The 115,343-nt window shown below is 57.3% G+C and carries 104 protein-coding genes and 1 tRNA gene (1 of these 105 running past the window's edge); 63 read left to right on the top strand and 42 right to left on the bottom strand.

Annotated features, from left to right (window positions below):
• The 11 genes from H1S06_RS12025 to H1S06_RS11975 all read left to right on the top strand — a co-directional run.
• A protein-coding gene (locus H1S06_RS12025) for a MotA/TolQ/ExbB proton channel family protein (RefSeq protein ID WP_181740516.1) crosses the window boundary here: on the top strand, positions 1-466 show its end. 881 nt of this gene lie to the left of the window's left edge; the window shows 466 of its 1,347 coding nt (coding positions 882-1,347); its start codon lies beyond the left edge, outside the window; it ends in the stop codon at positions 464-466.
• Positions 456-953 carry a MotA/TolQ/ExbB proton channel family protein gene (locus H1S06_RS12020; protein WP_181740514.1) on the top strand — a complete coding sequence of 166 codons (498 nt, stop codon included), beginning with the start codon at positions 456-458 and terminating at the stop codon, positions 951-953. Before H1S06_RS12025 ends, H1S06_RS12020 begins: the two co-directional genes overlap by 11 nt.
• Positions 950-1,363: an ExbD/TolR family protein gene (locus H1S06_RS12015; RefSeq protein ID WP_181740512.1), complete on the top strand. Its 414-nt coding sequence runs from the start codon at positions 950-952 to the stop codon at positions 1,361-1,363. Before H1S06_RS12020 ends, H1S06_RS12015 begins: the two co-directional genes overlap by 4 nt.
• Complete coding sequence (locus tag H1S06_RS12010; protein WP_181740509.1) at positions 1,363-2,025, top strand: energy transducer TonB; 663 nt, start codon at positions 1,363-1,365, stop codon at positions 2,023-2,025. The genes H1S06_RS12015 and H1S06_RS12010 overlap by 1 nt, the downstream gene beginning before the upstream one ends.
• A 5-nt stretch (positions 2,026-2,030) precedes the next feature.
• The gene (locus H1S06_RS12005) at positions 2,031-3,245 is read left to right on the top strand and encodes a tetratricopeptide repeat protein (protein WP_181740507.1); all 1,215 of its coding nucleotides are present in this window, start codon (positions 2,031-2,033) and stop codon (positions 3,243-3,245) included.
• 59 nt (positions 3,246-3,304) lie between these two features.
• Positions 3,305-4,684 carry a sodium-dependent transporter gene (locus H1S06_RS12000; protein WP_181740505.1) on the top strand — a complete coding sequence of 460 codons (1,380 nt, stop codon included), beginning with the start codon at positions 3,305-3,307 and terminating at the stop codon, positions 4,682-4,684.
• A gap of 195 nt (positions 4,685-4,879) precedes the next feature.
• The gene (locus tag H1S06_RS11995; RefSeq protein ID WP_181740503.1) at positions 4,880-5,548 is read left to right on the top strand and encodes a PepSY-associated TM helix domain-containing protein; all 669 of its coding nucleotides are present in this window, start codon (positions 4,880-4,882) and stop codon (positions 5,546-5,548) included.
• Between the two features lie 10 nt (positions 5,549-5,558).
• Positions 5,559-6,077, top strand: coding sequence for a DUF2271 domain-containing protein (locus H1S06_RS11990; protein ID WP_181740501.1), 519 nt, complete (start codon positions 5,559-5,561; stop codon positions 6,075-6,077).
• 29 nt (positions 6,078-6,106) lie between these two features.
• A complete protein-coding gene (locus tag H1S06_RS11985) occupies positions 6,107-6,916 on the top strand; it encodes a DUF4198 domain-containing protein (protein ID WP_181740499.1) in 810 nt (269 codons plus the stop codon).
• A gap of 8 nt (positions 6,917-6,924) precedes the next feature.
• Positions 6,925-7,521 carry a flavodoxin domain-containing protein gene (locus H1S06_RS11980; RefSeq protein ID WP_181740497.1) on the top strand — a complete coding sequence of 199 codons (597 nt, stop codon included), beginning with the start codon at positions 6,925-6,927 and terminating at the stop codon, positions 7,519-7,521.
• Positions 7,522-7,563: 42 nt separating this feature from the next.
• Positions 7,564-8,364, top strand: a complete 801-nt coding sequence (locus H1S06_RS11975; protein ID WP_181740495.1) for an EAL domain-containing protein — start codon at positions 7,564-7,566, stop codon at positions 8,362-8,364.
• A gap of 186 nt (positions 8,365-8,550) precedes the next feature.
• Here H1S06_RS11975 and H1S06_RS11970 read toward each other — a convergent pair whose 3' ends face one another.
• The 3 genes from H1S06_RS11970 to H1S06_RS11960 all read right to left on the bottom strand — a co-directional run bounded on the left by H1S06_RS11970 (position 8,551) and on the right by H1S06_RS11960 (position 11,625).
• The gene (locus H1S06_RS11970) at positions 8,551-9,252 is read right to left on the bottom strand and encodes a copper resistance protein B (protein ID WP_181740493.1); all 702 of its coding nucleotides are present in this window, start codon (positions 9,250-9,252) and stop codon (positions 8,551-8,553) included.
• A gap of 11 nt (positions 9,253-9,263) precedes the next feature.
• Complete coding sequence (locus H1S06_RS11965) at positions 9,264-11,222, bottom strand: copper resistance system multicopper oxidase (protein ID WP_181740491.1); 1,959 nt, start codon at positions 11,220-11,222, stop codon at positions 9,264-9,266.
• A 64-nt stretch (positions 11,223-11,286) separates the two neighbouring features.
• On the bottom strand, positions 11,287-11,625 hold the full coding sequence (locus H1S06_RS11960; protein ID WP_181740489.1) for a hypothetical protein: 339 nt from the start codon (positions 11,623-11,625) through the stop codon (positions 11,287-11,289).
• A 108-nt stretch (positions 11,626-11,733) separates the two neighbouring features.
• Here H1S06_RS11960 and mtgA point away from each other — a divergent pair, with 108 nt between their 5' ends.
• Both mtgA and H1S06_RS11950 read left to right on the top strand, forming a co-directional pair.
• Positions 11,734-12,453: a monofunctional biosynthetic peptidoglycan transglycosylase gene (gene mtgA, locus H1S06_RS11955; RefSeq protein ID WP_328515343.1), complete on the top strand. Its 720-nt coding sequence runs from the start codon at positions 11,734-11,736 to the stop codon at positions 12,451-12,453.
• A 206-nt stretch (positions 12,454-12,659) separates the two neighbouring features.
• Positions 12,660-13,982, top strand: a complete 1,323-nt coding sequence (locus H1S06_RS11950) for a Na+/H+ antiporter NhaC family protein (protein ID WP_181740485.1) — start codon at positions 12,660-12,662, stop codon at positions 13,980-13,982.
• Between the two features lie 88 nt (positions 13,983-14,070).
• Here H1S06_RS11950 and H1S06_RS11945 read toward each other — a convergent pair whose 3' ends face one another.
• Positions 14,071-16,173 (bottom strand): TonB-dependent siderophore receptor, encoded by a 2,103-nt coding sequence (locus tag H1S06_RS11945; RefSeq protein ID WP_181740483.1) that lies wholly within the window; start codon positions 16,171-16,173, stop codon positions 14,071-14,073.
• Between the two features lie 187 nt (positions 16,174-16,360).
• Between H1S06_RS11945 and H1S06_RS11940 the strand changes: the two genes are divergently transcribed.
• The gene (locus H1S06_RS11940; protein WP_181740481.1) at positions 16,361-18,595 is read left to right on the top strand and encodes a YgiQ family radical SAM protein; all 2,235 of its coding nucleotides are present in this window, start codon (positions 16,361-16,363) and stop codon (positions 18,593-18,595) included.
• 694 nt (positions 18,596-19,289) lie between these two features.
• Positions 19,290-19,502: a cold-shock protein gene (locus tag H1S06_RS11935; protein ID WP_181740479.1), complete on the top strand. Its 213-nt coding sequence runs from the start codon at positions 19,290-19,292 to the stop codon at positions 19,500-19,502.
• A 63-nt stretch (positions 19,503-19,565) separates the two neighbouring features.
• Here the strand turns inward: H1S06_RS11935 and H1S06_RS11930 are convergent, their stop codons facing one another.
• Complete coding sequence (locus tag H1S06_RS11930) at positions 19,566-20,507, bottom strand: LysR family transcriptional regulator (protein WP_181740477.1); 942 nt, start codon at positions 20,505-20,507, stop codon at positions 19,566-19,568.
• 142 nt (positions 20,508-20,649) lie between these two features.
• Here H1S06_RS11930 and H1S06_RS11925 point away from each other — a divergent pair, with 142 nt between their 5' ends.
• From H1S06_RS11925 to H1S06_RS11910, 4 genes are all read left to right on the top strand, one after another.
• Entirely contained in the window at positions 20,650-22,149 is a 1,500-nt protein-coding gene (locus H1S06_RS11925; protein WP_181740475.1) for a CoA-acylating methylmalonate-semialdehyde dehydrogenase, read from the top strand.
• A gap of 80 nt (positions 22,150-22,229) precedes the next feature.
• The gene (locus tag H1S06_RS11920) at positions 22,230-23,279 is read left to right on the top strand and encodes a TRAP transporter substrate-binding protein (RefSeq protein ID WP_181740473.1); all 1,050 of its coding nucleotides are present in this window, start codon (positions 22,230-22,232) and stop codon (positions 23,277-23,279) included.
• Positions 23,254-23,895: a TRAP transporter small permease subunit gene (locus H1S06_RS11915; RefSeq protein WP_181740471.1), complete on the top strand. Its 642-nt coding sequence runs from the start codon at positions 23,254-23,256 to the stop codon at positions 23,893-23,895. Before H1S06_RS11920 ends, H1S06_RS11915 begins: the two co-directional genes overlap by 26 nt.
• Positions 23,885-25,243 (top strand): TRAP transporter large permease, encoded by a 1,359-nt coding sequence (locus H1S06_RS11910; protein ID WP_181740469.1) that lies wholly within the window; start codon positions 23,885-23,887, stop codon positions 25,241-25,243. Before H1S06_RS11915 ends, H1S06_RS11910 begins: the two co-directional genes overlap by 11 nt.
• Positions 25,244-25,301: 58 nt before the next feature.
• On the opposite strand, the gene H1S06_RS11905 is transcribed toward H1S06_RS11910, so the two are convergent.
• A complete protein-coding gene (locus H1S06_RS11905; RefSeq protein WP_181740467.1) occupies positions 25,302-26,204 on the bottom strand; it encodes a LysR substrate-binding domain-containing protein in 903 nt (300 codons plus the stop codon).
• A 340-nt stretch (positions 26,205-26,544) separates the two neighbouring features.
• On the opposite strand from H1S06_RS11905, the gene H1S06_RS11900 reads away from it, so the two are divergent.
• Entirely contained in the window at positions 26,545-28,185 is a 1,641-nt protein-coding gene (locus H1S06_RS11900) for a BCCT family transporter (RefSeq protein WP_181740465.1), read from the top strand.
• Between the two features lie 57 nt (positions 28,186-28,242).
• Here H1S06_RS11900 and H1S06_RS11895 read toward each other — a convergent pair whose 3' ends face one another.
• Positions 28,243-28,827, bottom strand: a complete 585-nt coding sequence (locus H1S06_RS11895; RefSeq protein ID WP_181740463.1) for an HAD family hydrolase — start codon at positions 28,825-28,827, stop codon at positions 28,243-28,245.
• Between the two features lie 97 nt (positions 28,828-28,924).
• Positions 28,925-29,731 (bottom strand): AraC family transcriptional regulator, encoded by an 807-nt coding sequence (locus tag H1S06_RS11890; RefSeq protein ID WP_181740461.1) that lies wholly within the window; start codon positions 29,729-29,731, stop codon positions 28,925-28,927.
• A 138-nt stretch (positions 29,732-29,869) separates the two neighbouring features.
• Between H1S06_RS11890 and H1S06_RS11885 the strand changes: the two genes are divergently transcribed.
• Complete coding sequence (locus H1S06_RS11885; protein ID WP_220183865.1) at positions 29,870-30,757, top strand: DMT family transporter; 888 nt, start codon at positions 29,870-29,872, stop codon at positions 30,755-30,757.
• Here H1S06_RS11885 and H1S06_RS11880 read toward each other — a convergent pair.
• The 5 genes from H1S06_RS11880 to H1S06_RS11860 all read right to left on the bottom strand — a co-directional run bounded on the left by H1S06_RS11880 (position 30,738) and on the right by H1S06_RS11860 (position 35,521).
• Positions 30,738-31,760 carry a CobW family GTP-binding protein gene (locus H1S06_RS11880; RefSeq protein ID WP_181740459.1) on the bottom strand — a complete coding sequence of 341 codons (1,023 nt, stop codon included), beginning with the start codon at positions 31,758-31,760 and terminating at the stop codon, positions 30,738-30,740. The genes H1S06_RS11885 and H1S06_RS11880 overlap by 20 nt on opposite strands.
• A gap of 58 nt (positions 31,761-31,818) precedes the next feature.
• Positions 31,819-32,142 (bottom strand): hypothetical protein, encoded by a 324-nt coding sequence (locus H1S06_RS11875; protein ID WP_181740457.1) that lies wholly within the window; start codon positions 32,140-32,142, stop codon positions 31,819-31,821.
• A gap of 95 nt (positions 32,143-32,237) precedes the next feature.
• The gene (gene nfsA / locus H1S06_RS11870; RefSeq protein ID WP_181740455.1) at positions 32,238-32,975 is read right to left on the bottom strand and encodes an oxygen-insensitive NADPH nitroreductase; all 738 of its coding nucleotides are present in this window, start codon (positions 32,973-32,975) and stop codon (positions 32,238-32,240) included.
• A 108-nt stretch (positions 32,976-33,083) separates the two neighbouring features.
• A complete protein-coding gene (locus H1S06_RS11865; protein ID WP_181740453.1) occupies positions 33,084-33,980 on the bottom strand; it encodes a ribose-phosphate pyrophosphokinase in 897 nt (298 codons plus the stop codon).
• Positions 33,974-35,521: a thymidine phosphorylase family protein gene (locus H1S06_RS11860; protein ID WP_181740926.1), complete on the bottom strand. Its 1,548-nt coding sequence runs from the start codon at positions 35,519-35,521 to the stop codon at positions 33,974-33,976. Before H1S06_RS11860 ends, H1S06_RS11865 begins: the two co-directional genes overlap by 7 nt.
• A 160-nt stretch (positions 35,522-35,681) precedes the next feature.
• On the opposite strand from H1S06_RS11860, the gene purU reads away from it, so the two are divergent.
• From purU to H1S06_RS11840, 4 genes are all read left to right on the top strand, one after another.
• Complete coding sequence (purU, locus tag H1S06_RS11855) at positions 35,682-36,536, top strand: formyltetrahydrofolate deformylase (protein WP_181740924.1); 855 nt, start codon at positions 35,682-35,684, stop codon at positions 36,534-36,536.
• 83 nt (positions 36,537-36,619) lie between these two features.
• Complete coding sequence (locus tag H1S06_RS11850) at positions 36,620-37,033, top strand: CBS domain-containing protein (protein ID WP_181740451.1); 414 nt, start codon at positions 36,620-36,622, stop codon at positions 37,031-37,033.
• A 20-nt stretch (positions 37,034-37,053) separates the two neighbouring features.
• Entirely contained in the window at positions 37,054-37,923 is an 870-nt protein-coding gene (locus H1S06_RS11845; RefSeq protein ID WP_181740449.1) for a DnaT-like ssDNA-binding domain-containing protein, read from the top strand.
• Complete coding sequence (locus H1S06_RS11840) at positions 37,841-38,641, top strand: replication protein P (RefSeq protein ID WP_255483055.1); 801 nt, start codon at positions 37,841-37,843, stop codon at positions 38,639-38,641. Before H1S06_RS11845 ends, H1S06_RS11840 begins: the two co-directional genes overlap by 83 nt.
• 4 nt (positions 38,642-38,645) lie before the next feature.
• Here H1S06_RS11840 and H1S06_RS11835 read toward each other — a convergent pair whose 3' ends face one another.
• Positions 38,646-39,710 (bottom strand): DUF3549 family protein, encoded by a 1,065-nt coding sequence (locus H1S06_RS11835; RefSeq protein ID WP_181740447.1) that lies wholly within the window; start codon positions 39,708-39,710, stop codon positions 38,646-38,648.
• A gap of 147 nt (positions 39,711-39,857) precedes the next feature.
• Here H1S06_RS11835 and H1S06_RS11830 point away from each other — a divergent pair, with 147 nt between their 5' ends.
• Positions 39,858-41,561 (top strand): potassium/proton antiporter, encoded by a 1,704-nt coding sequence (locus tag H1S06_RS11830; RefSeq protein ID WP_181740445.1) that lies wholly within the window; start codon positions 39,858-39,860, stop codon positions 41,559-41,561.
• A 71-nt stretch (positions 41,562-41,632) separates the two neighbouring features.
• On the top strand, positions 41,633-43,195 hold the full coding sequence (locus H1S06_RS11825; RefSeq protein ID WP_181740443.1) for a cation:proton antiporter domain-containing protein: 1,563 nt from the start codon (positions 41,633-41,635) through the stop codon (positions 43,193-43,195).
• Between the two features lie 4 nt (positions 43,196-43,199).
• Here H1S06_RS11825 and H1S06_RS11820 read toward each other — a convergent pair whose 3' ends face one another.
• From H1S06_RS11820 to H1S06_RS11795, 6 genes are all read right to left on the bottom strand, one after another.
• Positions 43,200-44,105: a potassium channel family protein gene (locus H1S06_RS11820; RefSeq protein ID WP_181740441.1), complete on the bottom strand. Its 906-nt coding sequence runs from the start codon at positions 44,103-44,105 to the stop codon at positions 43,200-43,202.
• 22 nt (positions 44,106-44,127) lie between these two features.
• Positions 44,128-44,454: a YqcC family protein gene (locus H1S06_RS11815; RefSeq protein ID WP_181740439.1), complete on the bottom strand. Its 327-nt coding sequence runs from the start codon at positions 44,452-44,454 to the stop codon at positions 44,128-44,130.
• 2 nt (positions 44,455-44,456) lie between these two features.
• Complete coding sequence (locus H1S06_RS11810) at positions 44,457-45,809, bottom strand: class II 3-deoxy-7-phosphoheptulonate synthase (RefSeq protein WP_181740437.1); 1,353 nt, start codon at positions 45,807-45,809, stop codon at positions 44,457-44,459.
• A gap of 163 nt (positions 45,810-45,972) precedes the next feature.
• Positions 45,973-46,887, bottom strand: coding sequence for a LysR family transcriptional regulator (locus tag H1S06_RS11805; protein ID WP_181740435.1), 915 nt, complete (start codon positions 46,885-46,887; stop codon positions 45,973-45,975).
• A 107-nt stretch (positions 46,888-46,994) separates the two neighbouring features.
• Positions 46,995-47,903, bottom strand: coding sequence for an ornithine carbamoyltransferase (argF, locus tag H1S06_RS11800; protein WP_181740433.1), 909 nt, complete (start codon positions 47,901-47,903; stop codon positions 46,995-46,997).
• A gap of 61 nt (positions 47,904-47,964) precedes the next feature.
• A complete protein-coding gene (locus tag H1S06_RS11795; RefSeq protein ID WP_181740431.1) occupies positions 47,965-49,164 on the bottom strand; it encodes an aspartate aminotransferase family protein in 1,200 nt (399 codons plus the stop codon).
• Positions 49,165-49,440: 276 nt separating this feature from the next.
• Between H1S06_RS11795 and grxD the strand changes: the two genes are divergently transcribed.
• Both grxD and H1S06_RS11785 read left to right on the top strand, forming a co-directional pair.
• On the top strand, positions 49,441-49,776 hold the full coding sequence (gene grxD, locus H1S06_RS11790) for a Grx4 family monothiol glutaredoxin (protein ID WP_181740429.1): 336 nt from the start codon (positions 49,441-49,443) through the stop codon (positions 49,774-49,776).
• Between the two features lie 78 nt (positions 49,777-49,854).
• Positions 49,855-50,457, top strand: coding sequence for a peroxiredoxin (locus H1S06_RS11785; protein ID WP_181740427.1), 603 nt, complete (start codon positions 49,855-49,857; stop codon positions 50,455-50,457).
• Between the two features lie 87 nt (positions 50,458-50,544).
• Here H1S06_RS11785 and rnt read toward each other — a convergent pair whose 3' ends face one another.
• Positions 50,545-51,165: a ribonuclease T gene (gene rnt, locus H1S06_RS11780; protein ID WP_181740920.1), complete on the bottom strand. Its 621-nt coding sequence runs from the start codon at positions 51,163-51,165 to the stop codon at positions 50,545-50,547.
• A gap of 162 nt (positions 51,166-51,327) precedes the next feature.
• Here rnt and H1S06_RS11775 point away from each other — a divergent pair, with 162 nt between their 5' ends.
• The 10 genes from H1S06_RS11775 to H1S06_RS11730 all read left to right on the top strand — a co-directional run bounded on the left by H1S06_RS11775 (position 51,328) and on the right by H1S06_RS11730 (position 62,820).
• A complete protein-coding gene (locus tag H1S06_RS11775; protein ID WP_328515342.1) occupies positions 51,328-52,182 on the top strand; it encodes a flagellar protein MotY in 855 nt (284 codons plus the stop codon).
• Between the two features lie 119 nt (positions 52,183-52,301).
• On the top strand, positions 52,302-53,528 hold the full coding sequence (locus tag H1S06_RS11770; RefSeq protein ID WP_181740425.1) for an argininosuccinate synthase: 1,227 nt from the start codon (positions 52,302-52,304) through the stop codon (positions 53,526-53,528).
• Positions 53,529-53,741: 213 nt separating this feature from the next.
• Complete coding sequence (locus tag H1S06_RS11765; protein WP_181740423.1) at positions 53,742-54,779, top strand: hydroxymethylglutaryl-CoA reductase; 1,038 nt, start codon at positions 53,742-53,744, stop codon at positions 54,777-54,779.
• Positions 54,779-55,807, top strand: coding sequence for a type 2 isopentenyl-diphosphate Delta-isomerase (gene fni / locus H1S06_RS11760; RefSeq protein ID WP_181740421.1), 1,029 nt, complete (start codon positions 54,779-54,781; stop codon positions 55,805-55,807). The genes H1S06_RS11765 and fni overlap by 1 nt, the downstream gene beginning before the upstream one ends.
• A 15-nt stretch (positions 55,808-55,822) precedes the next feature.
• A complete protein-coding gene (locus H1S06_RS11755) occupies positions 55,823-56,989 on the top strand; it encodes a hydroxymethylglutaryl-CoA synthase (protein WP_181740419.1) in 1,167 nt (388 codons plus the stop codon).
• The gene (locus tag H1S06_RS11750; protein WP_181740417.1) at positions 56,989-57,996 is read left to right on the top strand and encodes a mevalonate kinase family protein; all 1,008 of its coding nucleotides are present in this window, start codon (positions 56,989-56,991) and stop codon (positions 57,994-57,996) included. The genes H1S06_RS11755 and H1S06_RS11750 overlap by 1 nt, the downstream gene beginning before the upstream one ends.
• Positions 57,974-58,915, top strand: coding sequence for a mevalonate kinase (mvk, locus tag H1S06_RS11745; protein ID WP_181740415.1), 942 nt, complete (start codon positions 57,974-57,976; stop codon positions 58,913-58,915). The genes H1S06_RS11750 and mvk overlap by 23 nt, the downstream gene beginning before the upstream one ends.
• Positions 58,902-59,894, top strand: a complete 993-nt coding sequence (gene mvaD, locus H1S06_RS11740; RefSeq protein WP_181740413.1) for a diphosphomevalonate decarboxylase — start codon at positions 58,902-58,904, stop codon at positions 59,892-59,894. The genes mvk and mvaD overlap by 14 nt, the downstream gene beginning before the upstream one ends.
• The gene (locus H1S06_RS11735) at positions 59,894-62,227 is read left to right on the top strand and encodes a DNA polymerase II (RefSeq protein WP_181740411.1); all 2,334 of its coding nucleotides are present in this window, start codon (positions 59,894-59,896) and stop codon (positions 62,225-62,227) included. The genes mvaD and H1S06_RS11735 overlap by 1 nt, the downstream gene beginning before the upstream one ends.
• A 59-nt stretch (positions 62,228-62,286) precedes the next feature.
• Positions 62,287-62,820, top strand: coding sequence for a retropepsin-like aspartic protease family protein (locus tag H1S06_RS11730; protein ID WP_181740409.1), 534 nt, complete (start codon positions 62,287-62,289; stop codon positions 62,818-62,820).
• 43 nt (positions 62,821-62,863) lie between these two features.
• Here H1S06_RS11730 and H1S06_RS11725 read toward each other — a convergent pair whose 3' ends face one another.
• The 10 genes from H1S06_RS11725 to H1S06_RS11680 form a co-directional block, all read right to left on the bottom strand.
• Positions 62,864-63,070 (bottom strand): hypothetical protein, encoded by a 207-nt coding sequence (locus H1S06_RS11725; RefSeq protein ID WP_181740407.1) that lies wholly within the window; start codon positions 63,068-63,070, stop codon positions 62,864-62,866.
• A 322-nt stretch (positions 63,071-63,392) separates the two neighbouring features.
• Entirely contained in the window at positions 63,393-64,313 is a 921-nt protein-coding gene (locus H1S06_RS11720) for a 5-oxoprolinase subunit C family protein (RefSeq protein WP_181740405.1), read from the bottom strand.
• Complete coding sequence (gene pxpB, locus H1S06_RS11715; RefSeq protein WP_181740403.1) at positions 64,303-64,998, bottom strand: 5-oxoprolinase subunit PxpB; 696 nt, start codon at positions 64,996-64,998, stop codon at positions 64,303-64,305. Before pxpB ends, H1S06_RS11720 begins: the two co-directional genes overlap by 11 nt.
• Positions 64,995-65,726 carry a 5-oxoprolinase subunit PxpA gene (locus H1S06_RS11710; RefSeq protein ID WP_181740400.1) on the bottom strand — a complete coding sequence of 244 codons (732 nt, stop codon included), beginning with the start codon at positions 65,724-65,726 and terminating at the stop codon, positions 64,995-64,997. Before H1S06_RS11710 ends, pxpB begins: the two co-directional genes overlap by 4 nt.
• A gap of 99 nt (positions 65,727-65,825) precedes the next feature.
• Entirely contained in the window at positions 65,826-67,133 is a 1,308-nt protein-coding gene (locus H1S06_RS11705; protein ID WP_181740398.1) for a TRAP transporter large permease, read from the bottom strand.
• Positions 67,133-67,651: a TRAP transporter small permease gene (locus H1S06_RS11700; RefSeq protein WP_181740396.1), complete on the bottom strand. Its 519-nt coding sequence runs from the start codon at positions 67,649-67,651 to the stop codon at positions 67,133-67,135. The genes H1S06_RS11705 and H1S06_RS11700 overlap by 1 nt, the downstream gene beginning before the upstream one ends.
• A 51-nt stretch (positions 67,652-67,702) precedes the next feature.
• A complete protein-coding gene (locus H1S06_RS11695; RefSeq protein WP_181740394.1) occupies positions 67,703-68,671 on the bottom strand; it encodes a TRAP transporter substrate-binding protein in 969 nt (322 codons plus the stop codon).
• A 172-nt stretch (positions 68,672-68,843) separates the two neighbouring features.
• Entirely contained in the window at positions 68,844-69,659 is an 816-nt protein-coding gene (locus H1S06_RS11690) for a putative hydro-lyase (RefSeq protein WP_181740392.1), read from the bottom strand.
• Positions 69,660-69,761: 102 nt separating this feature from the next.
• On the bottom strand, positions 69,762-70,664 hold the full coding sequence (locus tag H1S06_RS11685) for a LysR family transcriptional regulator (protein ID WP_181740390.1): 903 nt from the start codon (positions 70,662-70,664) through the stop codon (positions 69,762-69,764).
• A 293-nt stretch (positions 70,665-70,957) separates the two neighbouring features.
• Positions 70,958-75,757, bottom strand: coding sequence for an NAD-glutamate dehydrogenase (locus H1S06_RS11680; RefSeq protein ID WP_181740387.1), 4,800 nt, complete (start codon positions 75,755-75,757; stop codon positions 70,958-70,960).
• Between the two features lie 409 nt (positions 75,758-76,166).
• Between H1S06_RS11680 and nhaC the strand changes: the two genes are divergently transcribed.
• Together nhaC and H1S06_RS11670 are read left to right on the top strand one after the other, a co-directional pair.
• Positions 76,167-77,606 carry a Na+/H+ antiporter NhaC gene (nhaC, locus tag H1S06_RS11675; RefSeq protein ID WP_181740385.1) on the top strand — a complete coding sequence of 480 codons (1,440 nt, stop codon included), beginning with the start codon at positions 76,167-76,169 and terminating at the stop codon, positions 77,604-77,606.
• Between the two features lie 98 nt (positions 77,607-77,704).
• Positions 77,705-78,775 carry an alanine/ornithine racemase family PLP-dependent enzyme gene (locus tag H1S06_RS11670; RefSeq protein WP_328515341.1) on the top strand — a complete coding sequence of 357 codons (1,071 nt, stop codon included), beginning with the start codon at positions 77,705-77,707 and terminating at the stop codon, positions 78,773-78,775.
• A 13-nt stretch (positions 78,776-78,788) separates the two neighbouring features.
• Here the strand turns inward: H1S06_RS11670 and H1S06_RS11665 are convergent, their stop codons facing one another.
• On the bottom strand, positions 78,789-79,823 hold the full coding sequence (locus H1S06_RS11665) for a GlxA family transcriptional regulator (protein WP_328515340.1): 1,035 nt from the start codon (positions 79,821-79,823) through the stop codon (positions 78,789-78,791).
• Between the two features lie 280 nt (positions 79,824-80,103).
• On the opposite strand from H1S06_RS11665, the gene H1S06_RS11660 reads away from it, so the two are divergent.
• From H1S06_RS11660 to H1S06_RS11595, 14 genes are all read left to right on the top strand, one after another.
• Entirely contained in the window at positions 80,104-81,330 is a 1,227-nt protein-coding gene (locus H1S06_RS11660) for an aspartate aminotransferase family protein (protein ID WP_181740379.1), read from the top strand.
• A gap of 127 nt (positions 81,331-81,457) precedes the next feature.
• Positions 81,458-82,687, top strand: a complete 1,230-nt coding sequence (locus H1S06_RS11655; RefSeq protein ID WP_181740377.1) for a hydrolase — start codon at positions 81,458-81,460, stop codon at positions 82,685-82,687.
• The gene (locus tag H1S06_RS11650; RefSeq protein WP_181740375.1) at positions 82,687-83,700 is read left to right on the top strand and encodes an arginine N-succinyltransferase; all 1,014 of its coding nucleotides are present in this window, start codon (positions 82,687-82,689) and stop codon (positions 83,698-83,700) included. Before H1S06_RS11655 ends, H1S06_RS11650 begins: the two co-directional genes overlap by 1 nt.
• A 120-nt stretch (positions 83,701-83,820) precedes the next feature.
• Positions 83,821-84,849, top strand: coding sequence for an arginine N-succinyltransferase (gene astA, locus H1S06_RS11645; protein ID WP_181740373.1), 1,029 nt, complete (start codon positions 83,821-83,823; stop codon positions 84,847-84,849).
• 1 nt (position 84,850) lies between these two features.
• Entirely contained in the window at positions 84,851-86,317 is a 1,467-nt protein-coding gene (astD, locus tag H1S06_RS11640) for a succinylglutamate-semialdehyde dehydrogenase (protein WP_181740371.1), read from the top strand.
• 20 nt (positions 86,318-86,337) lie between these two features.
• Positions 86,338-87,663 carry an N-succinylarginine dihydrolase gene (astB, locus tag H1S06_RS11635; protein ID WP_181740369.1) on the top strand — a complete coding sequence of 442 codons (1,326 nt, stop codon included), beginning with the start codon at positions 86,338-86,340 and terminating at the stop codon, positions 87,661-87,663.
• A 216-nt stretch (positions 87,664-87,879) separates the two neighbouring features.
• Positions 87,880-89,796: a threonine--tRNA ligase gene (gene thrS, locus H1S06_RS11630; protein WP_181740367.1), complete on the top strand. Its 1,917-nt coding sequence runs from the start codon at positions 87,880-87,882 to the stop codon at positions 89,794-89,796.
• Entirely contained in the window at positions 89,793-90,356 is a 564-nt protein-coding gene (infC, locus tag H1S06_RS11625) for a translation initiation factor IF-3 (protein ID WP_456085596.1), read from the top strand. The genes thrS and infC overlap by 4 nt, the downstream gene beginning before the upstream one ends.
• Before the next feature lie 104 nt (positions 90,357-90,460).
• On the top strand, positions 90,461-90,655 hold the full coding sequence (gene rpmI, locus H1S06_RS11620; protein WP_091821403.1) for a 50S ribosomal protein L35: 195 nt from the start codon (positions 90,461-90,463) through the stop codon (positions 90,653-90,655).
• A 45-nt stretch (positions 90,656-90,700) separates the two neighbouring features.
• Positions 90,701-91,057: a 50S ribosomal protein L20 gene (gene rplT / locus H1S06_RS11615; protein ID WP_181740365.1), complete on the top strand. Its 357-nt coding sequence runs from the start codon at positions 90,701-90,703 to the stop codon at positions 91,055-91,057.
• Positions 91,058-91,183: 126 nt separating this feature from the next.
• On the top strand, positions 91,184-92,167 hold the full coding sequence (gene pheS, locus H1S06_RS11610) for a phenylalanine--tRNA ligase subunit alpha (RefSeq protein ID WP_181740363.1): 984 nt from the start codon (positions 91,184-91,186) through the stop codon (positions 92,165-92,167).
• 39 nt (positions 92,168-92,206) lie between these two features.
• Entirely contained in the window at positions 92,207-94,582 is a 2,376-nt protein-coding gene (gene pheT / locus H1S06_RS11605; RefSeq protein ID WP_181740361.1) for a phenylalanine--tRNA ligase subunit beta, read from the top strand.
• A gap of 21 nt (positions 94,583-94,603) precedes the next feature.
• Positions 94,604-94,915 carry an integration host factor subunit alpha gene (gene ihfA / locus H1S06_RS11600; RefSeq protein WP_091821389.1) on the top strand — a complete coding sequence of 104 codons (312 nt, stop codon included), beginning with the start codon at positions 94,604-94,606 and terminating at the stop codon, positions 94,913-94,915.
• Positions 94,887-95,255: a MerR family transcriptional regulator gene (locus tag H1S06_RS11595; protein ID WP_181740359.1), complete on the top strand. Its 369-nt coding sequence runs from the start codon at positions 94,887-94,889 to the stop codon at positions 95,253-95,255. The genes ihfA and H1S06_RS11595 overlap by 29 nt, the downstream gene beginning before the upstream one ends.
• Here the strand turns inward: H1S06_RS11595 and H1S06_RS11590 are convergent.
• Genes H1S06_RS11590 through H1S06_RS11560 form a run of 7 tightly spaced genes read right to left on the bottom strand, consistent with a single transcriptional unit; the run spans position 95,244 to position 101,491 of the window.
• Positions 95,244-96,596 carry an ATP-binding protein gene (locus tag H1S06_RS11590; protein ID WP_181740357.1) on the bottom strand — a complete coding sequence of 451 codons (1,353 nt, stop codon included), beginning with the start codon at positions 96,594-96,596 and terminating at the stop codon, positions 95,244-95,246. The genes H1S06_RS11595 and H1S06_RS11590 overlap by 12 nt on opposite strands.
• Positions 96,593-97,258, bottom strand: a complete 666-nt coding sequence (locus H1S06_RS11585) for a response regulator (protein ID WP_181740355.1) — start codon at positions 97,256-97,258, stop codon at positions 96,593-96,595. Before H1S06_RS11585 ends, H1S06_RS11590 begins: the two co-directional genes overlap by 4 nt.
• 10 nt (positions 97,259-97,268) lie before the next feature.
• Positions 97,269-97,907, bottom strand: coding sequence for a tetratricopeptide repeat protein (locus H1S06_RS11580; protein WP_181740353.1), 639 nt, complete (start codon positions 97,905-97,907; stop codon positions 97,269-97,271).
• Positions 97,908-97,934: 27 nt separating this feature from the next.
• Positions 97,935-98,744 carry an SDR family oxidoreductase gene (locus tag H1S06_RS11575; RefSeq protein WP_181740351.1) on the bottom strand — a complete coding sequence of 270 codons (810 nt, stop codon included), beginning with the start codon at positions 98,742-98,744 and terminating at the stop codon, positions 97,935-97,937.
• 9 nt (positions 98,745-98,753) lie between these two features.
• On the bottom strand, positions 98,754-99,404 hold the full coding sequence (locus tag H1S06_RS11570) for a TenA family transcriptional regulator (RefSeq protein ID WP_181740912.1): 651 nt from the start codon (positions 99,402-99,404) through the stop codon (positions 98,754-98,756).
• 13 nt (positions 99,405-99,417) lie between these two features.
• A complete protein-coding gene (locus H1S06_RS11565; protein ID WP_220183864.1) occupies positions 99,418-100,836 on the bottom strand; it encodes an AMP-binding protein in 1,419 nt (472 codons plus the stop codon).
• Entirely contained in the window at positions 100,829-101,491 is a 663-nt protein-coding gene (locus H1S06_RS11560) for a thermostable hemolysin (RefSeq protein WP_181740349.1), read from the bottom strand. The genes H1S06_RS11565 and H1S06_RS11560 overlap by 8 nt, the downstream gene beginning before the upstream one ends.
• A 160-nt stretch (positions 101,492-101,651) precedes the next feature.
• Here H1S06_RS11560 and H1S06_RS11555 point away from each other — a divergent pair.
• Positions 101,652-101,728, top strand: a tRNA-Pro gene (locus H1S06_RS11555).
• Between the two features lie 282 nt (positions 101,729-102,010).
• Here the strand turns inward: H1S06_RS11555 and H1S06_RS11550 are convergent.
• Both H1S06_RS11550 and H1S06_RS15605 read right to left on the bottom strand, forming a co-directional pair.
• The gene (locus H1S06_RS11550; RefSeq protein WP_255483048.1) at positions 102,011-103,141 is read right to left on the bottom strand and encodes a tyrosine-type recombinase/integrase; all 1,131 of its coding nucleotides are present in this window, start codon (positions 103,139-103,141) and stop codon (positions 102,011-102,013) included.
• A complete protein-coding gene (locus H1S06_RS15605; RefSeq protein WP_255483047.1) occupies positions 103,051-103,701 on the bottom strand; it encodes a hypothetical protein in 651 nt (216 codons plus the stop codon). The genes H1S06_RS11550 and H1S06_RS15605 overlap by 91 nt, the downstream gene beginning before the upstream one ends.
• Before the next feature lie 410 nt (positions 103,702-104,111).
• Between H1S06_RS15605 and H1S06_RS11545 the strand changes: the two genes are divergently transcribed.
• The 7 genes from H1S06_RS11545 to H1S06_RS11515 all read left to right on the top strand — a co-directional run bounded on the left by H1S06_RS11545 (position 104,112) and on the right by H1S06_RS11515 (position 113,797).
• Positions 104,112-105,050, top strand: coding sequence for a WYL domain-containing protein (locus H1S06_RS11545; protein WP_181740345.1), 939 nt, complete (start codon positions 104,112-104,114; stop codon positions 105,048-105,050).
• A complete protein-coding gene (locus tag H1S06_RS11540) occupies positions 105,047-106,753 on the top strand; it encodes a class I SAM-dependent DNA methyltransferase (RefSeq protein ID WP_181740343.1) in 1,707 nt (568 codons plus the stop codon). The genes H1S06_RS11545 and H1S06_RS11540 overlap by 4 nt, the downstream gene beginning before the upstream one ends.
• Positions 106,743-108,176: a restriction endonuclease subunit S gene (locus H1S06_RS11535; RefSeq protein ID WP_181740341.1), complete on the top strand. Its 1,434-nt coding sequence runs from the start codon at positions 106,743-106,745 to the stop codon at positions 108,174-108,176. The genes H1S06_RS11540 and H1S06_RS11535 overlap by 11 nt, the downstream gene beginning before the upstream one ends.
• Positions 108,169-109,011: a DUF2971 domain-containing protein gene (locus H1S06_RS11530; RefSeq protein ID WP_181740339.1), complete on the top strand. Its 843-nt coding sequence runs from the start codon at positions 108,169-108,171 to the stop codon at positions 109,009-109,011. The genes H1S06_RS11535 and H1S06_RS11530 overlap by 8 nt, the downstream gene beginning before the upstream one ends.
• Positions 109,004-109,468: a virulence RhuM family protein gene (locus tag H1S06_RS15740; protein WP_328515339.1), complete on the top strand. Its 465-nt coding sequence runs from the start codon at positions 109,004-109,006 to the stop codon at positions 109,466-109,468. Before H1S06_RS11530 ends, H1S06_RS15740 begins: the two co-directional genes overlap by 8 nt.
• Positions 109,469-109,547: 79 nt before the next feature.
• Positions 109,548-110,516 (top strand): Abi family protein, encoded by a 969-nt coding sequence (locus H1S06_RS11520; protein ID WP_181740335.1) that lies wholly within the window; start codon positions 109,548-109,550, stop codon positions 110,514-110,516.
• Between the two features lie 131 nt (positions 110,517-110,647).
• Positions 110,648-113,797: a type I restriction endonuclease subunit R gene (locus H1S06_RS11515; RefSeq protein WP_181740333.1), complete on the top strand. Its 3,150-nt coding sequence runs from the start codon at positions 110,648-110,650 to the stop codon at positions 113,795-113,797.
• A 73-nt stretch (positions 113,798-113,870) separates the two neighbouring features.
• On the opposite strand, the gene H1S06_RS11510 is transcribed toward H1S06_RS11515, so the two are convergent.
• On the bottom strand, positions 113,871-114,521 hold the full coding sequence (locus tag H1S06_RS11510) for a recombinase family protein (RefSeq protein ID WP_181740315.1): 651 nt from the start codon (positions 114,519-114,521) through the stop codon (positions 113,871-113,873).
• Positions 114,522-115,343 lie beyond the last annotated feature (822 nt).

Raw genomic sequence — 115,343 nt, 5'->3', positions numbered from 1 at the left:
CAACCAGCTGCGTAACCCGGAGCAGGGGCGCAGCGATAACCCGCTGGGTCGTATTATGACGGCTGGGCAAGCCGGTCGTACCACCGACGAAACCGAACTGCGTGTGGATGAGGCGCTGCTCAAGGAAGCGCCGCTGCTGGAGCGTGGTTTGACGCTGCTCAAACTGATTGCGGCTGTGGCGCCTCTGCTCGGGTTGCTGGGTACGGTAACCGGCATGATCGGGACTTTCCAGAGCATCACACTGTTTGGTACCGGTGATCCCAAACTGATGGCGGGGGGGATTTCTCAGGCTCTGATGACAACCGTATTGGGACTGTGTGTCGCCATTCCATTGTTGTTCTGCCATAGCCTGCTGGCGGCTCGCAGTCGCCGTCTGCTGCAGCTGTTGCAGCAAAAGGGGCTGGCGCTGCTGGCCGTTCAGCGTGAACAGCTCAGTGATGCGGAAGAGGCGCGCCATGCTGCCTGATATGGCCCAGTACGAAGCGGCCCTGGCAGGGTTCTTCAACGCAGGTGGTCCCGTGCTCTGGGCGTTGCTGCTGGTGAGTCTGGTGCTGTGGACGCTGTTGCTGGAGCGTCTCTGGTTTCGCTGGGTCGATTTCCCGCGCCGCATACGTCGTTACCGTGGCTTGCCGCCGGGCGGTGGTCGGGGGCTGGATCGTGCGGATCTATTGTTGGATCTGCAGGCGGCGCTGCCGTTGATTCGGACACTGATCGCGCTTTGCCCACTGATTGGCCTGCTGGGTACCGTCACCGGAATGATCCACCTGTTCGACACCCTGGCCCTGAACGGCACCGGCAACCCGCGCCTGATGGCAGCGGGTGTGGCACGCGCTACGCTGCCGACGCTGGCCGGAATGGTGATGGCGGTGAGCGGGCTGTTGATATGGAACCGTCTGGCCCGCTGGAGTCAGTTGCAAAGAACACGCTTGGATATCACAGGAGCCAGAGGATGAGGCAGAGACTCAACCTGGACATGATGGAAAATGATGCCGAGATCGACATGACGCCGATGCTCGATATTGTGTTCATCATGTTGATATTTTTCATTGTATCCACCAGCTTCGTGCGTGAAGCCGGTGTTGAAATAGAGCGCCCGATTTCCTCTACCGCCGAGGTGAAGGAGAGTCAGGGAGTGATGTTGGCGATTACCGCTACCGACGAGGTATGGCTTGATCGACAACCTGTAGACGTGCGCATGATTCGTCCAACGCTGGAGCGACTCAAGGTCGAGCAGCCGGATCTGGGGGTCATGATTCAGGCTGACAAGGATGCCAAGACGGGACTGTTGGTCGAAGTCATGGATCAGGTCAAACTGTCGGGCGTTGAACAGGTGGCCGTGGCAACACGTGAGGGGGCGGGCTGATGCGCGCCATCTTTTTTGTGCCCGGATCGCTGTTGGTGAGTGTGCTGCTGTTTCTGCTGATGGCACACCTGGCGGGCATCGGCCGTGCCGCAGCGCCAGAACCCAGTGAGTACACGGCGATTAACCTGCATCGCCTGAAGCTGGATTCCGAGGTACAGGTGCGTGAACGCGAATCCCTGCCGCCACCGGACATTATGCCGCAGCAGCCGCCCACGCCTACTCCGCCGGATATGTCTCAGCCGGTGGCAGTTAATGTGCCTTCAACCCCGTTGAACATACAGACGCCGCGAGTCGAGGTGGGTATCAAGGTCAATGCGGCGGTGGATCTTTCCGGGGTGTCGGCGGAGGTTGCACCGGCACCGGCTGCGGTAAAAGGGATTGCCGTTAATCTCAATGCCAGCCCTGTATCCAGGATGAACCCTCAGTATCCGCGCCGTGCGCAAATGCGCCGGATTGAGGGGTATGTGGTGGCAGAATTCACGGTTGATGCCAAGGGGCGTGTCGTACCGGACTCGTTCAAAATTGTCGAAGCGTCCCCGCAGGGGGTATTTGAACGTACGGTGGAGCGTGCCTTGACGCGTTGGCGCTTCAATCCGCTGATGGAGAATGGTGTGGCTGTTCCCTTCCGCACTCGTCAGCGCCTGGAGTTCAAGTTGGAGTAGTGCGAATGAAACGGATGATACGATGGCTGCCCTTATGGTTGTTGTTGAGCACCGCTGCCGGGGCTGAAAGTCTGACCCTGCCACCGGGTGTGTTGGTGCAGCTTAATGCGGCGCAAAAAGCGATGGCCGAGGAAAACTATCCACAGGCCGATAAGGTGCTGAAGGCTCTGTCGGGCAAGGAGTTGAGTGCGCCGGCCAAGGCCTATGTACTGCAGTTTCGTGGCAACCTGGCGCTGGTGCGTCAGCAGGAAAAAACGGCATTGAAACATTTCTCCGCAGCGTATGCACTGGATGCGCTGCCGGCGGTGGATCAGCGTCGTGTATTGCACACGGTTGCCCAGTTGCAGCTGTCGCAGGAGCAGTGGCGCGCTGGTGTTAATTCCATGTCGGCCTGGATAGGGCAGGTGAGGGCAAAGGGAACCAAAGCCGAACGCGTGCGTGCCGAAGATTACCTGATGCTGGCCCAGGGGTATTCGCAGCTGGAGCAGTGGGCGCAGGTGATTGCGCCGGTCAAAACAGCCATTCGCATGAAAGGGCGGGCGCCTGAAGACTGGTACAAGTTGCAGCTGGCCGCCCATTTTGAACTCAAACAGTGGAAAGGCGCGACAGCCGTGCTGGAATTGTTGGTGAACCGTTATCCACAACGGGCCAGCTACTGGGAGCAGTTGGCCAGCGTGTATCAGATTCGCGACCGCCATGCGGATGCCCTGTCGACGCTCAGAGCTGCCTGGCTGGCCGGGAAGTTCAAGCAGGAGCGGCAGTATATCTGGTTGTCCCAGCTGTTCCTGCAACAGGGGCTACCGCAGCGTGCGGCCGAACTGCTGCAGGAGTCCATGGCGGCGAAAAAAGTCAGGCGCACACTCAAGCATGAGCGCCTGCTGGCACAAACCCAGCTGCAGGCGAAAATGTATGATGCCGGTCGTGGCACGCTGGAGCGGATAGCGCAGCGCAAGCCGGATTACTCGACCTGGCGCCAGTTGGCGTACCTGGATATGCAGTTGCGGCACTGGGACGCCATGAAACGCAGTATTGATCAGGCTGTGGCGTTTAAGCCGGATGCTGCGGAACTGTACCTGCTGGGGGGAATCGCCGATATCAATCGCTCCCATTATGAACAGGCGCGCTCCAGTTTCGTCAAGGCGAGCCGACATGATGCCACGCGAGCTCAGGCGCAGAACTGGCTGAACTACCTTGATCAGGTACGGGGCAGCAGCAGCTGACAGGGGAAAAGCCGCGCTGAATATGGCAGGATACGCTCGTGTCCAATCAGGTGTAGAACATGAGTAATTCAACCTATGCGCGCTCGGGTCGATTACCACAACAGCAGTGGTCGACCCGATTTTCTTTCATTTTGGCCGCTGCCGGTGCTTCGGTCGGCCTGGGCAATATCTGGAAGTTCCCATACGTTGCCGGTGAAAACGGCGGTGGTGCCTTCATACTGGTCTATCTGGCCTGTATTGCACTGCTGGGGGTACCCATGCTCATGGCCGAGGTGCTGATCGGCCGTCGCGGGCAGCAGAATCCGGTGAATTCCATGGCGACACTGGCACGGGAAGCCGGTGCCAGCCCGGCCTGGAAAAACGTCGGTCGACTGGGGGTCATGACGGGATTCCTGTTGCTGAGTTTCTATGTGGTGGTGGCCGGGTGGGCGTTGGCGTATATGCCCTTGACGGCGACCGGCGCTTTTACCGGAGTAGAACCCCCCCGCATTGGCCAAATGTTTGAACAGCATCTGCAGCAGCCTCTGGCGTTGATTGGCTGGAGTACGCTGGTATTGGTGCTGACATTGGGCATTGTCGGGCGTGGTGTGCGCCAGGGGCTGGAAAAGGCGGCCAACTGGTTGATGCCGTTGCTGTTTCTGTTTTTGCTGATACTGGCCGTGTATGCCGGCAGCATTGGTCATTTCGGAGCGGCGGTTGAATTCATGTTCCGGCCTGACTTTGACAAGCTCAGTGCCTCTGGTGTGCTGATCGCGCTGGGCCATGCATTTTTCACGCTCAGTATTGGTGGTGGCGCGATGATGATTTATGGCTCCTATCTGTCGCCGCAGGTCTCCATTGCCCGCACCTCCATTCTGGTCGCCGTATTGGATACGGCGGCGGCGCTGCTGGCGGGGCTGGCCATTTTTCCCATTGTGTTCGCCTATGGGCTGGAGCCGGGGAATGGCCCCGGGCTGATCTTCGTGACATTGCCGATCGCGTTTGGGCAGATGCCGATGGGTACCGTATTTGGCACCCTGTTCTTCCTGATGCTGTCAGTGGCGGCGCTGACATCGGCCTTCTCGTTGATTGAACCGGCCATTGCCTGGTTGACCGAAAAGCGGGGAATGTCCCGTTTCAAGGCCAGTGTATTGGGCGGTAGCGGTATCTGGGTGTTGAGCCTGGGAACGGTTTTTTCGTTCAATATCGGCGCTGACTGGACGCTGGCCGGCAAAACCTTCTTTGAAGCACTGGACTATCTGATTTCTGGCTGGATGTTGCCGTTGGGTGGCCTGTTGATGGCGCTGTTCACGGCCTGGGTCATGAAGCCTGAGGTTACCGCGCTCGAACTGGGCGGCGACAGTGCAGGGTATCGCCTTTGGCTGGGCTTAATCCGTTTTTTGGTACCGGCCATCATCATGCTTATCTTCCTGCAGGCGATCGGTCTGATCAGCCTGTAATGCATGGGGCCGGGGGTTCCCGGCCTCCTGTTTTCTGCCCGAAGCGGCGGTCTTTCTTCTTTTCCTGATGCTCCCTGATCGAACAAACGGCGTGATTGGCAATCAATCGATACATTATGCGAATCATTATCATTCATTGAATGTTAGTGAGAATTGTTCTATCCTTCGCGCTTTACATGTTCGGGACCGGGATTGATGCGAGATATACCCTCACAAGCGGCTCCTCTGGAGGAGACGACAGAAGTGCCGACGACGTCTGTCCGGCTCAGGGCTGTCTGGATGCGTCGATTGTTGACCTGGCACTGGATCAGCTCGGCGTTTGCCCTGTTTGGCATGCTCCTGTTTGCTGTGACCGGAATCACGTTGAATCATGCGGGACAAATTGCGGCTGAAGCTCGGGTGACAACCGTGCAGGAAACTCTGCCGGAAGCGTTGATGGAGCCCCTGTTACAGGCACAGAGGGACGCCGCCGAATTGCCGTTGTCGGTCGGTGACTGGTTGCTGAATCAGCAGGGTGTGAAATTGCCGGCCGGACAGCCGGAATGGTCCGAATACGAGGTCTATCTTTCCCTGCCTCGCCCCGGTGGTGATGCCTGGCTCAGCATCGATCTTGAAACTGCCGAGTTGCTCTATGAATCCACGGACCGTGGCTGGATTGCGTACTTGAACGATCTGCACAAGGGGCGCAATGCCGGACAGGCCTGGAGTTTGTTTATCGATTTTTTTGCGCTGGTATGCGTGGTGTTCAGCCTGACCGGGCTGGCCGTGCTGTGGCTGCATGCACGTGAGCGTGCAGCGGTCTGGCCGGTTACGGGTCTTGGAGTGCTGGTCCCGGTGCTGCTGGCCGTTTTGCTGGTGCATTAAGGAGTTGTATATGCAATGGAAACCGATAACGGCAGCACTGCTGCTGTCGGCGTCAACGGGCCAGGTGGTCGCTGACGAGTTCAGGGTTCAGGTTGAAATTCCCGCGCTGCAGGTTGCGGAGTACCACCGCCCTTACGTCGCAATCTGGATCGAAACGGACAAGGGACGCCATCAGCAGGACCTGGCACTCTGGTATGACCTGGAGCTGGCTGATAACGAAGGCACCAAATGGCTCAAGGACCTGCGGCAATGGTGGCGTCGCAGTGGCCGTCAGCTTGAATTTCCGGTTGATGGTCTGTCGGGGGCCACACGTCCGGTGGGCACGCACGCAGTGAGTCTGGCGGCAGACGCGCCGCAGCTGGCCCAGCTGCCGGCTGGACAGTATCGACTGGTGGTCGAGGCGGTGCGTGAAGTCGGCGGCCGTGAGCTGATTCGATTGCCGTTCCAATGGCCGATTACTACTGTGCAGCAGCAACAGGCGCAGGGCAAACATGAACTGGGACGTGTCGCACTGGCATTGACGCCCTGAATTTTAATCCTATATTTTAAGGAATTACTATGAATATCAAACGCTTGAGTGCTTGTGCCCTGTTGGCGCTGGGAATGGGAACCGCGATGACGGCGCAGGCTCATCGCGCTTGGATGTTGCCGTCGGCTACGGTCCTGTCAGGCGAGAATACCTGGGTTACTGTTGATGGTGCCGTATCCAACAGCTTGTTCTATTTCGAACATTTTCCGCTGCGCCTGAAACAACTGGAGGTGCTGTCACCGACCGGTGCTGCTGTTGAAACACAAAATATGGCGGAAGGGCGTTATCGTTCCGTGTTTGATGTCGAGTTAAAGGAAGAGGGTACCTATACGCTGCAGATACACCGTCAGGGTGCATTTGCACGCTACACGCTGGAGGGTGAGTCCAAGCGCTGGTCGGGCCCGGTCGACAAGGTCAGCGAAATTCCGTCTCAGGCTTCCGATGTAAAAGTCAGCGAAATCGACAGTCGCATGCAGGTCTTCGTGACGAAAGGAGCACCCACGGATGAAACCTTTAAGCCGAGCGGGCAGGGAATCGAACTGGTACCGGTGACACACCCGAATGACCTGGTGACCGGTGAGCCGGTCCACTTCAAGTTTCTGGTGGATGGCCAGCCGGCGCAAGGCCTGCCACTGGTGCTGATTCGCGATGGCATCCGTTATCGTGACCAGGTTGGTGAGATTGAATTGACGACTGATGCCGAAGGTGCTGTTGAGGTTACCTTTACAGAACCGGGCATGTACTGGGTGGAAGCCGAGCTGGAGCAGCCCAGCCAGAAAATAGAAGGGGCTCCGCGCCGCCTGAGCTACAGTGCGACACTGGAAGTGCTGCCGCTTTGAAGCCGGGGTTGAAAAACCTTGGCCTGCTGACGGCCTTGGCAGTGTTATCGGTCTGGCAGCTGGACAGCCTGACGCTGGAACGGCGTTGGCTGGCCAGCGGTGCACTGGTGGCCTATGCACTGGTATTGATGTCGGCGCTCAGGCGTGTGCAGGCGGGACGGGCTTCGGCTGAGGGCGGTCGGGATTACTGGATTGCCTACGCGACGGAAACCGGTACGGCAAGGCAGCTGGCACAGGAAACGCGAAAACGCCTGCGCAAGGCGGGCTATCGTGCCGATACCCTGGCGCTCAATGCCTTGGCAACAGTGGAGCCGCCGGACAGGGCATTATTGCTGGTGGTCAGCACGACCGGTGATGGCGATGCTCCCAAGACTGGCATCGGCTGGGATGACGAGAGGGTATCGGCGTGTTATGCCGGCCTGGATTTTGCCGTACTGGCGCTGGGTGATCGCGGCTATCCCCGTTTTTGTGCGTTTGGACTGGAGGTGACGCAGCGAATGCAGGCGGCGGGCGCCAGGCCGCTGTTCGCACCGGTGCAGGTCAGCCAGGCCGACCCCAGAATGATTGATGTCTGGTTCAGGCAATTATTGCCGGAACAGGGCTGACAGTGTTGTATCGCCCGGACAGGGGCGAAGCAGGTAAGCCCCATGCGTGAAATATCCCCTGCAGTGCTGCTGGATCTGCTAAGCGGCAAAGGGCTGGGTGTGGAATATCAGCCGATTATTGCAACGATGGACGGTCGCCTGTTGGGCCATGAGGCGTTGGCCAGATTCCGTCTGGCATCCGGGCAGCGCCTGGGGCCCGACCGGGTGTTTCGTGCCCTGCATGCCAGCCCGCTGAGCCTGTTTCAAATGGAATACAGGGTCAAACAGCTGCAGTTGCAGTCGGCTCCCGAAAGTCCGAGGCTGTTTCTTAATATCGATCAAGACGCTTTTGAGGTATTTCTGCACGAGGCGGGGCACCCGATGGTTGATTTGTTGCAGCATCGACCGGGAGCAGTGGTAGAGATCATTGAGAACAGCTCGGTGTCCGATGCTCAGGTCAGCATTGCCATGCTGCGGGCGTTCGGGGCGGCGGGTATCCCGCTGGCACTGGATGATGTAGGCGCGCTGGACAGTCTGGTCTCGTTTGACCTGCTGGCCAGTGTCGACTACGTCAAGTTGGCACGGGACTGGCTGTGCCGCCTGACCGGGCCTGATGCGGAAGCGCTTTTTGCCGCCCTGATCGGTTTTGCCCGAAGCAGCGGAAAACTTGTGATTCTGGAAGGGGTGGAGACCGAGGAACAACTCGAACGTGCCCGTATGCTGGGGGTCGATGCGGTGCAGGGATTTCTGTTCCGTGATCGGTTTGTGGAAATCTGGCAACCGGGTCCGGGGGCGGGAGACCGGTTGGATGCCAGTCCGCTGGCGGTTGCTCAAAAAGGCCCGCCGTTTGGCTTTACGGCCTGATAGCGTGCGATTTTTCAATCGCAACCCTTGCGCAGTGATGTGTGGCTTTGCTTGCTGTGCTGGCCGCCATTGACAGCATCAGCAGGCTGGTTGTGATCAGGGCGGTTTTTATTGTTGTGCGCATGTTATCTCTTTTGATCCCCGGGGCGCTGATTGCCCCGAGGTATGCTTCAGGTGAGTACGGGGTTAAAACCAGAAGCTGACGCCCATACGCCAGTAGGTTCTTTCCACGTCGTGCCCGCTGGCACGAGCCATATCGGCAGAATCCCCCAGTTTGCGCTCCCAGCTCACGCCCACATAGGGAGCAAGGTCGGGGCGCACTTCCCAGGCCAGGCGCAATTCCAGATCCAGATCGGCCAGGCCGCTGCCCTGGTGTTCGTCTTGGTTGGTGAAATTGTGCGCGGTCAAGCCAATCTCGGGACTGAGTACCCACTGTCGAGTCAGGCGTATTTCTCGCTCCAGGCTCAATTCGGCGCTGAGGTCACTGCCGGGGCCTGCAAGCAGGTTCAGGTCGGTTTCGATAAACCAGGGAGCCGTGCCACTGAGGCCCAGCAGAGCACGGTCATCCCGCTTTTCTGCCAGGGGTTCATGATGCCAGCCCAGCTCCAGGTCCCAGTAGGGAGCAATCGCGCGACGATAGAACAGACGCAACTCCTGATCTTCGCTGCGGCCAGCCAGGCGTGAACCCTCACTGGTCAGAACCAGTTTGTGCAGATCGGTACCCAGCCAGCCCTCGGCGTTCCAGACCAGCCGGGCATCGCCGTCGCGGTAGGCGCCCTCCAGCTGCTTGACGTCGAGTTTGGTGAGTATCGGATCGTCATTCATGCCGGCCAGTGCCAGTGCTGGCGTCAACAGGGCCAGCAGTGGTAAATGTTGATGCAGTTTCATCCCTTGTCTCCTCAGCTGACCACGACTTTTCGGAACATGCCCATCATGTGATAGAGCAAATGGCAGTGGAACGCCCACTCGCCCCTTGCATCGGCGGTGACCAGATAGCTCAGCCGAGCGCCGGGCTGGACCACCAGCGTGTGCTTGCGCGGCAGGTGGGTGGCATCGCCGGTTTCCAGATCGCTCCACATGCCGTGCAGATGAACCGGGTGCGGCATCATGGTGTCGTTGACCAGGGTAATGCGGACACGTTCGCCATAGGTGAGATGAATGGGGTCAGCGTCGGCATACCGGATACCGTTGATCGACCACATGTAACGGCTCATGTTGCCGGTCAGGTGAAGTTCGATTTCGCGGCCGGGTTCGCGGGTATCGGGAGTGGGATGCAGGCTGCGCAGGTCGGCGTAGGTCAGGACCTTGCGGCCGTTGTTGCGCAGACCGACACCGGGGTCATCGAGGCGGTACTGAGGCGCTTCGGCACGCATATCCACATGCGGACCGTATTCGCTGTCCGCATGGACGGGCATGCCTGCAGACAGGGGGTGTCCCCGATAGGCTGTTGCAGGCCTCGGGTCAGGTGGCATGTCGTGGCGATGGTGCCGCGTCATGTCATGGCCGGCATGCGGATTAAGAGCGTCGGCAGCTGTTGCATGTCGGTTATGGGACATGGTCATGCTCTGGTGAGCTTCATGTGACACGGATATCTGTTCGTGGTGCATGCCAGGGTGATTACCGTGTTCCCTGTTACTGCCGGCGGCCGGCATTGAGTGTCCGGTGTGCTCGTTATGGGCGGGCATTGCATGGCCGCCATGCGCACTGCCGCTCATTGCCATGCCCATATCCATGTGGGTCAGCTCGGGGGCCGGGTCCATGGCTGGAGGTATGGCCTTCAGGGCCGGGTCCGGGGTCAGGTGGCCGTGGGCGTAACCGGAACGATCAATGGCCTGGGCGAACAGGCTGTAGGCCCTGTGTTCGGTGGGTTCAACAATGATGTCGATGGTCTCGGCCACGCCGATACGAAACTCGTCGACACTGACCGGTTCCACATATTGGCCGTCGCAGGCGACCACGGTCATTTTCAGGCCGGGTATGCGCAGGTCAAAGAAGGTCATGGCGGCCGCGTTTATGACGCGCAGGCGTACCTTTTCACCGGGTGTGAACAGGCCGCTCCAGCCACTGGCCGGGGGCTGGCCATTGATCAGGAAGGTATAGGTATAACCGGTGACATCGGAGATGTCACGATCGCTCATACGCATCTGTTCCCACATCTGCCGTCGCGACACTGCTGCCCCCCAGCCATCCTGTCGGGTTTCCGGAATGAGGTCATCGCTCAGGGTGCGTTCACGGCGGTTGTAATAGTGGCTCATCTTTTTCAGATTGGAGTAGATCCGCTCCGGCGGCGTATCGCTCCAGTCCGACAGCATCAGTACATAGTCACGGTCGTAATTGAAGGGTTCGGGTTCTTTCGGATCGATGATGATGGCGCCATACAGACCTGTCTGTTCCTGGAATCCTGAGTGGCTGTGATACCAGTAGGTGCCGCTCTGCTGCACATCAAATTCGTAGGTGAACCTATCACCCGGTGCAATGCCGTCAAAGCTGAGTCCCGGTACGCCATCCATCTCGGTCGGCAAAATGATGCCGTGCCAATGAATGGATGAGTCGACATCCAGTGTGTTGTGGACCTCAATACGGACGCGTTCACCTTCGCGCCAGCGCAGAATCGGGGCGGGCAAAGTACCGTTGACGGTCGTGGCCAGTTTTTCTCGGCCGGTGAAGTTGACCCGCTGGTGACCGATTTCAAGCTTGAAGTCGGCACCATTCAAAATGCCAGGCGTTCGGGGGGATGTGGTGCTCGCGGCCAATAGCGGGCGTGTTTCCAGGCCCAGCCCTGCAGCCAGCCCGCCCAGAGCGAGGCCCTGGACAAAGCGGCGTCGAGAAGGCATGGGCAGAGTCGAGTGCTTGCTCATCAAAATGCTCCTGAATAGTAGAAATGTCGGTGCCGTCCGTCAGGGAGGACACAGAGAGGGCTATTCAGGTTTTGGGAGGGCGGTGCAGTCCGGAGGGAAAGGGCGGGTGGTACAGGTCCGGAACGGTTGCGGGAGGGAGGTGTTCAGTGGTGGCCAGAGCCGGTACCGCAGCGGGCACGGGGGCGCAATGGCCGGCACAGTTGCTCAGGCATTGCTGCGAACAGAGGTGTTCATCCGCCTGGCTGTTTGCCTGCTCATGTGCGTGCTCCTGTGTCAGCCCCTCGGCCTTGGTAGCGACCATCACGGGAGCAGCCGAGGCCAATATCGGCATCAGCACCAGCACGATCAGTGCGAGTATGTAGATCAGTCCGCCGTAGCGATGGTCGAATAGTGAAGCTGGCACGCTTATCTCATAACGGAGTTGGCATTGTATAAAGTGGTGACCGAACCGGTGACGAAGAGTTCAATTTCAATCATCATGTCGGTTCACTCCAGCTTTTGTTGAGGTCCTGTGAGCCGGTCGACTGTGTTTACACGTTATCTTCTGCGTCCATTGTGGCGGGTATGCTGGCGTTTGTTGTTGGTGCTGTCATTACTGATGGGGCTGCTGGTGCTGGGGCTCAAATATGTTGATCCGCCGGTCTGGTCATGGCTGCTGTGGCGTGAAGTGACTCGGCCTGCCGGCTATCCGGACACCTACCGTCATGCATGGGTCGACCTGGAGCAGATTCCGCTTAGTGTTCGGCTGGCGGTTGTGGCATCTGAAGACCAGCGCTTTCCTCTGCATGGAGGGCTCGACTTTCAGTCCATTCAACATGCCTTGAATGATGCCCTGGAGGGCAAGGGGTTGCGTGGTGCCAGCACTCTGACGCAGCAAACGGCGAAGAATCTGTTTCTGTGGCCGGGGCGAGACTGGGTTCGCAAGGGACTGGAAGTGCCTTTGGCGCTGATGATGGAGGGCGTGCTGGGCAAGCCGCGTATTCTGGAGCTATATCTGAATATCGTGGAGTTCGCTCCCGGTGTATATGGTGTTGGAGCTGCCAGCGAGTATTGGTATCAACAGCCGGTGAATACATTGACAGCGGATCAGGCGGCAAGGCTGGCAGTGGTGTTGCCCAACCCCTGGTTGTATTCGGCTCAGCCGCCCAGTGCCTATGTGCGCCAGCGAGCGGACTGGGTACGCCAGCAGATGCGGCAGCTGGGAGAAGACTGGGTGACGGCGCTGGACTGATCCGGTTATAAACGGTTCAGTTTTTATGGCATTTGCTGTATAAAGAAATGCTTCTTGGCGCATGATGGCGCCTGTCTCCTGCATGGACGCTTGTCGAGTCGTTCGATAAAGCGGTCAATCTCTGGCCCTGCTCGTTGACTCTGCCGATCCGGTGGAGCAGTACTAATGATCTGACCTGGTCGGTCTGACAAGATTCGGATATAGATATGACGAAAAATTCACCGTTGGCCCTGTTGCCGTTAGGGCTCTTTTTGGCACTGTTTATCGGTAGTGGTCTTTACTATCACGCGGCGGGCACTGAGTTCGCGTTTTATCAGATATCGGCACCGGTGGCGATTCTTCCGGCGATTGTGCTGGCTCTGATGCTGCAGTCTGGCCCGCTGAATGAGCGTATTGAAACCTTTATAGCCGGTGTCGGTGACAACACCATTATCACCATGGCCCTGATTTACCTGCTGGCGGGTGCATTTGCCAGTGTGGCCAAAGCCGTAGGGGGCGTGGACGCCACCGTCAATTTCGGTCTGAGTATTATCCCGGCTGAACTGGTGCTGCCGGGGCTCTTTGTGATCAGCGCCTTTATTGCTACGTCGATGGGAACTTCGATGGGCACCATTGCGGCCATAGCCCCTATCGCGGTCGGGGTTACGGAAGTGACGGACATCTCCTTGCCGTTGGCCATCGGTACGGTCGTGGGCGGTGCCATGTTTGGCGATAACCTGTCGATTATTTCCGATACCACCATTGCCGCAACGCGTACTCAGGGTTGTGAGATGCGTGACAAGTTCCGACTCAACTTCAAAATTGCACTGCCGGCGGCTTTGTTGACGCTGGTATGGCTGTTTATCCAGGGCAGCAGCGCCCAGGTTGAGGTGCCGGGTGAATACGAACTGGTACGCGTGTTGCCTTATTTGGCCGTATTGATATTGGCGCTGTCAGGCCTGAACGTGATGTTGGTGCTGCTGGTTGGTATTGTTCTGGCAGGCGGCGTGGGATTGCTGGCAACAGATGGTTATACCGTCGCGCAATGGTCCAAGGACATTTACGCCGGTTATACCGGTATGCAGGAAATTCTGATTCTGTCGCTGCTGATCGGTGGTCTGGGAGCTTTGATGAAGTCTCAGGGCGGTCTGGTCTGGCTTGCGGGCATGATTGATCGGTTGTCCCGGCAGAGTGATGACCCGAAAAAACACCGGCGTTCAGGTGAGTTCAGTATCAGTGCCGCCGTGGCGTTGACCAACGTCTGTACGGCCAACAACACGGTTGCCATTATCATTTCCGGCGGCTTGGCCAAGGATATTGCGGGACGCTATGGCGTCGATCCACGTCGTAGTGCCAGCCTGATGGATATTTTTTCCTGCGTGGTGCAGGGGATGCTGCCTTATGGTGCTCAGGTGCTGCTGGCCGGTTCTATCGCGGCGCTGTCACCGCTGGAAATTATCGGCAATATTCACTACTGCTGGGTACTGGGGCTGGTCGCTCTGGCTTCGATTATGGCGAGTTATCCACAGCCCAAGGGGACGCAGGTCTGATTGCATTCGCAGGGTATCGGCTCTGAACCCAAAAAGGCCCGCTGGTATCCAGCGGGCCTTTTGCATGGTGCTCATGGCGTAAAGTGTCTTAGAAACGCATTTCCATGGAAGCCAGGAAGTTGCGACCTTCACCAATGACGGTATTGTCGTTGTCACCACCGGCCAGATAGTCTTCGTCAAACAGGTTTTCGACTTTCAGGCGCAGGGTCAGGTCGGCTTGCTTGAACTGGCGTATTCTGTGAGAAACGCCTGCATCAAAGCGCGTGTAACCATCCTTTTTGTAGGTGTTGTTGTTATCTCCGTAACGCTGTCCCACGTGGATCGCGCCCAGGTTAAAGGCGGTGTTGCCATCCAGGTCGTAGCGGGTCCAGACGGAGGCGGCAAACTCGGGAACATCGGCCGGACGGTTGCCGTCCAGGCGCGCGTTATACGGGTCCTTGAGCTCGGCATCCAGCCAGGTTGCCGAGCCTTGCAGAGACAGTCTGTCGGTGAGCTGGCCGCTGGCCATGATTTCGGCACCGATATGCTGCTGTTCGCCGACCTGAGTGGTTTCGGTAATGCCCGCGCCCAAGTCGGGGCGATCACGTTTCAGAACCTTGTTGGTCTGGGTCAGGTCGAAAACGGCTGCGCTGAGCTGCAGGCGCTCATCCATCAGATTCCATTTGGTACCCAGTTCGTATATCTCACCGGTCACCGGGTCCAGCTTCATGCCATCATTGATGTCATCCTGGTTTCTGACCGGGCTTTGTGGCTCGAAGCTCTCGGCATAGGTCAGGTAGACCGAGCCTGCGTCGCTGGGGTGGTAAATGACACCGGCCTTGGGAACCACGTTGCTTTGCGTGTCAGAACCATCGTCTTCGCGGTCATAGCGAGCGCCAACCAGCAGCTGCCATTGCGGATTCAGGGTGATCAGGTCCTGTACATAGACACCGTAGGAGTTGCGCTCCGGGTACACATTTGCTGTTGCCGAGCGATAGTCGAGCCCGGCCGGTTTGTCGATTGGCTGTCCAACCACCACGTCGATGGCATTGCTGCCGCGGAAGCTCTGCTGCTGGCGCTTGTAGTAGTAGTTGAGCCAGTTGGCCCCCACCAGTACTTCATGTCTGACCGCTCCCGTATTGAACTGGCCATTCAGGTCGGCATAGGCCGTTTCGAATTTCCAGGTATCGTGACGGTCAAAACCGGTCAGTTTGTAAGTGCCGGCTGCGGGGTCATAGCCACTGAACGAGGACGTTTCCAGATCGTGACGGATGAATTTCTGGCGGTTGTAGCCCGTGTTCAAAGACCAGTTGGGGTTCAGTTGCAAGGCCAGGTCGGCACCGATATTTTCGACATCGTTGTCGATATTGGACCATGGGGCGTTCCAGATATGCTTGTCACCCAATACGGGCTTGCCGTCCTTGATCAGGGCGCCGGAATCAACACTGCCGTCATCGCTGGTCTTGTCATAGTGAAAAGACAGGGTGGCATTGTCAGTGACGTCATAGTCGACAAAAAGTCCGCCGACAAAGCGCTCGGTTTCCGGAGTACTGCCGTCGGTATAACGGCGCCAACTGTCATATTGCTGGTGTGAGAGCACCAGGCGGGCACGCAGGCGTTCGTCTTCAGTCAGGGCGCCACTGGTGTCGATCATGGTGCGGTATTCATGATCGGAGCCGAAATCCTGACGAATGGTTGTCTGGCGTTCATGGGTCGGAGCCTTGGTCACCATGTTGACCAGACCGCCCGGTGCGGACTTGCCATACAGCAGGCCGGACGGACCTTTCAGAACCTCGACCCGATCCAGCAGTTCGATGGGCTGGCGATAATGCGACCAGTGCTGTTGTCCGTTGCGCAGGAAGCCGTTGCCACTGTCCAGATCAAAGCCGCGCAGCGCAAAACGCTCGCGGTTACGGCTGGTGCCGCCTGCCGAGATACTGGAATCGTTGCTCAATACCTGACCCAGCGAAGTTGCGCCCTGCTCGGTGATCAACTGTTCATCAATCACGTTGACCTGTTGCGGCGTTTCAAGCTGATCCATCTCCATACGCATGGCACCGGTACTGGTGCGGTTCTGGTAGCGATCATCCTTGCCGGTAATGACGATTTTCTCGCCAGCCATGCGTGTTGTCGTTGAGGATGGCGCAGCCTGGGCAATCTGTGCGGCAAGCAGTGTTGCTATGGCCAGCGCCAGGGGATGTTGTCTAGGCATAAAAAGTCCTTAATGAGGGGAATGTATTGCCGGGAACGAATAAAGTTCAATTATATTAATGATAACAATTCGCGTTATCAATGTGTTTTTTTGGTTTTGCGCGTGATTCGAGGGTTGCAAGTCGGAACTGGTTAAAAAATACGCTATAATCACGCCCCCATTACGCTCCCAGACATCAGGTTTGTACATGCACGCAGTGATGCCTATTTATGATCATCCCCGGTACTGGGCCGAATGCTTCGGTCCCGCACCTTTTCTACCCATGTCCAGGAAGGAGATGGATCAGCTTGGCTGGGATAGCTGCGACATCATCATTGTCACTGGCGACGCCTATGTCGATCATCCATCTTTTGGCATGGCCATCATCGGCCGCCTGCTGGAAGCGCAGGGGTTCCGGGTGGGAGTCATTGCTCAGCCGGACTGGCACTCGGCGGATGCCTTCAAGGCGCTGGGAAAACCGAACCTGTTTTTCGGCGTGGCAGCCGGCAACATGGATTCAATGATCAACCGCTATACGGCCGATCGTAAAATCCGCTCGGATGACGCCTATACACCGGGAGGCAAGGGCGGCAAGCGTCCGGATCGGGCGAGTCTGGTTTACAGTCAGCGCTGTCGCGAAGCCTATCGGGAAGTGCCGATCATACTGGGAGGAATCGAGGGGTCCCTGCGCCGTATTGCCCATTATGACTACTGGCAGGACAAGGTGCGGCGTTCGATTTTGCTGGACGCGCGTGCCGACCTTTTGCTGTACGGCAATGCCGAGCGTGCGGTAGTTGAAGTGGCACACCGCTTGGCGCGAGGGGAGGCGGTCGGCACGATAACCGATGTACGTGGTACGGCCTTTGTGCGCAAGGAAACGCCGGAAGGATGGATGGAAATTGATTCCACGCGTATTGATCGTCCGGGCAAGATCGACAAGATCATCAACCCTTATGTGAATACCCGGGACCTGGATGCCTGCCAGCTGGAAAGCGGTCGAGACAGCGGCGAAAGTGCCGAAATGGAGGCCGAAGACGAAGTGCAGATTCTGCATATCGAGCCTCGGGTAAAGCTGGATCGCGGCAAGACCGTCATTCGCATACCGTCCTATGAAAAAGTGCGCAATGATCCGGTACTCTATGCCCACGCCAACCGGGTACTGCACCTGGAAACCAACCCTGGCAACGCGCGGGCACTGGTGCAGTTGCACGGTGAACAGGAGGTGTGGCTTAACCCGCCGCCGATTCCGTTGAGCACGGAAGAGATGGACCATGTCTTCGGTTTGCCGTATCAGCGTGTCCCTCATCCCGAGTATGGTCAGGCGGAAGTACCGGCCTACAAGATGATTCGTTTTTCGGTCAATATCATGCGCGGCTGTTTCGGTGGCTGTACCTTCTGTTCCATCACCGAACATGAGGGGCGCATTATTCAGAACCGCTCCCACGAATCGATCCTTAATGAGATTGAAGAGATTCGTGACAAGGTGCCGGGGTTTACTGGCGTTATCTCGGATCTGGGTGGGCCGACTGCCAATATGTATCGACTGGCGTGTAAAAGCCGCGAAATCGAAGCCGCCTGCCGCAAGCCTTCCTGTGTATTTCCGGGAATCTGCCAGAACCTGAATACTGATCACAGCTCACTGACAGGGTTGTACCGCAAGGCGCGGGATATCAAGGGCGTAAACAAGATCCTGATTGCGTCCGGTCTGAGGTACGATCTGGCGGTGGAAGATCCGGAGTATGTGCGTGAACTGGTGACCCATCATGTGGGGGGCTATCTGAAAATCGCACCAGAGCATACCGAACGCGGCGTGCTGGATAAAATGATGAAGCCGGGGATAGGGACCTACGATGCCTTCAAGCGGATGTTCGAGAAGTTTTCCCGAGAAGCCGGCAAGGACCAGTACCTGATACCGTATTTCATTGCAGCCCATCCGGGCACTACCGATGAAGACATGATGAATCTGGCACTCTGGCTCAAACGCAACGGTTTCAAGGCCGACCAGGTACAGGCGTTCTATCCTTCACCCATGGCGACGGCAACGGCCATGTACCATTCTGGGCGTAACCCGCTGCGTAAGCTGACTTACAAAAAGAGCGGTGAAAAGGTCACCACTGCGAAAGGTGAGCGCCAGCGTCGCCTCCATAAGGCATTTCTGCGCTGGCATGATCCTGACAACTGGCCGCTGTTGCGCGAAGCGCTGACAGCCATGGGACGTGCGGATTTGATCGGGGATGGTGACAAGCAGCTGATTCCGAGCACTCAGCCAGACGTGGCCCGCCATGTTAGCCCGCGTCGGAAAAACTCTCCCAAGTCGGCGCGCGCAGGCAAGGGACGCTTGCTGACCCAGCATACGGGGCTGCCGCCGCGTGCAAGTGGAGGCAAGTCGGCAACAAACGGACGTAAAAAAGCCGCGTCAGCGGGGCGGAAGCGAAAGGGTTGAAAGCCGGTGGCGGCAGGCGGGCGGCCTTACGCCTGCCTGCAAGCTTGCCCGGGCCTGAATCCTGACGAAAAAATGCGGGGCCTGGCATTGTAATTGGCCTTGACTGGGGTATTATGCGGTAAAGATTGTTTATCCGGTGCTACTGAAATCCGCATTAAATCGGCTTGGTAGCGGCCTTGTTAAAAGGCAACCGGGCGACCGGAACGTATCCGGTACGGAGTTGGGTTTACTTGATACGACTGTATTTCAGCGGCTTGATGGCCGCCAGCAAAACTTCATCGGCCACACCCGCGTTCGTGGCTGCAGGTGCATTACTCACCAGCCCCCTATGCCGGCTGTCACAGGTGGTGTGTACCTGGTTGATCTCCCGCTCTTTTCCTCTGCTTCCCCTTTGTTTCCGTTTGACCCCCGCAGTTGTGCCTTGTGGCAGCTGTGTGCGTGGCGTCACGGGATCGCAATGAAGCGGCTCTAGACTGGAGAGGAGTTCAAGGCGGTACCGGTGCGATAAGTGTCTGTACCATGGAAGATTCCGTTCCTGATCCAATCGGGAACAGGATAGGCCGGTAGCCAGGAGGCTGTTGGCGGATGAAGCGGTCCCTGTGGCCGGTTCAATACGATCGGATGGCACCTGGGTGCATCCAAACATAAGAAAAACCAGCATCGCTGGTGTACATGCAAAAGAAAGAGGCAAAAAATGTCACAGCTCGTTACCGGTACCGTTAAGTGGTTCAACGATGAAAAAGGCTTCGGCTTTATCCAGCAGGAAAACGGCCCGGACGTGTTCGTTCACTTCCGCGCTATTAACGGTACTGGTCGTCGTACCCTGCACGAAAACCAGACTGTAACTTTCGAAGTTACTCAGGGCCAGAAAGGTCCTCAGGCTGAAAACGTTACTGTTGTTGCATAAGCACTGACAGTCCGGATTCGCAACAGCGGGCGCTCTGCCCGCTGTTCTGTTTTACCCCTTCACTCAGGGGGCTGGCGCTGGCAGTTGCAGATTGGTGCCATAGGCGCCCAGCAGCCAGAGCCGATTCAGCTCTATCGCCTCCTTCAGATACTGCCACAGCAGACGTACTCTCAATAACTGGCGCTGCTCCGCACGTGCCGTGATCCAGAATTCACGACAGATATCGATCTCCGGTACCAGCAAAGCCTGCAGGCCGGGCTCCTGTTCCGCCATGAAACAGGGCAGAATGGCCAGTCCAGCACCTGCGCGTACGGCGTGCAGCTGGGTGATGACGCTGGTGCTGCGCTGAACAAAATGGGGCTGGCTGGGCAGGCCATGCAGCAGTGGATCGAGATAACATAGCTGGTCGCTGAAGACCAGATCGTCTACATAACCGATCAGCTCATAGCGGGACAGTGCTCCCATATGTGCGGGTACGCCCTTTTGCTCCAGATAGCGGGTTTCTCCATAGAGCCTGAGTCGGTAATCGCACAGGCGTGAAACGACCATTTCGGCATTGGTTGGCCGGTCGATGGTGATCGCCAGATCGGCTTCATGGCGGCTCAGGTTCACGGCTCTTGGCAACGTCAGCAGCTCGATGGTGACGTCAGGGTACTGCTTCTGAAAGGCGCTGAGCAAAGGTGTGATGACGTAGGTTCCGAAACCCTCGGTGACGCCGATACGGATCTGACCGCTGATTTGAAGGTTTTGATTACTGATGTTTTCGCGAGCTCCGGTTGCCTGTCGAGCCATCTCCTCCGCAAACTGCAAGAGTTGCTCGCCGGCGGCCGTCAGGCGGTAGCCGTGTGTGCTGCGCTCGAACAGCTGCGTATTCAGGTCGGCCTCGAATCGGCGGATACGGCGTGACACGGTGGAATGGTCTATGGTTAACCGGCGCGCGGCATCGGTGAGCCGTTCGGCGCGGGCCACTTCGAGAAATATCTGAATGTCCTGCCAATTAAGCATGTGTATTCCTTGTGCATTTTTGCACAACCAATGTGCTTGGTTGAGCGTTGTCTGTCAACGGGAAGCGCGGCTAGACTCGAAGACAGCCTTACAGGGCCTTGCTTTTGCCTGAATACACAAGAAATATAAGGAGATCAGGTTTATGTCGGTTCGTGAAATCCCCCTGTTTATCAATGGCGAAAAGGTTCGTTCCAGCAGTGCCGAGTGGCGTGACGTAGTCAATCCCGCGACTCAGGAGGTGGTGGCGCGCGTGCCCTTTGCAACGGCAGCCGAGGTGGATGCCGCCGTTGCCGTCGCCAAGGAAGCGTTCAAGTCCTGGCGCAAGGTGTCGCTGGCGCAGCGCATGCGGATCATGCTGCGTTTCCAGGCGCTGGTGCGAGAGCATACTGAAGAACTGGCGGCCCTGATCACTGAAGAACACGGCAAGACGCTGCCGGATGCCGAAGGCGAAGTGGCACGGGGTCTGGAAGTGATCGAGCATGCCTGCTCCATTACGTCGTTGCAGTTGGGCGAAATCGCCGAAAATGCCGCCGGCAACGTCAATGTATATTCACTGCAGCAACCGTTGGGTGTTGGAGCCGGCATCACGGCGTTCAACTTCCCGATCATGCTGCCCTGTTTCATGTTCCCGCTGGCGATCGCTACCGGTAATACCTTTGTCCTCAAGCCATCCGAACAGGATCCCACATCCACCATGCGTCTGGTTGAACTGGCGCATGAAGCCGGTATCCCCGCAGGCGTGTTGAACGTGGTGCATGGCGGCCCCGATGTTGCCAACCAGATCTGTGACCACCCGGATATCAAGGCGCTTTCCTTTATCGGTTCCACCCATGTAGGCACACACATTTATGATCGTGCCGGGGCTGCCGGTAAGCGTGTGCAGTCGATGATGGGAGCAAAAAACCACTGTGTCATCATGCCGGATGCCAACCGCAGCCAGGCGATCAATAACGTGATCGGCTCCTGTTTCGGGGCTGCCGGCCAGCGCTGTATGGCCAACTCCGTGGTTGTTCTGGTGGGCCAGGCGAAGGAGTGGCTGGCGGAGATTATTGAGCGTTCCACGACCATGAAGGTAGGGCCCGGTACCCAGCGCGACGCGGATCTGGGACCGCTGGTGTCACCGCAGGCGCGGAACCGTGTGATCAGCCTGATTGATTCCGGTGTGGCCGAAGGCGCAACGCTGGCACTGGATGGGCGCGAGATCAGTGTCGAGGGGTATCCGAACGGCAATTTTGTCGGGCCGACAATTTTTACCGATGTGAAACCTGGCATGCGTGTCTATGATGAAGAAATTTTCGGCCCGGTCATGTGTGTGGTGACGGCGGAGACCCTGGATGAAGCGATCGAATTCATCAATGCCAACCCCAATGGTAATGGCACGTCAATCTTTACCAACTCCGGTTGGGCTGCGCGCCGTTACGAAGCGGACATCGATGTAGGGCAGGTCGGCATAAATGTACCTATTCCGGTGCCGGTGGCTTTCTTCAGTTTTACCGGGTCGCGGGCATCCAAGTTGGGGGATCTGGGTCCCAACGGCAAGCAGGCGATTCAGTTCTGGACACAGACCAAAACCGTTACGTCGCGCTGGTTTGAGCCCGATAATGAATCGGAAGGCGTTAACACCACCATCAGTATGAAATAGACTACAGGTACGCACGGTCACAAGGCCGTGCGACTGAACCCGGTTTTCACCCGCAATAACAATAAAAGGGACGTGAAATCATGAGTCAGCTCTCTCGCTTTACAACCGCTCTGAGCGCCGGTGCGACCGCACTGGTTTTGTCCACCAGCCTGCAGGCTGCAGGCCCATCGAAGCTGGACGTTGCCAATACGTTTAATACCAACCTGTTTATCGGTGAAGGCGCTGTGCGTTTTGCACAGGAGCTGGAAACGGTTACTGACGGCAAGGTCAAACTGAAGGTGCACAACCCCGGTGATCTGGTACCGGCGTTTGAGGTTTTTAACGCCGTATCCTCGGGAGCCGTGCCCGCAGGCTGGGACTGGATCGGCTATTGGGCCGGTACCGTGCCGGTCACCAATCTATACGGTGCCTTGCCCTTTGGTCCTACACCCGAGGCTTTCATGTCCTGGATGTGGGCCGATGAAGGGACTGAAATTCTGCAGAGCGCCTACGATCAATACAATGTAAAAGTGCTGCCCTGCTTTATATCACCACAGGAAACAGGTGGCTGGTACAGCAAGGAGATCAAGGATATCAAGGACTTTGAAGGCCTGCGTATCCGTATTTCCGGCCTGGGTGCCAAAGTGCTGAACAAGTTTGGTGCCTCGACCCAGCTGATTCCGGGCGGGGAGATCTACCTGGCGCTGGAGCGTGGACGTATCGATGCGACCGAATTCTCCGTGCCGCAGGTGGATCAGGTCATGGGCTTCGAGGAAGTGACCAAATACTACTACTTCCCGGGCTGGCACCAGTCGGCCAGCTGGTTCTCGTTCATCATCAACAAGGATGTCTGGAACGAATACGATGACGCCACCAAGGCCAAGTTCGAAACCGCTTGCCGTTCGACCTTGCAGTGGGCCATGGCGGAAGCGCCTGCCGAGCAGATTCGCACTATCCGTAAGCTGGAAGAAAAGGGCATTGAGGTAAAACGCTTCCCCGATCCGGTACTGGCGGAACTGCGCAAGGCCTGGGACGAGGTGCGTGAGGAGGAGATGAAGACCAATCCTCTGTTTGCCAAGGCCTATGAATCGCTGATGAAACACAGCAAGCTGGTGGATGAGTGGTATGAGCTGCAAGCAACTCCGCGATGACACCAGGCTACCCGGTTGGCGCCAGTCCGGCGCCCGCTGGTGTGCCTGTCTGGCCTGCCCGTTAATCGGGCTGGGCCGCTGGCTGGGTCAGGTCAGCAGTTGGCTGGTGCTGGGCGTGATGATGGCGGTGCTGGCCACCGTACTGATGAATGCCCTGGGCATCAATGAACTCATGCGGTGGGACGACAAGGTGCTGCTGCTGGGCAAGGCGATCACAATCAACACGGTGACCGAGCTGCAGTGGCACCTGTTCGGTGTCCTGACGCTGCTTGGTGCCGGCTACGCCATGCATGCGAATATGCATGTACGGGTTGATATGTTGCACCACCGCATGTCGCCCGCGTTGAAGCACTGGGTCGAAATTGTCGGCCACCTGGTGCTGCTGATCCCCTTCTGTATCCTGATCGCCTGGCTATCCAAGCACATGGTGCAGATGTCCTATGTCTCGGGGGAGCAGTCGAACTATGGTGGCCTGACCGACCGTTTTTTGATCAAGGGAGCGTTGCCGACCGGGCTGCTGCTGTTGGCGCTTGGCGCGCTGGGGCAGGTGTTCGATCGTTTGGCACGTATTTTGGATCCGGCACGTGATGTAGAGGAGAACTCGGATGCTGGATGAATATGGATTGGCGATTGCGATGGTGCTGGCACTGCTGGTTGGCATCTTCAGCGGTTATCCGGTCGCATTTTTGCTGGGTGGGCTGGGCATCCTGTTTGCGTTTATCGGTGATATCCCTCTGCCGTTTCTGGGTACGGTGTCCTCGCGCATTTTTGGCGGAGTGATTGAAAACTGGCTGTTGATTGCCATTCCCTTGTTCGTGTTCATGGGGCTCATGCTGGAACGCTCCGGTGTTGCCCGAAATCTGCTGCTGACTCTGCAGCGTCTGTTCGGCAATGTACGTGGCGGGCTGGCTGTTTCCGTGGCGCTGCTGGGCGTGGTGATGGCCGCCAGTACCGGTATTATCGGCGCCTCGGTCGTGATGCTGGGTTTGCTGGCATTGCCGGTGATGCTGAAGCAGGGCTATAAGCCGGAAATGGCCTATGGTGTTGTCGCGGCCTCCGGTACGTTGGGGATCCTGATTCCACCGTCGATCATGCTGGTGCTGATGGGCTCAATCATGCAGATTTCGGTTGGGGCTCTGTTCAAGGCCGCTCTGGTTCCGGGGTTGATGCTGGGTGTTTTGTATACCCTGTACTTGCTGCTGGCCGCCTGGTTCCGGCCTGACTGGGCACCTCTGGCCAGTGAGGGCGGAGCTGCCGAAGACACCGAGCAGCAGGCTCCTTTGGCAGTTGCATTGCTGCGCGACCTGTTGGGCCCCGTAGTTTTGATTGTCGCGGTATTGGGATCGATCATGGCCGGTATCGCAACGCCTACGGAAGCGGCTGCAATAGGTGCGGCGGGTGCCATGCTGTTGGCTCTGTTCCTGAGACAGCTCAATGTGGCGGCTTTGCGTGACGTCTGCCGCTCGACCTCGAAAACATCAGCGATGATTCTCTTTGTGGTCGTGGGAGCAACCTGTTTCAGCGTGGTATTCAAGCGTCTGGGCGGTGCCGACATGATTGAAGAAATGATTACCGGGACCGGGCTGGGACCTTATGGTCTGTTGCTGCTGCTGATGGGGCTGATCTTTCTGCTGGGCTTTTTCCTGGAGTGGATCGAGATCAGCTTCGTTATTTTGCCGCTGCTGCTGCCGGTTGTCAGTGAGCTGGACTTCGGGGGCGTGTTGCAGGGAGACACGGTGCTGGTCTGGTTTGCGATTCTGGTTGCCATCAACCTGCAAACCAGTTTTCTGACACCACCCTTCGGATATGCGTTGTTTTACCTGAAAGGGATCACTAACGGCAGCGTGGGTATTGGCACCATTTACAAATCCATTATTCCATTTGTACTGCTGCAGTTGGCGGGGCTGACACTTTGCATACTCTTCCCGTCAATTGTGCTTTGGTTGCCGGGGCTCAGCGGTTAGACGTTTTCCAGCGAGTAATGGCCAGGGATGGCCTGGAGGCAGGTGACTGGGCCTTATGTTAGGACAGGATGCCATGCCGGCCAGGCGGGTGAGCAGCTGAATAGGCTTCTATATGTGACTGTAGTTGGTTAGCAAGTTGCGTTGCGGCTTCTGTTGGTCGTTCATTGCGATGGAGCGCAATCTCAATATGGGGCAGCTCCGGCAAGCCATTCTTCAGTACCCGCATATCGCTGCCGAGCATTGGGGGTGTGAGCACCGTGACTGCAAGTCCGGCCCGGACAGCAGCGGACAGGCCCGATAAACTGGCACTGGTGTAGGCAATTCGCCAGGGAATATCGGCGGCATCCAGACTGGCCAGGGTGCGGTCACGAAAAATGCAGACACCTTGTCTGGATACGGCCAGGGGCAGGGGGGAACGGCTTTGGGTATCATATCCGCTTGCGCCGACCCAGATCATCGGTTCTCTGCGCAATACATCCCCTCCGGGGCTGCGAGGCTGGCGTGTGGTAATCGCCAGGTCCAGCACTCCCGACTCAACATCCTTGATCAGTTCGACGCTGAGTCCGCAATGTACTTCTAGCTCCACGTCGGGAAAACGCGACTCAAAATCAGCCAGAGCACTCGGCAAATATCCGAGGTAATCCTCCGGTATCCCCAGTCTGACGACACCGGCCAGGCGTTGGTCGTTGATATCCTGCCAGGCCAGACGGTTTTGTCGGAGCATTTGACGTGCATGTAGCAACAGCTTTTCACCTGCTGCCGTAGGTGTTGCCAGTTTATGTCCGCGACGCAGGAGTGGACGACCAAGGGTTTCCTCTAGTCGTTTGATATGTGCACTGACCGTGGGTTGTGCCAGGTGCAGGTGCTCTGCTGCTGCGGTGAATCCCCCTTGCTCGATGACGCTGACGAAGGTGTTCAGTACCACGAGGTCCAGCGGGCGTTGTGTTTTGGTCTGAGTCATTACAATTCATGATGGAAGTATTGGAAATCTTCATTTCCTTGATGCAGGCAAGTCTTCCAGAATATGCGCTGCAGAGCAAACTGATCGGCATTGTTGCCAGGGTTCGCTCGTCCTTACGCCTGTCTGCTTAATGTCAGATGTCACACCGAGCACGCTCCGAGTGAGGCGGGAATCTCAAAGACCCACTCCAGTTTCTGCAAGAAGCTGGACAAGCTCTCCAAACCCTCCTGATCTGTATGGTTTCGCCGGTTCCGCTGTGCGGAAGGGGCGTTATTGATTGCAGGTGCGGGTGACTGAAGGGGGGCAAGCGAATGTTTTATTCATCCAGTACAGGAACAGTATGAACACCGAGTATCATCCATCCGATTCAAGCCTGGCGAGCAGCACCGCCGATGCAGGCCTTCCCATGCCTGAGGGAGACTCCAATGTGATCGATACGGATTATGTGATCGGTCAGGATAATGTGAGCGCAGGCCTGCTGGGGTTGCGGGTCGATCTGCACAGTACGGTTTTTCTCTGGTCTGCCGCCGTCATTCTGTTTTTTGTCAGCATTACCTTGGGCTTTCCCGATACGATGGGGGCCGTGTTTAATCAGACGCGCAGCTTTTTGACCAACAACCTCAGCTGGGCATTCATGCTGTCGACCAATCTGTTTGTCATTTTGGCGCTCGTGTTGATTTTTTCCCCGCTCAGCCGAGTACGTCTTGGCGGTACGGACGCTCGTCCCGACTTCAGTTATCCGGGCTGGTTCGCCATGCTGTTTGCTGCCGGTATGGGAGTGGGGTTGATGTTTTACTGTGTGTCGGAGCCGTTGACCTATTTCAGTGAGTTGCGCAGTGGCACTACGGGGCCTCTGGGAGCGCAGTTGAGCGGCGAGGAAGAGGCGCGCTCGCTGAGCATGGCGGCATCGATCTTTCATTGGGGGCTCCATCCTTGGGCGACGTACGCGATTGTCGCCCTGGCGCTGGCGCTGTTCTCCTTCAACAAGGGGTTGCCACTGACCATGCGCTCCGTGTTCTACCCGGTTCTTGGTGAGCGTATTTGGGGCTGGCCGGGTCATGTCGTGGATGTGTTGGCCGTATTTGCCACGTTGTTTGGTCTGGCTACATCACTGGGCCTGGGGGCATCTCAGGCTTCGGCCGGCCTGCATCACCTGTTTGGTGTGCCGAACGATAACACGACCATGGTGCTTTTGGTCGTGGGCATTACCGCCGTTACCCTGGTGTCCGTAGTGGCCGGTGTGGAAAAGGGCGTACGCCGCATTTCGCAGCTGAATATTACGCTGGCATTCGTGCTCATGTTTTTTGTCATCATCGTTGGTCCTACGCTGTTGATTGTGACCGGGGCGTTGAATAATCTGGGGGCTTATCTCCAAAAGCTGCCGTTCCTGGCCAACCCCTTCGGGCGTGAGGACCAGGGATTTATTAATGGCTGGACTGCCTTCTATTGGGCCTGGTGGGTGAGCTGGTCACCCTTCGTGGGGATGTTTATCGCTCGAGTGTCGCGTGGCCGGACCGTACGTGAATTCCTGATTGCGGTACTGGTGGTACCGACAGCGGTGTCGGTTGTGTGGATGAGTTCTTTTGGAGAAACCGCTCTGGATCAACTCGTCAATGGCTATGACGGGGCGAAAAATGCTGCGCTGGAGCTTCAGCTTTTCGCCATGCTGGATCAGCTTCCATGGGCTTCGGTGACGTCATTGGTGGGTATTTTGTTGGTGATGGTGTTTTTCATTACCTCTTCGGATTCGGGCTCTTTGGTGATTGACTCGATCACCTCCGGCGGGAAAGTAACCTCACCCAAAACCCAGCGCGTATTCTGGGTCGTGATTGAAGGCGCCATTGCTATTGCATTGCTGCTCGGCGGAGGGTTGACTGCGCTTCAGGCCGCCGTACTGATCACCGGGGTTCCCTTCATGCTGGTTGTGCTGGTGTCAGGTTACTCGGCATACCAGGGATTGCGGAGCGAGCCGCGCATTTAATCGCCCTGTCGGCAGGTCTGAACGTGCCTTCGGGCGCGTGGGCCTGATGGAGCCCATCTACTGGCGGCCAAACATGGCCGCGTGCAGCGCTTGAAAGTCAGGAAAGGCGTAATCGGCCAGATGAGAGTAGTCGGGCAGCGTTGTGTAGTTCACCAGGCAGGACTGCATGTTGGCATTCCGGCCGGCTTCAAGGTCATATCGGTAGTCACCCACCATCAATACCTTGTGTGTCGGCAATGCAAAGTCATTGGCGATCTCCAGCAGGGCTGCAGGGTCCGGCTTGGGTGCCGAGTTCTCTCGCGTCATGACTCGGTCGATGGGGATGGCGTTTCGCTCGATTTTCAGGCGTGAAGTGTGGCAGGAGTTGCGTGTCACAATTGCCATGGGAATCTGGCGTTCAAGGCAGGTATCCACGAAGGCGCGGGCTCCCGGCATCCAGTCAGAGTGCAGCGCGTCCTGCTGCTCATGATGGTGAATGACGGCCAGGGCTTCATCCTGTTGTTCGGTCGGCAAGGAGGACAGGAACGTCAGCACATCGACCCCGGGTGGGCAGCCAATTTCCCGTTTGATGGCTGCAAAGTCCAAAGACGAGGACACCAGAGTGCCGTCCAAATCGAAAATTATGCCGCATAGTTGTTTCACGTTACCACCTCTGAATCATTGGGGGCAGGTTACCCTATCGCAGCCCTTGATGCTGTAGAAAGCGTGTCTGGAATAGCTGGCCGATGCCGTAGTACCCCTACCGGGGTAAAGCGGCCGCTGTTCCTTGTGCCAGTTGTTGCCGGTACGCCTGGGGCGTGCAACCGGCATATTTTCGGAACAGGCTGATAAAGGGGGAAGTCTGATGGTATCCCAGTGTCAGGGCTACCTCTTTTACCGAAATATCCTGGCGCAGCAGTTGCAGGCCATGAATAAATCGGTGGCGTTGTCGCCACTCGGTATAATTCATCCCGAGTTGTGCCAGGCATATGCGCGCCAGGGTACGCTCGGTGGTGCCGAGCGTGTCAGCCCAGGCCGAAAAACTGCGCCCACCCTCGGGCAAAATCTCCAATTCGGTGGTAATGGCCTGCAGCATGGGGTGATCCGTCACGGGTAAAAATGGTTGTACCTCGCGAGACTGGCTCAGCTGGTCCAGTAATACGGCCAGCAGCCTTTCGTCCGCAGGCGTCTGTGCCAGCTCAATTCCCCTGAGACGCAAGTCCGTCAAAATGGTTTCGCTGATCGGGCTCAATTCCAGCAGGCAGATATGGTTTGGCAGTGTGGCTGCTCGTTCGAGCGGCACATTCATCGAGCTGTACTGCACGCAGCGGCGCATGTAACCCTCGTGCCTTACCCCCGGCGGAATCCAGATGCCACACTGCGACAGCGACATGAATCGCTGTCCCTGAGCTTCCAGCTCCATCAGGCCGCCACGGCTCAGCTGCAACTGTCCCCACTCATGACTGTGCATGGGGGTCAGCGTGTCGGGTGAAAACTGCTGGTAGTAAAAGAAAACCTGGCGGCCATCTCCAGGGTGCCGTGCGGGCGGCTGGTAGATATTGCTCATGGGTGAATGTCCGAACGCGGATTGATTCTGTCTGATAGGCAATATGTATAATACATGAGACATGCCACAATCTGCCTCATATCGCTCAAATTCCGTTCGCCATCTTAGGCCTTGCGCGCAGTGCTGAGGAGTTCCGTTGTGTATCTGTTCCCGTTGTTGGCCGTAGCCATTTGGGCTGGCAATAGTCTGGTTAACAAACTTTCCGCTGATGTGATTGCACCGGAAGCTATTTCCTTTTACCGCTGGGCCTTTGCGCTTCTGGTTTTGACGCCGGTACTGTTGCCAGGAGTCTGGCGGCGCCGCGCCAGGATCCGGCCATTTCTTGGCAAACTGACGGTATTGGCCAGTCTTGGGATGGTGCTTAACCAGAGTCTGGCCTATTTTGCTGCGGCAACGACCAGTGCCACGAATATGGCACTGATTACATCGCTGGTGCCGGTCATCAGCCTGCTTCTGGCGGTGCCTTTACTGGGGGCCAGGCTGTCTCGGCTGGCATTGCTGGGGGCCTTTATCTCTTTTGGTGGCTTGCTGTTCATGATCAGTCAGGGCAATTTGGCAAGCCTTTCAACTTCGGTTGTGCCCGGGGATCTGCTGTTGTTGCTGGCGGCCCTGGTTTACGCTCTTTATGGCGTCTTGCTCAAGCGCTGGTCGCTGCCCTTGCCGACCTGGGACATGTTGTACATACAGGTACTGATCGCCGTCGTGCTGCTCTCACCTTTGCTGCTCTTTGCCAGCAGTATCAGTATCAGTCAGGCATCGCTGCCGCTCATCGTGTACGCGGCTATCGGTGCCTCGATTCTGGCTCCCTGGGCCTGGATGCGGGCTGTCGCTCTGTTGGGCACCGAACGCACGGCCATTTTCATGAATCTGATGCCGGTTTTTACTGCCATACTGGCCTCGATTTTGCTGGATGAGCAGTTGGGCATCCCCCATTATGTCGGTGGTATTCTGGTGCTGACCGGCGTCAGTCTGGTGCAGTTTCGTACCCGGCGGCCAAGGGTTGCGCTCAAGGCTGAAGCGCTTTAAGACAGGTCAGCAGCCCGGTTTCAATCTGATCCTGGTTCAGTGCCTGGGTACTCAGAATTTCCAGTCGTGAATCACGCCGCCAAGCGGATTCACCGACTGTTGCCGGATAGCTGTCGTTGCGGTTGTAGCTGACCCAGGCATGGCCGATTTTCAGCACGGCTTTGAGACGCGTGATGCCGTCCAAACCATCCAGATACTCCTGCACCGCTTGCCACTCGAAGGCATCGTCGGCGGCGAAGATCCAGCCGTAGCTGTAATAGCCGTCTTGTTTGCCGACTTGTGCCCGGGGCCTGCCGGGTTCAGGCATCTCTTGTCGGGGGACGGGGGCCAGGCTGTTGCGGCTCGATGAAGCGGTGTGGGAGTGTGGATAACGGGCCTTGCGTTGTGGCAGGTGGCTCAGATCAAGCCACTCAGGAGCCAGTTGTCCCCGGGTGGTTGCGTGGATCGCCAGCTTGGGCGGAAACAGGTTGGTCGAGAGACGTGTGGCTTCGGCAATCTCGTCTTTTCCGGCAAGGTCGATGCGGTTGAGTACGATCAGGTCCGCAAGATTGAGCTGGTCTATAAAACCGGGTTGACGCAAGACTTCAGGCTGGTGCAGTACCATGGGATCAAGCAGGCAGATGATGCTGCGCAGATCCAGTACCTGGCGAAAGGTTTCGTTCTGCAGGGTGTCGATGATGCGTGCCGGATGGCCCAGGCCGGTAGGCTCGATCAGCAGGCGGTCGGGACGGAAGCGGCGCAGCAGAGTGGCCAGCGTTATCGGCAGGCTGGGTCCCAGCGCACAGCAGAGGCAGCCGCCGGCCAGCTCCTTCACCTCGATGCCATCCTGCTCCCTGATCAGGCTCCCGTCGATTCCGACCTGACCGAACTCATTGACCAGCACTGCCCAGCGTTCAGCGTCGGGCTTGTGCTCGAGCAGATGGTTGATGGCGGTGGTTTTGCCTGTGCCGAGAAAGCCGGTGATGATGTTGGTGGGAACGGATTGAATAGGTGCCTGGCTCACAATGAACTCCTGATGTTGCAGGGTAACGATTGTGGGCCAGGTGCCGGTTACAGGCAAGTCACGCGTATGCCTTTTCGTGCTTGCGTTTGGCCTCCAGGTAGCGGGGCATGGGGCCGACATCTTCGTAGACGGGGTCGCCATCCTCGATACGGATGATGCGGGAACCCGGCTTGTAGGGCATGCGCGCCTCGATATCGGTCAGGATGGTGTGCAGCAGTACCGGGGTCAGCACAGCAATGTCCATGCCATAGGTTTCGGCCAGTGCCTGCAGACGGACCATGTCGTCACGGTCAATCGATACGCTGAGGGTCTGTTGTCGAGCATGCTGGCAGGCGTGTTGCTCCAGGCGCTCCAGCAGGTCGGCAATGTGATGGTCTGACATGGTGCACTCCTCTTGCCGGAACAGTACAGACAGCACCCGACAGAATTCGGGTGCCTGCCGTTCAGCATAGTTGAGCGTTACCGGCTCTGCATGGTTCAGCGCTTGATGAAGCCCTGCTTATGCAGGAAAGGCAGCATGTGTGGGCGAGCTTCCTTGACCAGCATGCCGGAGATCTGTTCGCTCCAGCTCATCTCCTTGTTACCGCCGGTGCGTGTGCGGTAATACTCGCGTACATTCTTGTCGTAGGCGGCGATGTGTTCGGCATCCTGGCTGTCGTCATAGCGATCCTGCTTGAGGACTACCTCCAGAGGCAGGCGTGGTTTGGTTTCGGGGTTCTGGTCCGGGTGACCGAGGCAAAGGCCGAAGACGGGATAAACCAGTTCCGGCAATTCCAGCAGCTCGGATACGGCAGCAATCTGATTGCGCAACCCGCCGATGTAGACGCCGCCCAACCCCAGTGATTCGGCCGCAATCATGACATTCTGGGCAAACAGGGCACAGTCGAGGGAGGCGGTGAGAAACTGTTCGGTAAAGCCGGTCTGCATTTCGGCATCATGCATGTCACAGGCCAGCTGATGGCGTTTCATGTCGGCGCAGAACACCAGAAATACGGGAGCGCTGGCAACGTACTTCTGGTTGCCCGCCATTTCTGCCAGCGCGTCGCGGCGTTCTCCCGAACTGACCTGAATGACGGTGCAGGCCTGAATGAAGCTGGATGTGGCGGCTGCCTGTCCCGCCTTGACCAGCGTGTCCACGGTGGCCTGATCGATCGGCGTTGCAGTGAATTTACGGATGGAGCGATGCGCGTTCAGCAAATCGATCGTCGGGTTCATGAGATTCTCCAAAATAATGAGCGTAGGGCGATTATACGTAGGGCGATTATACATCGCTGGGGCGTCAGGGACGGAGCGCCGTGCCGGGCGCTCCGTTAGCCGTCAGACTCAGTTCGGCGGTGTCACCGTCTCGGCCAGCAGTTCACGTACGGCAGCGGCCAGCGGCGCGGCGATGTCGATCTGATTACTCAGGTGCGGAATGCAGTCGGTGGTCACGACATCGGCCACCTTGGTCAGCTGCTCGTAGGCGTTGCCGGCAAAAATGCCGTGTACGCCGATGGCCGTGGCTTTTGGCAATCCGGCGGCCTGTAAATGGGCAATGGTCTCCAGCATGGTACGACCGCTGGAAATGATGTCGTCTACCAGTACCGGTGTATGTTGTGTGGCGCTGTCCAGATCCGGCAGGGAGACGCTGACATCGTAGTCACCGTGCCGTTCCTTTTGCAGGATCTGAAAGGGGGCCTCGGCCAGATGGGCAACCTGGGCGACCCACTGTTCGCTTTCACTGTCGGGGCCGATCAGCAGGGGCGCGCTGATATTTTCCTGGATCCAGTGTGCAATCAGCGGAGCCGCCTGTACCACACGAGAGGGAATACTGTAGATATCGTCCAGTGAATGGTAGCGATGCAGATGCGGGTCCATGGTGATCAGGTAATCGAAGGCGCTGGACAGCAGGCGGGCAAAGGGGCGAGAGCTGACACACTCGCCAGGCTTGAAGCGCTTGTCCTGGCGCATATAGGCCAGATAGGGCGTGACCAGACCGACGCTGCGAGCACCACATTCGCGCAGTGTGTCGGCCAGAAACAGCAGGGGCAAAATACGCTTGTCCGGGTGGAAAAGGTTACACAGAATCACGCAATCCTGATCGGTACAGTCGGAATGGACGCGCAGGTAGCTCTCGCCATCGGGGAAGCGCCGCTGCTCTAGGAGGCCGGCCTGCGCATCAAGCAGGCTGGTCAGTTGAGCTGCCAGCGCGGGATCGGAATCGGGGTTGAAAATCAGCATGGTGATACCTGTTCTCCTTGGGTGTCGCTTTCCAGCTGGATCACTTGGGTGTGATCATTGAGATATTCCACGGCGTAATTCAGTTCCCCGGCATTTTCGGCATGGATCATCAGCAGGATATCCTGGCACTCCACTTCATCCCCCAGCTTGACGGGAATTTCGACCCCGGCGGCCGGGTCGGCCGGGGCACCGGCCAGCTTGGCGATTTTGGCCAGAATACGATTGTCGATGGTACTGACACGGCCCCTGCGCTCGGCTACCAGTGCATAACGATAGGGAGCTACGGGTGGGTGACGCAGGCCGCCCTGAGCTTCACAAATGGCACGGAACTTGGCCCAGGCCGCGCCACTGCACAGCGTTTCTTCCGCCAACGCCTGAGCGTCTTCCAAACTGATTTCTCGCACCATGGCCAGCATTGCTCCGGCAACCTGTTCGGCACGCTGTTTCAGATCCAGAGGGGCGGTGGGCAGGTTTTGCAACACGGCCAGCAGGTCGTGCGCCTCCAGTGCCGGACCAATGCCGCGCCCGACCGGCTGGCTGCCATCGGTAAACAGGACCTGCAGTTTCAGCCCCAGATTGTCGGCGACGGCGCGGAAGCTGTCGGCCAGTCGATCGGCCGCATCCTGGCTGCGTACCTTCGCCGTTGGTCCCACCGGGATGTCGATCAGTACATGGGTGGCGCCGGCGGCAATCTTTTTCGAGAGTACCGATGCAATCAGCTGACCCTCACTGTCGATATCCAGCGCCCTCTCCACCTGAATCAGCAGATCGTCCGCAGGGCTCAGGCGCATGGCACCACCCCAGGCGAGACAACCGCCTTCGCTGCCGACGACTTCGCGCATCTGTTCCAGGCTCAGGCTGACCTCGGTAAGGGTTTCCATGGTGTCCGCGGTGCCGGCCGGAGAAGTGATGGCGCGTGAGGAGGTTTTGGGTACGGTCAGGCCGCAGGCTGCCAGAATGGACACCACAATGGGGGTGGTGCGGTTGCCGGGCAGACCGCCGACACAATGCTTGTCCACTACCAGAGGCAAGCGCCAGTCCAGCGTACTGCCGGACTTGACCATCGCCTGGGTCAGCGAGGTGATTTCACGGTCGGTCAGGCTGTCATCGCCGCAAGCGGTAATGAAGGCGGCCAGATGAACATCGGCATAACGCCCGTCCACGATATCGTTGATAATGCTTTGAAACTGCAGATCGTCCAGTTCATGGCCATAGACCTTGGCGCGGACATGGGACAGGGATTGAACGGGTTTGGGGTGCGACAGCCAGATGGGGTCTTCCGGGTGCAGCTGAAGCCGTTGCCAGGCGGATTCGGAAAAGCCCACTTCATCATCGGCCAGCAGGACACCGGTGACAATGTTCAGTGACGCGATCAGGTGCTGCCCCTGGTGGGTCGTAATCAGAACTCGGGAGAGGCTCTCGAACCCTTCGGAACGACAGACATGACTGTTTGCCGGTAAATACAGTGTGGGCTCGTGGTGGGTATCGATGCCCAGACGGCGGGCCTTCAGTGGCGCCATCCTTTCAGGGGTCAGCATCATCATCTACAGCTCTCCTTTCAACAGCCAGGCGCCCAGTGTAACGCAACTGTTGTTCAGGCGGATAATGATGATGCGGGTAACAATGCTGTCGAGAGTGCGATGCTGCTGTTAGAATGGTGGATTCGACTTTGGATCTAGAGACTGGATGCGAGCACAGTATATGGAACGCCGTTACCGTTTGGTTCTTTCCTGCCCGGACCGCGTGGGCATTGTATCAATGGTCAGTAATTTTATCTCCAGCCATGGCGGCTCGATCACCGACGCCAATCAGCATTCCGATGCCAGTACGGGCTGTTTCTTCATGCGAGTCGAGATCGACGCCAGCAGTCTGCCGTTTACACTGGATGAACTGAGAAAGGCGTTCGAGCCGATTGCCGCGTCTTTCCAGATGGATTGGGAAATCCGGGATTCGGCTCGTCCCAAGCGTGTCGTACTGATGGCCAGCCGAGAATCACACTGTCTGGCCGACCTGTTGTACCGCTTTCACAGTAACGAGCTGTTCTGCGAAATACCCTGTGTAATTTCGAACCATGATGATCTGCGTTCCATGGTCGAGTGGCATGGTATTCCCTATCATCACGTACCGGTGGATCCGAGCAACAAGGAACCTCACTTTGCCGAGGTGAACCGCCTGATTGAAGCGCATGAAGCCGATGCCGTGGTATTGGCGCGCTACATGCAGATCTTGCCGCCGGATCTGTGCGAGCGCTATCCGCACAAGATCATTAACATTCACCACAGCTTCCTGCCGTCCTTTGCCGGTGCCAAGCCCTATCATCAGGCCCATGAACGGGGGGTCAAGCTGATTGGTGCTACCTGTCATTTTGTGACGCAGGATTTGGATGCAGGGCCGATCATCGATCAGGATGTTACCCGCATCAGTCATCGTGATCTGCCGGAAGATATGGTACGCCTGGGTCGTGACGTGGAGAAAACGGTACTGGCACGTGGCTTGCGCTGGCACCTGGAAGATCGGGTTTTGGTATACGGGAACAAGACCGTCGTCTTTGCCTGATGGTAGAGCCGGGGGACTGGGCTAATATAAAGTCAGGGCGGTGCCGGTTTGGCTCGGCCGCGTTGGAAAGCTGGAGGCGGGGCATGCTTAGATCTGTGAAAGTACAGGATTACATGGCAACCAATCTGATTTCATTCCGTCCGGAAACCCGGCTGTTCGATGCTATTCGGGCATTGCAGGAATATGGTATCTCGGGGGCCCCGGTCGTCAATGCTGCCGGGCAGTTGGTGGGGATGCTGTCGGAGCTGGATTGCCTGGGTGCGATCCTGGCGCTGACCTATCATGAGGAAGAGATGGGCAGCGGTGGCCAAGTGGCCGACTATATGACGGCCACAGTGGATACCATTGCCTATGATGCCGACCTGACGGAAGTGTCGCGCCGGTTCATGGAGTTGAAGCGGCGGCGTTTGCCCGTGGTGCGTCAGGGAATGCTGGTAGGACAAATCAGTCGTCGAGACGTGTTGCGGGCGGTGGAGGAGTTTGCCAAAGATGGTTGATATGAGAATCGAGCCGGACCATGCGTGACTGGTTGCCGGAAGCGCCGGTGCTGTTTTACCCGTCACTGGCGCGTGAGCTGGGCAGTGACGAGGCGCTGTTGCTGACACTCTACGCCGATTATGCACGTCACGCGGGCATGCACGAGGATGACGGCAGTGTGGAGTGCCTCCTGCCGCATGTACGCTGGCTGCAGCTGGTCGATTTCTGGAGCGAGGCGCGTTTGCGTACGGCCACTGAAAGTCTGGCACAACAAGGATGTCTGCAGGTCAACTTCAACCAGGGGGGCAGTGTACGTCTGCGGTTGCTGCCGCGGCCCGAGAAACAGGCTGTGCCCGAGACTGGCGTCGCGAAGGTTGATGAAACATCGGCACCGCAGCCGGTCAGGCAACTGCCGGTCTATGATGCACCGCCGTCGCGCCCGGCACGACGTGAATCGATGATGCAGCGGCGAGGTCCGGCGCCGACCTTCGGCGGCAGTATCGGCTGGCGGCGGCACAAGGATGAACTCCAGGCCATTTTTGAACAGGCCGAAGAGCGTAATCAGCTGCTGCAACCGATGCAGTTGGGCTGGCAGCCGTCGGACCTGTTTCATGCCATGCTGCCTCGGCATTCCATTCCGCCCGAGTTTGCCGGTGAATGCCTGGACGAGTTCGTGCTGTATTGGCTTGACAAGGATCGCAAAGAAAGTAACTGGGACCAGAAGTTTCTGGCCTGGGTCAAGCGTGAATGGGTGAAGAAGCAGACGCGGACTGCACGCGAGCAACGCTATGAGCAGGAACGTCAGTCAGGTATGGGGAACAGTAGTGATGAAAACACCCGCTTCGATTCTCGGGAAAAACGCAAACGGATTACCGCAGCCATCATGGACATCAAGGACACCGACTGGTGAGGGGGCCGGTGATGCGGCCTCGAAAGCCATCACTCCCAAGACCAAAACACTGGTGAACATGATCTTTGCCCGTTTCATGGCGATCTACGGGCACAAGTTCAAAAGCTGCTTCGAAACCGAAAACGAGCTGCGCCTGGCCAAGCGTGAATGGGCCTTGAGCCTGGAAGGCTATGGTGAGGCGGAGTTGGTGGCTGCGGTCAATCGGTGCAAGGAAACCACGGCCTGGATGCCGAGCATTGCCGAATTTATCGAGATACTGCGTGATATCAATGGTGATTTCGGCCTGCCTGGAGTGCGTGATGCCTATGCTGAGGCCTGCCTGCATGCGGAGCATCCGACTCGCCACCAATGGTCGCATCCGGCGGTGTATCATGCCGGTCGCGCCACTGGCTGGTTTATGCTCAGGGGTGAAGAGGAAAGCAAGGCACTGCCGGCCTTCGGCTATCACTATGATGTCATCTGTCGGCGGGTACGGGGCGGCGAAGCGCTGGATCAGCCGGTAGCGCCTGCCCTGGAGGATAAGCAGGCCAATACGGTTGCCGATTTTATCCAACGATTCAGCACCGAGCATGCGCTGGCGCCCGAAGAGGGAGCAACGCTGTTGTACTACCTGACGTTGCCGCAGGGCAGCCGTATTCGCAAGCGCCTGCAGGCACAGGCGCAGCAAAAGCTGGATCAGCAGGGGCGGGCGATCAGGCTTCCGGATGTCGTCGGCTAGTCGGTCAATGGCTACGAGGAGCTTCGAACGCCTGGCCGAGCATTTCGCCGATTGCGCGGCTTAAGGCTTCGCTGCGTTCGGTGCTGCGGAATGCCTGTAGTATCAGCGCTCGATGCACCGGCATGAACATCAACTCGGCCAGAATACGGCTGAAACCGGTCTGTCCTGCCTCTCCCTGTGCCAATTGTTCCAGAAAAGCCGAGAGCACCCGGGGCTCAAGCAGCGCGCTTTCACAGCGAGTGGCGATGACGGTGATGACCTCGGGCTGACGTGCATGGGGGCTGGAGAGCACTTCCATGACCCAGTGCTGTTTGCTCGACTCGTCGCGGATGTTGGAAAGTGCTCGACAGAGTGCAGCCACGCGATTGCTGTCGTCGGTTGCAAGTGCCTGTTGCAGTTGTGCCAGGAGTGCCTGTTGCAGAGGATCGGAGGGCTGTATGTGCTCGAGCAGAGGGCAAAGGGTTTCCAGTACGGCTGCGGGCATCAGGGGCAGGCGTTCGCACAGGGCGTCGGCGTTGCCGTCCTGATCCAGACGAAGGACAAAATCGGCCAGCCCCTGATAGGCCAGGGATTGCCACTGTTCCAGCGGTAGTTGTCCCTTGAACCAGGCCTGAGCACTTTCATAGTGGGGTGAGGCCGGTGATTTCATTTCGCGGGCGGCCAGTGCGTGAAAGGCGGCCATGCGACTCTGGTCCGGAGTGAAAGAGTACGGATTGTCCTTGAGCGCATCTTCATCCGGCTGGCCATTGCGGCTGTTGATGACATTCTGCACCAGGCGCTTGACCAGATCGTCCCGCGCTGCCGGCGCAACCAATCCCTGTTCGTCCAGAGGCAGACGCAGAAACCAGACCGCATTTTCGTTGCGTTGTTTGGGGTTCCAGATCAATACCGCCAGCCAGGCCAAGTGCTGGAAAGGGGTGGGGTAAGGAAGCAGTGACGCTTCGATACGGCGAAACTGTTCCAGAGGCAGCTTGCTGATGCGTCGGCCCATGTCGAAGATGCGCAGGGCTGCACCGGTGGAACGCAGCAGGTCGGTCAGGGAGTCGGGCAGGGTATTTTCAGCAGACATACACGCTCACGCAGTAATATTGAGATCGGCCGCCATTTTAGCACTCCTCCGCCAACCATGCTCTTGCACTTTGAGATGGCAGGGCGAGTCAAAGTGGCGTCTGTGATAGATTAATTGTTGAACACGCATAAAAGGACCGCAGTCACCATGATCCTGACCCTGTTGTTTGCCAGCGCCATGTTGCTGGTCAGCATACTGCTCAGCCCGCTTTCCAATCGCATCGGCATGCCGGTGCTGTTGCTGTTTCTGGGGGTTGGCTTGCTGGCGGGGCAAACGGAAGCGGGGCTATTGATGTCGGCCGACGTTGAGAGCACCTTTCTGGTCGGTCATCTGGCACTGGCCGTGATTTTGCTGGATGGCGGCATGCGTACGCGCTTTGAAACCTTTCGTGTGGGGTTGAAGCCGGCGCTGTCGCTGGCAACCTTCGGTGTTGTCATTACGGCGGGCATTACCGGCTGGGCTGCGCACTGGATTCTGGGGCTGCCGCTGCTGCCGTCATTGCTGGTGGGTACTATTATTTCCTCGACAGATGCGGCGGCTGTATTCGCGCTGTTGCAGAGTCACGGCCTGCGGCTGAACGAACGTGTCAGTGCGACGCTGGAGATTGAGTCGGGCAGTAACGATCCCATGGCGATTTTTCTGACCATTATTCTGCTGGAGCTGATTACCCGCACGACTCCACCGGGGGCCGGAGAAGCGTTGCTGCTGCTGGTGAAGCAGATGGGGCTTGGAGCCGTGGGCGGGCTGGCAGGCGGGTGGATACTGGCACGCATTCTGCCGCACCTGCAGCTGCAGGCCGCTTTCTATCCCCTGCTGGTTACGGCAGCGGGTCTCAGTGTCTTTGCGCTGGTAAGTCTGTTGGACGGCAGTGGTTTTCTGGCGATCTACTTGATGGGGATTTTGGTCGGAAACAAGGGCCTGCGCAAGATGGACGATATTCTGCAGGTACATGACGGCCTGGCCTGGCTGGCACAACTGAGTCTGTTCCTGATGCTGGGTCTGTTGCTGTCACCACACGAGAAAATGAACTACATTCCCGAAGGGTTGGCGCTGGCGGCAGTGCTGATACTGGTGGCCCGACCACTGGCGGTGGGGCTCAGCCTGTGGCCGTTTGGCTTTCGCTGGCGCGAGCAGCTGTTCATTGCCTGGGTTGGGCTCCGTGGAGCGGTTCCCATCGTGCTGGCGCTGTTTCCTTTGATGGCCGACATTGAACACGCGGCCGTGTTTCCGATCATCGCGTTCATCATTGTCACGTTGTCGCTGCTGTTGCAAGGTGCAACGCTGGCGCGGGTGGCGCGTTGGCTCAAGCTGGAGCTGCCGGCTGAACCGGCAGCCGTGAGGCGTCTGAATATCGAGTGGTCATCGCCACGTAATCATCGCTTGATGGTGTTTGAGCTGGATGGCGAGCACTGGACCCCGCCCCGGACATTGAAAGGCGTCCGTATGCCGCCGGACTGTGTGGTGTCGGCTGTTCTGCGTGACGGTGTCATGCAGCCCTATGCCGCAGATCTGAAGCTTCAGAGCGGTGATCAGTTGGCCGTGATTGGCGATGAGGCCACGGAGCGCCCACTGGCCCGATTGTTCAGTTCGGTAGAGTCGATTCCGGCGCTGCAGGAGCGCGCTTTCTTTGGTGTGTTTGAATTGAACGGCAGTGTGCAGTTACAGGCGTTGGCGCAAAACTTCGGGGTCGAGGTGGATGAGGCGCTGAAGGCGGACAGCCTTGCCGATTATATGGCAGCGTCCCTGCAGGCGCCGCCTGTCGTGGGCGACCGGGTGGCATTGGGTTCCATACAGTTGGTGGTGAAGGCGCTGGAAGAGGGGCGAGTCAGCCGCGTCGGCCTAAAATTCTGATCCCTGTCGCTGACAGTATTCACACGTCATGGTTTAATGCGCGCATTTGCAGGATCTATGGAGAGTCGTTTGTGATTGAAGCGGTTTGGATCACCTTTGCCTTCGGGTTGGGGATGGGGGTGAAGTTGATAGGCTTGCCGCCCTTGATTGGATATCTGGCGGCCGGGTTTGCCATTGTGGCGGTCGGCAATGTGGCCGGAATCGCCATTGAGGGGACCAAGGTACTCAACTATCTGGCCCATCTGGGCGTACTGTTGCTGTTGTTTACAGTAGGGTTGAAGCTCAAAGTGCGGAACCTGGTGCGCCCGGAAGTGATCGGCGGCGGGGTGCTCCACTTTGTGATATCGATCTCCCTGTTAACGCCCGCGTTGTATCTGTTCATGGATGTGGAATGGTACACCGCTCTGATGCTGGGCGTCGCGTTGTCGTTTTCCAGTACGGTGCTGGCGGCCAAGGTACTCGAATCCAAGCGTGAGCTGCGCGCCTTTCACGGTCGAGTCGCCATCGGTATCCTCATCGTTCAGGACCTGCTGGCACTGCTGGTTATGGCACTGGCCAGCGGCAAAATGCCATCGGCTTGGGCGGTGCTGGTCTTTGCCCTGCCATTGCTGCGACCGCTGATCTATAAGCTGCTGGACCTCAGTGGGCATGAAGAGCTGCTGGTGCTGCTTGGGCTGCTGCTGGCGCTGGTTATCGGAGGCAAGGGTTTCGAGCTGGTCGGGTTAAGCTCTGAGCTGGGGGCGTTGGCGTTTGGTGCTCTGCTGTCCGGCCACCGTCGCGCGGGTGAGCTGTCTCAGTCGCTGTGGAGTATCAAGGAAGTATTTCTGGTTGGCTTCTTCCTGCAGATCGGCATGGGTGGTCTGCCAAACATGGATGCATTGGTTTTTGCACTGGTGATGGGGGTGGTGCTGCCGCTGAAGGGGATACTGTTCTTCTTCCTGTTGCTGATGTTCAAGCTGCGCGCGCGCAGCGCCTTTCTATCCAGTCTGAGTCTGACCAACTATAGCGAATTCGGCTTGATAGTGGCCAGTATTGTGCTTCCCGAATGGTTGATACCGCTGGCGATAGCAGTATCGGTGTCTTTCCTGGTATCGGCACCGTTGTACCGGGTTGCACATCCGCTGTATGAGTATCTGGGCAACTGGCTCGGCTGTTTTGAACGCAAGGGCTTTCACCCTGACGAGCAGCCGTTGTCACTGGGGGATGCACAGATTTTGGTAATCGGTATGGGGCGTACCGGGACGGCGGCCTATGATCACCTGCAGCCACGCAATATTCCGATGGTGGCGCTGGATTCGGATCCGACCAAGGTGAAGGCACATGTGGAGTGCGGCCGTAATGTGGTGTTTGCCGATGCCGAAGATGTGCAGCTTTGGAAACGTTTGAGTGCACCGCAGCTGAAGTATGTGATTCTGGCTGCCAATGATGTCGAAGCCAAGGTGACAGCGGCGCGTGAGCTGCGTGCAGTGGGTTTCGAGGGTGTGATCGTGGCGCACAGCATGTTTGCCGATCATGCGGATGCCATTACGGAGGCGGGGGCCGACCATACCTACCAGACCATGTCCGAAACCGGTGTGGGTCTGGCCGAACATATCTTTACGGCTGCGCGGCGCAAGGAGGAGGCGCTGATCTGACCGTTTAGTCGGATTCGTCGCGGGGGCGATCGTTGCGGTCGCTCTTGTCCGTCCCGGCTTGTGGAGTCTCGCTGTTGTCCGGGGGTGTGCTTTTGGGGCTGCTTGATGTTTGCAGCAGTACCAGCATGAATTCCAGTTGCTTTTCAATGGCTTCCAGCCGGTTTTCCAGTCGCGTGATGCGGTTCAGGTTCTGTCGCTCCCGTTCGGCAATCTGGCCCTCGTCCTTTTCGATAAAGAACACTGAAAAGCTGGCGGTCAGCAGTGAGAACATGCAAATACCGATCAGGATCAGCAGGGAACCGAACAGGCGCCCCTCGTCGGTGCTGGGCACCAGGTCACCGTAGCCGACGGTTGTCATGGTGACCCAGGCCCACCAGATACCGTCCAGAGGACCGTCAAAGGCCGGGTCCAGGGCCGCAATCAGAAAGCCCGAAAAGATCAGGAACAGCAGGCAGACCATCAGGGTGGTGCCCAGGTTGTGCCGGGACAGGATGCTGCGCAGGTCCTTTGAGACCTTGAATAGAATACCCAGCATGACCAGGAGTCGGAGGCTGCGCATAGCGCCGGGGTAAAAGGCGTAATCGCCCCAGAGTGCGGGAAGCCCGGCAATAATAATGACCAGGCTCATCCAGTTGCTTTTCAGGTAGCGCCGCCGGTCATCCACGATTGACAGCATCAGTACCAGCTCGATCACAAAGCCCAGCCAGAGCACCCAATCGGTGACCTGATGCGTCATGCCGCGGATAATACCGTCGGCACGGAGGTACCAGTCAATCAGAATCCAGAATGCCAGGAGCAGCATGGGCCACTCCAGGCGCTTGCCCCAGTAGCGGGCACGGCGGTTTTCGGCGTTGGATACGCCACCGAAGCCCATGCGAAACATCAGCGAGTGGTGTTTGTCAAAACTCATGGGCGATCCTGTGGCGTTTCAGTTAATGGCGAGTACTCAGTCGTTGATCCAATTGCTCGATCAGGCCCAGCAGCGTTGAGGTGTCTGCCTGCATCTGCTTGAACACCTCTTCGGCCATGGGTTTGATCTCACTGTTCTGTGGCAGTGGCGCTTGACGCGCCACCATTTCTTCCAGCCGTGGCAGCAATAGCCACTGTACCCACTCGGTAAAGTCCAAAGTGTCCACGCAGAAAGGTTCACGACTGGCCAGTGCCGCCGGTTGTGGCGGCTGGGTCTGCCAGAATCCCAGGGCCTGCATTTCAGTGCGGATCTGGATCAGCAAGGCGCTGACATGCTGGTGCTGGCTCATGGTTACTCCTTGCGTGCGGCCTTGAGTGTATCGGCAATCAGGAAGGCCAGTTCCAGTGACTGGTCGGCGTTCAGACGCGGATCACACTGAGTGTGGTAACGGTCGGCCAGGCCTTCTTCCGTGATACGGTAGGCGCCACCGATACACTCGGTGACATCGTTACCGGTCATTTCGAAGTGTACGCCCCCGGCATGCGTGCCTTCGGCATTGTGCACTTCAAAGAAGCCTTTCATTTCAGCCAGAATGGCATCAACGCTGCGGGTTTTGTAACCGCTGGATGCCTTGATGGTGTTGCCATGCATGGGGTCTGAACTCCAGACCACATGGTGGCCGCTGGCTTTGACCGCACGGACCAGTGGCGGCAGCATCTCGGTGATCTTGTCGGCTCCCATGCGCGCGATCAGGGTAATGCGGCCCGGGGTCTGCTGAGGGTTGAGAATATCCAGCAAGCGCAGCAGGTCGTCGACCTGAGTGCTGGGACCAACCTTGATGCCGACCGGGTTGCGTACGCCGCGCAGGAATTCCACGTGGGCGTGGTCCGGCTGACGGGTGCGGTCCCCGATCCACAGCATGTGCGCGGAACAGTCGTACCAGTCATCGGTGAGGCTGTCCTGGCGGGTCAAGGCCTGCTCGTATCCCAGCAGCAGTGCTTCGTGAGAGGTATACAGGTTGGTTTCTTTCAGCTGGGGCGTGTTGCTTGAGCTGATGCCGCAGGCTTCGATAAAGGCCATGGTCTGGTCGATTTGATCGGCCAGGTGGCGGTACTTTTCACCCTGGGGGCTTTGCTGAACGAAGCCCTGAGTCCATTGGTGGACCTTGTGCAGATCGGCAAAGCCGCCGGTCGCGAAGGCGCGCAGCAGGTTCAGTGTGGCCGAGGACTGGTGGTAGGCCGACAGCAAACGCTCGGGGTCAGGCGTGCGTGCATCGCTGGTGAAGGCGATGTCATTGATGATATCACCGCGGTAACTGGGCAGCTCGACTCCGTTGATGACTTCGGTGTCCGATGAGCGTGGCTTGGCAAACTGGCCCGCCATGCGACCAATCTTGACCACCGGACAGCTGCCGGCAAAGGTCATGACCACAGCCATCTGCAGCATGACCTTGAAGGTGTCGCGGATCTTGTTGGCGTTGAACTCGGTAAAGCTCTCGGCACAGTCGCCGCCTTGCAGGAGGAATGCCTTGCCTTCGGCGACTTGAGCCAGTTCCTGAGTCAGAGAGCGGATCTCGCCGGCAAAGACCAGCGGCGGATACTCGCCCAGCACCTTCTCAACCCGATACAGGGCGTCCTGATCGGGGTAGGTCGGGTGCTGTTTGATGGGCTTGCTGCGCCAGCTGTCTGGAGTCCAGAGTTCCATGCTTACTCTCTCATTGCTAGATGGATGAACAAAGTCATGATCTTACCGCAAATATGCGGCGGCGGCAGTAGACTTTCCGGCAGGATAGACGGGTTGTTGACAGGCGGGGCATGCTGGTGCCGGAGAGTGCCCTTCCGACCGGAGGGTCGAAAGGGCATGTGCGTCAGGCCGAGCGAATGCCATTGAGGTTGCGGAAGGTGACCTCGCGGGCCGTATTCAGAAAATCGACCATGAAATCGGCATCTTTCTGATCTTCACGCATGGCGGCGTAGAGTGTACACCAGAGTCCCTTTTCACCCAGTGGACGGGCGGCGATATATTCCCGTTGCAGGTATTCGTGTGCGGCCCAGTTGGGCAGGGCGGATACGCCGCGTCCACTGGCAACCAGCTGCATGACCATGACGGTCAACTCGGAGGTGCGAATGGCGGCAGGCTCGGTACCGGCCGGGTCGAGGAAGCGGGTGAATACATCCAGTCGGTCTTGCTCGACCGGGTAGGTAATCAGTGTTTCCTGTGCCAGATCCTGGGGCTGGATGTGACGCTTGGCCACCAGTCTGTGCTGGCGCCCCATGACCAGTATGGACTCATAGCTGAACAGGGGAACGTAGTGAATGCCGGTACGCGGCTCGGGGTCAGAAGTGATGACCAGGTCCAGGTCGCCACGAGCCAGAGCCGGTAGTGGTAAAAAGCTGAAGCCGGTTGACAGGTCCAGTTCCACTTCGGGCCAGTGCTGGCGGAAATGGTCAATGGTGGGCATCAGCCAGTCAAAGCAGCTGTGGCATTCAATACAGATATTCAGTCGGCCGGTTTCGCCACCGGCCAGACGCATGATGTCGCGTTCGGCGCTACGGACCATGGGCAGCAGCTCATCGGCAAGATTGAGCAGGCGTTGCCCGGCGCTGGTAAAGCAAAGAGGTCGGGTCTTGCGAATGAACAATGAGCAATTCAGCCGTTCCTCCAGATCCTTGATCTGATGAGACAAGGCGGATTGGGTCAAATGAATGCGCTCGGCGGCTTCGACCAGGCTGCCTGCATCGCGAAGCGCGGCAAGCGTTTTCAGGTGACGAATTTCTATCATACCCACTATCAAGCCCTTAGGAGTGCGGATAACAGCCAGTATAGTACTTAATGTAAATGTCTGGCGAATGCGGCGCTCGGGGCCTCCCGAGGCCGCAGGGAAGGGTGTCAGGCCTTTGCCAGCAGGAATTCCAGCAGGGCCTTTTGAGCGTGCAGGCGGTTTTCGGCTTCTTCGAAGACAACCGAGCGGGGGTCTTCCATCATTTCTTCACTGACTTCTTCACCGCGGTGGGCAGGCAGACAGTGCATGAAGATGGCATCGTCATCGGCCAGGTCCATCAATGCGGGAGTGACCTGGTAGCCGCGGAATTCACGGATACGTTCACGCTGCTCGTCTTCCTGGCCCATGGAGGCCCAGACGTCGGTAACGACCAGGTGTGCACCCTTGACGGCTTCTTCCGGGCTTTCGAATACTTTGACCCGGTCGCTGTTGAGTGAGACCAGATCCGCGTTGGGGGCGAAGCCTTCCGGGCAGGCAACGTTCAATTTGAAATCGAACTGGCGTGCCGCGTTGATGTAGGAGTTGCACATGTTGTTACCATCGCCAATCCAGACGACGGTCTTGCCCTTGATAGAGCCGCGCTGCTCGGCAAATGTCTGCATGTCGGCCAGCAGCTGACAGGGGTGGTAGTCGTCGGTCAGCGCATTAATAACCGGCACTCGGGAGTAGCGGGCGAAGGTTTCAACCAGTTCGTGGCTGAAAGTACGGATCATGACGACATCGACCATGCTGGAAATAACGCGGGCGCTGTCTTCGACAGGCTCGCCGCGGCCCAGCTGAGTGTCGCGGGGAGACAGGAACATGGCATGGCCGCCAAACTGGGCCATTCCTGCTTCAAATGAAACTCGGGTGCGGGTTGAAGCTTTCTCGAAGATCATGGCCATGACCTTGTTCTTCAGAGGTTCGTAGATCTCGCCCGCGTTACGCATCTGCTTGAGGGTGATGGCGCGCTGCACGATCTGTTGCAGCTCTTCCGGCGTCATGTCCAGCAGGGTCAAAAAGTGTCGTGTACTCATAGATATTATCGGTCGGTGGCTAAAGGCCGCCGGCTCCCGGTGTCGGTTGAATAAAAAATGCTCAGTTGGCGCTGGTGCGCTCTTCACCGGCATAAACCCGGATCAATTGAGCAACGGTATTAACCAGTAAATCGGCTTCCTGATCGGACATGATCAGGGGTGGCAACAGACGAATGACACGACCGCCGCCGGTTATGTTGAGCAAAATGCCTTTTATTTTGGCCAGAACCGCAAGCTCGCTGCCGGCTTCGGTCAGCTCGATGCCGATCATCAGGCCCTTGTTACGAATGTCCTTTATATAGGGGCTTTTGTCCAACTGGGCACGAAATCCGTCGGCAATGCGATTGCCGAGTGTTTCGGCGCGCTGGCAAAGATTATCGTGCCGGATGGTGTCGACGACAGCCAGTGCCGCCGCGCATGCCAGCGGGTTGCCGCCAAAGGTCGTGCCGTGGTTGCCGGGGCCAAATACCTTGGCGGCAGCGCCGCGGGCCAGGCAGGCACCGATCGGGAAGCCGTTGCCCAGCCCTTTGGCCGTGGTAACGACATCCGGCAGGATATCGTTGTGCTGATAGGCGAAATAACGGCCGGTACGGCCGTTGCCGCTCTGGACCTCGTCCAGCATGAGCAGCCACTGGTGATCGTCGCAGATCTGGCGCAACTGGTTCAGGTAGTCCGGAGCCGGGATGTGCATGCCGCCTTCACCCTGAATCGGCTCGACCAGAATCGCAACGACATCGGGGTTGTGGCGGGCAACCTGGCGAACGGCGTCGACATCATCGAAGGGAACCCGGACAAAACCTGTTACCAGCGGCTCGAACCCCTGTTGGGTGCTGCGGTTGCCGGTGGCGCTCAGGGTTGCCAGCGTGCGACCATGAAAGGCATGTTCCATGACAATAATGGCCGGATTGTCGATATGGCGGCTGTGGCCATAGCGGCGAGCCAGCTTGATGGCGGCTTCGTTGGCTTCGGCACCGGAGTTGGCAAAGAAGGCGTTGTCCATGCCGGACAGTCGAACCAGTTGCTCAGCCAGTCGTTCCTGCTGCGGAATTGTATAGATATTGGAGCAGTGAATCAGTTTGGCGGCCTGTTCGCTGATGGCGTGCGTCACGGCCGGGTGGGCGTGGCCCAAGCCGGTAACGGCGATACCGCACAGGGCGTCCAGGTACTTGTTGCCTGCAGTATCGTACAGCCAGGCCCCTTCACCGTACTCGAAGGCGACCGATAGCCGGTTGAAAACGTTCATCAATGGCTGCGTAGCCATGGGAGTCTCCCTACAACGCAAAAAGGCAGCCAGAGCTGCCGATAAAGTAACCATTCTAGGAGCAGATGTCCGGTTTGGCAATTCCAACCGGGACTATGGGCGGGCTGTGCCTGCTTTGCTGCTGGTGGCACAAGGCGGCGAGGACGCTTGCGGGTCCTATTGCGGATGAGAATTTATCGGGCGGGTGCAGGGTCTAACTTGAGTGTGGCGCTTGGTTATATGTTAAGCTGTCAATCAGGCCCAGGTCCTCATGATTAGATGTAAGAAGGTGTATAAATGAGCGTAGTCGACACGATCAAAGAACAGATCGAAAACAATACAATTCTGCTGTACATGAAAGGTACTCCACGCTTCCCGCAGTGCGGTTTTTCCTCCCGTGCGGTTGAGGCAATCATGTCCTGCGGCGAGCGCTTTGCGTTCGTGAATATTCTGGAAAATCCGGATATTCGTGCTGAATTGCCCAAGTATGCCAACTGGCCGACATTTCCTCAGTTGTGGATCAATGGCGAGCTGGTCGGTGGCTGTGACATCATCTGCGAGATGGCTGCCAGTGGTGAGCTGAAGGATATGGTTGTTGCCGCTGCCCAGACTGAAGGTGATGCCGAGGCATGATGCCGTTTATCCCGCCAGCAGGCTAAGCCTGTCGGCGGGAGGTTGCATGATTACATAACAGGTAAGGGGAGAATTAGCATGGGCGTACTGGTAGGCAAGCAGGCACCTGATTTTAACGCCGCGGCAGTGTTGGGCGATGGTCAGATTGTTGATAGCTACAACCTGAAGGAAGCGATCAAGGGCAAGTATGGTCTGGTCTTCTTCTATCCGCTGGACTTTACGTTCGTGTGTCCATCGGAGCTGATTGCGCTGGATCATCGCATGGACGCTTTTCAAGAGCGCGGTGTCGAGGTGGTCGGCGTTTCTATCGACTCTCAGTTCACGCACAATGCCTGGCGCAACACGCCGGTGAACGAGGGTGGTATCGGCCAGGTCCGATATACACTGGTCGCCGACATCAAGCATGAAATTTGTCAGGCATACGATGTCGAGGCTGATGCTGGTGTGGCCTTCCGTGGCGCTTTCCTGATCGACAAGGAAGGTGTTGTACGTTCCCAGATCGTGAACGATCTGCCGTTGGGGCGTAATATGGATGAGCTGATTCGTCTGGTCGATGCCTTGCAGTTCCACGAGGAGCACGGTGAAGTGTGTCCGGCGGGCTGGAACAAGGGAGATAAGGGAATGGATGCGTCTCCGGTCGGAGTTGCCCAGTACCTGGCGGAAGAGTCCGATAAGCTGTAACTATTTGAGTCGGATATCCGGATGCACAAAAAAACCGCGCTGCTACTCAGACGCGGTTTTTTTGTGCGGGTTTTTCAGGGCGACCGTTCAGTCACGGGTCGCCAGGAACATGTCCCAGCCGCCCATGTCTTTCCACTGATTAATGATCGTGCAGAAAAGCTCGGCGGTTTTAACGGTGTCATACAGGGCCGAATGAGCCTGTTTGCCGTCAAAGTCAATGCCAGCCAGGTCGCAGGCGCGGGCCAGAACGGTTTGTCCATAGGCGAGGCCGGACAGGGATACGGTGTCGAAGGTTGAAAACGGGTGGAAAGGGTTGCGTTTGATATTGCAGCGCTCGGCGGCGTTGGTCACGAAGCTGTGGTCGAAAGATGCATTGTGCCCAACCAGAATGGCCCTTTTGCAGTCATGGGACTTGATCGATTTTCGGATTGGCTTGAAAATCTTTTCCAGCGCCTCCTGTTCGGCGACGGCCTGGCGTGCCGGGTCATCGGGGTCTATGCCGGTGAACTCCAGAGCGGATCGCTCCAGGTTGGCGCCGGGGAAGGGTTTTACATTGGCATCGTAACTCTGGTCGATCATCAGGTAGCCGTTCTCATCCATGGTCAGTGTGACGGCGGCGATTTCCAGCAGGGCATCGGTGCGCGGGTTGAAGCCGGCAGTTTCGACATCGACAACAACGGGCAAAAAACCGCGAAAGCGATCAGCCATCGGGTGAGGGGCGTTATGGCGGTGAGTCACGAAAATCCTTATTTACAGGTGAGAAAAGTGGCCGCAGGCATTCTAACAGCCTGGTCGGCAGCGTCAAAATGAGCTTAAGGCGAGCCCTGTTCGGCCGTTAAACAAAGTGCAACTGATCATTGGAGAGTGCATGTGAACACCCCTAGTCTGGTCCTGTTACTGCTGCTGTTGATGCCGGGCTGGGCGCAGGCCGTGGTGTTTCGGGCATCGATAGACGAATCGGTATGGGAGATGGAAACATCACGCTTCTTTTGCCGCCTCAGCCAGCAGGTGCCCGCGTTTGGGCAGGCCCTGTTCGAACATGAGGCCGGGGAGTCGTTGCGTTTTGTCTTGCGGCCGACCCAGCAGGATCAGCTGGCGGGGGAGGTGCTGTTGATGGCACGGGCATCTTCCTGGCAACCGGGCGTGGCGCCGTTCAATATTGCACGAGTCAAGGTCGAGGAAGGCGGCGCGCTGGCGCTGAGCAGTGAAGCGGCAAATCAGATGTTGGTTGCGTTGCACCGCGGCATGACTCCGACCTTCTCCAGTGCGCACTGGTTCAGCAGCGGCGAGCCGGTCGAGGTCGGCATCTCGGCCGCCAACTTCCAGTCGGCCTATGATGACTATCTTGGGTGTCTGACAACGCTGCTGCCGGTGAACTATCGCCAGGTGGCGCGTACTGCCGTGCTCTTTCCGTCCGCTACCTGGCGTCTGTCGGATGCCACTCGCGAGCGGCTGGACCTGATTGCGCTGTACGTGAAAACGGACGACAGCGTGAAGTCCATCTATGTGGATGGTCATTCAGATAACTATGGTCGCCGTTTGCTCAACCGTGACCTGTCCAAACAGCGAGCGGAGGAAGTGAGCCGTTATCTGCGCAGTCAGGGCATACCGGAGGAAATGATCATCACCCGCTTTCATGGAGAGCGCTACCCGGTTGTGCCCAATTCCAGTGCAGAAAATCGAGCCCGTAACCGCCGTGTGGCGATTCGCCTTGAACGCGACTAGTGTGCGCAACAGTTCAGCGGGGCGGGGCTTTCTGATATATTAATGTCACTTGTGCCGAGTGAATCTTAGCGGCCGGTCGATCATGGTGTTCGGCCGGCAATTGTTTCTGGAGCAGCAACATGTCCGATATTAAAAAGGTCGTTCTGGCGTACTCAGGCGGTCTGGATACTTCTGTAATCGTACGCTGGTTGCAGGATACCTATAACTGCGAGGTCGTAACCTTTACGGCCGACCTGGGTCAGGGTGAAGAAGTGGAACCTGCGCGTGCCAAGGCCGAAGCCTTGGGCGTCAAGGAAATCTACATCGAAGACCTGCGTGAAGAGTTTGTACGTGACTACGTTTTCCCGATGTTCCGTGCCAATACCATTTACGAAGGCGAGTACCTGCTGGGTACCTCCATCGCCCGTCCGCTGATTGCCAAGCGTCTGATCGAGATTGCCAACGAAACCGGTGCCGATGCGATTTCTCACGGTGCGACCGGCAAGGGTAACGACCAGGTGCGTTTCGAGCTGGGCGCCTATGCGCTGAAGCCGGGCGTACAGGTGATCGCTCCCTGGCGTGAATGGGATCTGACATCCCGTGAAACGCTGATGGCCTACTGTGAAGAGCGTGACATCCCGGTGGACTTCAGCTCCAGCAAGAAAAAGTCTCCCTACTCCATGGATGCCAACCTGCTGCACATTTCGTATGAAGGCGGCATTCTGGAAGATCCCTGGGCTGAAGCCGAAGACGACATGTGGCGTTGGAGTGTCAGCCCGGAACAGGCGCCCGATGAGCCGACTTACCTGACGCTGACCTATAGCAAGGGTGATATCGTTGCCATTGACGGTCAGGAAATGTCTCCGGCTACCGTGTTGGAATACCTGAACAAGGTTGGCGGTGCCAATGGGGTGGGGCGTCTGGATATCGTTGAAAACCGTTTTGTCGGTATGAAGTCACGCGGCTGTTACGAGACGCCGGGGGGCACCATCATGCTGAAGGCGCACCGTGCGATTGAATCGCTGACGCTGGATCGTGAAGCGGCGCATCTGAAAGACGAACTGATGCCACGCTACGCGAAAATTATCTACAACGGCTTCTGGTGGTCTGAAGAGCGCAAAATGCTGCAGCAGCTGATCGACTACAGCCAGCGCAACGTGAACGGTGATGTGCGCGTCAAACTGTACAAGGGCAGCGTGTCCGCCGTGGGCCGTCGTTCCGAAGACAGCCTGTTCGACGAAAGCATCGCAACCTTCGAAGACGATGCCGGTTCCTACAACCAGCAGGACGCGGAAGGCTTTATCAAGTTGAACGCACTGCGCATGCGCATTGCCGCCGGTAAGGGACGTAACCTGCTGGACGACTGATTTGCTCCGGAAGTGTTCCGAAAGCCCATGCAGGTTTTGCCTGCATGGGCTTTTTCAATTGTACGCAGATTCAGGTCAGGCACCTTGGCGGCGGGTGTTGGTGTGCAATAATTGCATCCCTCGGTGTGGGTGGCTTAAAATTCGCGCAGCCTTAGATCTTTCGAAGGGTTGTCCGGCTGGGCAGCCCTTTTCTATTTAAAGGATGCGCCGAGCATGAAGTCACACAAAATACTGGAAGCGCCGATCCCGATGCGCTGGGTCGGGCCGATCAAGATCAGCGGTGATGTCGTCGACGAGAAGCTCAGCGTGCCCCTTGCAACCTATGAGACGCCACTGTGGCCCTCGGTCGGTCGTGGTGCTCGCGTTTCGAATCTGACGGAAAGGGGAATTGTCACCACGGTGGTGGATGAGCGGATGACCCGTTCCATTCTGCTGGAGGCCGATGATGCTCTGGCGGCACACCAGGCGCTACAGTCGATCAAGGCACGTCAGGATGATCTCAATGCCGTGGTTGCCACCAGCAGTCGTTTTGCCAAACTGATCGATATGCACAGCCAGATTGTTGGCAATCTGATTTACCTGCGTTTGGAGTTCACCACCGGTGATGCCTCCGGCCATAACATGGTCACTAATGCAGCGGATAAACTTATTCCCTGGATTCTGACCGAGTATCCACAGCTGCGTTACTCCTCGATCTCCGCCAACTACTGTTCCGACAAGAAGGCCACGGCCGTTAACGGCATTCTTGGTCGCGGCAAGTATGTGGTCAGCGAAATCCTTATTCCGCGTGAAATCTGTGCACGCAGGCTCAAGACCACGCCGGAAAAAGTGGTGGATCTTAATATCAAGAAAAACCTGATCGGCACGTTGATGGCCGGTGGGTTGCGCAGTGCCAACGCTCACTATGCCAACATGTTGCTGGCGTTCTATCTGGCGACAGGGCAGGATGCGGCCAATATCATTGAGGGCTCTCAGGGGGTTGTACACGCGGAAGTCCGTGATGGTGATCTCTATTTCTCCTGTACGCTGCCTAACCTGATTGTGGGCTCGGTGGGCAACGGCAAGGGAATCGACTTTGTTGAAGACAACCTGCGCCAGCTTGGCTGCAAGGAAGTCCGTGAGCCGGGCGCCAATGCGCGCCGCCTGGCCGCCATCTGTGCGGCGACCGTACTGTGTGGAGAACTGTCATTGCTGGCTGCGCAGACGAATCCGGGCGAGTTGATGGAAGCCCATATTAAACTGGAGCGGTAATGACCGACCCGACCAACGAGCGCAAGATCGAGCATATCCGAGCCATTGAGCGTGACCCTGAAACGGACCGTCATGGCCACTGGTTTGATCGTATTCTGCTGACCAACCGGGCGTTGCCTGAGCTGGCACTGGATGAGATCGATCCGTCGACCGACTTCCTCGGTAAGCGACTCAGCTTTCCGTTGCTGGTTTCGTCAATGACCGGCGGTGACCATGAGCTGGTGCGTACCATCAACACCAATCTGGCGATCGCGGCCGAGCGCTGTCAGGTGGCGATGGCAGTGGGCTCCCAGCGGGTGATGTTCACTCATCCGGCGGCCGAGGCCAGCTTCGCCCTGCGTGAGCATGCGCCGAGCACGGTGCTGATCGGTAACGTCGGCGGGGTGCAGCTCAACTATGGTTTCGATCTTGACCAGTGTCGGCGAGCCGTCGATATCCTCGCAGCCGATGCGCTCTATTTCCACCTCAATCCGCTGCAGGAAGCGGTGCAGCCGGAAGGCGATACCGACTTTCGCGGTATCGCCGACCGCATCGGCGAGGTGGGGCGTCAGCTTGGCGTTCCGGTTTTGCTGAAAGAGGTGGGTGCCGGGCTGTCGGCAGCCGATATTGCACTGGGTCTGTCGCAGGGCATTCAATACTTTGATCTGGCCGGCAGTGGCGGGACCTCCTGGAGTCGGATCGAACACCACCGGCGTCATGACGGCAGTGATATCGGTCTGCGGTTCCAGGATTGGGGGTTGCCAACGCCACTGGCACTGCAGCAGGCGGCGCCGTTTCTGGATCGGGCAACATTGATTGCCAGCGGGGGGCTCAGAGATGGGATTGATATGGTCAAATCTGTTATACTCGGCGCCTCGCTGTGCGGTATGGCTGCCCCCCTGCTGCAGCCGGCGATGGAATCTGCCGAAGCCGTGGTAGCTGTGATTGAGCGGTTGCGGCGGGAATTTATCACTGCGATGTTTCTGCTCGGTACGCCGGATATGTCGGCGCTGTTCCGAAACAGGGCGCTTATTGTCCAAGAGCGTTGAGGACCCTGGCCTAGTATGTCCGTTGGTATTGACGAAATCAGCTTTTACACCTCCAACTACTATCTTGATTTGAAGACGCTGGCTGAAGTACAGGGGACGGACCCTGAAAAGTACTACACCGGTATCGGTCAGGAAAAGATGGGTATGGCGGCGCCCGATGAAGATATTGTCACCATGGCGTCCAGTGCCGCACTGCCGCTGATTGAGCGGGTCGGTCCCGAAGCGGTCAGCACGCTGCTGTTTGCGACCGAAACCGGTATCGACCAGTCCAAGGCGGCCGGTATTTATGTTCACCGCTTGCTGGGGCTGAGCAGTAACTGCCGAGTGGTTGAACTCAAGCAGGCCTGTTATAGCGCGACCGCAGCCTTGCAGATGGCCTGTGCTCTGGTGGCCCGCAAACCGGATTGCAAGGTGCTGGTGATCGCCTCCGATATTGCCCGCTACGACCTGGATACGCCGGGAGAGGCAACTCAGGGCTGTGGTGCCGTGGCGATGTTGATCGCCAGTAATCCACGCCTGGTCAGTATCGATCCTGAAGTGGGTAACCATACCGAAGATGTGATGGACTTCTGGCGCCCCAACTATCGCTCCACCGCCCTGGTTGACGGCAAGTACTCCACCAAGATTTATCTCAAGGCGCTGAAAAAGGCCTGGGACAACTTCCGCGACGTCAGTGATCTGGCCTTCGGCGATTTCAGTCGCTTCTGCTATCACCTGCCGTTCAGCCGCATGGCGCAGAAAGCGCATCAGCAGCTGGTACGTCACAATAAGGTCGGTCTGTCGGCCGATGAGCAGGAAGCCCAGATCAGTGACACGCTGCTCTACAACCGCATCATCGGCAACAGTTACACGGCCTCCATGTATATCGGTCTGACGTCTCTGCTGGAGAACACCGAGGAAGACCTGTCCGGCAAGCGAATCGGTTTTTTCAGTTACGGTTCCGGTTGTGTCGGTGAGTTTTTCTCCGGCACTGTCGTCGCAGGCTATCGCGAGGCACTGCACACGGAATATCACCAGGCGTTGCTGGCGGCACGTCGTGAAATCGAGCATGACGAATATCTGCAACTGTACCGCAATCAGGTGCCCGCTGATGGTGGCGAGCATCGTTTTGCCGAAGGTACAACGGGACGCTTCCGCCTGGCCGGCATTGCGCATCATAAACGCGAATACGTAATCTGCTGATGCCGACCGCCTGTGCACCGGGGAAGATTATCCTCAGCGGTGAGCATGCGGTCGTGTATGGTGCACCGGCGTTGGCATTGGCGGTGGATCGGCACATGCGAATCCATTACCGCCCGGATCGTTTGCCGCGGCTGAGCTGGCATGCTCAGGAGCGTACGCATGTGCTCGGTCTGGACAAGCTGGCAAGCCTGCGTCGCCGGCTGGACAGCCATTTTGAACGCTACCTGCGCGGCGAACTGCCGATCACCCGAATCCTGCAAAAACCGGCCGAACTGGCATTTTATGCCGTGGATATGGCACGCATGCTGTCGGGGCTGGAGATTCGCCCTCAGGGCAGCCTGAAAATCGATTCCGATATCCCTATTGGCGCGGGCATGGGGTCTTCGGCGGCATTGATTGCCGCACTGCTCAAGCTGTTTGGTCGCTTTGACAGTCTGGATGAGCTGATTCGGCAGGTACGTCACTGTGAACGTCTGCAGCACGGCCGTGGCAGCATTATTGATGCCGCAGCTGTCTGTTCCGGTGGTCTGGTGCGTGTGCAGGAGGACGAGGTACAGCACTTGAAACTGTCAGATTGTGGCGTCGGCCCCGGTCTGTTTTGGCTGTTTACCGGGACTCCGGCCTGTAGCACTGGCGCTTGTGTCGATCAGGTACGGCGCAACTTCGCCAACGCATCCATCTGGGATGAATTTACCGAAACGACGCAAGCCGTCGAAGCGGCATTGTTGTCGGGCAGTTCGTTGGTTGAGCCGATTCGCCACAATCATCGCCTGCTGGCTCGTATCGGGGTTGTGCCAGCCCCCTTACAGCGGTTGGCTGAGCAGGTCGAACAGGTCGGTGGCGCAGCCAAGGTGTGCGGTGCAGGGGCCGTATCCGGTGATCAGGGCGGGCTTATGCTACTGTTATTGCCGGAAGGGATGACTCCGGCAGGATTTCCTCTGCTGCCTGATTGGCACTGGGGGGTATTGAAGGAGGATCCCGAAGGTGTCCGTATACTCGAAGATTGAAGTCAGTGCCCCGGGCAGTACCATGCTGATGGGCGAACATGCCGTGCTGTTTGGCGAGCCAGCGCTGGCATGTGCCGTTGCAGCACGACTGACCGTGACCTTGCTGCCTCGTGCTGATCGGCAGGTACTGATTGACAGTGCGCTGGGGCAGTACAGCGGATCACTGGATACATTGGCGCCGATGCCGGAGCTAGCCTTTGTACTGGCCGTAATCGAACGTTATCGAGCCAGTTTGTCACGGGGTTTTCAGCTGACCATTCAATCCGGCTTTTCCCATACGGTCGGTTTGGGGTCTTCCGCTGCGGTAACCGCCGCGACAACGGCTGCCATGGCAGCGTATAGCGGGCAGAGTACCGCCCCGGAAGTACTGTTCGAAACGGCATTGGCTGCCGTCCATCAGGTCCAGAATGGGCGAGGATCGGGGACCGATCTGGCGGCCAGTATTTATGGGGGCGTGATCGGCTATGACATGGCGCCGGCCGGGGTTCGACCATTACCGGGCCTGCCTCCGATTGTGCTGTACTATAGCGGTTACAAAATGAAAACCCCCGATGTGCTGGCTCTGGTTGAGCGCAAGGCCGAACGCCATCCTGAACTGTATACGGGGCTGTATCACCTGATGGGGCAGACCTGCCGCCAGGCGGAGCAGGCGGTTCGTGATCAGGACTGGTCTGCCCTGGGAGAGTTGATGAATATCTACCAGGGCCTGATGGATGCCCTGGGTGTCTGTGATGCGACGCTGGCGCAGATGATTCATCGCCTGAGAGCGGAGCCGGGTGTGCAGGGTGCCAAGATATCCGGCTCGGGACTGGGCGACTGTGTGCTGGCGTTGGGCGTTGTCGAGTCGGACATGCCTTGGGACGTGATTCCGGTATCAGTGGCCGCAACGGGAGTGGAGATCCATTATGAAACGAATTGAAGTGATTGAACGACTGCTGCCGAAAGTGGTCAAGGCGTCTGCCTCGGCGGAGCAGTTTGCGCCCAGCAACATTGCCCTGTGCAAATACTGGGGCAAGCGTGACACTGAGCTCAATTTGCCGATCAATGCCTCCCTGTCGGTATCACTGGACTACCTGGGCAGTCACACGCGTCTGATCCCGATTGAAGGGCAGGTGGATGAAGTCTGGCTCAATGGTCAGCAGCTGCAGCCGGGAGCAAAGTTCAGCCGGAAGGTCAGCGAATTCATCGATTTGTTTCGCCGTGATCAGCTGCTCTACTTCCGGGTGGAAACCCGCAACAATATTCCGACGGCGGCCGGTCTGGCCTCGTCCGCGTCCGGTTTTGCGGCACTGACCCTGGCGCTCAATGACGCCTTGGCACTGGACCTGCCGTCAGAGCATTTGTCGATCCTGGCACGTATGGGCAGTGGTAGTGCCTGCCGGTCTCTGTTCACGGGGTTCGTCGAGTGGGAGATGGGGCAGCGTGAAGACGGCCTGGACAGTCATGGTATTCCACTGGATCATCACTGGCCCGGATTCTGTATCGGACTGGTGGAAATTGATGCCGGTGAGAAGGCGACGGATTCGCGTTCGGGCATGCAGCGTACCGTTGAAACGGCTCACCTGTATCAAAGCTGGCCGCTGCAGGCGGCAGCGGATTTGAGTCGTCTGCATCAGGCTATCGCCGAGCGTGACTTTGCGCTTCTGGGACAGACAGCCGAGCAGAACGCCCTGTCGATGCATGCCACTATGATCGCCTCCTGGCCGCCGCTGCTGTATTGGCAGCCGGACTCGGTAGCGGCGATGCAGAAGGTCTGGCGCCTGCGCGAGCAGGGACTGCCGGTCTACTTCACTATGGACGCCGGCCCCAACCTGAAACTGCTGTTCCAGCGTGAGGACCGCGATACTCTGCTGCAACACTTTCCCGACCTGGAAACCGTGGAGCCATTCGGCCACTGATGGACGCGCGGGTTGGCCTGCCGCTGACCCGCCGTCAGCGCGATCACCGTGGGCGCTTACAGTTGGTTTACTGGCTGCGTACCGAGACCGGCGCTGAAGAAATCGTTATCGATGGCGAATCGGCTATCGCCTTTCTGCAGGCGGCCGACCGTGAGCGGGCTCAGGCCTTGCTGTGCGACCTCAAGGGTTGCCTGCTGCGGCCACTGTCATTACATACCCTGTCTCATCAACCGGTCTGTGGACTCTATGCCGACAGTCTGTCCGTCTGGCACGAGGCTCTTGCACGCCTGCAGCGGGCGGGGATTACGCTGATGGAAGAGGATGTGCGTCCGGTGGATCGCTATCTGATCGAGCGCGGTATCTTCGCAGGCGCTCGAGTTATCCACAGGAACAGCGGGCCTGCTCTGGTACGTGATACCTTTATCCCCACCCTTCGCTTGTTGTCACTGGATATTGAAACCACCCTCAGAGCCGACCGTATTCTGTCCATTGCCCTGCAGTGCGGGACACAGGAAGTCGTACTGTTCAATGGCAGTATTCCTGCAGCGGCGCATATTCTTCCGTGCGTGGATGAACGATCCCTGCTGCAGGCGCTGGAGACGCAAGTCAGGCGTTTGGACCCGGATCTGTTGATTGGCTGGAATGTCATTGGTTTTGACTTGCGGGTACTGGAGCAAAGGGCTCGGGCACTGGGTGTCAGGTTATGCCTGGGACGTGATCAACAGCCGTTGCGGGTAGAGCAGTCGCAGACCGGGCGCTGGTTTGCCCGGCTGAACGGCCGAGTCGTGCTGGATGGCATTGAAACACTCAAGGGCGCAACCTGGCAATTTGAGCGTTACAGCCTGGAGTTTGTTGCACAGGAATTACTGGGGCGTGGCAAACTGATCCACGACCCGGGTGACCGGGGTGAAGAGATTCAACGCCTCTATCGTGAAGCGCCCGAAGCGTTGGCAGGCTACAACCTGGAAGACTGCCGTCTGGTGACTGATATTTTCGAGCGCGCCGAACTGGTGCCTTACTTGCTGGAGAGAGCCCGTCTGACAGGGTTGCCATTGGACAAGGTTGGTGGCTCATCACAGGCTTTTGATAACCTCTATTTGCCGCGTCTGCACCGGGCGGGCTTTGTTGCACCCGAATATGCTTCGGGGCTGGGCGATCTGGAAGTACCGGGTGGTTTTGTCATGGATTCGCGCCCCGGCCTTTATCGCCATGTGCTGGTGCTGGACTTCAAGAGTCTGTACCCGAGCATTATCCGAAGTTTTCAGATTGACCCCCTGGGGCTGGCAATGGGTACACGGGGGGATTCTCCGCCTGAAGCTCTGGTGCCGGGCTTTCATCACGCGATTTTCGATCGCCGCCACGCCTTGCTGCCAGGCATTATTGAGCGGCTATGGGCGGCGCGTGATCAGGCGAAGCGAGACGGCAACTCGGCGTTGTCTCAGGCAATCAAGATCCAGATGAATGCTTGTTACGGCGTACTGGGCTCAAGGGTCTGCCGTTTTTTCGACCAGCGCTTGTCCGGCTCTATTACTTTGCGCGGCCATCAGATTTTGCAGCAGACTGCCGAGCATATCGAGTCGGTGTATGGCCATACCGTCATTTATGGTGATACCGATTCGGTCTTTGTGTGGCTGGGAGACGAATGGGCGGATGTGGATACGGATGCCTACGGTGAATATCTGGCCACGGAGCTGAACCGGTGGTGGCAGGCGCAACTGCAGCGACGCTTCGATATCGAAAGCGCACTGGAGCTGCAGTATGAAGCGCATTACAGTCGTTTTTTGATGCCGCGTATGCGTCACTCGGAAAAAGGCAGCAAGAAGCGCTATGCCGGGATCAAGCGGCAGGGGAATGGTGACGAGGCACTGATTTTCAGAGGGCTGGAGTCGGTACGGACCGACTGGACGCCACTGGCGCGTACATTTCAGCAGGAACTGTACGGTCGTATCTTCCATGACCGTCCCTGGCGTAGCCTGCTGCAACAGCAGGTCGAGGCCGTTTTTGCCGGTACCTGTGACGAGGCCTTGGTGTATCGGCGCCGCATTCGCCAGCCCTTGAGCGCCTATATTCGCAATCGCCCGCCACATGTGCGTGCCGCACAGCAGTTGGAGGATGCGCGGCACCGGCAGGGACTGCCGCCAGCCTACCGGGTAGGGGATAGCATTGCCTATGTGATGACCGTTAATGGCCCGGAACCGGTTGAACTGTTGCGTTCACCGATAGACTACCAGCATTATGTGGACAAGCAGCTGCTGCCGGTGGCGGATACGATTCTGCCGTTTATTGGCGAATCATTCGCCCAGCTGGTTGCCCCGCAGATTGACTTGTTCTGAAGCGGGAGCAAAGCGCTTGTTTTCGAGGTCTCAGGGATAAAGAGCTACAGGTAACGCAGATGTCGGACTATCAGGACCCGGACAGTACCCGTCGAGGCTTGGCCAAGGGCATGCACTACCTTGCCTGGATTGTGTTGCTGGTATTGTTGACGGTGTATTTCAATGATTTTGTCGGTGAACAACGCAACCCGAATCAGCACTTGAGTCTGGTCGAGTCGGGCAGTGGTGAAGTGGTGCTTGAGCAGAGCCGGAGTGGGCACTATGTGGCACCGGGACGGATCAACGGTCAGCCCGTAACCTTTCTGCTGGATACCGGTGCCACCCGGGTCAGTGTGCCGGAAATCCTGGCGGATCGCTTGGGTTTGAAACGTGGGGCTGAACAGAAAACGGTGACAGCCAATGGGGTCATCAGTGTGTACGCCACGCGACTGGAGCGGGTGCAGCTGGGCAGCATCGAGCTGCGCAATGTATCTGCCAGCATTAATCCGTTCATGCCGGATGAAACCGTCCTGCTGGGGATGAGTTTCATGCAGCATCTTGAACTGGTGCAGCGGGGTGGACAGCTGACCCTCAGCATACCGCGCCAGGATTAACAGGCTGGCCAGATGAACGGATCAGCCTGAAAGGCGACAGGGTTTACTGCTGCAGGAAGTAAGGCTCGGTGCGGCTGGCCAGCCAGGCCTTGGCCTGCTCTTCGCTGGTGCCAAAAAATACCACGCGGGGAATGCTGCTACGACGGCCGTGACTGGGCAGATCAGTTCGCAGAATCCACCAGCTGTTGGTATCGGCCTGCTTGATAGTAAGGCAATGATCGGCTTGAGCAAGGTTGCGAAAAGCGGTCATGAAAGGCTCGTTCGTTCAGGTGAAAATAGGCTGGGTTCAGGTGGCTAATTTATAGCCAAAACGGATGTTCTGCAATAGCCTTGTGCACTTTTATGGTGCGTTTTTGACTGATCTTAACAATCATGTTCGGTTCATTTAGCGGCATTTAATGCCGAAAATTCGGAAATACGCCGATTGTCATAAATTTCTGAGTAATGTCCCACTAAAATGCACCATGGTAGTGCGCTTTAGTGAGGCATGCCGACCACCTGATACGGGGCAGGGCATGCACACAAGATCGGTATTCGCGCCTCAGCAGCCGACAGGTTCAAACAATTCCATTTCAGTGATTGAACTGACGGTCGTATAACATGCGCCTGTTTTCAGCTTCAGCAACATCCATCAACCGAAACTCGACAATATCACCGGGTTTGCGCTGGGCAAGTTTGGCCAGATCCAGAGAGAAGACGCAGCCAATCTTGGGATAGCCCCCGATTGTCTGCCGGTCTCGCATCAGCACAATGGGTTGTCCATCTTGAGGAATCTGTACCGCTCCCAGAGCGATTCCTTCCGAAATAATCCCGTTTTGTTCGCTGGCGACAGGTTCTCCCTGGAGCCGATAGCCCATGCGATCAATATTGGAAGTCACCGTGTAGGGGGCGGTAAAGAACTTCATCCGCTGGGTGATTGAAAAACACTCATACTGATAGCCCAGTATGAGTCCCATCTTCAACGGCTCGGAATAGTCCGGTATAGCCCAGTCCGGCATGGCACGTTGCTCAGCGACAGCACTTTCCATCGAGAGCAAGCGATCCCCCCTTTGCAAGGGTTTGCCACTGCCGTCCAGCCCGCCCAGCTTTTCACGAGTGACGGTTGCGGCACTGCCCAGCCGTGCCACGGTCTGAATGCCTCCAGGAAAGGCCAAATAGGCCCGTAGACCATTCTCTGGAGTGCCGAACTTCAGGCGATCCCCGGCCTGAACCTGATATTGCTGCCATGGCAACAGAGGTTTACCGTTCAATGTGGCGCCCAGGTCTGCCCCGGCCAATGCAAAGGTCATGTCGCTCAGTGCTTCCAGCACCAGCATGCCGTAGGTGATTTCAAGGGCCGCAGACCCTCGAGGGTTGCCCAGCAGCCAGTTGGCCCAGTCAAAGGCATGTTCATCCATAGGGCCGCCAGTGGTGACACCGAGATGCTGGTAGCCTGCTCGGCCACCATCCTGAACCAGCGCGATCATGCCGGGATCAATAACTTTAAAGCTCATCCAACCGGCCTCCCATGTCGATGAATGTTTCCCGGTCAATCGGATCGAAGCGCACTCGATCTCCCACGTTCACGCGTGTCAGTGTCTCACTGTCCCAGTCGATCATGTCCAGTGGTGTTCGGCCTATAATTTGCCAGCCTCCTGGAGTCTGAGAGGGATAAATCGCCGTTTGGTTGTCCGCGATTCCGAGGCTGCCGGCCGGCACCTTGAGTCTCGGGGTCGACTTTCGCGCAATCCTTAGAGACTCCGGCGTGTTACCGAGATAGGCAAAGCCGGGGCTGAAGCCGATGGCATAGACACGGTATATCTGCTCGGAATGTAGCCGAATCACTTCTTCTGTACTGAGCTGACACTCACGGGCGATGTATTCCAGATCCAGCGCTACCTCCGGACCATAATAGACCGGCAATACCACCTCTTCAGTATCAGACAAATCCTCGGACACGCCTTGAACCTGCTCAAATGCTGTCCGCAGCAGGGCCTCAACGGCAAAGCGATCGGCCTGTTGCAGGTCAAAACTGACCAGCACACTGGTATAGGAGGGAATGATATCGGTCAGACAGTTGCCCAGACTGGCGCGAATGTTGCGGGTCAGCTGCGCCACTTGTGCCGCTACTGCTTCACTGATTTCATCCCCCAGATAGATGATCCAGGTACTTTCGTTGACAGGCTGCATGCGGGTCATGCGCCCACCACTGCTCGAATATGGCGCGCTGCCGCTACAGCATGCTCGCTGTCACCATGAATACAGATAGTGTCGGCACAGATCGGTATTCTGTGACCACCCAGAGAGGTCACCGCCCCTTCCTCAATAATCTGCAGCACCTGCGCTTCGATGGCCTCGGTTGTCTTGTGCACGGCACCGGGGATGCTCCGGTTCGCCAGCCGCCCGCTGTCATCGTAGGCACGGTCCGAAAACGCCTCGAACCAGACCTCGATGCCGTGTCGATCGGCCAGCCGACGCACCGCATCGGCTTCCGGTGTTGCCATCACCACCAGCGGGCAGTCTCGAGAATAGCCCGCAACCGCCTGCATCAGCGCCCCCAGGGTCGCCTCGTCAACCATCATGCGGTTATAGAGCGCCCCGTGAGGCTTAACATACTGAATGCTGGTGCCATTGACCCGGCAGATACCATCCAGCGCCGCCAGCTGATAGACCGTCATCAGGCGCAGTTCATCGGCCGACAGCACCATATCCCGCCGCCCAAAGCCCAGCAGGTCCGGATAGCCCGGGTGTGCCCCTACCATCACGTCTGACTGTTGTGCCAGTTGCACGGTATAGTCCATGGTTTGCGGGTCTGACGCATGATAGCCGCAGGCGATGTTCGCCATATCGATGTAAGGCATTACATCCGCATCCATGCCTTTGCTCCATGAGCCGAAACTCTCACCCATGTCACAATTAAGCTTCATCTGTGATCTCCAGATATAGATAGCCCCTGCAGCCGGCTGACCGCAGTCATGCCTGTCTTTCAGACCAAAGCCGGCGGGTCAGGGGCGTTATGCGATTGATTAGCGTTGTGTCATGGTGGTCGGGAGATAGGTCACAATCTCCGGGAACCAGTAGATCAGCACGATCGCCAGCAAAATCATAAGGAAGAAAGGCAGCGCGGCCCTGGCTACATACAGAATGTTCTTGCCGGTCAGCGCCTGAATCACGAACAGGTTGAACCCGACAGGCGGCGTAATCTGCGACATTTCGACCACCAGCACGATGTAGATGCCGAACCAGAGCAGATCAATGCCTGCCTGCTGTACCATCGGCAACATCACCGCCACGGTCAATACCACCACTGAAATGCCGTCCAGGAAACAGCCCAGCACTACAAAGAGAACGGTCAGGTAGATCAGCAGCTCCAGCGGAGACAGACCCAGGGTGCCGATCCATTCGGTCAGTGCGCGCGGAATACCCAGAAAACCCATGGCCAGAGTCAGAAAGTGCGCCCCAACAAGTATCAGGCCGATCATGCAGGAGCTTTTGACCGCTCCCAGCAGACTTCCCTTGAAGCTTTCCATGCTGAGCGAACCGGTCATGGCCGCCAGTACCAGCGCACCGAACACACCCAGGGCGGCCGCTTCGGTCGGCGTGGTGAAACCGCCGTAAATGGAGCCCAGTACAAAGCCGATCAGACCCATAATCGGCAACAGCTTTCTCAGCGCTGCGATCTTGGCCTTCAGCGATACCTGCTCCTTGCTGTGCTTGGGCAGCTCGTCCTTGTTCATGAGTGCCCACACCATGGTGTAGCCCATAAACAGGGTTACCAGCAGCAAACCGGGCAAGGCACCGGCAATGAACAGTCGACCAATCGATACCTCCGCCGCAACCCCGTACACGATCAGGATAATGGAAGGGGGAATCAGCAGGCCCAAGGTACCTGAACCGGCCAGGGTTCCGACCGCCATGCGATCACTGTATCCCTGCGCCTTGAGCTCCGGTAGCGTCATGCGGCCGATAGTGGCTGCTGTCGCCGCTGAAGAGCCTGATACTGCCGCGAAAATACCGCAACTCAGCACGTTAACGTGCAGCAGCTTGCCCGGCAGGCCGCCGAGCCAAGGCGATAGCCCGGCAAAAAGATCGGAGGACAGACGTGTTCTGAACAGCACCTCTCCCATCCAGATGAACATCGGCAGTGCCGTCAATGACCATGCGGTACTGGCTCCCCAGCTTGAAGTACCGAACAACAGGCCAACCTGCTCATTGCCGGACAGCATCAGGCCCAGCGCAGCAACCCCAACCAGCGCCAGGGAAACCCACACGCCAACGGCCAGCATCAGCAGTATGCTGATCGCGAGGACAATGGATAACGTCATCGGCTCCATTAAACTTCCTCCAGATTAATTTCGTCTTCGGCCCCGATGTAGGCCGGCATCTTGCCTCGCAAGGCATCAATGAGCGCGTCCAGAACCGCCAGTGTAAAAGCGGTAGTACCCAGGCCCAGTGGCACTTGTGGCATCCACAGCGGCAGGGCGATATAGCCGTGCGTCATCTCTTCAAATACAAAGGATTCCCACACCATGAACCAGGAGTACCAGGCCATGAATCCGCTCAGCACGAGCCCGATCAGCAAAACCGCCAGCTCCTGTACCCGCCGCAACGGGCGGGGCAAGTGCTGAATGGCGAGTGTGACCCGGATATGGCCACCGTCACGAAAGGTGTAGGCGAGGCCAAAGAAGATGGAAGCCGCCAGTGAATAACCCGCAAAATCTTCGGCTGAAGGAATAATAAACCCGAAAAAACGGCCTACTATCTGCGCCAGTACCAACACCATAATGGCGATGATGCAGGCTCCAGACAGGTAACCGGATGTCAGATATAGATTTTCTTTAAGTGCTGACATGGATGTTGCCTCATCAACAGGCCCCCAAAGCGCTTCGGGGGCCATGCGGGTTTACTGTTGCTGGTACTGCTTGAGGATCTTGCCAATTTCGGCAGGCGCTTCAGCCTCCCATTCCTTGATCATGATCTGGCCGATTTTTTCCAGTTCAGCGATCAGTTCGGCCGAGGGCTCGCTGACCACAATGCCATTAGCCGCCAGAGTTTCGGTATCCTGCCGGGTTGTTGCACGAACACCTTCCCAGCCCTTGCTTTCAGCATTGGCCGCAGCGGTCAGAATCATCTGCTGAGTGGCCTTGTCGAGGCGGCGGAAGGCACGTTTGTTGGCAACCACGATGTTCTTGGGAATCCATGCCTTGATGTCGGTGTAATGGGTCAGGTAATCCCATGCCTGGCCGTTTGCACCGGTAGACGGAGACGTGATCATGGCATCAATGATACCGGTGCTGAATGCCTGCGGAACCTCAGGTGCCTGCACGGTGGTCGGCGATGTATGCATCAACTCGGCCAGGCGTGAAGTTGAAGGGCTGTAGGCACGCATCTTGGTGCCTTTCAGGTCATCCAGGGTATTGACTGGGAACTTGGTATACAAGCTCTGTGTCGGCCAGGGTACAGTGTACAGCAGTACCATGCCTTCCTTATTCAGCAGTTTTTCAAGTTCAGGCTTGGCCGCTTCCCACAACTTTTTCGAATCATCAAAGTTGGTTGCCAGGAATGGGATGTTGTCGTGCTTGAAAACCGGGTGAGAGTTGCCCATCACGCCGATAAACACTTCACCCAGCTGTACCTGTCCTGTTCTCACGGCACGCGGGATTTCGGGGTGCTTGATCAGAGACGCTCCTGAATGCACATTGATATCCAGTTTGCCGCCACTCTTTTCACGGATTTCATCCGCAAACTCGTAGGCGAGCTTGGTGGTGAGGTTGGCATCACCGTAAGGGGTCGGCATATGCCAGGTATCGGCCTGTGCCGTGGCGCTTATGGCACCCGTAAGGGCAATAATGCCGGCGATTTTTTTCAACATGAAAAGTCTCCACTTTTTATTGTGTCAGCCTAACAGGCTGTCGAAAGCCTATCCGTTCTGCCGCATACCGTGTGAGAAACCGACTCAAAGTGCTCCTCTATTCTGAGCGGCACTTTTCGCCGGATGACGCTCCTCGGGTTTCAGCGGCCTCGAACCGTTTTTCAACAACCTGCTAGAGAATGGCCAGCTCATCGTTGAGCTTGTCGGTCACCAGCATTTTGCCGGGGACATGAGTAATGCAAATCGGTGGCTTCGCATTACGAATCGCAACCTGAGGCGTGACACCACAGGCCCAGAAAACGGGAATTTCGTCATCATGTACCGGCACGCTGTCCCCGTACTGGGGCGTTGCCAGATCATCGATGCCGATCAGGTCAGGGCGGCCGATATGAACAGGCGCGCCGTGTGCCTTGGGCAGCCGTGTCGTCACCTGAATGGCACGAATCGCATCAGCCGGTGAAAACGGACGCATGGTGACCACGGTGTTGCCATGGAAGCGCGAGCTGGGCGTCGTTGCCAGGCTGCTGTCATACATGGACACATTGCGACCAAGATCGATATTGCGTATTGCCAATCCCGCCCGCTGCAGTGCTTCTTCAAAGGAGAAGGAGCACCCCAGAACAAACGTCACCATTTGGTCATTCCACAGGTCGGCAATATCCGTGCGTGTCTGTGTCAGCTCGCCGTCTACGAACAGGTTGTACTCGGGTACGTCGCTACGAATATCGATATCCTTGCCCAGCTCGGGCAACAGCGGCTCGCCGGGGCGGGACATCGCAATCAGAGGGCAGGAGACCGGGTTAAGTTGGCAAAAATGGAGAAAATCCTGAGCCCAGTCGGCAGTCAGGATCACGATATTGCCTTGCATGAGCCCGGAAGCAAGACCGCTGGTCGTGCTCGTAAACTCACCGGCACGAATCTGCTGCCGCAGTGTTCGAGCGGTATCGAGCAGTTCCTGCTTGTAGGAAGAAATTGCCTGCCTGGTCATGTGTGGCCTCTAACTTGATTGCAATATTGACGCCTCGCTAAGACTAATCAAGAAGAGAAAAAAGTCTAATTATGATTATTTCTATTTAATGATAAATAAAATTTATATACCTTCGTTCGCATAGGTCTCCGAAACGATCACGGCCAGTTCAGACGCCTGTTCAGCAATCGAATTATAGGGTACCGCCGAGTAGGATGCCGTGAACTGCAGTTCAGAGGGGGTCCAGCTGGCATTCAGTTGGGTAATGATTCCTTTTTCCAGCTCTTCCTTGATCATGCGATACGGCAGCGTGGAAATCCCGACTCCATCGACGGTTAACCGATAACAGGCCGAAAGAGAACTGGATGACATGAAACGTACGGACGAGCCTTCTATGGCGCGAAAACGCTGGCTGATTTCGGCAAACGGCTTGGTATTCCGTGCGTAGGTAATAATGGGCCACTGTGCCAGTTCTTCGATGTTCAGCAGCCTGTCCGGAAGACCAAGCGACGGACTTGCAATCCAGGCCAGAGGAAAGCTGCATAACGACAGGTTGGCGATACTGGGGTCTGAAATCGGCCCCATCAGGAAAGCAAGATCAACGGAGCGGTCCAGCAACCCGGCCCGCAAGTTGCTGGTGACATCCACCGTCATCTCGACTTCAAGATGCGGCATCTCATTATTCAGACGGCGCAGAAATTCGGGTAGCCAAGTATGCACAATGGTCTCTGAAACCCCCAGTCGGAGCAGCCCTGATACTCCCTGAACGTTGTTGGCGCGCTTTCTGAGCTGTTCCTGCATATAAATTATTTTTTCAGCGTAGGGCAGCAGCTCTTTACCCTTGGCTGTCAGCGATACGGGCCCGGGCCCCATTTCCCGTTCAAACAGCTTCACACCCAGCTCTTCTTCCAGAGTCGAGATGCGGCTGGATATCGCAGGCTGTGTGGTGTGCTGGCGTTCTGCTGCCTTGCGAAAGCTGCCCAATGTAGCCACCCACACAAAAGTTTCGAGTCGTTTAAAATTCACATTTATTTACCCAATAAAGAAGCCGCTACCCGTTGCTGCATCACCAGATGTCACGACTCGACGCTTGTCTCAGTCCCTTCTTAACCGGCCCTGCCGCATTTTGGAGCAGACTATAGATGAATTGGAATCAAAAGTTCACGTTTGAGGCGGCTATTCACGACGGGGGCGGGGTTGAATTGCGCGGGATTGCGAATGGTTTGGCAGGCGGTCCTGTGAGCAATCGCGTATAGCAATTATGTAATGCGTTCACTCAAACAGTAGCGCCGAAGCCGTGTGGCTTCGGCGCTTGAGAGTCAGCTGCGGTTGGCCAGTTCCTTGAGTTCACTGGCAGCAACGGTCAGCAGCGCAATATCCGGGGAGGAGCCTTTGGCTTCCTGACCCAGTTGCAGCCAGCGGTCCAGCTGGCTGCGGTTGCGTGCCTGCCAGGCGCTTAGTACACCGCTTTCCGGTTCTGCCGCGGCCTGCATCAGGCTGCGGCAGATGTTCAGCTGGCTGCCGGTCAGCACATCTTTCAAGCCTTCAATGGCCAGTGCCTGCCACTGGGTCTCGACCGGCAGTCGGACCAGTGCAGCAGCAAAGTGGTGCAGTTTCAGCTGTTGCCCCAGGTTGAAATAGAGCTCTGCAACCAGGTCGAGGCTCTGACCGGTCTGATCGGCGACCACGACGATACCCAACAGTTGATCGAGGTTATCCACAACCGCAAGACGGGCGGCCAATGCCTGGTCGACACCCGCCTGCAGCAGGGTTTTCTGTGCAGACCCGCAGCGGGTTTCCGGGCTGTCGCACAGCAGCTGTGGCAACTGGTCGATCAGCGTGCGGATGCCCTTGCCATACTGTGCAATGAGTTCAGCCGTCGGGCGGTTGAATTCTGCCTGGCGCAGGAACCAGCGAGTGGCACGACGCATCAGTCCGCTCAGGCTGGCCAGCATCTGCTGCTGCAGTTCGCTGCTGACCTGATTGTCCAGCGCATGGATCTGCTGCCAGATCGAGCGGGTATCAAACACATCCCGTGCGATCACCCAGGCACGTACGATGTCGGCCGCAGTGGCTCCGGTGCTCTGACCAAGCTGGTCGACAAAGGTGATGCCGACATGGTTGACCAGTTCGTTTGCCAGCTGCGTTGCCAGAATTTCGCGACGCAGACGGTGCTGCATCAGCTGCTCGGGGTAGCGCTGCAGCAACTGCCCCGGGAAGGCGGTCAGCAGTTCGCGGCCGAGGTGCTCGTCCTCGATGAGCGGCGAGTCGATCAACTGCTCCTTGAGAGCGGCCTTGCTGTAGGAGATCAAGACCGACAGCTCCGGACGGGTCAGGCCCAGGCCTCGAGCCTTGAGCTCTTCCAGTCGTTCGTCGTCGCGGATGAACTCCAGTGAACGGTCGAGGCGACCGCTCTGCTCCAGCGTGCGGATCAGGCGGATGTACTCGTCCGGTGCCTGGCGGGCATGACGTTCGGCGCTGCTGATGGCCAGTGCCTGGTCATAGTTGTTCTGCAAGACCAGTTCGGCGACGCCATTGGTCATGTCGCGCAGCAGCTTGTTGCGTTGTTTCGGCGTCAGGTCGCCCTCGGCCACGACTTCGTTGAGCAGGATCTTGATATTGACCTCGTGGTCGGAGCAATCCACACCACCGGCATTATCGATGAAGTCGGTATTGGCCTTGCCGCCCTGTTCGCAGAATTCGATACGACCCGGCTGAGTGAAGCCAAGGTTGCCGCCTTCGCCGAGCACGCGGCAGCGCAGCTCGTTGCCATTGACGCGCAGCAGGTCATTGGCCTTGTCACCGGCATCGGCATGGGTTTCATGGCTGGCCTTGACGTAGGTGCCGATACCACCGTTCCAGATCAGGTCAACCGGTGACTTGAGCAGGGCGCGGATCAGTTCGTTGGGCGACAGGCGCTCCGCCGCAATATCGAAGCGTGCACGGATCTCGTCACTGAGCGTGATCGATTTGGCATTGCGTGAGAACACGCCGCCGCCGGCCGAGATCAGCTCGGCGCTGTAATCCTGCCAGCTGGAGCGGGGCAGGTTGAACAGGCGGTTACGCTCGGCATGGCTGGCGGCGGCATCCGGGTTGGGATCAATGAAAATGTGCTGGTGGTTAAAGGCCGCGACCAGGCGAATATGTTCGGACAACAGCATGCCGTTACCGAACACATCACCGCCCATGTCGCCGATGCCGACAACCGTGAATTCTTCGTTCTGGGTATCGAGCCCCAGCTCACGGAAGTGCAGCTTGACCGATTCCCAGGCACCGCGAGCCGTGATGCCCATGCCCTTGTGGTCATAGCCGACGGAGCCGCCAGAGGCGAAGGCATCGCCCAGCCAGAAACCGCGTTCGGCCGCGATGCCGTTGGCGATGTCGGAGAAGGTGGCAGTACCCTTGTCGGCAGCAACCACGAAGTAGGGATCGTCTTCGTCGTGACGTACCACCGCTTCCGGCGGTACCACTTCACCACCCAGCAGGTTGTCGGTGACATCCAGCAGGGCGCTGATGAACAGGCGGTAGCAGGCAACGCCTTCGGCCTGGAACTCTTCACGGCCGACTTTATCCGACAGCTGCTTGGCGACAAAGCCGCCCTTGGCACCGACCGGCACGATCACGGCGTTTTTCACCTGCTGGGCCTTAACCAGTCCCAGCACCTCGGTACGGTAATCTTCCAGACGGTCGGACCAGCGCAGACCGCCACGGGCGACCTTGCCGCCGCGCAGGTGTACACCCTCGACACGTGGCGAGTAGACGAAGATCTCGAACATGGGGCGTGGCTGCGGAATATCGGCAATGGCACGCGGGCTCATCTTGAACGACAGACAGCCTTTGGCGCTGCCATCGGCGTTGGGCTGAAAGTAGTTGGTGCGCAGGGTTGCCTGCATCAGTTCAAGGTAACGGCGCAGGATCTGGTCATCGTTGAGATTGTCAATCTGATCCAGGGCGTCGAGGATGCTGCTTTCGAGGCGCTCGCTGACGGCCGTATTGCGATCATGCGCCTGGCGAGCCGGCTCGAAGCGCGCCCGGAACAGGGCGACCAGCAGTCGGCTGACCTGCAGGTGGCGGGACAGGGTGGCGGCGATGTAGCTCTGGCTGAAGCCGAAGCGCAGCTGCTGATTGTAGCGGGCATAGGCGCGCAGCATGGCGACTTCGCGCCAGTTCAGACCGGCACCAATGACCAGCTGGTTGAAAGCGTCATTTTCGGCCTGACCTGCCCAGATCGCGGCAAAGGCGTCCTGGAAGATCGTGCGTACCTCTTCCAGCTCGACGCTGTCGGCGTGCTGGTAGCTGAGGGTGAAGTCGTGAATCCAGAAGGTCTGGCCGTCGGCCGCGTCCAGGCGATAGGGATGCTCGCCCAGCACGCGCATACCCAGGTTCTCCAGCACCGGGATCACATCGGACAGGACCAGCGGCTGATCACGCTGGAACAGCTTGAATCGCAGCAGGTCCGAGCTTTGCTCCAGGACCCGGTAGAAGCTCATGCCGATCGGCTGCTCGGCGCTGAGAATATCCAGGTGACGCAGATCGAAGACCGCCTTGGCCGGGCTGAAATGCTGGCGGTAGGCGGGCGGACAGGCAAAACGGAAGCGGTTGGACAGCTGGCTGCCCTGGGCTTCGCCGCACTCATCGATCAGGGTCTGATGCAGGTCGTCGTTCCAGGAGCGGGAAATCGCCACGACCTCGGCTTCTATGGCTGCGAAGTCGAACGCTGCAATGGCTTCGGGATCAATGTGGGCAACAAAGTGCACGCGGGCCAGGATGGATTCGCTGTAGTAGGTGGTGAAGTCGATTTCATGCGTGTTCAGCGCCTTGGCCAGAACCTTCTGGACCTGCTGTCTCAGCTCGGTGTTGAAGCTGTCGCGGGGCACGTAGTACAGGAAAGTGACGAACTTGCCGCAGCGATCGGGGCGCATCAGCAGACGGGCACGACGGCGTTCCTGCAGGTTGAAAACGCCCATTGTGGTGTGCAGCAGCTCTTTATCGGACGACAGGCATACTTCGTCGCGCGGCAGTTCGTGCAGAATCTGTACCAGAGCCTTGCCGCTGTGACCGGTACGGCTGAAACCGCTGGCTTCGATCAGGCGACTCAGCTTGAGGCGCAGCAGCGGGATACGGTCGAGGCGTTCGCTGTAGACCGGAAGGGTGTAAAGACCGTAAAAGCGGTGTTCGCCGTTGACCCGGCCCTCGCTGTCGAAGGTTTTGACCACGACCAGGTCCATGTAGGCCGGACGGTGGATGCGTGAACGGCGGCTGTACTTGGCCAGCTGCAGCGGCGCCTGCTCTTGCATGGCGCTGCGTTCACTGTCGCTCAGTTCGGTGAAGCGGCGGCTGCGCTCGGCCTTGCTGGCCAGACGCTGAGTGCCAAGCTCCTGGCCGTCCAGTCGAGTGGCTACAAATTTGCCTTCTTCTTCAGTGAAGGAGAGTTGATCGCAGGCGAGGAAGGTAAAGTTGTCGTCCTGCAGCCAGTCGATAAAATCGGCCGCTTCAGTGGCATCATCGTCATTGCGGCTACGCAGCTTTTCGCTCAGCTGAGCTGCGCGGGTGCGCATGGCATCGTAGTCGCTCACCGCAGCGGCTACCAGCGTATGCAGTTCGCTCAGCAGTTTACGCAGCTGCTGCAGGCACTCGGCATCGCTCTGCAGATCCACTTCAAGGTAGATGAAAGACTCGGCTTCGCCGCCCTGGCCCAGACCGGTCAGTTGACTGTCCTGGCGCGCGCTGAGCAGAACGGTGTTGTAGATGGTGTGGATGCCGATTTGCGCCTGGTTGAGCGCCATGCGTACCGAATCCACCAGGAAGGGCATGTCCGGGAATAACAACTGGATGACCGTGTGGCTGCTGTGCCAGCCGTGCTGCTCGAGGTCGGGATTGAACAGTCGTACCTTGGGGGCGGTGTAGTCATATTGTTGCACGAACTCCCAGCTGGACAGCAGTGGACCCAGCAGGTCTTCAGGATGGTGCTGGTCCAGATCCTCTGCCGAGGCGACCTGGAAAAAAGACTGGGCGAAATGCTGGACCGACTCGGCTTCAGCAGCCGGGACAGTGCTGATGATCTGCTCGGCCAGCGGCGACAAAGCCTGATTTATTTCTGTTGTTAGACCGGCGTTCATGGTAATGCGCGACTCCCGTAAGGCAAGGATATGGACAACCCGGAGTGATTCAGGGCATAGCGGTACTTTAGGGGAGAATGGCGGAAAAAAATTGCCGGGATACGACGCGGTTTTTTGAAAAACACCGGTCTCTATCAGCATGAAAAGAGAAAGATGAGGCTGTCGATCAGAGGCGCGGTCGAGGTCTGAACAGAGGCTTTTGGATTAAAAGCAAGCTGACCGGGACAGACAATTGTATTGCCGGGCAGGCAATTCGTGCGGGTCTGATATAAAATTCCCGGCCGAATTGTTTTTCCATATGCGACCTGCTTTTTCGTAGTTGCGACAAAAAGAGTCTGTCAAGCTTCTGTATTGCACATGTATATGCGAATTTTCGGAAAAATATCACAATAAAACAGGTTGAATACCTATGATTCAAAACAACCGACCTATGCCATTTTTGCTGGCAATCACGCCGATTGTTCTGATGGTAGCTGCAATGCTGATTACCATTGTTGTGCTGGAGGGCGCCCCCCATATACCTCTGGCATTCGGTACCGTGATTGCTGCACTGGTGGCCGCCAAGCAGGGATTCAGCTGGAAAGAGATTGAGGAAAGCATCTACAAGGGCATTCGTCTGGCGTTGCCGGCGGTGGTTATCATTATCCTTGTGGGACTGGCGATCGGCTCATGGATGGGAGGTGGCATTGTTGCCACCATGATTTACTACGGCCTGCAATTGATGAGCCCGGAGCTGTTCCTGGTGTCAATTGCACTGATGTGTGCAGTGGTGTCCATTGCCATCGGCAGCTCCTGGTCTACCATGGGAACCATCGGCATTGCCGGCATGGGAATTGGCATCAGCATGGGCATTCCCGCGCCCATGGTGGCCGGTGCCGTGATCACGGGGGCCTACTTCGGTGACAAGATGTCGCCTCTGTCCGATACCACCAACCTGGCATCCGGCCTGACCGGTACGGATCTGTTTGTACACATTCAGCACATGCTGTACACCACTATTCCCGGCCTGCTCATCGCACTGGGGGTGTACTGGTATATCAGCACCGGCTTCGCGGCGGGTGAGGCTGAAATGGCGCGTATCAATACAACGCTGACCGTGTTGCAGGACAGCTTTGTCATCTCCCCCTGGTTGCTGCTGGTGCCGTTGACGGTTATTGCCATGGTGGCCCGCAAGGTGCCGGCTTTGCCTGCGCTGGTGGTTGGTGTGGTACTGGGCTTCCTGTGCCAGATCTTCATCCAGGGTGATGATGTGGCGACGGCCATGAGCGCTCTGCAGAACGGTTACGTGATCGAGTCCGGTAATGAAGTCATTGACTCCCTGTTCAACCGGGGCGGCATCGATTCGATGATGTATACGGTCTCCATGACCATTGTGGCGATGACCTTTGGTGGCGTGCTGGAAAATACCGGTATGTTGCAGGCAATTGTGGACAAGATGAAAGGCCTGACGCGTTCAGCGCGGGCGCTGGTGCCGACAACCATCGGTTCCTGTTTCCTGACCAATGCTACCTGCTCCGAGCAGTATATTTCGGTTGTCGTACCGGCGCGCATGTTCTCCAAGGTTTATCATGAGCGTGGTTTGCACTCCAAGAACCTGTCGCGGGCACTGGAAGATGGCGGCACGCTGACGTCGGTCTTCATTCCCTGGAACACCTGTGGTGTCTTCATCCTGGCGACCTTGGGTGTCGGGGCCTGGGAATATGCGCCCTACGCCATTCTGAACTTTGCGGTGCCGATCATCTCGATTATCTATGCCATTACCGGTTTCTCGATCGTCAAGCTCAAGCCGGGCGAAGAGAATGAGGCCTTTGTCATTGATGATGATCAGGGTGTGAAAGCACACTCTTGATGGCGCAGGCGTGAATGAAACCTGCCTCCGGTTCTGAAAGCCGGAGGCAGGTTTTTTTTGCTCCGGCGCCATGTTTACTAACCATCCGGGACCTGCCAGTGATCAAATTTCCTCGCCTGCTTTGGAGTGAGTCAAAACTCAGAAGCAATATCCGTTTCCTGAATCGCCTGTTTGCGACGGCCGGTGCCCCCATGAACTGGACCCCGGTATCCAAGGCGGTCTGTGCCAATCCGGAGATCGTCGGTCTGCTGCTTGATGAGGGGGTGACGGAAATTGCCGACTCTCGCATCGAAAACCTGAAGCGGATCAAGTCGCTGTCAAGTCACTGTTCTACCCTGTTGCTGCGCCTGCCCGGACTGCATGAAGTGGATGAGGTCGTGCGGTATGCCGATACCAGTCTGGTCTCTGAAGCAACCACGATTGAGCGGCTGTCGGCGGCGGCAAGGGACGCGCAGGTGAGGCATCGCATTATCCTGATGGTCGAGCTGGGTGATCTGCGTGAAGGTGTCCTGCCGCAGCAGGTGCTGGCGCTTGGGCGTTTTATTCTGCAGCAGCCGAACATCGACTGGTGTGGCATCGGCACCAATCTGACCTGCTACGGCGGCATTCTGCCGACACGGGAAAAAATGTTGCAGTTACTGGCGATCAAGACGCGGATCGCTGATGAGCTGGGTCATGTATTGGATGTGGTATCCGGCGGCAATTCCAGCTCCCTGCCTTTGCTGCTCAGGGGCGACATGCCGACGGGGGTCAGTCATTTGCGCCTGGGTGAATCCCTGTTGCTGGGGCGCGAGACGGTACGAGGGCAGACCATTGCCGGGATGTATGACGACATTTTCAGACTGGAAGCGGAAGTGATTGAGGTGCGAGTCAAAAGTTCTGTGCCCGAAGGGGAAAGGGGAATGGATGCGTTTGGCAAGGTGCCCGAGTTCGAAGATGTGGGTGAGCACCGGCGTGCGATTCTGGCGATCGGCAGACAGGACGTTCCCATCGATGAGCTGGTGCCGCTGGAGGCGGGCATCCGGATTCTGGGAGGCAGCAGCGATCACATGATTCTGGATGTCGGCAAAAACCCGGTCAAAATAGGCGATATCCTGACGTTTGGCGTCAACTACCCGGTATTGTTGCAGGCAATGACATCGCCTTATGTCGCCAAGGTGCGTGTCTGACGAGCGGCTGGCGTCAGGTGTCGGGCATCAGGACCGAATGGCTCAGCCCGCTGCCGGCCATGGGGTCCTGCTGAGTCTGGCCGATCAGGCGCTTGCGCTCTTCGCGAGGCGTCAGACCGTAATGATTGCGGTATGCCGTGCTGAAGTAGGAGGCACTGGCAAAACCACAATCGAGGCCGACCTGCAGAATCGGCTTGTCGCTGTGACGCAATAACTGTCGGGCTTTTTCCAGCCGTATTTCAAGATAGTACTTGGAAGGCATGGTGTTCAGGTGGCGTTTGAACAGACGCTCCAGATGACGGCGTGAAATACCGACATGGTGAGCCAGGTCATCGGTGCTCAGCGGCTCCTCGATATTGGCCTCGATCAGCTGCACGGCGTCGACCAGCTTGGGCTGATTGATGCCCAGTCGTGTCTGCAGCGGCGCCCGCTGTGGATCTTCACTGGAGCGAATACGCTCATGTACGAACTGCTCTGAAATCGATGCCGCCAGCTTCATGCCGTGATGCTGCCCGATCAGTGACAGCATCATGTCCATGGCGGCGGTGCCGCCGCTGCAGGTGTACCGCCTGTTGTCCAGTTCAAACAGGTTGTTGGTCACCCGTGTCTGAGGGAACTCTTCGCGCAGGTTGTCCAGGTCCCACCAGTGGATAGTTGCACGACAGCCATTGAGCAGACCGGCGCAGGCCAGCAGGTAAGATCCGGTACCTATACCTCCCAGGGCCATCCGGCCGCCACGCTGTCGGCGCAGCCATGCAATGATGTCTTCATTGCCGGTGCGAGCGATGGGGCTGGCACCACACACGAACAGGGTGTCCAGTGGCGGAATATGCTCGATGGCATGATCGACTTGTGTCAGTACACCTGCACTGCTGGGGACCGCCTGCCCGTCCTGGCTGATCAGTAGCGTCTCATAGCAAGACTCGCCCGAAACCCAGTTGGCCATGCGTAACGGCTCGATTGCGGAGGAGAAGGCAATCAGGGAAAAGTTGGGCATTAATAAAAAGCCGATGCGGGCTGGCGTAGTGGTATGGACTTCTGACAACACAGTGATTGCTCGGTTGGTCTTGAAATAAAACGCTGGCAAGAGGGTAATCGTTTTGGGGGCTGCTGTTCAGTCCCAAGCGTAAATAATGTCAATATAGCGCAACTGAAGGTCGCGCTATGTAAATTTGGTGGCTGTTATCTGGCGCTGCTTTTCCTGATAATGATGAGCAGGTTCCGGCACCGATGACACAGGCAAGCGTAGTCGTGGTCGAACAGTGTTGGATAGAGACAGTCAGTTGTCTTGGTGAAGGCCAAGCGGTTACGAGAGGTAAGGTAGCGATATGAGTACTTCACAGGTTACCCGTGCGCTTTTTAATGAGGTCATGGTACCCAATTACAACCCCCAGCAGATGGTACCGGTGCGGGGCCAGGGAAGTCGAGTCTGGGATCAGGACGATAACGAGTATATCGATCTGACCAGTGGCATAGCAGTAACAAGCCTGGGGCATTGTCACCCGGCCTTGGTCAGGGTGCTGAAGGAACAGGCCGACAAGGTTTGGCATCTGAGCAACGTCTATACCAATGAGCCGGCCCTGCAGTTGGCGCAGGCACTGACGCGCGCAACCTTCGCCGACAAGGTGTTTTTCTGCAACTCCGGTGCCGAGGCCAATGAAGCGGCCTTCAAGCTGGCACGCAAGTATGCCAGCGATCATTTCGATGAAGATAAGAACGAAATCATTTCGTTCGTTCAGTCCTTCCACGGCCGTACTCTGTTTACCGTAACGGTCGGCGGTCAGCCCAAGTACTGTCAGGGCTTCAAGCCGGTACCGGGGGGAGTTCACCATACGCCGTTCAACGATCTTGATGCACTGAAGCAGCTGGTGTCCGACAAGACCTGCGCCATTGTCATGGAACCGGTGCAGGGGGAAGGCGGCATCATTCCCGCAGATCCCGAGTTCGTACGCGGTGTGCGTGAACTCTGTGACCAGTTCAATGCACTGCTGATTTTTGACGAAGTACAGACAGGCATGGGGCGTACGGGCAGTCTTTATGCCTACATGGATACCGATGTGACGCCGGATATTCTGACCTCGGCCAAGGGGCTGGGCGGTGGCTTCCCGGTGGGCGCGATGCTGACAACGGACAAGGTTGCACCGAGCTTTTCGGTCGGTACGCACGGCACCACTTATGGCGGCAACCCGCTGGCATGTGCGGTGGCCGGTGAAGTGCTGAATCAGGTGAATCGTCCCGAAGTACTGGACGGCGTGCAGCAGAAAGGCGCTTTGCTGGTAGCCGAGCTGGAAGCGATCAATGCCCGCCACAATATTTTCAAGGATATTCGTGGCAAGGGGCTGCTGATCGGTGCCGAGCTGGTGGACGAGTGGGCCGGCAAGGCGGGTCTGTTCCTGGCTGCCGCACGCGAACAGGGACTGATGATCCTGATGGCGGGCCCGAACGTGCTGCGTTTCGCGCCTTCACTGATCATTCCCGATGAGGATATCCGCGCCGGTTTGCATAAACTTGAGCTGGCCATCGATCAGCTGGTCAACGCGGCAGACGCTGACTGATCCCTCCTGTCTGAACGGCTTTCTTGGCTGTAGCGACTCCTTAAGTTAAAAAAGGGGTCGCATTTTCAACAGACCTGCCTGTATTCAGGCGACATAATTTCAAGACATCCACAATCAGGACGTAAGCATGACTCACGACTTTACCCCCTGGCTGGCTTGGCTGGACGCCCAGCATGAGCCAATGCTCGAAAGTACCCTGGCACTGGCCGAGATTAACTCCGGCACATTGAACCACGAGGGTGTCGACCGGGTGGGTGAAGCCTTGATTCGCCTGTGCCAGCCGCTGGGAGGTGAGGTTGATGTCATCCCGGTTGCGCCTTATCGGCATCTGAATGCCAAGGGGGAGCTGGAGTCCTTCCCGTTGGGCAAGGCGATTCGGGTACGCAAGCGCCCCGAAGCCGAGGTGCAAGTGTTTCTGGGCGGTCACATGGATACGGTTTTTGCCGTTGATCATCCCTTTCAGCAGGTAAGCTGGCTGGATGAAGATACCGTCAATGGTCCCGGAGTGGCGGATCTCAAGGGAGGTCTGGTGGTAATGCTTAACGCCCTGATGGCCTTGGAGCGCAGTCCCTGGGCTAACCAGATCGGCTGGGAAATACTGTTTAACCCGGATGAAGAAATTGGCTCGCCGTCTTCGGCAGAACTGATTGCCGAGGCTGCGAAACGGGTGCATCTGGGCATGATCTATGAGCCCAGCTTCCCGGACGGCAATCTGGCCGGTGAGCGCAAGGGCAGCGGTAATTTCAGCGTGGTCGTGCGTGGCAAGGCTGCCCATGCCGGACGCGAGCATCACCTGGGCCGTAACGCCATTCGAGCCATGGCTGATTTTATTGCGGCGCTGGATGATCTCAACGGTCAGCGCGAGGGCGTCACCATCAATCCCGGATTTATTGAAGGGGGCGGTGCAGTCAATATCGTCCCGGACTTGTGTGTATCGCGTTTCAATATCCGCCTGGAACAGGAGGATGATGAGCATTGGTGTCAGCAGCACCTGGATCGTTTGCTGGCCGAGCTCAACTCCCGTGAGGGCATCAGTATCGAGTTGCATGGCGGTTTTGGGCGTAAGCCCAAGAAGCTGAGTGAGGCCAACCGGAGGCTGTTTGAGCTGGCACGCGACTGTGGGGCAGAGCTGGGCATGCAGATTGCTTGGCTGCCGACCGGTGGTTGCTGTGACGGCAATAACCTGGCTGCGGCCGGTATTCCCAATATCGATACACTGGGCGTACGCGGCGGTAAAATTCACTCGTCGGCGGAATACATGCATGTCAGCAGTCTGACCGAGCGAGCCAAGCTCAGCGCGCTGATTCTGATGAAGCTGGCGACCAGTCAAGACCGCGACTGGCTGGGGGGACGCTGATGCTGGTATTGCGACCGGTCGACTTTCGTGATTTGCAGGGACTGGAGCGATTGGCCGTGGCGTCTGGCGGAAGTCTGACAACCTTGCCTGCCAATCGGGACCACCTGGGCGAACTGATTGACGCTACCGTGCAATCGCTGCGCAAGCCGGTCAGTCAGCCGGAGCAGGAAAGCTATCACTTCGTACTTGAAGACAGCCACAGTGGCGAGATCGCTGGGGTATCCGGTATCGAAGCTGCGGTGGGCATCGCGTCCCCGTTTTACAGTTACCGCATCAGTGAAGTGATTCATGCTTCCAGTGAATTACAGATTCACAATCGTATCCCGGCATTGCACCTGTGTCAGGACTTCACCGGTGCCTCGCGGCTTTACACCCTGTTTCTGGACAAGGCGCATCGTCAGCGCAGCAACCTGCATCTGTTGTCGCGTGCCCGGTTGTTGTTTATCGCGGCACACCGGGAGCGTTTTGACCGACGCATGATTGCCGAGCTTCAGGGCGTGATGGATACGGCGGGACATTCGCCCTTTTGGGAAAGTCTGGGACGTCATTTTTTCAATATGGACTTTGCCAAGGCCAACTATCTGACCGGCATCGATTCGAAGGGCTTTATCGCCGAGCTGTTGCCACAGCACCCGGTATACCTGCCGCTGCTGAGTGAGGCGGCGAGAGCAGCACTGGGGCAGCCGCGCAGCGATGCCGCCAGGGTCAAGTCTCTGCTGGAAGATGAAGGTTTTGCCTACCGTGGCTATGTGGATATTTTTGATGCCGGCCCAACTCTGGAAGCGCAAACGGATCGCTTGCGCACGCTGGTGGAGTGCAAATCCGTCCGCGTCACGGTCAGCAGTCGGGACGAAGACGGTGACAAGGTATTGGCGCTGGTGGCCTGTGGGCAGTTACAGGATTTTCGCTGTTTGCTGGCCGAGGTTGATCCGGTGGACCCGGAGCTGACGCCGGCACAGGCTGCAGCATTGAATGTAAGCAGTGGCGACAGCGTACAACTGGCCAGACTCTGACAGTCGAGACTGGTCGATCAGGGCCGCGGGACAGCTGGCCATCAACACTATTCAATATGAAGCCTGGAGCACAGGGAAGCGCCGGGGTATTCAGCGACGAGCACGACTGGGGTACCGATCATGATGGTAGTTCGCCCGATTACAGCAGCCGACCATGAGGCACTGCGGGAACTGGCCCGCAAAACAGGTCAGGGGTTTACCTCCCTGCAGGATAATGACGAGCAGGTAGCACGCAAGCTGGAAACGGCACTGGCGGCCTGGGATGCGGGCGGTATTCCGGAAGAGGCGCTGTACCTTTTCGTAATGGAAGACACTACCACCGGCGAAGTCGTGGGAATCAGCGGTATTGAAGCGGCCGTGGGCCTGAGTGAACCCTGGTATAACTACCACATGGGTACGCTGCTGCATGCCTCCCGCGAGCTGGGCGTACGCAATCTGATTCATACGCTGACCTTGAGCAACGACCATACCGGTTATTCGGAGTTGTGTACCCTGTTTTTGGCACCGGATGCCCGGCACAGCAAGAACGGCGCTTTGTTGTCCAAGTCGCGTTTCATGTTCATGGCTGAATTTCCGCAGCGCTTCAACGAATACATGCTGGCGGAAATGCGCGGCTACTCCGATGAAAACGGTGTGCCGCCTTTCTGGGAAGGCGTGGGGCGTCATTTCTTCTCGCTCGACTTTGGCGAAGCGGACAAGTTGTCTTCCATGGACAAGGTATTCATCGCCGAGCTGATGCCGAAAAACCCTATTTATATCAACCTGCTGCCGGAAGATGCCCAGCAGGCGATTGGTCAGACCCATCCGGCAACGACTCCGGCACGCAAGCTGCTGGAGGCGGAAGGATTGTGCTTTACCGGTTATATCGACATCTTCGATGGTGGCCCCACGCTGGTGGCACGGATGGGAGATATTCGTGCCATCAACGAAAGCTGCTATGCCCGTGCTCACGTGACCAGTGAGCAGCCTGAAGGCGAGCTGTACCTGGTCAGTTCGACCAGTTTTAATGATTTCCGCTGCTGCATGACCCCGCTCAGCGGTGTTGGCAAGCATGTGGTCGGTTTGCCGCAAGCGGTAGCCGACGCTCTCAAGATCACCGAAGGCAGCACCGTTCGCGTGGTGCCGCTCTCATCTGGCAGGAGAATCTGATATGACCGCATCCGTAATGATCAATGGCGACTGGCTGGATGGCCAGGGCAAGGCCTTCAGTTCGCTGAATCCGGCCCGTGGTGAGGTGTATTGGCAGGGGCAGGCAGCATCGTCGGAGCAGGTCGATGCTGCCGTCAAGGCTGCCCGTACCGCTGCGACCGACTGGGCGCTGGCGGGTTTCGAAGCGCGTGTGGCCATCGCACGTCGCTATGCCGAACTGCTGGGAGAAAACAAGGAAGCGCTGGCAATTGCCATTGCGACTGAAACCGGCAAGCCGTTGTGGGAGGCGCGTACTGAAGTGGGCGCAATGGTCGGCAAGGTCGAGATTTCGGTGAAGGCGTATAACGAACGCACCGGCGCGCGTGAAAGCGACATGGCTGGTGCTCGAGCGGTACTGCGCCACAAGCCCCATGGTGTGGTCGCGGTATTCGGCCCTTACAACTTCCCGGGCCACCTGCCCAATGGCCATATTGTACCGGCATTGATCGCCGGTAACACGGTTGTCCTCAAGCCCAGCGAACTGACTCCCGCTGTTGCCGGTGAAATGGTCAAACTCTGGCTGGAAGCCGGTCTTCCGGCCGGTGTGCTTAATCTGGTACAGGGGGAAAAGGAAACCGGTATCGCGTTGGCATCACATGCCGATATCGATGGTCTTTTCTTCACCGGCAGCTCTAATACCGGCCATATTCTGCATCAGCAGTTTGCCGGTCATCCGGGCAAAATTCTGGCACTGGAAATGGGGGGGAACAACCCGTTGGTCGTGGCGGATGTGGCCGATCTCACGGCGGCCGTGCATGAAACCCTCCAGTCTGCCTACATTACTGCCGGCCAGCGCTGCACCTGTGCTCGCCGTCTGATCGTGCCGACCGGGGAGCAGGGGGATCGTTTTCTGGAGGCCTTGGCCGAGGCGGTACGTGCCATTCAGGTGGGCGATGCCTTTGCTGAACCGGCGCCGTTCATGGGCAGTCTGATTTCCGAGGCTGCTGCCGACGGTATACTGGCTGCTCAGGAAGGTCTGCTGGCACAGGGTGCTACCTCACTGGTACGCAGCGAGAAACTGACGACCGGTACCGGCCTGATTTCGCCGGGGCTGATCGATGTGACAGCCGTATCTGAACGAGTGGACGAGGAAATCTTTGGACCATTACTGCAGGTGATCCGAGTGGCCGACTTTGATGCCGCTATTGCCGAGGCCAACAATACCCAGTTTGGTCTGTCGGCTGGCCTGTTCAGTGATTCCGAAACACAGTTCGACTACTTTTATGATCGTATCCGTGCCGGTATCGTAAACTGGAACAAGCAGTTGACCGGCGCGTCCAGCGCGGCGCCGTTCGGTGGTATCGGTGCCAGTGGTAACCACCGTGCCAGCGCCTACTATGCGGCGGATTACTGCTCCTACCCGGTAGCCGGCATCGAGGCGGATAAGTTGGTGCTGCCGCAGACATTGTCACCGGGGTTGAAACTTTAAGACTCGAGCGGGAGGTTCTGATGCGGGCGATTGAAGCGAATTTTGATGGTCTGGTTGGTCCGACTCACAACTATGCGGGTCTGGCTGTCGGCAACCTGGCTTCGCAACGTCACCAGGCACAAGCCTCCAACCCTCGCGAGGCGGCCCTCCAGGGGTTGGCTAAAATGAAGGCCCTGCACGATCTTGGGCTGGTGCAGGGTGTGCTGGCCCCGCTGGCTCGCCCTGATCTTAAAACCTTGCGTCGGCTGGGATTTTACGGCAATGATGCCGAGGTGATCCGTAACGCGGCGCTGGCCTCCCCGCGATTGCTGGCCGCCTGCTGCTCGGCTTCCAGCATGTGGGTAGCCAATGCAGCGACGGTTACGCCCAGTGCCGATGCTGCCGATCAACGGGTGCACTTCACGCCGGCCAACCTGGCCAGTCAGTTGCACCGTTCACTGGAAACCGAGCACACCGCGCGGGTATTGCAGGCGACGTTCAATGACAGCCGCCATTTTGTGCATCATCCGGCACTGCCCACTGTGGCAGTACTGGGCGATGAGGGGGCTGCCAATCATACGCGTCTGGGGCACGATTACGGCGCACCGGGCGTCGCCCTGTTTGCCTACGGCAGTGGTGGCCCCGGCCCCGAGCCGACGCGTTATCCTGGGCGGCAGACGCTGGAAGCGTCGCGGGCCGTTGCCCGTCAACATCGCCTGGACGAGAGTCAGGTGGTCTTTGCTCGTCAGCACCCGGAGGCCATTGACCAGGGCGTTTTCCACAACGATGTGATTGCCGTCGGCAATCTGGACATTCTGTTCTGTCACGAGCATGCCTTCTACAATCAGGAGCAGGTGGTGCGTGAGCTGAATGTGCGGCTGGGTGGAGCGCTGAGGTTGATACAGGTAGCCGAACAGGATGTGGCTTTGGCCGATGCGGTACGCAGCTACCTGTTCAACAGCCAGTTGCTGAGGTTGCCGGATGGCCGTACCTTGCTGGTGGTCCCCGCTGAATGTCGACAGGTGACATCGGTGTGGCAGTACCTGCAAGAGTTGGAACAGACATCTTCGGTCATTGATAAGGTGCAGGTGTTTGATCTGCGGCAGAGCATGCATAATGGCGGCGGCCCTGCCTGTCTGCGTCTGCGCGTGGTTATGAATGAGGCGGAACAGTCGGCGTTCAACCAGGCTACGCGGATGGATGATGCCCTGTATCAGCGTCTGGTTGATTGGGTGGGGCGGCACTACCGTGATCGGCTGATGCCGGCGGACTTGGCCGACCCCCAGTTGATGGATGAATCCTTCACCGCTCTTGATGAGCTGAGCCGCCTGCTGCAGCTGGGAGCGATTTACCCGTTTCAGCGTTGAAGTGGGGGAGGGGGTCTACACAAATCTTTATAGTTTGTCCTGATCTTCTGTACCTGCCTTGCGGGGCAGAGTCATCGCGCTTTGTGGTGACTCAGGGTATAATCGGCGTCGAGCGGGTCGACTACTGGTATCTGTCGCTACCCCGGGCTCATCGAATTAATACTCAGAGACGCTGGCCTGTCGTAGGGGTCACGTCTGAATTTCAAGGATTACCCCATGCCTGTTATTACACTTCCGGATGCGAGCACTCGCACCTTTAATCATCCTGTTTCCGTGCACGACGTGGCTGCCGATATCGGTACCGGCCTGGCCAAGGCTGCGCTGGCCGGCAAGGTCAATGGCGAACTTGTTGATACCAGCTACGTGATTGAAAATGACGTCGATCTGGCGATCATTACGGTACGTGATGACGACGGCCTGGAAGTGATCCGTCACTCCTGTGCTCACCTGATGGCGATGGCGGTGCAGGAGCTGTTCCCGGGTGCTCAGGTGACCATCGGGCCGGTCATCAATGACGGCTTTTACTACGACTTTGCCTACGAACGTGCGTTTACGCCGGAAGATCTGGAAAAGATCGAAGCGCGGATGGGTCAGTTGGTGAAGGAAAACCTGCCGGTGTCCCGTTCCATTATGGAGCGCGCCGAGGCGGTCAAAATGTTTGAAGGCATGGGCGAGAAGTACAAGGTCGAGATCATCGAGTCGATCCCGGGTGAAGAGCCGCTGTCCTTCTACAAACAGGGTGATTTCATCGACCTGTGCCGTGGTCCGCACGTACCGTCCACAGGCCACATCAAGGCGTTCAAGCTAATGAGCGTAGCCGGTGCCTACTGGCGCGGCGATTCCAAGAACGAAATGCTGCAGCGTATCTATGGCACCGCCTGGGGCGACAAGAAGGCGCTTAAGGCGCATCTGCACCGTTTGGAAGAGGCCGAGAAGCGCGATCACCGTAAGCTGGGGCGTCAGTTGAACCTGTTTCACATGCAGGAAGAAGCACCGGGTATGGTGTTCTGGCACCCGAACGGCTGGACCCTGTACCAGCAGATCGAACAATACATGCGTACCAAACAGCGCCAGCACGGTTACCAGGAGATCAAGACGCCGCAGGTGGTCGAGCGTACTCTGTGGGAAAAGTCCGGCCATTGGGGCAAGTTCCAGGAGCAGATGTTCACCACGCACTCCGAAAGCCGTGACTTCGCTATCAAGCCGATGAACTGCCCCTGTCATGTGCAGGTGTTTAACCAGGGTCTGCGGTCTTACCGTGATCTGCCGTTGCGTCTGGCCGAGTTTGGCTCCTGTCACCGCAATGAGCCGTCCGGTTCTCTGCATGGCATCATGCGTGTACGCGGCTTTGTTCAGGATGATGCGCATATTTTCTGTGCCGAAAACTCGATCCAGTCCGAAGTGGCGTCGTTCATCGAGTTTCTGCATGAAGTCTATGCCGATTTCGGCTTCACCGATATCATCTACAAGTTGTCCACGCGTCCGGAAGAACGTGTCGGTTCCGACGAAAGCTGGGACAAGGCCGAGAAGGCTCTGGCGGATGCGCTGGATACTGCCGGTCTGGATTGGGAAGAGTTGCCGGGCGAGGGAGCCTTCTACGGTCCCAAGATCGAATTCTCGCTGCGTGACTGTCTGGACCGTGTCTGGCAGTGCGGTACCATCCAGGTAGACTTCTCCATGCCGGGCCGTTTGAGTGCCCAGTTTGTCAACGAGCATGGCGAACGTGAAACTCCAGTGATGCTGCATCGTGCAATTTTGGGCTCGTTTGAACGCTTTATCGGTATTCTCATCGAGCATTATGCCGGTGCTCTGCCGTTGTGGCTGTCGCCGTTGCAGGCGGTGGTGATGAATATCACCGATAATCAGGCTGCATATTGCACCGAATTGGCAGAAAAACTGGAAAAAACCGGCCTTAGAGCCGTTGCAGACTTGAGAAATGAGAAGATCGGCTTTAAAATTCGCGAGCGTACTCTGCAAAAAGTGCCCTATCTGTTGGTAGTCGGTGACAAAGAAGTCGAGTCTGGAACTGTTGCAGTGCGTACGCGCTCCGGTGAGGACTTGGGTACGATGACTGTCGATGCGCTGTTAGAACAGTTGGCTCAGGAAGCCGAGCGTAAAGGCCGTCAGGCATAATAAAATCGTCAGGAGATATAGCTATCAGGCGTGATAACAGACGTGGTGGCCGTGCGCCACTACCGCCGATCAATGAAAATATCCGTGCCACCGAATGCCGTCTGATCGGTGCGGATGGTAATCAGGTCGGTGTTGTTTCGATTTCAGAAGCGCTCGAGAACGCTCGAGAGGCTGAACTTGATCTGGTTCAAATCTCGGATTCTGATCCCATTGTCTGTAAGGTTATGGACTATGGTAAACATCAGTACGAGTTGAAGAAAAAGGCAAATGAGGCGAAGAAAAAGCAGTCTCAGATGCAGGTCAAGGAAGTGAAATTCCGTCCGGGTACGGAAGAAGGGGATTATCAGGTAAAACTGCGCAACCTGATACGTTTCCTTGAAGCCGGGGACAAAGGCAAGGTGACCTTGCGTTTCCGTGGTCGTGAGATGGCTCACCAGGAGCTGGGCATGCAGTTGATGCAGCGGATCGAACAAGATCTGGTTGATATCAGCACTGTAGAACAGCGTCCGAAAATGGAAGGTCGTCAAATGGTCATGGTGCTGGCCCCGAAAAAGAAATAGTCACCCGACTGCACAAACCCGATGCCGCTGTTGAGCAGCTGGCAACGGGTTTTGTTGTTTGTCAGAGGCTGGCTGGTTAACAAACGAATGCGTGGAGAAAGTTAATGCCTAAGATCAAAACTGTCCGCGGTGCGGCAAAGCGTTTCAAAAAAACTGCGAATGGCGTCAAGCACAAGCAGGCCTTCAAAAGCCACATTCTGACCAAGAAAAGCACCAAGCGTAAGCGTCAGCTGCGCCCGATGCTGCAGGTTCATGCTGCTGACCAGGCTCTGGTCAAGCGTATGCTGCCGTATTTGTAAGTTCTCTCTCGGTCATTATTTAGTTTTTATTAAGAAGGAAATGCTATGCCTCGCGTAAAACGTGGTGTACAGGCTCGCGCCCGTCACAAGAAAATTCTGAAACAGGCCAAAGGTTACTACGGTGCTCGTAGCCGTGTATTCCGAGTTGCCAAACAGGCTGTCATCAAAGCTGGTCAGTACGCATACCGTGACCGTCGTCAGCGCAAGCGTCAGTTCCGCGCTCTGTGGATTGCACGTATCAACGCTGCTGCACGTATCAACGGTCTGTCCTACAGCCGCTTCATCGCTGGCCTGAAGAAAGCTCAGATCGAAATCGACCGTAAAGTACTGGCTGACCTGGCTGTATACGAGCAGGCTGCTTTTGCTGCGGTTGTCGAAAAGGCTAAAGCTGCACTGGCGTAACCCAACCGTTTGGTAGGGATGGACGACACTGATGACGTACCGATGTATGGATCTGTCGTCCACACATGATCGAATCAAACAGGGGAAGAGTGCGAGCTCTTCCCCTGTTTTTGTTTGGAGCCGGAAATGGAAAATCTTGAGACCCTGTTGGCACAAGGCAAACAGGCGGTTGCTGAAAGCGATACACTGGCTGCACTGGACGAAATCCGAGTGCAGTATCTGGGTAAAAAGGGCGAGCTGACCTCGCTGCTGAAAGGTTTGGGTAAACTGTCTGCCGAGGAACGTCCCGCAGCCGGAGCCCGCATCAACGAAGCCAAGGAAGCGCTGCAGGCAGATATCACGGCCCGTCGTGAGGCGCTGGAAGCTGCGGCGCTGGAAGCCAAACTGGCGGCCGAAACCGTTGATGTGAGCCTGCCGGGCCGTGGTCAGTCGGTGGGTGGCTTGCACCCGGTTACCCGGACTCTGGAACGTATCGAAGCCTTTTTTGGCAGCATCGGTTACAGCGTTGCCGAGGGTCCCGAGATTGAAGATGACTATCATAACTTCGAAGCGCTGAATATTCCGGCTCACCATCCGGCGCGAGCGATGCATGATACCTTCTACTTTGATGCCCACCGCCTGTTGCGTACCCATACCTCGCCGGTACAGGTGCGCACCATGGAGTCTCAGGAACCGCCGATCCGCATCATCTGCCCGGGTCGTGTTTACCGTTGCGATTATGATCAGACTCACTCGCCGATGTTCCACCAGGTGGAAGGTCTGCTGGTCGACCGCAATATTACCTTCGCCGATCTCAAGGGCACGCTGGAGCAGTTCCTGCGCGAGTTCTTCGAGGAAGACGTGAAGGTCCGTTTCCGCCCTTCCTACTTCCCGTTTACCGAGCCTTCCATCGAAGTCGATATCGACCGTGGCGATGGCAAGTGGCTGGAAGTTTTGGGTTGTGGCATGGTGCATCCGAAAGTCTTCGAGTGCTCAGGTATTGATCCGGAAGAATACACCGGCTTTGCGTTTGGTATGGGTGTTGAGCGTCTCGCGATGCTCCGCTACGGCGTGGATGATCTGCGTCTGTTCTTCGAGAATGATCTGCGCTTCCTCGGCCAGTTCAAGTAAGACATCAACGCAAACAAACAGATTTTTCAGGAAAGCAGCATGAAATTCAGTGAACAGTGGTTGCGCGAGCTGGTTCAGCCGCAGATCGGAACTCAGGAACTGGCAGACCAGCTGAGCCTGTCCGGCCTTGAAGTAGACGATGTTGAAGGGGTTGCCGGCGATTTCACCGGTGTGGTCGTGGGCGAAATCCTGACCGCCGAACAGCATCCCAATGCCGACAAGCTGCAGGTATGTCAGGTCAGCGATGGCGAGCAGACGGTGCAAGTTGTCTGCGGTGCACCCAATGCCCGTGCCGGTCTGAAGACCGCCTTTGCCCGTGTTGGGGCGGTGCTGCCGGGCAACTTCAAAATCAAGAAAGCCAAACTGCGTCAGGTTGAGTCTTTTGGCATGCTCTGTGCCGAAGACGAGCTGGGCCTGTCCGAAGACCATGGCGGCATCATGGAGCTGGCGGCGGATGCGCCGGTGGGCCAGGATATTCGTGAGTTCCTCAATCTGAACGACACGATCATCGATGTCGATTTGACACCGAACCGCGGCGACTGCCTGAGCATTGCCGGCATGGCCCGCGAAGTCGGTGTGCTGAACAAGGTGGCGGTAGCGGATGTTGAAGCCTCCGCTGTGGCTCCGCTGGTTGACGACCGTTTCGACGTGCAACTGGTTGATGGTCATGCCTGCCCGCGTTATCTGGGGCGTGTTATTCGCAACATCAATCCGGGTGTGGAAACGCCGCAATGGCTGCAGGAAAAACTGCGCCGTTCAGGTGTGCGCAGCATCGACCCGGTGGTCGATGTCACCAATTACGTGCTGCTCGAATTGGGTCAGCCGATGCACGCTTTCGACCTGAGCAAACTCGACAGCGGCATCAAGGTGCGTCTGGCGGAAGAGGGCGAAAAGCTGGTTCTGCTGGATGGCCAGGAAGTAGCGTTGAGCATTGACACCCTGGTGATCGCCGATGCCAAGGGGCCGGTGGCCATGGCCGGTATCATGGGCGGCGAACCGACTTCGGTAACCGACGCAACCCGCAATATATTCCTTGAGAGCGCTTTTTTTGCGCCGCTGGCGATCGCCGGTCGTGCGCGCAGCTACGGCCTGCACACTGATTCCTCACACCGTTTCGAGCGTGGTGTCGACTGGCAGCTGCAGCGTAAGACGATTGAGCGTGCTACTGCACTGTTGCTGGAAATCGTAGGTGGCGAACCGGGTCCGGTTGTAGAAGCGATCGCAGAAGCCGATTTGCCAGCCGTACGCAAGGTGCACCTGCGTCACGGCAAGGTGACAGCCGTACTGGCACTGGAAATTCCGGCTCCTGAAATTGAAGAGATTCTGACCCGTCTGGGCATGCAGCTGGACGCAGTTGAAGACGGCTGGCAGGTGACCGTGCCGAGTTACCGCTTTGATATCAGTATTGAAGTGGATCTGATCGAAGAGATCGCCCGTGTCTATGGCTACAACAATCTGCCGGTACATACACCGACAGCGGCACTGCCGATTCCTCCGATTGCTGAGGCGCGTCTGACCTTGCAGTCTCTGCGCCGTCATTTGGTGGCCCGTGGTTATCAGGAAGCGATCACCTACAGTTTCATCGAGACCGGTCTGCAGAAGTCTTTCGATGACCAGCACGAAGCTATTGCGCTGGCCAATCCTATCTCTGCCGAAATGGCGGTGATGCGCACCACATTGTGGCCGGGCCTGGCGAAAGCACTGCAGTATAACCAGCACCGTCAGCAGAATCGTGTGCGTCTGTTCGAAACCGGACAGCGCTTCCTGCCCAAGGCGAACGAGCTGGTACAGGAAAACGTAATCGCCGGTATTCTGGCGGGTAGCCGTGATGCAGAAGGCTGGACCGCTGGCAAGGAGAAACTGGACTTCTTCGATGCCAAGGGCGATCTTGAGTCTCTGTTGGCACTGGGAGGCTACGGCGACCGTTTCACCTTTGTGGCAGATCGTCATGTGGCGCTGCATCCGGGACAGACGGCCCGTATCGAGTGCAATGGCGAAACCGTCGGCCATATCGGTGCACTGCACCCTTCGCTGGTGAAAAAGCTGGACTTGAATGGCCCGGTCTACCTGTTCGAGGTTGCCCTGGAGGCGGTGATTTCAGGCAAGCTGCCACGTTTCAGTTCGCTGTCCAAGTTCCCTGAATCGCGTCGCGATCTGGCAGTAGTGGCTGATCAGACAACCGCTTTCGAGGAGATCCGTCAGGTCGTCGAGGCCGAAGCGGGAGAGTTTCTCCAGCAGGTCACTCTGTTTGACGTATACCAGGGCCAAGGTATTGAACCGGGACGAAAAAGTCTGGCGCTGGGCTTGACCTGGCAGCACCCATCGCGCACTCTTAACGAAGAAGAGATCAACAGTGCCGTGAATGCCGTTGTATCCGCACTCCGTGAGCGCTGTGGTGCTACATTACGAGAGTAAACACTGGACAGGGTGACCGACATGAGCTCGTTGACCAAAGCTGACATGGCTGAACGCCTCTATGAGGAGTTGGGCCTGAACAAGCGTGAAGCCAAGGATATGGTTGATTCGTTTTTCGATGAAATTCGCACCAGCCTGGCTCACAACGAGCAAGTGAAACTCTCCGGCTTTGGCAATTTCGACCTGCGCGACAAACGTGAGCGCCCGGGTCGAAACCCCAAGACCGGAGAGGAGGTCCCCATTTCTGCCCGCCGGGTCGTGACCTTCCGCCCAGGGCAGAAACTCAAGGAACGAGTGGAAATTCATGCCGGAAACCAGCCAGACAGCGTCTGAGCTGGGGCCCATACCGCCAAAGCGCTACTTCACCATCGGCGAGGTCGCGGATCTCTGTCGCCTCAAGCCACACGTGCTGAGATACTGGGAGCAGGAATTTGCCCAGATTCAGCCGGTCAAACGTAACAGTCGCCGTTATTACCAGCAGCAGGATGTATTGCTCCTGCGTCAGATTCGCAGCCTGCTGCATGAGCAGGGGTATACCATTGCCGGCGCTCGCCAATGGCTGGCCGGAGAAGGCGGCAGTGATGATACGGCACGTTATCGTCAATTGCTGCGTCAGACCATCGGTGAGCTGGAAGAGATTCAGTCACTGCTGAAATCCGTGTCATTGCGCTGACGGTTGATGGCCGCTGAAATCAATCTGTACCATGAGTCCCTGTTTGCCGTCCTTACGATCGATCAGCTGGAGCTGAGCATGGTGCCGCTCTGCGATCAGTTTCACGATCGATAATCCCAGTCCGCTGCCCGGTTCTGTTCTGTCTCGGCGATAGAAGCGCTCGAATACCCGTTGCTTGTAAGCGTCGTCGATACCGGGGCCTGAGTCGGTCAGGCAGCATCGAACGGCGTGATCAACCAGGCTCAGCGACAGGGTGACTTCGCCGTCTGCGGGAGTATAGCGCAGGGCGTTGTCGATCAGATTGCGCAGCATGAGTCCCAGGTAGAGTGGGTTGCCCTGCACGTACAGGTCGGTATCAGGCGCGTTGAGCCCGAGGTCGATCCGACGTTTGATGGCGAAGCCGACCTGGTCGCCAATCAGTTCGCGGCACAATTCGCTTAAATTAATCTGACCACTGTCGGGCAGCTGCTCTTGGGGATCAAGCCGACTCAGCTGCAACAGCTGTTCGACGATACGATTCAATTGGGAAAGCCCCTTGAGCATCTGCTGGCAACTGGTTTTTCCTTCCTGATGATGTAGATCCTGAGCCAGATTCTGGCAGTGGATCTGCAGAGCGGCCAAGGGAGTACGCAGTTCGTGTGCAGCGTCGGCCGTGAAGCGTCGTTCCCGCTCGAAGCTTTGCTGCAGGCGGGCGAGCAGAGCGTTGAGTGCACCGACCAGTCCGTCTATTTCGTCGGGTACCCGCCTCAGCTCCAGAGGTTCCAGATGGTCAGAACTGCGGGTGGATACTTGCTGACTGATCGTCACCAGCGGTTTCAGATGAAAGCCGATCAACCACCAAATCGTCAGTCCGAGAATCGGGAAGAATATCAGCAGTGGCAGAATGTTTGTCAGTGCTACCTTGATGGCCAGCTCATTGCGGATGTGCTTGTCTTGAACCACCTGAATAAGGCGTTGCCGAGCCGGTTGTTCCAAGGTAAACAGACGCCACTGTTTATCCAGCTGCAGGTCCCGATATCCCTGCTCCATGGTACTGACACCCTGTGGAAAACTGGGCGATACCAGCAGGATGTCGCCGTTCGGGGCAGCGATGCGGTAGGACAGCTGTTTCTCATAAGGATGGGCCGGGAGCCACTCGGCAGTACCGCCGAGAGGGTTTCGGGTCAGTTCACCGGTGTGCACCAGTTGGCCAACCAGGCGGGCCATCTGGGCCATCTGGGCGTCGAACAGCTCTTCGGCTTCGTCCGTGGCGGCCCAGAATGATAGCGCGGCGGCCACCAGACCGGCGCAGGATACGAGGCCAAGCAGGCTGGCGCTGAGAGCGCGGCGGATGGAGGTCATGATCCCGGTTTATCCATCATGTAACCGACTCCGCGTACTGTGCGGATGACGGAGGCGGAGAGTTTCTTGCGCAGGTGGTGAATATGCACTTCGACCGAATTGCTCTCGACCTCGTTGCCCCAGCCGTACAGAGATTCTTCCAGTCGACCCCGGGTGAGCACTTTGCCGGCATTCTCAGCCAGCGTCAGGAGTACGCCATATTCGCGTCGTGACAGGTTGACCGGCTTCCCCTGGAAGCTCACGTTCTGGGACGGAAGGTCGATCTCGATATGCCCCAATTGCAACCGAGTGTCGCTGTAACCCTTATGACGACGAGTAATGGCGCGCAGGCGAGCACGCAGTTCGGCCAGATCAAAGGGCTTGAGCAGGTAGTCATCGGCACCGGCATCAAGGCCGGCGATACGGTCTTCGATGGCGTCGCGCGCGGTCAGGATGAGCACCGGCAGGGTGCTGCCCGCCTTGCGCAACTGTCGCAGCAGGCTCAGACCATCCATACCGGGCAGTCCCAGATCGAGGATCAGGCAGTCAAAATGCTCCACTTGCAGGCTGTGCCAGGCATCCTCGGCATTGGTAAGCCAGTCGGCGGCATCGCCCTCCCGAGTCAGGGCGCGGGTGATGCCGTCGCCCAAGAGGTCGTCATCCTCGATGACCAGTATGCGCATGCGGGTGTCCTTATCTCAGTTGTTGCAGCAGCTGATTGATTTCGCTACGCCGGCCAGCGTCGGCCTGCTCGCGTCCCGGGCGGGGCGAAGCCAGCAGGGCCTGTTGTAGCCGTGCCCGTGCGCCGGCTGAGTCACCCTTGTCCGCCAGGTAAGCCCCGTAAAAGTAGTTGCTGTCGATGCCGTTAGGGTTGACCGCCAGCGCCTGTCGGAACAGTTCGTGAGCCTTGTCGTCATTGCCGAAACCGATCGGCCAGCTCGGCACCTGGTGATACAGCGTGGCCAGACTGGTCAGCGCCGAGCCCTGCAGGGCCTCCGGGTTGCGGTCGATCGCCTGTTCGAACAACTTGCGGGCCTGCTTCACCAGTTTGAGCGCGCCCAGACCGCCCTTGGCGCCGGCTTCGGAACTCAGCGTAATGCCCTGCCAGATCATCAGATCAGGGTCGTCAGGCGTAACGCTGCGCTGGGCTTCCAGCTGGCTGGCCAGTTCGGCAAAGGCCTTGGCGCGGCCGTCGGTGTCCAGTTCATACTGAATCTCGGCCCAGCGTTGCTGGAATGGCAGCAGTTGTTCGGGTGTCGCCGCATGCACCATAGTGGCACAACCCAGGGTCAGGGTCAGCAGACCGACACGGATTAGAGGAGTCTTGTTCATCTTCAGCCTCATGTTCAGATTTAGGGATCAGGGTTGGTTGGCGAAGGTTTTGATCTTGCCCAGTTGTTTGCCCAGCACGCGGCTGATCAGCTCGGGACGCAGGCCGTTGAGGCGCACCAACAGCTTTTCGGGCCAGCCGACAGCCGCCTGTGCCCGGCCTGAGCGCAGCAGCTTGAGCGCAGCCCGGGCCACCCGTTCGGGACTGTCGATGGCGCTGCCGGTGGCGGCGGTCATGGCGTTGGCGTTGTCACTGTTGATATGGGTGCGGGTCGCGCGCGGGGCCAGGTACTGAACACGCAAGGCGGTATCGCTGAACTCGCGCGCAAGTGCCTCGCTGAACAGGCGGATGGCGCCCTTGCTGGCACAATAGGTGCTGTACCCCGGGAAGCCGATGGAACCGAAGGCGGAACCGATGTTGAGAATCACCGGGGCTTCGCCATCGCTGTTCAGCAGCGGGGCGATCAGGGCGCGGGTCAGCAGGATCGGTGCGGTGATGTTGGTGGTGATCAGTTGCTCGATTTGTTCGGGGGGCTGCTGGTCGAACAGCTGGAAACGGCTGATGCCGGCATTGTTGATCAGGGTGTCGAGTCGGGGGAAACCCCGGCTGACGCAAGCCACCAGCTGTTCTCTGCCGGTAGCGATGGCCAGATCGGCACAGCAGATCTGCACCTCCTGAGCGCCGAGATGCAGGCATTGGCCGGCCAGATCGTTCAGCGCATCCGGGTTGCGGCCATGGAGCAGCAGACTGGCGCCTTCTCTGGCCAGAGCCTGGGCCAGAGCGGCACCGATGCCCCCGCTGGCGCCGGTAATCAGGATATGACGGTGATTAAAGTGCATGTTGGCCTCTCAAGCGGTCGGCAGGCTGCGGAAAATATCGGCATAAAGACGGTAGAACACGCGGGCGCTGTGAATGATCAGTGCTTGCTCCTCTGGGTCTTCGATCCGGTCCATGAGGCCACGGAAGAACTGGAAGTGTTCCTGATCGAGCGAGCCGTGCGAGCGCAGGTAACTGAAGGCCGCATCCGGAAGACCAAGCTGATCCTGAATGATCTGGGCCAGGGGAGTCGCCAGGTTTACGCTGGTGCCTTCCAGTACCTGGACCATGCCGAAGAAGCCAACCGGGTTGATGCGGTGGATCAGGTCGTAGGCGTAGGCGACCATCAGCTCGGTCTCGATCGCAGGCTGGCCATGGCGAACTTTTTCCTTGTCCACATCACAGGCGGTCAGGTCATTGAGAATCCACTCCTGATGACCGGTTTCCTCCTCGATATATTCCGCCACCGCCTCGCGCAGCCATTCATGTCGTTCCGGCAGGCGGCTGCCACAGGCCATCAGCAGCGGCAGGGTATGCTTGACGTGGTGATAGGCCTGGGTCAGAAAGGCGGTGTACTGGTTGAGACTGATGTCGCCGCGCTGGCAGGCGACCAGGATCGGTGCGTCCAGCAGGTATTGGCGGGCGGTTTGGGTTTCCAGTTGCAGCTGTTCGTAAAAGGACATGGTGGCTTCCTGTTCAGCAATCGGTTGCATAGATGGATTCAAGGGTGTCGGCAAAGTGGGTCGCAATGGCGGCGCGGCGCGGGCGTCCGTTGAGGGTATACAGCCCGCTCTGCTTGCGCATGGAGATTTCCGGACGTGTCCATTGGCGGACGCGGGCGTAGTCCGGCAGGCGGGCATTGATCCTTGCCAGATGTGCATCGAGCTGATCGTTATTCAGAGAAGGCGCATGGATCAGCGCGCAGTTGAACGGCCGAGCCTCGCCGTAGAGCACAGCTTCCTCGATGCCGGGCTGAGCCAGCAGCTCTGACTCCACCCATTCAGGGCTGAGATTTCGGCCATAACTGTTGATGATGACGTTGCGGCGGCGCCCCTCGATATGCAGGAATCCCGAGTTATCCACACGGACCAGATCGCCGGTGGCATAGACACCCGAGTGCGGCGGCTCGCCGAGATAACCGAGCATGCAGTTGCCCTCGATCAGCAGTTCGCCTTCGGCGCTCAGGTTCAGATGGTTATGGCCCAGAGCGCGGCCGGCGCTGCCGATGCTATCCTGGCCGGGCGTATTCAGGCTGACCACCGAGGCGCATTCGGACAGGCCGTAGCCCTCGTAGGCGGGCAGCCCCTGGGCGCGGGCGCGCCGGATCAGGTCTGCGCCCACCCGTGCGCCACCCACGGCGATAAACCTCAGCTCCGGCAGGGTGGTTCCCCGCTCACCGGTGGCCGCCAGCGCAGACAGTATCTGGGGCAGGGTAATCAACGAATCCGGCCGGTGCTGGTGCAGGGCACTCAATAGCTGTTCGACATTAAGTCCACTGGAACCTTGCCAGCCCAGAGTTGCCAGCGGCGGCAGCTGTACGCTGGCACCCATCAGCAATGCCGTATAGACACCGGCGATGTTCTCCAGCAGGGTCGCCAGCGGGAGCAGGCAGAGATGACGCCGGATGCCGAGGCCTGACAGTCGCTCCGCGAGGCTGTGCGCCACCTGCAGCTGTTGATCGGCACTCAGGCAGACGCCCTTGGGCGCGCCGGTGGTACCCGAGGTAAAGGTGATCTTGGCGGTGCCCGGGTGCAACTCAGTGGCCGGTATTTGTAAACGGCGGATCTGCAGCTGGTCGTCTTCGACGGTCATTAACGTATCAATGCCAGCACGGCTGAACAGGTGGGCTCGCTGCTCTTCGCTAAAGAACAGTGGGACCGGAATCAGGGGACGCTGCAGCTTGAGTGCCGCCAGATCGGCCAGGACCCAGTGACGGCTGTTGTCGGCCAGCAGCGCGATACGCTGTCCCGCATCCCGCTCAAGGCGATCCGCGACCCGGTCGATAGCCGCTGGCAGTTCACCCCAGCTCAGGGATGCATGGGCATCCTGCAAGGCGATCGCATCGGGCTGCTGCCGAGCCCAATGGTTCAAGGTCATGAGCAGTTGTTCAGACATGGGGACGATCTCCATTATTGTGACCCTTGGAGATGCCGCCCCGTGGGCGATGCCGATGGGCCTGCGCGGCTTTCCTCAAGTGCCGGGCACTGGCCGGAATGGAGACGGCCACAACCCTGGGGTGTTGTGCATAGTAGTGGCCCCAGTCGCTCAGTGAGTGCAGGAGTCGCGACTGCACCGCCTCTGCCAGCAGGTGAACCTCCAGGCCCAGACGGCGGAAGCTGTTGATCAGCACCGGGGTCAGTGTCAGCACGGCCCACTCCAGCTGACGACGGTGGAACCAGGCCGCCAGCGTGATGATCAGCTGCCGAGCCTGTCCCGGCCGTTGTGTGGCGAGGTTGCCCACCTCGACAATCCTATCGCGTGAGCAGCCGGTCGTGCCGAGCGAGGCCAGGCACGCTTCGATCGGGGCATCCAGATAGGCCTCCAGAAACAACACGCCTTCACTGGCCAATTGGAAACCGGCGGCGGCCATCAGCTCGCCTTGTGTACCACGGCAACTGACCAGCGTAGGCAGAAAGTCCCTGACCTCTGCGTTGTGTTCGGTGACGAAACGATCATGGATGAAATGTTCAACTTCGGCCCGCGTCTCCGATGCCTGCTCATGCAGGCTCAGCTGAGACGGACAACTGACCATGGGAGGGTTGATGCTCATCGGGTAGCTCCTCTTCATGGCTACCCAGTCTGGATTTGAAAACTTAAATAAGCCTTAAGGGACGAAAAGAAAAAACTGCATATTGAAAGCTTCCATTTTTCAAAAGCTTGGGGTAATATTCGCATCCTCTTCGGAACTGATCCTTCAGTTCCCGCCTAGTCGGGGCGTAGCGCAGTCTGGTAGCGCACTTGCATGGGGTGCAAGGGGTCGCAGGTTCAAATCCTGCCGTCCCGACCATTTAACTCAAAGAGTTACATTCCATCTGGGGCATGGATGGGGCAAAGCCAGTCATATCTTGTAGTTCCCTCAATCATTCATCATCCTAAATCATGCTGTGGCGTGTGATCGGTTTGTGCGCGCGCTAAGCGTGGATTACCATCCTGATAGCCTAGTCATAGGCCATGAAGCGTTACATGGGGAAACAAGCGTAGCTGCTATGCAATGCAGCTACGCAAACGAGAGAAGGGGCTAGAGATGGGCCGTAGATGGCTGGTGTTGTGCTTCAGCAGGTTGAGGGTTTTATTTAAGTGAGGGGAGCGCTATGGAGGAACCCGCATGTATCGTGAGTCCTCCGAAAGATGGCAGGTTTATGTTGCTCAGGTGTCGTTTGTCTTCTTCTGTTTTCATCCACGTTGCGTAGTCTTTCGCGAGAGTGGTCACTGAATGACCCAGCTGCTTAGCAATCAAGCCTATAGGTATTGCTTTCATGAATGCTAGGGAGGCATATGTATGACGGGTGTTATAAGGTCTCCGATAACGGATGCCCTGTTCCTTGAGTACATTTTTCCATACCTTTAAAGGGGCTTTGTATGAAGTGACTGGCTCCATTGTCTGAGGAGCGAGAAATAGTAAACGGCTGTGATGTGTTCCAGTCAGCTCCCTTAGCGCACAGATCGTGCGAATTGAATTCTCATTTAATGACACGTGTCGAAAATTAGCGGTTTTCGTGGTATTTCGCACGACACCACGGACCTTAGCCTTATCTACAAGTGCGTAGCCGCTTTTGAAATCGATATCATCCCACTCCAATGCTAGGAGCTCGGAAGTTCGCATGCCGGTATTGAATGCCAGCTCAAAATAGTGGAAATAGATCCGCTTCATTCCCGTGAACTCGCTGTGCATATAACCCAAAATCTTTGCTACTTCTTCCCTTGTGAATGGATCGACAGGCAATTTCTGGTGCTTTAAGTTCTTGAGTTTGGCGGCTGGGTTCGAATCAATCAACTCGCCATCAACAGCCCACTCGAATACTCTGCGTAATGGCGTTAGGCAGTTGTTACGGGTTTTGTTACTGGGCCATTGATGATCACGCGTCATTTGGCGAAGTTCCGGGAATGTAATGGAGCTAATAGCGCGATCGGCAAGTAGAGGCATCCAGCGTGATTGAAGAATTTTACGGTATTCGTTACGCACTGCTGGAGAGACTGTTAGGTCATCCAAGTACCCCTGAGCGGCATTGGCGAAGGTGATCACGGCATCGTGTATCTCGATCTGTGTCGTGTTAGGGAATAAACTCAGGTAGTGTTGCTCGTCAAAGGCATCCAGCTTGATGAGGTTGATTACCTTAGCTCTAAGGCGGCCCGCTGCTTGGATGTTAGCTTTTGTCGGTACGTACGGGTACGGTTCCCGCCAACGCTTGCCTTGCCACATGAACCAGATACGGAGGCCGTTGCCATGATGCTCGACGCCTGTTGGGAGTTTGTGCTGAGCTGAGCTGAGAACCATGCGTTATATCCTTTGATGCTGTACTGAATTCTTCTACCGACTCTGATCCATACTTGCCCCTCGGGGAGTTCTCCGCTTAATCGCAGCTTCTTCAGGTGAGAAGTGGACACACCGATGGCTTCTGCCATTTTCTGTTCGGTTAATGCGTCAGGGGCCGTGTTGATATCTTTTTCGATAAGTTGATATTTGGCTTTTCCAAAAATCAATGTGTTGGGAGGCTTCTCACCAGAAAGCATCTCAAAAATGCTGAGCTGAATATGACCAAGTATGGTACGTGTAATTTCGTTGGATATTTCGATGATATTTTCAGCTTGGTGCTGCATTTCATTCCGTCCCCAAGACTGTGGCCGCTGCTCCGGTTTAATTGATTTAGGCACGCGTTGTGCGGAACTCGGCCCGGCATGGGCGAGTTTTTGCAGTGCCTGACCGCTAAACAGCGGAGCGGTGGGGCAATGCAGCCTTGCAGGGGAGGTGGTGCGGAGCACTCCTTGGCCTACATATCGGGCAGCGTAAGGACGTGATACGTGGACTGGCGAAAGCGGTGGATAACTCGACACCGTCGATCACGTTCGTGAATATAATTGTGCTGCAGTTATTTTTCAATATTTAAATTCAAAAAAAACATCATTTTTTAATTGTACAATTTCATGATGTTTTGCGATCTATTTAAATTGTACAAGGTTAAATGGTGTTTATTATTTTGATAGTCTTTGTACAATTTTAGAGCTTGTGGGTGGCTTGTTGTACAACAATGAAATTCATCGTCAATGGCAGGGCTAATACTTACCTAAGGTCCATTGTTGCTTGGAGAGAAGTATAGGGGTGTCAGTTTGACAGGCCCACAATCGCGACGTAATGTGCCAGTCTTGAGGTATTGTACAATTAGGGAAAAAACATGGGGCAGAGGGCGTTTGCCGAGATTCCTCAACCGCAGCAAGAGCGTCTGGCTCATGTTGAGTTCAGACTATTGTTCTTGGGCTGCGTCAATCGCGTGGACCTGATTAACCGTTTCCGACTCAGTGAATCAGCAGCCTCACGGGCTTTCGCCCTCTACCGCCAGCTCGCGCCCGGCAACATCGTTTACGACCACGCCGACGAAACCTACCGCCCTGCAGCCGATTTCACGCCGTTGTACAACTACACCCCGGCACAGGTACTTACAGCACTGTCTGAAGGCTACGGTGACGACTTCGTGTCCACCCCGCCGTCGTGGTTACCCTCCGAGCTTTCGGGCCGCCTGTCGGCCCCGTCACTGGATGTCTTGATACCGGTAAGCCGAGCGCTGTTCAGCGGTAAGGCGCTCAGAATCGCCTACAGGTCGCTTTCCAGCGGTTTTTCACATAAGAGCATCGTTCCACTGGTTCTGGTCGATAACGGCCTTAGATGGCATCTGCGGGCCTTTGACGCGGATCGGGGACGCTATGCCGACTTCGTGATTAATCGCATCGAGTCCGCAACCGTTGATGACACTGACACCAATCTACCGTCACTGCGTGATCAGGACAGGAACTGGCATACCGAGATCAGCCTCGAACTGGTTCCACACCCAACACTGGCACACCCCGAGACCATCGCCTTCGAGTACGGCATGACGGATGCCATGATGACGCTGCCGGTGCGCGCCGCACTGGCGGGCTACCTGCTGCGCCGCTGGAACGTGGATTGTACAACTGACCACAGCCAGCATGGCCCTGAGTATCACCTGTGGCTGCGCAACAGCGACATCCTGTGTCGCATGACCGATTACCCTATACCGAATATGACGCTGGCACCGGGCTTTGTACCACTGCCGCCAGCCGCGACCCCATCTGTACACCCCCGAGGGACTGTATGAACAACACGGAACAGCAATTCCTTAACGATCTGGACGCCAAGCTCTGGAAAGCCGCCGACAAGCTGCGCTCCAACCTTGATGCCGCCAACTACAAGCACGTGGTACTGGGGTTGATCTTCCTCAAGTACGTGTCCGATGCCTTCGAAGAGCGGCAAGAGTCGCTGCTGGAGCTGTTCAGGACCGACACTGACGACAATATCTATTACCTGCCCCGTGACGACTTCGACAGCGACGAGGATTACCAGCAGGCGCTGCGTGGCGAGCTGGAGGTGCTGGACTACTACCGTGAGGCCAACGTGTTCTGGGTGCCCAAGGCGGCACGCTGGAGCACGCTGAAGGAAAAAGCAGTGCTACCGGTGGGCACAGTGCTCTGGCAGGATGATGCCGGTCACGACGTCAAACTGCGCTCAGTCTCGTGGCTGGTCGATAACGCGCTGGAAGAAATCGAACGCAGCAACGCCAAACTCAAAGGCATTCTGAACCGCATCAGCCAGTACCAGCTGGACAACGACAAGCTGCTGGGCCTGATCAATACCTTCTCCGACACCTCGTTCACCAAGCCGTTGTACAACGGCGAGCCGCTGAGCCTGCACAGCAAAGACATCCTCGGCCACGTCTACGAGTACTTCCTTGGCCAGTTCGCACTGGCAGAGGGCAAGCAAGGTGGTCAGTACTACACGCCCAAGAGCATTGTGACGCTGGTCGTCGAGATGCTGGAACCCTACAGCGGGCGTGTCTACGACCCAGCCATGGGCTCCGGCGGCTTCTTCGTCTCCAGCGACAAGTTCATCGAGGAGCACGCCAAGGAACAGCACTACGACGCCGCCGAGCAGAAGAAGCACATCTCCGTGTACGGGCAGGAGTCCAACCCCACCACATGGAAGCTGGCCGCCATGAACATGGCGATTCGGGGCATCGACTTCAACTTCGGTAAGAAGAACGGCGACACCTTCCTTGATGACCAGCACCCGGACCTGCGTGCCGACTTCGTGATGGCCAACCCGCCCTTCAACATGAAGGACTGGTGGAGCGAGTCACTGGCCGAGGACGCCCGCTGGAAATACGGCACCCCACCCAAGGGCAACGCCAACCTCGCATGGATGCAGCACATGCTGCACCACCTTGCACCCACGGGCAGCATGGCACTACTGCTGGCCAACGGCTCCATGAGCTACAACACCAACAACGAAGGTGAGATTCGCAAGCGTCTGATCGAAGAAGACCTCGTCGAGTGCATGGTCGCCCTGCCGGGACAGCTGTTCACCAACACCCAGATCCCGGCCTGCATCTGGTTCCTGACCAAAGACAAGTCTGGCAAGGACGGTAAGAAGCGCGACCGCCGCGACGAAGTGCTGTTCATCGACGCACGCAACCTCGGCTACATGCGTGATCGTGTGCTGCGTGACTTCGCCACTGACGACATCCGCAAAGTGGCTGACACCTTCCATGCGTGGCAGCGTGGTGAAGGTTATGAGGAAGTGGCCGGGTACTGCGCATCGGTGGACTTCCAGCAGATCGAGAAGCACGACTTCGTGCTGACACCGGGCCGCTACGTCGGTGCGCCGGATCAGGAGGACGACGGTGAGCCGTTCGCTGACAAGATGGCCCGGCTGACTGAGCAGCTGCGGGCGCAGTTCGCCGAGAGTGACCGGCTGGAGGCTGAGATCAAGCGGAATCTGGGGGGGCTGGGGTATGACTGTTAATGTCGACAGAGTCCCCTTGGGGGACATAATTTCCCATCAGAAAGGTTTCGCTTTCAAATCCAAGGACTACTTAAATGAAGGCCACCCCGTAGTTCGCGTTAGCAACTTTACAGCTGACAGCATTTCTTTGGATGACCTCAAGTTCGTTGGTGATGAGGTTGCCGTTCAAAACACCAATGTCGTATTGAAAGAGGGCGACATTGTCATAGCTACAGTAGGATCGTGGCCGAGCAACCCTGCTTCTATCGTTGGGAAAACAGTGTCAGTACCTTCTGGCTTGGAGGGGGCCTTACTAAACCAAAACAGTGTTCGGCTGAGGGTTACGAATGGGCAGATTGATGATCAGGAGTACCTGTTCTATGCGCTCAAATCTCCGAAATTCTCCGAGTATTTAGTATGTAGTGCTCAAGGAAGTGCTAACCAAGCCAGCATTACACTTAAGGATATTTTTGGCTACGAAGTGGAGTGGCCTGAGGCGTACGTCAGATCTTTTATTGTCGCCACTTTGGGCTCAATACGTCGGAAAATCCAGCTCAACCAACAGATCAACCAGACCCTCGAACAGATGACGCAGGCGATCTTCAAGAGCTGGTTCGTCGACTTCGAGCCGGTCAAGGCCAAGACCGCCGCGCTGGACGCCGGTGGCACCGATGACGACGCTCTGCTGGCCGCCATGCAGGCGATCTCGGGTAAGGACGCTGACCAGCTAGCCCAGATGCAGGCCGAACAGCCGGAGCAGTACACCGAACTGCGCGCTACCGCCGAACTCTTCCCATCCGCCATGCAGGACAGTGAGCTGGGCGAGATACCGGAGGGATGGGAAGTCGTACCCGTATCAGATTTTGGCCAAGTGGTGTGCGGCAAAACACCTTCGAAGAAAAAGCCGGAATTCTATGGTGAAAGCGTTCCCTTCATCAAAATTCCCGACATGCACGGCCAACTCTTCGCAACTCGAACAACTGAATGCTTAAGTGCAGTGGGTGCAGCATCGCAGCCCAAAAAGGCAATCCCCAAAGGCGCAGTGTGTGTCAGCTGTATCGCTACAGTCGGTCAGGTAGTCATCACAACAGAAGAAAGTCACACGAATCAGCAGATCAATAGCATTGTCCCCTTCAACCAAAGCTATACGACATACCTCTACTTTCGGATGGGGTCGCTGTACAAACACCTTCATGACTTGGCTAGCGGCGGAAGCGCAACGCTAAACCTCAACACGGGTAATTTTTCCAAAATTCAGGTTTTGAAGCCCTCACTTGATGTGCTAGAACGTTATCACTCCTGTACCTCAGCCATGCTCGAAGGCGCCCTCAATAACACTTATGACATACACGCTCTTGAGAGCCTTCGTGACACCCTCCTACCCAAGCTTCTATCCGGCGATTTGAGCATATCTCAAGTCATAGAGGAGCCGGATTATGAGTAACCACATCATCGGTAAACCAATCTACCGTTTTGAACCAGCCGATTGCAGCCGCATTGAATCGTTACGAGATGGGCGTTTATTCATAGCAGATCCGTCTAGATTTAATGATCCGCTAGACCTTCAGCTGGACGTGAGATACGTGGCGGGGCGAACAGGTTTCACAGACGACCAGCTCAGAACGGCGGCGGCAGCACTGTTCGGTAGTGTAGAGATTGATCATGTCCACTGGCTATTCAGTTCCGAGATGTTAGAGGATGTGAGGCGCTGGATTAAGGGTGGCATGTCAGACGACCCTGATCACATTGCAGCTAGCCTTAAACGCCATATAGGTACTTTCGGCGCTCAGTGCTTTTCAAACAGTTACGAGATCCCGTTGAGCTGGTCGCACTACGCATCAGGCCACCAAGGGTTCTGTATTGAGTATGATCTGCACAAAATGACTCTCGCCAGCGAGAACCCTCAGCTTGCGATGTATGACGTCACCTACAGCAATGAACTGCCACAGGTGTGTGTTTCCGAAATACTGTTCACGCCTCATCAAGCAATTTCTAGGTTACTGGCGACCAAAACAATCGACTGGGCGTACGAGCAAGAGTTCAGGCTTGTTCACTTCGAACAAAAAGGTTGTAAGGTCGACATGCCGGAGGGGCTTCGAATAGCCTCGTTAATCGGCGGAGTCAGCATGTCGTGGGCTCACTTTGAACTACTCCGCACGGTTGGCCAAGAGCTTGGTGTGCCCGTTTACAGGATGGCTAGAAACGACCGATCAGGCACAGGTAAGCCATGGCATAGAGAGCTTGTATCTGAACCAGCTAAGGATGACGTTAGTGAATAACAACCAGCAGGTTCACTTGTTCGTCTCACAAGATGGCAAAGCCCAGCTTGAAGTCGCTCTAGAACAGGAGACTGTCTGGCTCAGTCAGGCGCAGATGTGTGAACTATTCGGACGCGACCAGTCGGTGATCTCCTGCCATGTTTGCAACGCCTTCAAGGAGGGGGAGCTGCCCGAAGAAAGCAATATGCAAAAAGTGCATATTGCCGGTTCGGACAAGCCGGTCGCCCTGTACTCGCTTGATGTGATCATATCGGTCGGCTACCGCGTCAAGTCTCAGCGCGGCGTGCAGTTCCGCCAATGGGCCACTAGCGTGCTCAAACAGCATCTGGTGCAGGGCTATACGCTGAATCAGAAGCGGCTGGCCGAACGTGGCGTCGAGTTTGAACAGGCGGTGGCCCTGCTGTCGCGCACGCTCAGCAACAGGTTCCCCTTTCTGCTTCACAGGACACCGACCTAGCACATGTTCCATTTTGGAACATCAGAGCACAAAATTGGTAGCAACCGGAAAGAGTTGACCGTTCAGTCAGGATCGCGAGATGCCAAATCACCTTAAACCGTGGAAATCCCTAAATGACCAGCTTACGTTGCTGCAACAGCGAGGCATGGCAGTAGACGATCCTGTAGCGGCCAAAAGCTATCTCGAACGCCTTGGCTATTACCGCCTGAGTGGGTACTGGTATCCATTTCGGCAGTTGGACCCAGTGCAGACCGCTAACACCCCGATACCGCGCCGTTTAGATAGTTTCGTCGAGGGTAGTCACTTTGCTGACGTGGTTCAGCTCTACGTGTTCGACAAGAAGCTTAGGTTACTTGCGATGGACGCTCTGGAGCGCATTGAAATGGCCATTCGCGTGGACATCGCCCACCTGCTAGGCAAGGTTGATCCATACGCACACGAAAACCCCAAGTGCCTGCATGGGCATTTCAGCAAGAAGATCCAAACGCGTGGTCCCGCCCGAGGGCGCACAGAGCATGACCTGTGGCTCGACAAGTATCGCAGCCACTTATGGCGCTCACGTCGAGAGCCTTTTGTTGAACATTACCAGAGCAACTACGGCAGGCTACCAATTTGGGTTGCTGTCGAAGTGTGGGATTTCGGGATGATGTCCAAGCTTTACGCAGGAATGAAAATCGCTGATCGAGACTTTATTGCTGCAAAATATGGTGCGGTGGATGGCTCCACCTTCGCGTCGTGGTTGCGTAGCTTGAACTTCATCCGCAACGTATCGGCTCATCATAGCCGACTGTGGAATATCAACGTGTTGGAGCGTTCCCCTGTGCCTGTAGATGCTTCCTACTGGCAGGGTATGAACAATGCGCGTCCGTTCTTTTATTTCTGTTTGATGCAGGCCATGCTGCAGGTGATCTGCCCGAACTCGAGTTGGCATCAGCGCTTGTTCGATGTCATGGCCGAGTTCCCGATGTCATCCACGGGCGTTATAAAAATCGAAGATTTCGGTGCAGTGCAAGGGTGGCAGGCGTGGGGTTTATGGCCCCAGAAATGAGAACCGGTGCGTACACAACAGAGTTGTGAAGAGGCACCGGGCGTATTGCTGATTAGTATAAGCGCCGGGCTGCCAGTGTCAAACGAATTGTTAGGGTCTGTCTGCAGCACAGACTGTTAAGGGATTAACCGATGAACGAAGATCAACTGGAACAGCTCTGCCTTGAATGGTTCGCCGAAAATGGCTGGGAGGTAGCCCTCGGGCCAGACATTGCCTGTGACGGCCCGACACCCGAGCGTGCCGACTACCGGCAAGTGTTGTTACTGGCTGATCTGGAAGCGGCCATCCGTCGCATCAACCCGCACCTGCCGGAATCAGCGGTCGAGCAAGCCGTTGTACACGTCAGCAAGCCCGACAGCCTCGATTTAGTCACCAACAACCGCAGCTTCCACCGCCTGCTGCTGGAAGGCGTGCCGGTTGAGTACAAGCGCGACGACAAGCCGGTACATGATCACGCCTTCCTGATCGACTTCGAAGCACTGGAGCACAACCGCTTCCGCACCATTAACCAGTTCACCATCGAGGGTAGCAAGCAGCTGCGCCGCCCCGATATCGTGTGTTTCATCAATGGTGTGCCTATTGCGGTGCTGGAGCTGAAGAGCCCCGGCAGCGAGACCGCCGACATCTGGGACGCCTTCAACCAAATCCAGACGTACAAGGACGAAGTACCGGAGCTGTTCGTGTACAACGAAGCGCTGGTGATCAGCGATGGCTACACGGCGCGCTTGGGCTCCCTGACCGCCAACCAAGAACGTTACCTGCCGTGGCGTACCATCAAGCACGAAGACGACAAGCCGCTGCTGGAGTGGCAGTTGGAAACACTGGTGCGCGGCTTCTTCGACCGCGAGCTGCTGTTGGACTACATCCGCCACTTCGTGCTGTTTGAGACCGATTCGGACCGACTGATCAAGAAGATTGCCGGATACCACCAGTTCCATGCGGTGCGGGAAGCGGTCAAAGCCACCGTGATCGCTGCCGAGCACATGGACGGCATCGGCGAGCGCCGCGCCACCTACGCTGAACGTGTGGTGCCGGGCAGTAAAAAGGCCGGGGTCGTCTGGCACACACAGGGCTCCGGCAAAAGCATCTCCATGTGCTGCTACGCCGGTAAGTTGCTGCAACAACCGCAGATGAACAACCCCACGCTGGTGATCGTCACCGACCGTAACGATCTGGACGGCCAGCTGTTCGCCACCTTCAGCGCTGCCAAGGAGCTGCTGAAACAGACGCCGGTACAGGCGGAAGACCGCGACACCCTGCGTGAGATGCTGGCGGAGCGCGAGTCCGGCGGCATCATCTTCACCACCGTGCAGAAGTTCGCGCTGCTGAACGACGAATCCGGGCACCCGATCCTGAACGACCGCCACAACATCGTGGTGATCTCGGACGAAGCCCACCGCAGCCAGTATGGCCTGAAGGCCACACTGAAGCAGGACGGCAGCTACAAGTTCGGCTACGCCAAGCACATGCGCGACGCATTGCCTAACGCATCCTTTATCGGCTTCACCGGCACCCCAATCTCCAGCGACGACAAGGACACCCGCGCCGTATTCGGCGACTACGTGTCGATCTACGACATTCAGGACGCCGTGGCCGATGGGGCAACCGTCCCCATCTACTACGAGTCCCGGTTGGCCAAACTGGACATCAATCGCGAGCTGATCGAAGAGCTATCGGATCAGGTGGACGAGGTGGTCGAAGACGAAGAGGACGTCAGCGCCCGTGAACGCACCAAGGGCGAATGGAGCCGACTAGAGAAGCTGGTCGGTTCCGGCCCTCGCCTGCAACAGGTTGCGGAGGATCTGGTCAACCACTTCGAAGCCCGCACCGCGAGCATCGACGGCAAGGCCATGATCGTCGCCATGAGCCGCGACATCTGCGTGCAGTTGTACAACGCGATTGTACAACTCCGCCCCGATTGGCATGACGACGACCCGGAAAAAGGCGCGATCAAAATCGTGATGACCGGTTCGGCATCAGACAAGGCCGAACTGCAGCCGCACATCTACAACAAGCAGACTAAGAAGCGCTTCGAAAAGCGTTTCAAGGACGTGAACGACCCGCTGAAGCTAGTGATCGTACGCGACATGTGGCTAACCGGCTTCGACGCGCCCTGCTGCCACACCATGTACATCGACAAGCCGATGAAGGGGCACAACCTGATGCAGGCAATTGCCCGCGTAAACCGGGTATTCAAGGACAAGCCCGGCGGACTGGTAGTGGACTACATCGGCATTGCCAACGAACTGAAGCAGGCGCTGAAAACCTACACCGACTCCAAGGGCAAGGGTTCACCGACCCACAGCGCCGAAGAGGCCTACGCTATCCTGCTGGAGAAACTGGACATCATCCACGGCATGTTCGCCAAGGGGCCACAGGGCGACGGCTTCGACTACAGCGCGTTCGAGACCCAAGCCCACAAGCTACTGGTCGGTGCCGCCAACTACATACTGGGGTTACCCGACGGCAAGAAGCGCTTCCTTGATACCGTACTGGCCATGACCAAGGCGTACTCCCTGTGTGGCACACTGGACGAAGCCCGTGCGTTGCAGAAGGAAGTGGCGTTTTTGTCCGCCGTGAAAGCCGCCATCACCAAGGGCACGAGCGTTGACCGTAAGCTGACGCAGGCTGAGAAGAACTCGGCGCTGAAACAGATACTAGACAACGCCATCGTCGCAGAGGGTGTGGACGACGTGTTCGAGCTGTGCGGTTTGGACAAACCCAACATCGGCCTGCTGTCGGATGAATTCTTGGAAGACGTACGTCAGATGCCGTACCGCAACCTTGCCGTCGAGCTGCTGGAGAAACTGCTCAAGGATGACATCAAGGCCAAGACCGGCAACAACGTTGTACAAGAGAAGAAGTACGCCGACCGCCTGCAGGAGACTTTGCGCAAGTACAACAACCGCGCCATTGAAACAGCACAGGTGATCGAAGAGCTGATCGCCATGGCCAAGCAGTTTCAGGAAGAGATGGCCCGCGAAGCGGCGCTGGGCCTGAACGGTGACGAGGTCGCCTTCTACGACGCCTTGGCCAACAACGAAAGCGCTGTTCGCGAGCTTGGCGACGCTATCCTGAAGCAGATCGCCGTCGAGATCACCGACAAGCTGCGCAAGTCCACCACCGTGGACTGGCAGGTGCGAGAGAGCGTTCGTGCCAAGCTGCGTATTCTGGTGCGCCGCACCCTGCAACGCTACAAGTATCCGCCCGATCAGGCACCGGAGGCTGTTGAGCTGGTGTTGAAGCAGGCAGAAGTGTTGTCGAACGGATGGACAAGGTAGGGCCAAGCAGGGAGTTGTACAACGCGCCAAGCGAGATCGTTGTACAACTCCATTTTTGCCGGTCGCGGTGTGCTTAGTCCAGCGCCGCCTCGGCGGAAGTCTGGCTAATGGCACGTTCGCCCTTGGCTACACTGGAGATCAGCTTGCGAGAGCACTTCAATGCACTCTGAATCTCACTGTAACTGCACCCACTCTCAAGCATCTTGGCAATGCTCGCACGTTTCTCAGTGTCAGGCTCACGACCTCGGTACTTACCCTTAGCCTTCGCATCAGCGATACCCTGCTTCTGTCTGCGGCGCCGGTCCTCGTAGTCTTTACGAGCAACTGCCGCCAGCATATCCAGCAGCATCGCGTTCACTGCTCGCAGGATAGAGTCCGTGAACGCATCGCTATCACTCTGTCTCAGCGCCATGTGTGACGTCGGGATCTCCTTCGAAACAATCGACAATCGCTTCTCAGCCAGTCTGGACTTCAGTGTGTCCCAGTCCTGCTGCGTCAAGCGGGCGAGTCGATCGATCTGCTCAACCAGTATCACATCTCCAACATGCGCATCTTGAATCATGCGCATCAGCTGAGGCCTGTCCAGCTTGGCCCCAGACTCATTCTCAACGTAAAACGATGCAATCCTATGCCCATGCTCTTCCACAAACGCCTCAAGATCCGAGCGGGCTCGCTCAGCATTCTGTTCGTCAGTTGAAGCACGGAGGTACGCCCTGATGAACATACGCCTCCACCTCTCTCATCTCATACTCAACCCCATCCAGTTCACTTAGGATGGTTTCTTTATTATGGTTCATTTAGAGTGGTTTCGCAAATACTATCTACAGGCTTTGGCCCACATCACAGCCGGTTTCCTTGAGGCATACCTTTTGGAACCGATTGTCATGCGTGTGAACTCAAGGCTCTCTACCCCTTATTCCTGATCTTCCCTAAAGGTGACTGATCCGTTGGGCTGCAGCTGCTTCCGTCGAAATCCAGATCATTTAGCAGCAGTCAATCCTGCAAGCGGCCCTTCTTTTTATGCCCCAAACTGTCTGTGCCACACTGCAACAAACACTTCGTCTGAACAAATGCCCTCATAGATGAGACCGCCAAAATATTTCTGCTGCAACCATTTACACAGGGTGTTTGTTCGACCTGAGGCATGAAAGGTGCGTTCATTACGGACTAGCTCTTTTGCCCGTAATGTCTTCCGGCACACCCGAATACTGGCAATCTCTTAGGTCCAGAGAGCTATATGCAGGGGTAGTACCCGCCAGACATAACCGGGGGTAGTAAGAGGGAAATTGGACTTCGCAAGATTTCGTGCTGTCTCCGCGCCTGTGCCGCAGGGTGTTGTAGTAGCGGTGATCTAAGTGAGAAACATATTTCTGCAAAGCCCAATATCGAAACCATGAGGTGAATATACTGTAGTTTTTGGTTGCCACCTTGGCAGTGATTTGATGGGAGTCTGCAGAGAGGGTCACCATGGGTGGTGTACCACGGTATGGTTTACCCTGTGGCATGTGGTCTACGTGCCGTTACGGCAAAGTGCGCCCTTGAAAAT

Source organism: Marinobacterium marinum (assembly GCF_013868415.1).
GTDB classification, from domain to species: domain Bacteria; phylum Pseudomonadota; class Gammaproteobacteria; order Pseudomonadales; family Balneatricaceae; genus Marinobacterium; species Marinobacterium marinum.
The sequence above is the reverse complement of the archived record's forward strand: the minus strand, read 5'-3'. Positions and strand labels throughout refer to the sequence as shown.

Bases quoted from the DNA above. Each gene is read 5' to 3' on its own strand.
- H1S06_RS12020 (WP_181740514.1), top strand. From the start codon at position 456: ATGCTGCCTGATATGGCCCAGTACGAAGCGGCCCTGGCAGGGTTCTTC.
- H1S06_RS12015 (WP_181740512.1), top strand. From the start codon at position 950: ATGAGGCAGAGACTCAACCTGGACATGATGGAAAATGATGCCGAGATC.
- H1S06_RS12010 (WP_181740509.1), top strand. From the start codon at position 1,363: ATGCGCGCCATCTTTTTTGTGCCCGGATCGCTGTTGGTGAGTGTGCTG.
- H1S06_RS12005 (WP_181740507.1), top strand. From the start codon at position 2,031: ATGAAACGGATGATACGATGGCTGCCCTTATGGTTGTTGTTGAGCACC.
- H1S06_RS12000 (WP_181740505.1), top strand. From the start codon at position 3,305: ATGAGTAATTCAACCTATGCGCGCTCGGGTCGATTACCACAACAGCAG.
- H1S06_RS11995 (WP_181740503.1), top strand. From the start codon at position 4,880: ATGCGAGATATACCCTCACAAGCGGCTCCTCTGGAGGAGACGACAGAA.
- H1S06_RS11990 (WP_181740501.1), top strand. From the start codon at position 5,559: ATGCAATGGAAACCGATAACGGCAGCACTGCTGCTGTCGGCGTCAACG.
- H1S06_RS11985 (WP_181740499.1), top strand. From the start codon at position 6,107: ATGAATATCAAACGCTTGAGTGCTTGTGCCCTGTTGGCGCTGGGAATG.
- H1S06_RS11975 (WP_181740495.1), top strand. From the start codon at position 7,564: ATGCGTGAAATATCCCCTGCAGTGCTGCTGGATCTGCTAAGCGGCAAA.
- H1S06_RS11970 (WP_181740493.1), bottom strand. From the start codon at position 9,252: ATGAAACTGCATCAACATTTACCACTGCTGGCCCTGTTGACGCCAGCA.
- H1S06_RS11965 (WP_181740491.1), bottom strand. From the start codon at position 11,222: ATGAGCAAGCACTCGACTCTGCCCATGCCTTCTCGACGCCGCTTTGTC.
- H1S06_RS11950 (WP_181740485.1), top strand. From the start codon at position 12,660: ATGACGAAAAATTCACCGTTGGCCCTGTTGCCGTTAGGGCTCTTTTTG.
- H1S06_RS11945 (WP_181740483.1), bottom strand. From the start codon at position 16,173: ATGCCTAGACAACATCCCCTGGCGCTGGCCATAGCAACACTGCTTGCC.
- H1S06_RS11940 (WP_181740481.1), top strand. From the start codon at position 16,361: ATGCACGCAGTGATGCCTATTTATGATCATCCCCGGTACTGGGCCGAA.
- H1S06_RS11935 (WP_181740479.1), top strand. From the start codon at position 19,290: ATGTCACAGCTCGTTACCGGTACCGTTAAGTGGTTCAACGATGAAAAA.
- H1S06_RS11930 (WP_181740477.1), bottom strand. From the start codon at position 20,507: ATGCTTAATTGGCAGGACATTCAGATATTTCTCGAAGTGGCCCGCGCC.
- H1S06_RS11925 (WP_181740475.1), top strand. From the start codon at position 20,650: ATGTCGGTTCGTGAAATCCCCCTGTTTATCAATGGCGAAAAGGTTCGT.
- H1S06_RS11920 (WP_181740473.1), top strand. From the start codon at position 22,230: ATGAGTCAGCTCTCTCGCTTTACAACCGCTCTGAGCGCCGGTGCGACC.
- H1S06_RS11915 (WP_181740471.1), top strand. From the start codon at position 23,254: ATGAGCTGCAAGCAACTCCGCGATGACACCAGGCTACCCGGTTGGCGC.
- H1S06_RS11910 (WP_181740469.1), top strand. From the start codon at position 23,885: ATGCTGGATGAATATGGATTGGCGATTGCGATGGTGCTGGCACTGCTG.
- H1S06_RS11905 (WP_181740467.1), bottom strand. From the start codon at position 26,204: ATGACTCAGACCAAAACACAACGCCCGCTGGACCTCGTGGTACTGAAC.
- H1S06_RS11900 (WP_181740465.1), top strand. From the start codon at position 26,545: ATGAACACCGAGTATCATCCATCCGATTCAAGCCTGGCGAGCAGCACC.
- H1S06_RS11890 (WP_181740461.1), bottom strand. From the start codon at position 29,731: ATGAGCAATATCTACCAGCCGCCCGCACGGCACCCTGGAGATGGCCGC.
- H1S06_RS11875 (WP_181740457.1), bottom strand. From the start codon at position 32,142: ATGTCAGACCATCACATTGCCGACCTGCTGGAGCGCCTGGAGCAACAC.
- nfsA (WP_181740455.1), bottom strand. From the start codon at position 32,975: ATGAACCCGACGATCGATTTGCTGAACGCGCATCGCTCCATCCGTAAA.
- H1S06_RS11865 (WP_181740453.1), bottom strand. From the start codon at position 33,980: ATGCTGATTTTCAACCCCGATTCCGATCCCGCGCTGGCAGCTCAACTG.
- H1S06_RS11860 (WP_181740926.1), bottom strand. From the start codon at position 35,521: ATGATGCTGACCCCTGAAAGGATGGCGCCACTGAAGGCCCGCCGTCTG.
- purU (WP_181740924.1), top strand. From the start codon at position 35,682: ATGGAACGCCGTTACCGTTTGGTTCTTTCCTGCCCGGACCGCGTGGGC.
- H1S06_RS11850 (WP_181740451.1), top strand. From the start codon at position 36,620: ATGCTTAGATCTGTGAAAGTACAGGATTACATGGCAACCAATCTGATT.
- H1S06_RS11845 (WP_181740449.1), top strand. From the start codon at position 37,054: ATGCGTGACTGGTTGCCGGAAGCGCCGGTGCTGTTTTACCCGTCACTG.
- H1S06_RS11840 (WP_255483055.1), top strand. From the start codon at position 37,841: ATGAAAACACCCGCTTCGATTCTCGGGAAAAACGCAAACGGATTACCG.
- H1S06_RS11835 (WP_181740447.1), bottom strand. From the start codon at position 39,710: ATGTCTGCTGAAAATACCCTGCCCGACTCCCTGACCGACCTGCTGCGT.
- H1S06_RS11830 (WP_181740445.1), top strand. From the start codon at position 39,858: ATGATCCTGACCCTGTTGTTTGCCAGCGCCATGTTGCTGGTCAGCATA.
- H1S06_RS11820 (WP_181740441.1), bottom strand. From the start codon at position 44,105: ATGAGTTTTGACAAACACCACTCGCTGATGTTTCGCATGGGCTTCGGT.
- H1S06_RS11815 (WP_181740439.1), bottom strand. From the start codon at position 44,454: ATGAGCCAGCACCAGCATGTCAGCGCCTTGCTGATCCAGATCCGCACT.
- H1S06_RS11810 (WP_181740437.1), bottom strand. From the start codon at position 45,809: ATGGAACTCTGGACTCCAGACAGCTGGCGCAGCAAGCCCATCAAACAG.
- H1S06_RS11805 (WP_181740435.1), bottom strand. From the start codon at position 46,887: ATGATAGAAATTCGTCACCTGAAAACGCTTGCCGCGCTTCGCGATGCA.
- argF (WP_181740433.1), bottom strand. From the start codon at position 47,903: ATGAGTACACGACACTTTTTGACCCTGCTGGACATGACGCCGGAAGAG.
- H1S06_RS11795 (WP_181740431.1), bottom strand. From the start codon at position 49,164: ATGGCTACGCAGCCATTGATGAACGTTTTCAACCGGCTATCGGTCGCC.
- grxD (WP_181740429.1), top strand. From the start codon at position 49,441: ATGAGCGTAGTCGACACGATCAAAGAACAGATCGAAAACAATACAATT.
- H1S06_RS11785 (WP_181740427.1), top strand. From the start codon at position 49,855: ATGGGCGTACTGGTAGGCAAGCAGGCACCTGATTTTAACGCCGCGGCA.
- rnt (WP_181740920.1), bottom strand. From the start codon at position 51,165: ATGGCTGATCGCTTTCGCGGTTTTTTGCCCGTTGTTGTCGATGTCGAA.
- H1S06_RS11770 (WP_181740425.1), top strand. From the start codon at position 52,302: ATGTCCGATATTAAAAAGGTCGTTCTGGCGTACTCAGGCGGTCTGGAT.
- H1S06_RS11765 (WP_181740423.1), top strand. From the start codon at position 53,742: ATGAAGTCACACAAAATACTGGAAGCGCCGATCCCGATGCGCTGGGTC.
- fni (WP_181740421.1), top strand. From the start codon at position 54,779: ATGACCGACCCGACCAACGAGCGCAAGATCGAGCATATCCGAGCCATT.
- H1S06_RS11755 (WP_181740419.1), top strand. From the start codon at position 55,823: ATGTCCGTTGGTATTGACGAAATCAGCTTTTACACCTCCAACTACTAT.
- H1S06_RS11750 (WP_181740417.1), top strand. From the start codon at position 56,989: ATGCCGACCGCCTGTGCACCGGGGAAGATTATCCTCAGCGGTGAGCAT.
- mvaD (WP_181740413.1), top strand. From the start codon at position 58,902: ATGAAACGAATTGAAGTGATTGAACGACTGCTGCCGAAAGTGGTCAAG.
- H1S06_RS11735 (WP_181740411.1), top strand. From the start codon at position 59,894: ATGGACGCGCGGGTTGGCCTGCCGCTGACCCGCCGTCAGCGCGATCAC.
- H1S06_RS11730 (WP_181740409.1), top strand. From the start codon at position 62,287: ATGTCGGACTATCAGGACCCGGACAGTACCCGTCGAGGCTTGGCCAAG.
- H1S06_RS11725 (WP_181740407.1), bottom strand. From the start codon at position 63,070: ATGACCGCTTTTCGCAACCTTGCTCAAGCCGATCATTGCCTTACTATC.
- H1S06_RS11720 (WP_181740405.1), bottom strand. From the start codon at position 64,313: ATGAGCTTTAAAGTTATTGATCCCGGCATGATCGCGCTGGTTCAGGAT.
- pxpB (WP_181740403.1), bottom strand. From the start codon at position 64,998: ATGACCCGCATGCAGCCTGTCAACGAAAGTACCTGGATCATCTATCTG.
- H1S06_RS11710 (WP_181740400.1), bottom strand. From the start codon at position 65,726: ATGAAGCTTAATTGTGACATGGGTGAGAGTTTCGGCTCATGGAGCAAA.
- H1S06_RS11705 (WP_181740398.1), bottom strand. From the start codon at position 67,133: ATGGAGCCGATGACGTTATCCATTGTCCTCGCGATCAGCATACTGCTG.
- H1S06_RS11700 (WP_181740396.1), bottom strand. From the start codon at position 67,651: ATGTCAGCACTTAAAGAAAATCTATATCTGACATCCGGTTACCTGTCT.
- H1S06_RS11695 (WP_181740394.1), bottom strand. From the start codon at position 68,671: ATGTTGAAAAAAATCGCCGGCATTATTGCCCTTACGGGTGCCATAAGC.
- H1S06_RS11690 (WP_181740392.1), bottom strand. From the start codon at position 69,659: ATGACCAGGCAGGCAATTTCTTCCTACAAGCAGGAACTGCTCGATACC.
- H1S06_RS11680 (WP_181740387.1), bottom strand. From the start codon at position 75,757: ATGAACGCCGGTCTAACAACAGAAATAAATCAGGCTTTGTCGCCGCTG.
- nhaC (WP_181740385.1), top strand. From the start codon at position 76,167: ATGATTCAAAACAACCGACCTATGCCATTTTTGCTGGCAATCACGCCG.
- H1S06_RS11660 (WP_181740379.1), top strand. From the start codon at position 80,104: ATGAGTACTTCACAGGTTACCCGTGCGCTTTTTAATGAGGTCATGGTA.
- H1S06_RS11655 (WP_181740377.1), top strand. From the start codon at position 81,458: ATGACTCACGACTTTACCCCCTGGCTGGCTTGGCTGGACGCCCAGCAT.
- H1S06_RS11650 (WP_181740375.1), top strand. From the start codon at position 82,687: ATGCTGGTATTGCGACCGGTCGACTTTCGTGATTTGCAGGGACTGGAG.
- astA (WP_181740373.1), top strand. From the start codon at position 83,821: ATGATGGTAGTTCGCCCGATTACAGCAGCCGACCATGAGGCACTGCGG.
- astD (WP_181740371.1), top strand. From the start codon at position 84,851: ATGACCGCATCCGTAATGATCAATGGCGACTGGCTGGATGGCCAGGGC.
- astB (WP_181740369.1), top strand. From the start codon at position 86,338: ATGCGGGCGATTGAAGCGAATTTTGATGGTCTGGTTGGTCCGACTCAC.
- thrS (WP_181740367.1), top strand. From the start codon at position 87,880: ATGCCTGTTATTACACTTCCGGATGCGAGCACTCGCACCTTTAATCAT.
- rpmI (WP_091821403.1), top strand. From the start codon at position 90,461: ATGCCTAAGATCAAAACTGTCCGCGGTGCGGCAAAGCGTTTCAAAAAA.
- rplT (WP_181740365.1), top strand. From the start codon at position 90,701: ATGCCTCGCGTAAAACGTGGTGTACAGGCTCGCGCCCGTCACAAGAAA.
- pheS (WP_181740363.1), top strand. From the start codon at position 91,184: ATGGAAAATCTTGAGACCCTGTTGGCACAAGGCAAACAGGCGGTTGCT.
- pheT (WP_181740361.1), top strand. From the start codon at position 92,207: ATGAAATTCAGTGAACAGTGGTTGCGCGAGCTGGTTCAGCCGCAGATC.
- ihfA (WP_091821389.1), top strand. From the start codon at position 94,604: ATGAGCTCGTTGACCAAAGCTGACATGGCTGAACGCCTCTATGAGGAG.
- H1S06_RS11595 (WP_181740359.1), top strand. From the start codon at position 94,887: ATGCCGGAAACCAGCCAGACAGCGTCTGAGCTGGGGCCCATACCGCCA.
- H1S06_RS11590 (WP_181740357.1), bottom strand. From the start codon at position 96,596: ATGACCTCCATCCGCCGCGCTCTCAGCGCCAGCCTGCTTGGCCTCGTA.
- H1S06_RS11585 (WP_181740355.1), bottom strand. From the start codon at position 97,258: ATGCGCATACTGGTCATCGAGGATGACGACCTCTTGGGCGACGGCATC.
- H1S06_RS11580 (WP_181740353.1), bottom strand. From the start codon at position 97,907: ATGAACAAGACTCCTCTAATCCGTGTCGGTCTGCTGACCCTGACCCTG.
- H1S06_RS11575 (WP_181740351.1), bottom strand. From the start codon at position 98,744: ATGCACTTTAATCACCGTCATATCCTGATTACCGGCGCCAGCGGGGGC.
- H1S06_RS11570 (WP_181740912.1), bottom strand. From the start codon at position 99,404: ATGTCCTTTTACGAACAGCTGCAACTGGAAACCCAAACCGCCCGCCAA.
- H1S06_RS11565 (WP_220183864.1), bottom strand. From the start codon at position 100,836: ATGTCTGAACAACTGCTCATGACCTTGAACCATTGGGCTCGGCAGCAG.
- H1S06_RS11560 (WP_181740349.1), bottom strand. From the start codon at position 101,491: ATGAGCATCAACCCTCCCATGGTCAGTTGTCCGTCTCAGCTGAGCCTG.
- H1S06_RS11550 (WP_255483048.1), bottom strand. From the start codon at position 103,141: ATGTGGCAAGGCAAGCGTTGGCGGGAACCGTACCCGTACGTACCGACA.
- H1S06_RS11545 (WP_181740345.1), top strand. From the start codon at position 104,112: ATGGGGCAGAGGGCGTTTGCCGAGATTCCTCAACCGCAGCAAGAGCGT.
- H1S06_RS11540 (WP_181740343.1), top strand. From the start codon at position 105,047: ATGAACAACACGGAACAGCAATTCCTTAACGATCTGGACGCCAAGCTC.
- H1S06_RS11535 (WP_181740341.1), top strand. From the start codon at position 106,743: ATGACTGTTAATGTCGACAGAGTCCCCTTGGGGGACATAATTTCCCAT.
- H1S06_RS11530 (WP_181740339.1), top strand. From the start codon at position 108,169: ATGAGTAACCACATCATCGGTAAACCAATCTACCGTTTTGAACCAGCC.
- H1S06_RS11520 (WP_181740335.1), top strand. From the start codon at position 109,548: ATGCCAAATCACCTTAAACCGTGGAAATCCCTAAATGACCAGCTTACG.
- H1S06_RS11515 (WP_181740333.1), top strand. From the start codon at position 110,648: ATGAACGAAGATCAACTGGAACAGCTCTGCCTTGAATGGTTCGCCGAA.
- H1S06_RS11510 (WP_181740315.1), bottom strand. From the start codon at position 114,521: ATGTTCATCAGGGCGTACCTCCGTGCTTCAACTGACGAACAGAATGCT.